110 protein-coding genes and 1 pseudogene (1 of these 111 cut by a window edge) are annotated in these 112,543 nt (G+C 60.4%); 69 read left to right on the top strand and 42 right to left on the bottom strand.

Annotation, left to right across the window (positions count from 1 at the left end; genetic code table 11):
• The 3 genes from trmD to HMPREF9720_RS07775 form a co-directional block, all read right to left on the bottom strand.
• A protein-coding gene (gene trmD, locus HMPREF9720_RS07785) for a tRNA (guanosine(37)-N1)-methyltransferase TrmD (protein WP_009597642.1) crosses the window boundary here: on the bottom strand, positions 1–225 show its beginning. Its footprint begins 456 nt before the window's first position; the window shows 225 of its 681 coding nt (coding positions 1–225); its start codon is at positions 223–225; its stop codon lies off the left edge, out of view.
• A 23-nt stretch (positions 226–248) separates the two neighbouring features.
• A complete protein-coding gene (locus HMPREF9720_RS07780) occupies positions 249–977 on the bottom strand; it encodes an FkbM family methyltransferase (RefSeq protein WP_009597578.1) in 729 nt (242 codons plus the stop codon).
• Positions 978–1,041: 64 nt separating this feature from the next.
• Complete coding sequence (locus HMPREF9720_RS07775) at positions 1,042–1,710, bottom strand: MBL fold metallo-hydrolase (protein ID WP_039940204.1); 669 nt, start codon at positions 1,708–1,710, stop codon at positions 1,042–1,044.
• 160 nt (positions 1,711–1,870) lie between these two features.
• Here HMPREF9720_RS07775 and HMPREF9720_RS07770 point away from each other — a divergent pair, with 160 nt between their 5' ends.
• From HMPREF9720_RS07770 to HMPREF9720_RS07660, 22 genes are all read left to right on the top strand, one after another.
• The gene (locus HMPREF9720_RS07770) at positions 1,871–2,695 is read left to right on the top strand and encodes an alpha/beta hydrolase (protein WP_039940189.1); all 825 of its coding nucleotides are present in this window, start codon (positions 1,871–1,873) and stop codon (positions 2,693–2,695) included.
• 18 nt (positions 2,696–2,713) lie between these two features.
• Entirely contained in the window at positions 2,714–3,853 is a 1,140-nt protein-coding gene (locus HMPREF9720_RS07765; RefSeq protein WP_175282399.1) for a hypothetical protein, read from the top strand.
• Between the two features lie 231 nt (positions 3,854–4,084).
• The gene (gene rlmD / locus HMPREF9720_RS07760; RefSeq protein ID WP_009597690.1) at positions 4,085–5,494 is read left to right on the top strand and encodes a 23S rRNA (uracil(1939)-C(5))-methyltransferase RlmD; all 1,410 of its coding nucleotides are present in this window, start codon (positions 4,085–4,087) and stop codon (positions 5,492–5,494) included.
• Positions 5,491–5,880, top strand: coding sequence for a VOC family protein (locus HMPREF9720_RS07755; RefSeq protein ID WP_009597641.1), 390 nt, complete (start codon positions 5,491–5,493; stop codon positions 5,878–5,880). The genes rlmD and HMPREF9720_RS07755 overlap by 4 nt, the downstream gene beginning before the upstream one ends.
• Before the next feature lie 74 nt (positions 5,881–5,954).
• Positions 5,955–6,641, top strand: coding sequence for an SIMPL domain-containing protein (locus tag HMPREF9720_RS07750; RefSeq protein ID WP_009597685.1), 687 nt, complete (start codon positions 5,955–5,957; stop codon positions 6,639–6,641).
• A 237-nt stretch (positions 6,642–6,878) separates the two neighbouring features.
• Positions 6,879–7,334 carry a cytidine deaminase gene (locus tag HMPREF9720_RS07745; RefSeq protein ID WP_009597693.1) on the top strand — a complete coding sequence of 152 codons (456 nt, stop codon included), beginning with the start codon at positions 6,879–6,881 and terminating at the stop codon, positions 7,332–7,334.
• A gap of 103 nt (positions 7,335–7,437) precedes the next feature.
• A complete protein-coding gene (locus HMPREF9720_RS07740) occupies positions 7,438–8,124 on the top strand; it encodes an RluA family pseudouridine synthase (RefSeq protein WP_009597604.1) in 687 nt (228 codons plus the stop codon).
• A 13-nt stretch (positions 8,125–8,137) separates the two neighbouring features.
• A complete protein-coding gene (dtd, locus tag HMPREF9720_RS07735) occupies positions 8,138–8,593 on the top strand; it encodes a D-aminoacyl-tRNA deacylase (RefSeq protein WP_009597681.1) in 456 nt (151 codons plus the stop codon).
• Between the two features lie 14 nt (positions 8,594–8,607).
• Complete coding sequence (locus HMPREF9720_RS07730) at positions 8,608–10,131, top strand: DNA/RNA non-specific endonuclease (protein ID WP_009597579.1); 1,524 nt, start codon at positions 8,608–8,610, stop codon at positions 10,129–10,131.
• Positions 10,132–10,133: 2 nt separating this feature from the next.
• A complete protein-coding gene (locus HMPREF9720_RS07725) occupies positions 10,134–11,087 on the top strand; it encodes a TIGR01212 family radical SAM protein (RefSeq protein WP_009597674.1) in 954 nt (317 codons plus the stop codon).
• Positions 11,088–11,160: 73 nt separating this feature from the next.
• The gene (locus tag HMPREF9720_RS07720) at positions 11,161–12,057 is read left to right on the top strand and encodes a YitT family protein (RefSeq protein ID WP_009597574.1); all 897 of its coding nucleotides are present in this window, start codon (positions 11,161–11,163) and stop codon (positions 12,055–12,057) included.
• Positions 12,057–14,312: a replication restart helicase PriA gene (gene priA, locus HMPREF9720_RS07715; protein WP_009597669.1), complete on the top strand. Its 2,256-nt coding sequence runs from the start codon at positions 12,057–12,059 to the stop codon at positions 14,310–14,312. Before HMPREF9720_RS07720 ends, priA begins: the two co-directional genes overlap by 1 nt.
• Positions 14,296–15,018, top strand: coding sequence for a ComF family protein (locus tag HMPREF9720_RS07710; protein WP_009597643.1), 723 nt, complete (start codon positions 14,296–14,298; stop codon positions 15,016–15,018). The genes priA and HMPREF9720_RS07710 overlap by 17 nt, the downstream gene beginning before the upstream one ends.
• A gap of 164 nt (positions 15,019–15,182) precedes the next feature.
• On the top strand, positions 15,183–16,748 hold the full coding sequence (gene dnaB, locus HMPREF9720_RS07705; RefSeq protein ID WP_009597603.1) for a replicative DNA helicase: 1,566 nt from the start codon (positions 15,183–15,185) through the stop codon (positions 16,746–16,748).
• 155 nt (positions 16,749–16,903) lie between these two features.
• On the top strand, positions 16,904–18,442 hold the full coding sequence (locus HMPREF9720_RS07700) for a YifB family Mg chelatase-like AAA ATPase (RefSeq protein WP_009597585.1): 1,539 nt from the start codon (positions 16,904–16,906) through the stop codon (positions 18,440–18,442).
• 350 nt (positions 18,443–18,792) lie between these two features.
• Positions 18,793–19,899 (top strand): undecaprenyldiphospho-muramoylpentapeptide beta-N-acetylglucosaminyltransferase, encoded by a 1,107-nt coding sequence (gene murG / locus HMPREF9720_RS07695; RefSeq protein WP_009597591.1) that lies wholly within the window; start codon positions 18,793–18,795, stop codon positions 19,897–19,899.
• A 98-nt stretch (positions 19,900–19,997) separates the two neighbouring features.
• The gene (gene murC / locus HMPREF9720_RS07690; RefSeq protein WP_009597635.1) at positions 19,998–21,380 is read left to right on the top strand and encodes a UDP-N-acetylmuramate--L-alanine ligase; all 1,383 of its coding nucleotides are present in this window, start codon (positions 19,998–20,000) and stop codon (positions 21,378–21,380) included.
• Between the two features lie 93 nt (positions 21,381–21,473).
• A complete protein-coding gene (locus HMPREF9720_RS07685) occupies positions 21,474–22,574 on the top strand; it encodes a hypothetical protein (RefSeq protein ID WP_009597700.1) in 1,101 nt (366 codons plus the stop codon).
• 12 nt (positions 22,575–22,586) lie between these two features.
• Positions 22,587–24,026, top strand: a complete 1,440-nt coding sequence (ftsA, locus tag HMPREF9720_RS07680; RefSeq protein WP_009597580.1) for a cell division protein FtsA — start codon at positions 22,587–22,589, stop codon at positions 24,024–24,026.
• A 464-nt stretch (positions 24,027–24,490) separates the two neighbouring features.
• The gene (gene ftsZ, locus HMPREF9720_RS07670) at positions 24,491–25,819 is read left to right on the top strand and encodes a cell division protein FtsZ (RefSeq protein WP_039940187.1); all 1,329 of its coding nucleotides are present in this window, start codon (positions 24,491–24,493) and stop codon (positions 25,817–25,819) included.
• 16 nt (positions 25,820–25,835) lie between these two features.
• A complete protein-coding gene (gldE, locus tag HMPREF9720_RS07665) occupies positions 25,836–27,122 on the top strand; it encodes a gliding motility-associated protein GldE (protein WP_009597623.1) in 1,287 nt (428 codons plus the stop codon).
• A complete protein-coding gene (locus HMPREF9720_RS07660) occupies positions 27,119–27,685 on the top strand; it encodes a 4'-phosphopantetheinyl transferase family protein (protein WP_009597678.1) in 567 nt (188 codons plus the stop codon). The genes gldE and HMPREF9720_RS07660 overlap by 4 nt, the downstream gene beginning before the upstream one ends.
• Before the next feature lie 222 nt (positions 27,686–27,907).
• Here HMPREF9720_RS07660 and HMPREF9720_RS07655 read toward each other — a convergent pair whose 3' ends face one another.
• Entirely contained in the window at positions 27,908–29,317 is a 1,410-nt protein-coding gene (locus HMPREF9720_RS07655; protein WP_039940186.1) for a hypothetical protein, read from the bottom strand.
• A 272-nt stretch (positions 29,318–29,589) separates the two neighbouring features.
• Here HMPREF9720_RS07655 and HMPREF9720_RS07650 point away from each other — a divergent pair, with 272 nt between their 5' ends.
• On the top strand, positions 29,590–30,231 hold the full coding sequence (locus HMPREF9720_RS07650) for a pentapeptide repeat-containing protein (protein ID WP_009597600.1): 642 nt from the start codon (positions 29,590–29,592) through the stop codon (positions 30,229–30,231).
• Between the two features lie 501 nt (positions 30,232–30,732).
• On the opposite strand, the gene HMPREF9720_RS07645 is transcribed toward HMPREF9720_RS07650, so the two are convergent.
• The 10 genes from HMPREF9720_RS07645 to HMPREF9720_RS07600 form a co-directional block, all read right to left on the bottom strand.
• Positions 30,733–31,941, bottom strand: coding sequence for an aminopeptidase C (locus HMPREF9720_RS07645; RefSeq protein WP_009597659.1), 1,209 nt, complete (start codon positions 31,939–31,941; stop codon positions 30,733–30,735).
• 30 nt (positions 31,942–31,971) lie between these two features.
• Positions 31,972–34,269, bottom strand: a complete 2,298-nt coding sequence (gene topA / locus HMPREF9720_RS07640; protein WP_009597583.1) for a type I DNA topoisomerase — start codon at positions 34,267–34,269, stop codon at positions 31,972–31,974.
• A gap of 77 nt (positions 34,270–34,346) precedes the next feature.
• Positions 34,347–36,029, bottom strand: coding sequence for a DUF4270 family protein (locus tag HMPREF9720_RS07635; protein ID WP_009597636.1), 1,683 nt, complete (start codon positions 36,027–36,029; stop codon positions 34,347–34,349).
• Positions 36,013–36,819 (bottom strand): glycogen/starch synthase, encoded by an 807-nt coding sequence (locus HMPREF9720_RS07630; RefSeq protein ID WP_009597572.1) that lies wholly within the window; start codon positions 36,817–36,819, stop codon positions 36,013–36,015. Before HMPREF9720_RS07630 ends, HMPREF9720_RS07635 begins: the two co-directional genes overlap by 17 nt.
• Positions 36,820–36,941: 122 nt before the next feature.
• The gene (gene queA / locus HMPREF9720_RS07625; RefSeq protein WP_009597673.1) at positions 36,942–37,991 is read right to left on the bottom strand and encodes a tRNA preQ1(34) S-adenosylmethionine ribosyltransferase-isomerase QueA; all 1,050 of its coding nucleotides are present in this window, start codon (positions 37,989–37,991) and stop codon (positions 36,942–36,944) included.
• A 64-nt stretch (positions 37,992–38,055) separates the two neighbouring features.
• Positions 38,056–38,772 (bottom strand): tRNA pseudouridine(55) synthase TruB, encoded by a 717-nt coding sequence (gene truB, locus HMPREF9720_RS07620; protein ID WP_009597594.1) that lies wholly within the window; start codon positions 38,770–38,772, stop codon positions 38,056–38,058.
• Positions 38,772–39,563 carry an undecaprenyl-diphosphate phosphatase gene (locus HMPREF9720_RS07615; RefSeq protein ID WP_009597704.1) on the bottom strand — a complete coding sequence of 264 codons (792 nt, stop codon included), beginning with the start codon at positions 39,561–39,563 and terminating at the stop codon, positions 38,772–38,774. Before HMPREF9720_RS07615 ends, truB begins: the two co-directional genes overlap by 1 nt.
• A 59-nt stretch (positions 39,564–39,622) precedes the next feature.
• Complete coding sequence (locus tag HMPREF9720_RS07610) at positions 39,623–39,880, bottom strand: DUF3098 domain-containing protein (RefSeq protein WP_009597622.1); 258 nt, start codon at positions 39,878–39,880, stop codon at positions 39,623–39,625.
• Positions 39,881–40,762 (bottom strand): cell division protein FtsX, encoded by an 882-nt coding sequence (locus tag HMPREF9720_RS07605; protein WP_009597576.1) that lies wholly within the window; start codon positions 40,760–40,762, stop codon positions 39,881–39,883.
• A gap of 4 nt (positions 40,763–40,766) precedes the next feature.
• Entirely contained in the window at positions 40,767–43,256 is a 2,490-nt protein-coding gene (locus tag HMPREF9720_RS07600) for a YfhO family protein (RefSeq protein WP_009597663.1), read from the bottom strand.
• Positions 43,257–43,523: 267 nt separating this feature from the next.
• Here HMPREF9720_RS07600 and HMPREF9720_RS07595 point away from each other — a divergent pair, with 267 nt between their 5' ends.
• A complete protein-coding gene (locus tag HMPREF9720_RS07595) occupies positions 43,524–44,513 on the top strand; it encodes a polyprenyl synthetase family protein (RefSeq protein ID WP_039940183.1) in 990 nt (329 codons plus the stop codon).
• A gap of 37 nt (positions 44,514–44,550) precedes the next feature.
• Positions 44,551–45,849 carry an MFS transporter gene (locus HMPREF9720_RS07590; RefSeq protein WP_009597598.1) on the top strand — a complete coding sequence of 433 codons (1,299 nt, stop codon included), beginning with the start codon at positions 44,551–44,553 and terminating at the stop codon, positions 45,847–45,849.
• A gap of 651 nt (positions 45,850–46,500) precedes the next feature.
• On the opposite strand, the gene rplS is transcribed toward HMPREF9720_RS07590, so the two are convergent.
• Entirely contained in the window at positions 46,501–46,881 is a 381-nt protein-coding gene (rplS, locus tag HMPREF9720_RS07580; protein ID WP_009597593.1) for a 50S ribosomal protein L19, read from the bottom strand.
• 653 nt (positions 46,882–47,534) lie between these two features.
• On the opposite strand from rplS, the gene surE reads away from it, so the two are divergent.
• The 3 genes from surE to HMPREF9720_RS07565 are packed head-to-tail and all read left to right on the top strand — an operon-like array spanning position 47,535 to position 49,954.
• Positions 47,535–48,308, top strand: a complete 774-nt coding sequence (surE, locus tag HMPREF9720_RS07575; protein WP_009597616.1) for a 5'/3'-nucleotidase SurE — start codon at positions 47,535–47,537, stop codon at positions 48,306–48,308.
• 34 nt (positions 48,309–48,342) lie between these two features.
• Entirely contained in the window at positions 48,343–49,314 is a 972-nt protein-coding gene (locus HMPREF9720_RS07570) for a sensor histidine kinase (protein WP_009597670.1), read from the top strand.
• A 4-nt stretch (positions 49,315–49,318) separates the two neighbouring features.
• The gene (locus HMPREF9720_RS07565; RefSeq protein WP_009597668.1) at positions 49,319–49,954 is read left to right on the top strand and encodes a response regulator; all 636 of its coding nucleotides are present in this window, start codon (positions 49,319–49,321) and stop codon (positions 49,952–49,954) included.
• A gap of 94 nt (positions 49,955–50,048) precedes the next feature.
• Here HMPREF9720_RS07565 and cls read toward each other — a convergent pair whose 3' ends face one another.
• Positions 50,049–51,464, bottom strand: a complete 1,416-nt coding sequence (gene cls, locus HMPREF9720_RS07560; RefSeq protein ID WP_009597584.1) for a cardiolipin synthase — start codon at positions 51,462–51,464, stop codon at positions 50,049–50,051.
• 39 nt (positions 51,465–51,503) lie between these two features.
• On the bottom strand, positions 51,504–52,511 hold the full coding sequence (locus HMPREF9720_RS07555) for a DUF4837 family protein (RefSeq protein ID WP_009597647.1): 1,008 nt from the start codon (positions 52,509–52,511) through the stop codon (positions 51,504–51,506).
• Positions 52,512–52,710: 199 nt separating this feature from the next.
• Here HMPREF9720_RS07555 and HMPREF9720_RS07550 point away from each other — a divergent pair, with 199 nt between their 5' ends.
• The 3 genes from HMPREF9720_RS07550 to efp are packed head-to-tail and all read left to right on the top strand — an operon-like array spanning position 52,711 to position 54,460.
• On the top strand, positions 52,711–53,283 hold the full coding sequence (locus HMPREF9720_RS07550) for a polysaccharide deacetylase family protein (RefSeq protein ID WP_022043790.1): 573 nt from the start codon (positions 52,711–52,713) through the stop codon (positions 53,281–53,283).
• Position 53,284: 1 nt separating this feature from the next.
• Positions 53,285–53,833 (top strand): UbiX family flavin prenyltransferase, encoded by a 549-nt coding sequence (locus HMPREF9720_RS07545; protein WP_009597601.1) that lies wholly within the window; start codon positions 53,285–53,287, stop codon positions 53,831–53,833.
• Between the two features lie 60 nt (positions 53,834–53,893).
• Positions 53,894–54,460, top strand: coding sequence for an elongation factor P (gene efp, locus HMPREF9720_RS07540; RefSeq protein WP_009597599.1), 567 nt, complete (start codon positions 53,894–53,896; stop codon positions 54,458–54,460).
• A gap of 98 nt (positions 54,461–54,558) precedes the next feature.
• Here the strand turns inward: efp and HMPREF9720_RS07535 are convergent, their stop codons facing one another.
• The 6 genes and pseudogenes from HMPREF9720_RS07535 to HMPREF9720_RS07510 form a co-directional block, all read right to left on the bottom strand.
• Positions 54,559–55,458, bottom strand: coding sequence for a hypothetical protein (locus tag HMPREF9720_RS07535; protein ID WP_009597680.1), 900 nt, complete (start codon positions 55,456–55,458; stop codon positions 54,559–54,561).
• Positions 55,459–55,469: 11 nt separating this feature from the next.
• The gene (locus tag HMPREF9720_RS07530) at positions 55,470–56,954 is read right to left on the bottom strand and encodes a RagB/SusD family nutrient uptake outer membrane protein (RefSeq protein WP_009597615.1); all 1,485 of its coding nucleotides are present in this window, start codon (positions 56,952–56,954) and stop codon (positions 55,470–55,472) included.
• 12 nt (positions 56,955–56,966) lie between these two features.
• Positions 56,967–60,044: a SusC/RagA family TonB-linked outer membrane protein gene (locus HMPREF9720_RS07525; protein WP_009597614.1), complete on the bottom strand. Its 3,078-nt coding sequence runs from the start codon at positions 60,042–60,044 to the stop codon at positions 56,967–56,969.
• A 22-nt stretch (positions 60,045–60,066) separates the two neighbouring features.
• A pseudogene (locus tag HMPREF9720_RS07520) lies at positions 60,067–61,381 on the bottom strand (trehalase family glycosidase).
• A gap of 40 nt (positions 61,382–61,421) precedes the next feature.
• Entirely contained in the window at positions 61,422–63,965 is a 2,544-nt protein-coding gene (locus HMPREF9720_RS07515; protein ID WP_039940200.1) for a beta-mannosidase, read from the bottom strand.
• A 29-nt stretch (positions 63,966–63,994) separates the two neighbouring features.
• Entirely contained in the window at positions 63,995–65,560 is a 1,566-nt protein-coding gene (locus HMPREF9720_RS07510; protein ID WP_039940177.1) for a SusE domain-containing protein, read from the bottom strand.
• A gap of 372 nt (positions 65,561–65,932) precedes the next feature.
• Here HMPREF9720_RS07510 and HMPREF9720_RS07505 point away from each other — a divergent pair, with 372 nt between their 5' ends.
• Genes HMPREF9720_RS07505 through HMPREF9720_RS07490 form a run of 4 tightly spaced genes read left to right on the top strand, consistent with a single transcriptional unit; the run spans position 65,933 to position 71,413 of the window.
• Positions 65,933–67,939, top strand: coding sequence for a glycoside hydrolase family 97 protein (locus HMPREF9720_RS07505; protein WP_009597588.1), 2,007 nt, complete (start codon positions 65,933–65,935; stop codon positions 67,937–67,939).
• Positions 67,940–67,942: 3 nt separating this feature from the next.
• Complete coding sequence (locus tag HMPREF9720_RS07500) at positions 67,943–69,280, top strand: MFS transporter (protein ID WP_009597662.1); 1,338 nt, start codon at positions 67,943–67,945, stop codon at positions 69,278–69,280.
• A gap of 9 nt (positions 69,281–69,289) precedes the next feature.
• A complete protein-coding gene (locus tag HMPREF9720_RS07495) occupies positions 69,290–70,183 on the top strand; it encodes a helix-turn-helix domain-containing protein (protein ID WP_009597665.1) in 894 nt (297 codons plus the stop codon).
• Positions 70,184–70,207: 24 nt separating this feature from the next.
• The gene (locus tag HMPREF9720_RS07490) at positions 70,208–71,413 is read left to right on the top strand and encodes a glycoside hydrolase family 26 protein (RefSeq protein WP_009597618.1); all 1,206 of its coding nucleotides are present in this window, start codon (positions 70,208–70,210) and stop codon (positions 71,411–71,413) included.
• Positions 71,414–71,478: 65 nt separating this feature from the next.
• Here HMPREF9720_RS07490 and argH read toward each other — a convergent pair whose 3' ends face one another.
• From argH to HMPREF9720_RS07445, 9 genes are all read right to left on the bottom strand, one after another.
• Positions 71,479–72,777 carry an argininosuccinate lyase gene (argH, locus tag HMPREF9720_RS07485; RefSeq protein WP_009597661.1) on the bottom strand — a complete coding sequence of 433 codons (1,299 nt, stop codon included), beginning with the start codon at positions 72,775–72,777 and terminating at the stop codon, positions 71,479–71,481.
• Positions 72,778–72,929: 152 nt separating this feature from the next.
• Positions 72,930–73,991: a M20 family metallo-hydrolase gene (locus HMPREF9720_RS07480; protein WP_009597611.1), complete on the bottom strand. Its 1,062-nt coding sequence runs from the start codon at positions 73,989–73,991 to the stop codon at positions 72,930–72,932.
• A 53-nt stretch (positions 73,992–74,044) separates the two neighbouring features.
• Positions 74,045–74,812 (bottom strand): acetylglutamate kinase, encoded by a 768-nt coding sequence (argB, locus tag HMPREF9720_RS07475; RefSeq protein ID WP_009597684.1) that lies wholly within the window; start codon positions 74,810–74,812, stop codon positions 74,045–74,047.
• The gene (locus HMPREF9720_RS07470; protein WP_009597650.1) at positions 74,812–75,768 is read right to left on the bottom strand and encodes an acetylornithine carbamoyltransferase; all 957 of its coding nucleotides are present in this window, start codon (positions 75,766–75,768) and stop codon (positions 74,812–74,814) included. Before HMPREF9720_RS07470 ends, argB begins: the two co-directional genes overlap by 1 nt.
• 135 nt (positions 75,769–75,903) lie before the next feature.
• Positions 75,904–77,034, bottom strand: coding sequence for an aspartate aminotransferase family protein (locus HMPREF9720_RS07465; protein ID WP_009597639.1), 1,131 nt, complete (start codon positions 77,032–77,034; stop codon positions 75,904–75,906).
• A 159-nt stretch (positions 77,035–77,193) separates the two neighbouring features.
• The gene (argC, locus tag HMPREF9720_RS07460; protein WP_009597672.1) at positions 77,194–78,156 is read right to left on the bottom strand and encodes an N-acetyl-gamma-glutamyl-phosphate reductase; all 963 of its coding nucleotides are present in this window, start codon (positions 78,154–78,156) and stop codon (positions 77,194–77,196) included.
• A complete protein-coding gene (gene argG / locus HMPREF9720_RS07455) occupies positions 78,153–79,355 on the bottom strand; it encodes an argininosuccinate synthase (protein WP_009597660.1) in 1,203 nt (400 codons plus the stop codon). The genes argC and argG overlap by 4 nt, the downstream gene beginning before the upstream one ends.
• A 16-nt stretch (positions 79,356–79,371) precedes the next feature.
• The gene (locus HMPREF9720_RS07450; RefSeq protein ID WP_009597629.1) at positions 79,372–79,992 is read right to left on the bottom strand and encodes a GNAT family N-acetyltransferase; all 621 of its coding nucleotides are present in this window, start codon (positions 79,990–79,992) and stop codon (positions 79,372–79,374) included.
• 33 nt (positions 79,993–80,025) lie between these two features.
• Positions 80,026–82,224: a RelA/SpoT family protein gene (locus HMPREF9720_RS07445; protein WP_009597586.1), complete on the bottom strand. Its 2,199-nt coding sequence runs from the start codon at positions 82,222–82,224 to the stop codon at positions 80,026–80,028.
• Between the two features lie 81 nt (positions 82,225–82,305).
• On the opposite strand from HMPREF9720_RS07445, the gene trhA reads away from it, so the two are divergent.
• Positions 82,306–82,962, top strand: a complete 657-nt coding sequence (trhA, locus tag HMPREF9720_RS07440; RefSeq protein WP_009597705.1) for a PAQR family membrane homeostasis protein TrhA — start codon at positions 82,306–82,308, stop codon at positions 82,960–82,962.
• A gap of 90 nt (positions 82,963–83,052) precedes the next feature.
• Here the strand turns inward: trhA and HMPREF9720_RS07435 are convergent, their stop codons facing one another.
• The 10 genes from HMPREF9720_RS07435 to HMPREF9720_RS07390 form a co-directional block, all read right to left on the bottom strand.
• A complete protein-coding gene (locus HMPREF9720_RS07435) occupies positions 83,053–83,826 on the bottom strand; it encodes a class I SAM-dependent methyltransferase (protein ID WP_009597596.1) in 774 nt (257 codons plus the stop codon).
• Positions 83,827–83,839: 13 nt separating this feature from the next.
• Positions 83,840–84,394: a GNAT family N-acetyltransferase gene (locus HMPREF9720_RS07430; RefSeq protein WP_014775482.1), complete on the bottom strand. Its 555-nt coding sequence runs from the start codon at positions 84,392–84,394 to the stop codon at positions 83,840–83,842.
• Positions 84,394–84,585: an exodeoxyribonuclease VII small subunit gene (xseB, locus tag HMPREF9720_RS07425; RefSeq protein ID WP_009597696.1), complete on the bottom strand. Its 192-nt coding sequence runs from the start codon at positions 84,583–84,585 to the stop codon at positions 84,394–84,396. The genes HMPREF9720_RS07430 and xseB overlap by 1 nt, the downstream gene beginning before the upstream one ends.
• A 71-nt stretch (positions 84,586–84,656) precedes the next feature.
• Positions 84,657–85,904 (bottom strand): exodeoxyribonuclease VII large subunit, encoded by a 1,248-nt coding sequence (gene xseA, locus HMPREF9720_RS07420; protein ID WP_009597609.1) that lies wholly within the window; start codon positions 85,902–85,904, stop codon positions 84,657–84,659.
• Positions 85,905–85,907: 3 nt separating this feature from the next.
• Entirely contained in the window at positions 85,908–86,447 is a 540-nt protein-coding gene (locus HMPREF9720_RS07415; RefSeq protein WP_039940197.1) for an energy transducer TonB, read from the bottom strand.
• 640 nt (positions 86,448–87,087) lie between these two features.
• Positions 87,088–87,390, bottom strand: a complete 303-nt coding sequence (locus HMPREF9720_RS07410; RefSeq protein ID WP_009597645.1) for an MGMT family protein — start codon at positions 87,388–87,390, stop codon at positions 87,088–87,090.
• Between the two features lie 19 nt (positions 87,391–87,409).
• Positions 87,410–88,495: a peptide chain release factor 1 gene (gene prfA / locus HMPREF9720_RS07405; protein WP_009597679.1), complete on the bottom strand. Its 1,086-nt coding sequence runs from the start codon at positions 88,493–88,495 to the stop codon at positions 87,410–87,412.
• 118 nt (positions 88,496–88,613) lie between these two features.
• Positions 88,614–89,489: an alpha/beta hydrolase gene (locus tag HMPREF9720_RS07400; RefSeq protein WP_009597573.1), complete on the bottom strand. Its 876-nt coding sequence runs from the start codon at positions 89,487–89,489 to the stop codon at positions 88,614–88,616.
• A 22-nt stretch (positions 89,490–89,511) separates the two neighbouring features.
• Entirely contained in the window at positions 89,512–92,268 is a 2,757-nt protein-coding gene (leuS, locus tag HMPREF9720_RS07395) for a leucine--tRNA ligase (protein WP_009597666.1), read from the bottom strand.
• 324 nt (positions 92,269–92,592) lie between these two features.
• Complete coding sequence (locus tag HMPREF9720_RS07390; protein WP_009597638.1) at positions 92,593–93,135, bottom strand: hypothetical protein; 543 nt, start codon at positions 93,133–93,135, stop codon at positions 92,593–92,595.
• A 308-nt stretch (positions 93,136–93,443) separates the two neighbouring features.
• Here HMPREF9720_RS07390 and rpsL point away from each other — a divergent pair, with 308 nt between their 5' ends.
• From rpsL to rplQ, 33 genes are all read left to right on the top strand, one after another.
• The gene (gene rpsL / locus HMPREF9720_RS07385; RefSeq protein ID WP_009597595.1) at positions 93,444–93,824 is read left to right on the top strand and encodes a 30S ribosomal protein S12; all 381 of its coding nucleotides are present in this window, start codon (positions 93,444–93,446) and stop codon (positions 93,822–93,824) included.
• Positions 93,825–93,864: 40 nt separating this feature from the next.
• Positions 93,865–94,341 (top strand): 30S ribosomal protein S7, encoded by a 477-nt coding sequence (gene rpsG, locus HMPREF9720_RS07380; protein WP_009597682.1) that lies wholly within the window; start codon positions 93,865–93,867, stop codon positions 94,339–94,341.
• A 16-nt stretch (positions 94,342–94,357) separates the two neighbouring features.
• Positions 94,358–96,472 carry an elongation factor G gene (gene fusA, locus HMPREF9720_RS07375; protein WP_009597621.1) on the top strand — a complete coding sequence of 705 codons (2,115 nt, stop codon included), beginning with the start codon at positions 94,358–94,360 and terminating at the stop codon, positions 96,470–96,472.
• 8 nt (positions 96,473–96,480) lie between these two features.
• A complete protein-coding gene (gene rpsJ / locus HMPREF9720_RS07370) occupies positions 96,481–96,786 on the top strand; it encodes a 30S ribosomal protein S10 (protein WP_004329464.1) in 306 nt (101 codons plus the stop codon).
• A gap of 72 nt (positions 96,787–96,858) precedes the next feature.
• Positions 96,859–97,473, top strand: a complete 615-nt coding sequence (rplC, locus tag HMPREF9720_RS07365) for a 50S ribosomal protein L3 (protein WP_009597589.1) — start codon at positions 96,859–96,861, stop codon at positions 97,471–97,473.
• Between the two features lies 1 nt (position 97,474).
• Positions 97,475–98,101: a 50S ribosomal protein L4 gene (rplD, locus tag HMPREF9720_RS07360; RefSeq protein ID WP_009597617.1), complete on the top strand. Its 627-nt coding sequence runs from the start codon at positions 97,475–97,477 to the stop codon at positions 98,099–98,101.
• A gap of 16 nt (positions 98,102–98,117) precedes the next feature.
• Positions 98,118–98,408 carry a 50S ribosomal protein L23 gene (gene rplW / locus HMPREF9720_RS07355; protein ID WP_009597698.1) on the top strand — a complete coding sequence of 97 codons (291 nt, stop codon included), beginning with the start codon at positions 98,118–98,120 and terminating at the stop codon, positions 98,406–98,408.
• 5 nt (positions 98,409–98,413) lie between these two features.
• The gene (gene rplB / locus HMPREF9720_RS07350) at positions 98,414–99,238 is read left to right on the top strand and encodes a 50S ribosomal protein L2 (RefSeq protein WP_009597703.1); all 825 of its coding nucleotides are present in this window, start codon (positions 98,414–98,416) and stop codon (positions 99,236–99,238) included.
• A 17-nt stretch (positions 99,239–99,255) separates the two neighbouring features.
• Complete coding sequence (rpsS, locus tag HMPREF9720_RS07345; protein ID WP_009597568.1) at positions 99,256–99,525, top strand: 30S ribosomal protein S19; 270 nt, start codon at positions 99,256–99,258, stop codon at positions 99,523–99,525.
• Positions 99,526–99,532: 7 nt separating this feature from the next.
• The gene (gene rplV / locus HMPREF9720_RS07340; protein WP_009597606.1) at positions 99,533–99,943 is read left to right on the top strand and encodes a 50S ribosomal protein L22; all 411 of its coding nucleotides are present in this window, start codon (positions 99,533–99,535) and stop codon (positions 99,941–99,943) included.
• Between the two features lie 4 nt (positions 99,944–99,947).
• Positions 99,948–100,739 (top strand): 30S ribosomal protein S3, encoded by a 792-nt coding sequence (gene rpsC, locus HMPREF9720_RS07335; protein ID WP_009597687.1) that lies wholly within the window; start codon positions 99,948–99,950, stop codon positions 100,737–100,739.
• Positions 100,740–100,766: 27 nt separating this feature from the next.
• Positions 100,767–101,195 (top strand): 50S ribosomal protein L16, encoded by a 429-nt coding sequence (gene rplP / locus HMPREF9720_RS07330; RefSeq protein WP_009597694.1) that lies wholly within the window; start codon positions 100,767–100,769, stop codon positions 101,193–101,195.
• A 12-nt stretch (positions 101,196–101,207) separates the two neighbouring features.
• Positions 101,208–101,396, top strand: coding sequence for a 50S ribosomal protein L29 (gene rpmC / locus HMPREF9720_RS07325; RefSeq protein ID WP_009597619.1), 189 nt, complete (start codon positions 101,208–101,210; stop codon positions 101,394–101,396).
• 12 nt (positions 101,397–101,408) lie between these two features.
• Positions 101,409–101,663, top strand: coding sequence for a 30S ribosomal protein S17 (gene rpsQ, locus HMPREF9720_RS07320; protein ID WP_009597655.1), 255 nt, complete (start codon positions 101,409–101,411; stop codon positions 101,661–101,663).
• A 2-nt stretch (positions 101,664–101,665) separates the two neighbouring features.
• Complete coding sequence (gene rplN / locus HMPREF9720_RS07315; protein ID WP_009597702.1) at positions 101,666–102,031, top strand: 50S ribosomal protein L14; 366 nt, start codon at positions 101,666–101,668, stop codon at positions 102,029–102,031.
• 20 nt (positions 102,032–102,051) lie between these two features.
• On the top strand, positions 102,052–102,375 hold the full coding sequence (gene rplX, locus HMPREF9720_RS07310) for a 50S ribosomal protein L24 (protein ID WP_009597581.1): 324 nt from the start codon (positions 102,052–102,054) through the stop codon (positions 102,373–102,375).
• Complete coding sequence (rplE, locus tag HMPREF9720_RS07305) at positions 102,375–102,935, top strand: 50S ribosomal protein L5 (protein ID WP_009597608.1); 561 nt, start codon at positions 102,375–102,377, stop codon at positions 102,933–102,935. Before rplX ends, rplE begins: the two co-directional genes overlap by 1 nt.
• Positions 102,936–102,938: 3 nt before the next feature.
• Complete coding sequence (gene rpsN / locus HMPREF9720_RS07300; protein ID WP_009597626.1) at positions 102,939–103,235, top strand: 30S ribosomal protein S14; 297 nt, start codon at positions 102,939–102,941, stop codon at positions 103,233–103,235.
• 919 nt (positions 103,236–104,154) lie between these two features.
• Entirely contained in the window at positions 104,155–104,553 is a 399-nt protein-coding gene (gene rpsH, locus HMPREF9720_RS07295; RefSeq protein ID WP_009597633.1) for a 30S ribosomal protein S8, read from the top strand.
• A 25-nt stretch (positions 104,554–104,578) separates the two neighbouring features.
• On the top strand, positions 104,579–105,166 hold the full coding sequence (gene rplF, locus HMPREF9720_RS07290) for a 50S ribosomal protein L6 (RefSeq protein ID WP_009597676.1): 588 nt from the start codon (positions 104,579–104,581) through the stop codon (positions 105,164–105,166).
• A gap of 16 nt (positions 105,167–105,182) precedes the next feature.
• Complete coding sequence (rplR, locus tag HMPREF9720_RS07285; protein WP_009597644.1) at positions 105,183–105,545, top strand: 50S ribosomal protein L18; 363 nt, start codon at positions 105,183–105,185, stop codon at positions 105,543–105,545.
• 6 nt (positions 105,546–105,551) lie between these two features.
• Positions 105,552–106,070 (top strand): 30S ribosomal protein S5, encoded by a 519-nt coding sequence (gene rpsE, locus HMPREF9720_RS07280; protein ID WP_009597688.1) that lies wholly within the window; start codon positions 105,552–105,554, stop codon positions 106,068–106,070.
• 14 nt (positions 106,071–106,084) lie between these two features.
• The gene (rpmD, locus tag HMPREF9720_RS07275) at positions 106,085–106,327 is read left to right on the top strand and encodes a 50S ribosomal protein L30 (RefSeq protein WP_009597624.1); all 243 of its coding nucleotides are present in this window, start codon (positions 106,085–106,087) and stop codon (positions 106,325–106,327) included.
• A 27-nt stretch (positions 106,328–106,354) separates the two neighbouring features.
• Positions 106,355–106,801: a 50S ribosomal protein L15 gene (gene rplO, locus HMPREF9720_RS07270; protein ID WP_009597699.1), complete on the top strand. Its 447-nt coding sequence runs from the start codon at positions 106,355–106,357 to the stop codon at positions 106,799–106,801.
• A gap of 22 nt (positions 106,802–106,823) precedes the next feature.
• Positions 106,824–108,200 (top strand): preprotein translocase subunit SecY, encoded by a 1,377-nt coding sequence (gene secY / locus HMPREF9720_RS07265; protein ID WP_009597575.1) that lies wholly within the window; start codon positions 106,824–106,826, stop codon positions 108,198–108,200.
• A 28-nt stretch (positions 108,201–108,228) separates the two neighbouring features.
• Positions 108,229–109,005: a type I methionyl aminopeptidase gene (gene map / locus HMPREF9720_RS07260; protein ID WP_009597701.1), complete on the top strand. Its 777-nt coding sequence runs from the start codon at positions 108,229–108,231 to the stop codon at positions 109,003–109,005.
• A gap of 6 nt (positions 109,006–109,011) precedes the next feature.
• The gene (infA, locus tag HMPREF9720_RS07255; RefSeq protein WP_009597667.1) at positions 109,012–109,230 is read left to right on the top strand and encodes a translation initiation factor IF-1; all 219 of its coding nucleotides are present in this window, start codon (positions 109,012–109,014) and stop codon (positions 109,228–109,230) included.
• Positions 109,231–109,250: 20 nt separating this feature from the next.
• The gene (gene ykgO, locus HMPREF9720_RS07250; RefSeq protein WP_010262443.1) at positions 109,251–109,367 is read left to right on the top strand and encodes a type B 50S ribosomal protein L36; all 117 of its coding nucleotides are present in this window, start codon (positions 109,251–109,253) and stop codon (positions 109,365–109,367) included.
• Positions 109,368–109,404: 37 nt separating this feature from the next.
• Positions 109,405–109,785 carry a 30S ribosomal protein S13 gene (gene rpsM, locus HMPREF9720_RS07245; RefSeq protein ID WP_009597631.1) on the top strand — a complete coding sequence of 127 codons (381 nt, stop codon included), beginning with the start codon at positions 109,405–109,407 and terminating at the stop codon, positions 109,783–109,785.
• A gap of 13 nt (positions 109,786–109,798) precedes the next feature.
• Positions 109,799–110,188 (top strand): 30S ribosomal protein S11, encoded by a 390-nt coding sequence (rpsK, locus tag HMPREF9720_RS07240; protein ID WP_009597689.1) that lies wholly within the window; start codon positions 109,799–109,801, stop codon positions 110,186–110,188.
• Positions 110,189–110,237: 49 nt separating this feature from the next.
• Positions 110,238–110,846, top strand: coding sequence for a 30S ribosomal protein S4 (rpsD, locus tag HMPREF9720_RS07235; RefSeq protein WP_009597605.1), 609 nt, complete (start codon positions 110,238–110,240; stop codon positions 110,844–110,846).
• A 24-nt stretch (positions 110,847–110,870) separates the two neighbouring features.
• Complete coding sequence (locus HMPREF9720_RS07230) at positions 110,871–111,863, top strand: DNA-directed RNA polymerase subunit alpha (protein ID WP_009597697.1); 993 nt, start codon at positions 110,871–110,873, stop codon at positions 111,861–111,863.
• A gap of 2 nt (positions 111,864–111,865) precedes the next feature.
• Positions 111,866–112,471, top strand: a complete 606-nt coding sequence (rplQ, locus tag HMPREF9720_RS07225) for a 50S ribosomal protein L17 (RefSeq protein ID WP_009597587.1) — start codon at positions 111,866–111,868, stop codon at positions 112,469–112,471.
• Positions 112,472–112,543: the final 72 nt, after the last annotated feature.

The following is a 112,543-nucleotide window of genomic DNA, read 5'->3' as shown; positions in this document are numbered from 1 at the left end:
CTGGAGTTTCTCGATCAGTTCGAAGACCGGTTCGCACTTGAGGACCATGCCCGCTTCGCCGCCGAAGGGGTAGTCGTCGGTGGTCTTGCGGCGGTCGTGGGCGTAGTCGTGGAGGTTATGGACGACGATCTGGACCAGACCCTTCTCCTGCGCGCGGTGCAGGATGGATTCGTTGAGCGGGGAGGTCAGCAGTTCGGGGACGACTGTCAGGATGTCGATGCGCATGTTTCTGAATTGAAAAATTGAAATTACTGCGGACGGAAGATGATGTCCTTGGCGCTTGCGGCGGTCAGGGGGATTTCCCGTCCGTGTTCGAGGGTGAAAGCCTTGTAGCCCAGCGCCGTGAAGAGTTCGACGATGCGGGGGCGGTTGCCGCCGCCCGTCTCGACGAGCACCGTGGGGCGGAAGCGTTCGAGCAGCGGGCGCAGCTCGGTCAGCACCACCACTTCGTAGCCTTCGATGTCGCATTTGACGAAGTCGAGGCGTTCGAGTCCGGCGAAGAGTTCGCTGCCCCGGCGCATCTGGGCCGAGAACTGCGCGGCGGCGGCCGCGCCGCTGTCGTTGACGAAGTTCTGTCCCGTGCCGAAGTAGCCCGTTTCGCGCGCCGAGTCGTTGGCCATCGTGATCGGTTTGTTCTCGGTGCCCAGCGCGTAGGGGAGTATCTCGACGTTGCGGCAGCGGCACAGGTTGCGGCGCAGGACGGCGAGGATCGGGGGAACCGGCTCCACGGCATAGACCCTGCCCGCCGGGCCGGTCAGCCGGGAGAGCGTGCGGGCGTAGTAGCCGAGGTTGGCGCCGATGTCGATGGCCGTGTCGCCCGCGCGGACGAGCTGCGGCAGGTGGTAGACGTATTCGGTGGCGGGGGCGTAACGCCCGATGCCGAGCCGCTGCCAGAGGAAGAACAGGCGGCTCACGGCGCGCAGGTAGCCTTCGAGCGGCAGGGTTCGGTAGAGGATTTTATGGATCAGTGTCTTCACGTTTCCGGTGGTTTGCGGAGCGGATTTTCCCGGACGGCGTCCGCTGCGGTGTCGAGGCGGGGCCTCAGTTCTTGTAGTTCACTTCTTGGTTGAGGACCTCGACGACGAAGGGGTTGTAGAGCATTTCGTGGCCGATGGTCGATTCGGGGCCGTGGCCGGGGTAGACGCGGACCTCTTCGCCCAGCGGGATCAGGGAGTCGAGGATCGAGCGCATGATCCACGAATAGTCGCCGCCCGGCAGGTCGGTGCGGCCGATCGACTCGCGGAAGAGCGTGTCGCCCGTGAAGAGCGATTTGGATTCGGGGTCGAACAGCGCCACATGGCCGGGGGTGTGGCCGGGGGTGTGGATCACGCGCAGGACGGTGTGGCCGAAGCGGATTTCGGGCGTCGTGTCGAGGTCGATGTCCGCCGGGGGCATCTCGCCGACCGCAACGCCGAAGATGCTGCCGCTGGTCGAGGCGTTGTCCAGCAGGAACTGGTCTTTGGACGAGAGCGCGAAGGGGATGCCGTAGCGTTTCTTGAGGTGCGCGACGCCCAGCGTATGGTCGAAATGGCCGTGGGTGTTGACCGCCAGAACGGGTTTGAGTCCGTGCTGGGCGATGAAGTTGTCGAGTGCGGCGTCTTCGCGCGGGTTGCTGTTGCCGGCGTCGATGACGACGGCTTCGGAGGTGTCGTCCCAGACGACGTAGGTGTTTTCCTGTATCGGGTTGAATTGCAGGCAGGCTATTTTCATAATTCGGTCGTTTTTCGGAATCGTAATGTATTTGTGCAAAGACTGTGCAGACCGGACGGGCCGGGCCGCATCGTCTCCGGGCGGATGTTTATCATGGGCAAATATAGCGTTTTTTACTGGATTTTACCTATCTTTATGACCCGAATAAACTTATCTCGACATGAAACGACTCGTCGCTTTGATTTTCGCGCTGGCCGTGTGCGGCGCGGGAGCCGCGGCCCGGCCGGGCGCTTACAGGACCGTGAAAAACATCGCCTACCGCGACGCCGGGGGCGACCGGAACATCGACACGATGTGCCGGCTGGACCTCTATTATCCGGCGGACGGGGAGGGATTCACGACCGTCATATGGTACCACGGCGGCGGCCTGACGGGCGGGCGGCGCGAAATTCCCGAAGCGTTGAAGGAGAAGGGATTCGCCGTGGTGGGCGTGGAGTACCGGCTCTCGCCGCACGTGAAGGTGGCCGACTGCGTGGACGATGCGGCCGCGTCGGCGGCGTGGGTGGTGAAGCATATCGCCGAGTACGGCGGCGATCCGCGGCGGATTTTCGTGGCGGGTCACTCGGCGGGCGGTTATCTGACCTCGATGATCGGGCTGGACAAGCGCTGGCTCGAACCCTACGGCATCGACCCCGACACGACCTTCGCGGCGCTGATTCCCTACAGCGGGCAGGTGGTGACCCACTTCGCGCGCCGCCGCGAGATGGGGATTCCCGACACGCAGGTGGTGGTGGACGACATGGCGCCGCTCAATTACGTGCGGCCCGACTGCCGCCCGATCCTGATCCTTTCGGGTGACAGGGAGCGGGAGATGCTGGGCCGCTACGAGGAGAACGCCTACTTCTGGCGCATGATGCGCGTGGCGGGGCATCCCGACGTGCGGATTTACGAGTTCGACGGCTTCGATCACGGCAACATGCCGCAGGCCGGGCACTTTGCGGCGGTGCGCTATATCCGCGAGATGGAGCGGAAAATGGAGCGGTAGTTGTGTAGAATCGGAGCTATGAAAATAAACGGATATGCGCTTTTGCAGGCCGCGGCAGCCTTGTGCGCCGCGCTTGTGCTGACGGGGTGTTCGCTGCTGAAGGTCGCCGTGGCCACGGGCGACCCCCTGTCCAAAGAGGAGATGAACGTGCGGACGATGACGCGCGGATTCTATTACGACATGGCCGCAGAGGTGGCGCGCACGGCCGATTCGATTGCCCAAGCGGCGCCGGATGTGGCTACGCGGGTCGCCGCCGTGCGGTGGAAGATACATGCCACGCGGGCGGGCGTCTCGGCCGCCATGCAGGGGATTCCCGACGTGGCGCTGGCCGACATGTGGATACTCTGCCGGCGGATGAACGAACGCTTTGCGGCGACGCCCGATTCGCTGCTGTTCGGGGCGCAGAGCGGCATGGCGCGCGATGCGGCGGCGCGGCTCGACCGCCGGGCCGCGCGGCTGGCGCGGCAGGTGTTGGCGGAGGAGCGTTACGCGCTGATGGAGCGTTTTGTCGCGCAGTATGTGCGGGACAATCCCTCCGACGAGGGGATGGAGGCTTCGAATACGACCCTTGCGTGGATCGAGTTCCTGCGCGAGAACGGCGTAGAGCACGCCTATGCGACGGGTTCGATCGCCGAAGTGCTGGCCGACGTGAACGACCGCGTGAGCAGCCAGACGCAGCAACTGGCCAGCAGTGTCGGCTGGTCGAAGGACATTCTCGAAATGCAGCTGCAGCAGGACAGCCTGCGCATGGAGGTCGGGGCGCGCCTCGACTCGCTCGAACGCAGTTTCACGCGCATCGTCGTCGTGGCCGAGCATCTGCCCGAAATATCGGACCGGGTGCTGGACGAGCTGAACAAACAGGTGACGCAGCTGATATATACGATGAATTACAGCGTCGATAACGCCTTTGCCGATTTCGACCGCCAGCGCGACGAGCTGCAGCGGTATGTGACCGGAGAGCGGCAGGCGTTGGTCGAGCAGCTGCGGCAGACGGCCGGCGAGGTGGTGCGGACGACGCTCGACGCGGTGCCGGGGCTGGTGGGCAAGGTGTTGCTGTACGTGGTGTTGGCGCTCGCGGTGCTGATCGGGGGACCCTTTGCGCTGGGGTTCTGGCTGGGCGGCGTGAGGGCGAGGGCCGGAGCGAAGAGAAAGGAGTAGGCGGCGGCCCCGACCGGGCTGCGGGTGTCTGAAACGGAACGGGTGCGGCGGCCAGATCGCCGTGTCGGCGGAGGTGAAGGACGAGGGCGGCGCTTCGGCAAAATGCAAGCGAACTTGCTTTTGCCCTCAGTTTGCACTATCTTTACAGAACATAGGCGGCGGCTCGGCAATGTCCAAATAAATTTGGCATTGCTCTCGCCTTGCACTATCTTTGCCGCAAATTGGAAGACGATGGCTCGCAAAAAGGCAAATTATCCCCTCATCGAGGGGCTTGAAATAACGACGCTCGCCGCCGAAGGCAAGGCGATGGGACGCTGGAACGACGTGGTGGTGTTCGTGCCGCTGACCGTTCCGGGCGATGTGGTGGATGTGCAGATACGCTCCAAGCGCCGCAGGTTCATGGAGGGATTCGTGGTCCGCTACGTCAGAAAATCGCCGCTGCGCGCGGAGGCCTTCTGCGCCCATTTCGGGGTTTGCGGGGGCTGTAAGTGGCAGAATCTGCCCTACGAGGAGCAGCTGCGCTTCAAGACCGAGCAGGTGCGCGACCAACTGACGCGCATCGGCAAGATCGCACTGCCGCAGATCGCGCCCTGTCTGGGTTCGGAGCAGACCCGGTTTTACCGCAACAAACTCGAATTCACCTTCGCCGACCGCCGCTGGCTGACGCGCGAAGAGGTGGAGAGCGGGACGGACTTCGATGCCGCGCCCGCGCTCGGATTCCATATTCCCAACATGTTCGACAAGGTGCTGGACATCGACAAGTGCTGGCTCCAGCCCGATCCGTCGAACGACATCCGCACCGAGACCAGACGCTTCTGCATCGAAAACGGCTACACGTTCCACAACGCCCGCGAACACCGGGGGCTGATGCGCAACATGATCGTCCGCACGGCTTCGACGGGCGAGGTGATGGTGATCGTGGTGTTCGGCGAGGACGACCGGGAGCGGATCGCCGCGCTGCTGGACCATCTGGCGGCGAATTTCCCGCAGATCACGTCGCTGTTCTACATCGTCAACACCAAGTTCAACGATTCGGTCGGGGACCTCGATCCGGTTTGCTACAAGGGCAAGGACCATATCGTCGAAGAGATGGAGGGGCTGCGATTCAAGGTGGGGCCGAAGTCGTTCTACCAGACCAATTCGGCGCAGGCGTACGAGCTTTACAAGGTGGCGCGGGAGTTCGCGGACCTCAAACCGGAGGACGTGCTTTACGACCTCTACACCGGGACGGGGACCATCGCCAATTTCTGCGCCGCGCGGTGCAGCCGGGTGGTGGGTGTGGAGTATGTGCCCGAAGCGATCGCCGATGCGAAGGTCAATTCGCAGATCAACGGCATCGGGAATACGGTTTTCTATGCGGGCGACATGAAGCAGGTGCTGAGCGACGGGTTCGTCGCCGCCAACGGCCGTCCCGACGTGATCATCCTCGATCCGCCGCGTGCGGGCGTGGACGAGCCGGTGATCGGCGTGATCCTGCGCGCCGCGCCCCGGCGGATCGTCTACGTGAGCTGCAATCCCGCCACGCAGGCCCGCGACTTGGCGCTGCTCGACGCCGATTACCGCGTCGAGGCGGTACAGCCCGTGGACATGTTCCCCCACACGCACCATGTGGAAAATGTCGTGAAACTCGTACGGCGATGAGACTGGACGGTTTCGGGATATTCGTCGAGCGGATGCCGACCATGGTCCGCTTCTACCGCGACGTGCTGGGATTCGAGATCCGCGAGGATGAAAACGCCTCGAACGTCTATCTGGAAAAGGACGGAACGCTGTTCCTGCTCTACCGCAGGGCGGATTTCGAGAAGATGACCGGCCGCAGGTTCGGCTATGCCGGCCCGGTGAACGGGCATTACGAGATCGCCCTGAGCGTCGAAAACCATGCGGCGGTCGATGCGGCTTTCCGCGAGGTCGTCGCCAAAGGCGCCCGGCCCGTCATGGAACCCACAACCGAACCGTGGGGCCAGCGCACCTGCTACGTGGCCGACCCCGAAGGCAACCTGATCGAAATAGGGTCGTTCAAGGCATGATTCCGGAGAGGGGATGCAGTATTTCGGATTTTTGGCGTTTTATTTGCAAGACAGTTACCTAAAAAACGGGAAATATGAAAAAACTGATTTTAATGGCGGCGGTGGCGCTGATGGCGCTTCCCGCGGCGGCACAGATGCAGGAGGCTTTCCCCAGCTATATTCAGGTGAACGGACGCGCCGAGAAGGAGATCACGCCCGACGAGTTCTACCTCTCGATCGTCATCAACGAGCGCGATTCGAAGGGCAAGATTTCGGTCGAGAGTCAGCAGCGCGACATGATCGCGGCTCTCAAGCGGCTGGGCGTGAACGTCGAGAAGCAGCTGAAGGTGGCCAACCTTTCGAGCGAGTTCTTCAAGAAGAACACTTCGGTGGCGACGGCCAAGTACCAGCTTCAGCTGGGATCGTCGGCCGAGGTGGCCAAGGTGTGGCAGGCGCTCGACGGACTCGGCATCTCGAACGTTTCGATCCTGAAGGTGTCGCACTCGAAGATCGACGAGTATAAGGAGCAGGTGCGCGTCGAAGCGATGCAGAACGCCAAGCAGAGCGCCCAGACGCTGGCCGGGGCGATCGGGCAGAATGTCGGCAAGTGCTTCTACATTTACGATTCGAACAACAACGTGATGCCGGTGCTGTATGACAACATGGCCGTGATGCGCAGTGCGAAGGCCGGGTATGGCGAAGAGGCCGCGGCGGACGAACCGCTCGACTTCAAGACCATCAAGCTGCAGTACAACGTGCAGGCGAAATTCGTGCTGGAGTAGCTCTCCGGCGGCATATGCGAAGAGGATGTCCCGCGAAGGGCGTCCTCTTCGTCGTCTCAGGGTGTCGCGGACGGAGGTTGTCGCGCTTCGGGTTCCGGATTCGCGGGCGGAGTGCGGAGGAAGGCCGGGCGTGGTCGCGGACGAAGCCCGCCGGGTGCGAAAAACGGCGCCGGATGGTGCGGATTCCGAAAAATTATACTATCTTTGTTTACTTTGCCCCTTAAAAAAGGAGGAGTTATGGAAAAACAGTTTTGTTTCAACTACGAGCATTATGCGGCTCTTGCCGAGCTGTCCGATGCGGACCGTGAGCTGGTTCGGGAGGCCGAACGGGCCACGGCGAACGCCAATGCGCCCTATTCGAAGTTCCGGGTGGGGGCGGCTGCGCGGCTGCGCAGCGGGAAAATCCTCTACGGAAGCAATTTCGAGAGCGAGGTCTATCCCGCGGGGCTTTGCGCCGAGCGGACGCTGATGTTCTATGCGCAGGCCAATTATGCCGACGATCCGATCGAGACGCTGGCGATCGCTTCCGATCCCTCGGAGCGCGAATGCTATCCCTGCGGCCAGTGCCGTCAGGTGATGGTGGACGTCGAACGCCGTCAGGGCGCGCCCATGCGGGTCATCATGAGCGGCGGCGGCACGGCGACGGCCGTCGATTCGGCGGCGCTGCTACTGCCCTTCACGTTCGTGCTCTGACCCGCAGCGAGCATGTTCGAGATACCGGCTTCGGCGGCGCGGCCCGCCGACGGCGGAGAAACGTTGCGTTGAAGTACAGGCCGCTTTTAGAAATACCCGAAAAATGTTCACTCCCGAAGATATCCTCTACGAAGACAATCATCTGCTGATCGTCAATAAACGCTGCGGCGATCTGGTGCAGCCCGATCCGTCGGGCGAAAGCGCGCTCGAAGACCAGATAAAGGCCTTTGTCAAACGCCGCGACGCCAAGCCCGGCGACGTGTTCCTCGGCGTGGTGCACCGCATCGACCGTCCGGTGAGCGGCGCGGTGCTGTTCGCCAAGACCTCGAAGGCCCTGACGCGGCTCAACGAGATGATCCGCGAGGGCCGCATCCGCAAGGTCTACTGGGCCTTGACCGAACGGACGCCCGACCCCGAAAGCGGCGAACTGCGCCACTACATCCTGCGCGACGCCCGCACCAACCGCTCGCGGGCCTGCGACGGGCCGAAGCCCGGCGCCAAGGAGGCGCGCCTGCGTTACGAAACGCTGGGGGCGGGGACCAACTATACGCTCGTCGAGGTGGAGCTGCTGACGGGGCGTCACCACCAGATCCGCGCCCAGCTCTCGAAGATCGGGTGTCCGATCCGCGGCGACCTGAAATACGGCGCGCGGCGTTCGCTGCCCGGCGGCGGCATCTCGCTCCATTCGCGGCGGGTCGAGTTCGAACACCCCGTGCGCCGTGAACCCGTGAGCGTCACGGCTCCCGCGCCTGCGGACGACAACCTGTGGGCTTATTTCGAAACCCGTTGATTTCCCGGAAAATATGCGATTGTTGATTCAGCGCGTGAAGAACGCTTCCGTCAGCGTCGGCGGCGATGAGCTGTCCCGGATCGGGCAGGGCCTGCTGGTGCTGGTCGGCGTGGGCGTGGAGGACACGGACGAAGATATGGAGTATCTGGCGGGCAAGCTGGTCCGTCTGCGGATTTTCGACGACGGGCAGGGGGTGATGAACCTCGACGTGCGGCAGGTCGGCGGCGAGGTGCTGGTGGTGAGCCAGTTCACGCTGCAGGCTTCGACCCGCAAGGGCAACCGCCCGTCGTACGTCAGGGCGGCGCCCGAAGCCGTCTCGCGCCCGATGTACGAGCGTTTCACGGCCCGCGTGGCCGAGCTGCTGGGCCGGGAGGTGCCGACGGGGGAGTTCGGCGCCGACATGCAGGTGGCGCTGGTGAACGACGGTCCGGTGACCATCTGGATAGATTCCAAAATGAGGGATTGTTAACCGAAAAATAGAAGATGAAAAGATTATTGACAGTTTTGCTGGCAGGTATTTCCGCAGGTTTCGCCTCCTGCGGAGACGACGGCGCGGAGAAGGGGGACACATGGTTCCTGAAACCCGAAGCGGTGGTTTCGGGAACGACGGCGGAGATCTCCTGCCGCACGAAATTCGCCGACGGCGTGCTGACCGAGAGCGGCGCGGGGTTCGTATACACGCGGATCGGAGCCGCGGACGGCTATTTCGACGCCGAGCCGGTGGAGGTGAGCGGGAATGCGCTTTCGTGCCGTCTGAGCGACCTCGAACCCGAAACCGACTACTTGGTGTACGCTTATCTGGAGCTGGGCGGCGCAGGGCGCATGCAGAGCGAATCGGTCTCCTTCCGGACCGGGAAGGGAAGCGATCCGGGGAATGCGCCGGCATTCGGACAGCCCGCCTATTCGGAGGTGACCTCCTCTTCGGCGGTGGTGAGCTGTACGTTCTCCTATCAGGGCGCGGAGCCTGTTTCCGAGGTCTATTTCCTCTACGGGACGGGCGGCGTTTCGAAACGCGAAGCCGTGAGTGCGCAGCCCGGCGCGAAGAGCGTCCGGCTTTCGGGGCTGGACGCTTCGACGGACTATACGTTCCGTTTGTGCGTCGCTGCGGGCGGAAAGACCTATGAGAGCGGAGAGGCGGCCTTTACGACCGATGCGGGCGACGGGCCCGGACCCGGTCCGAATCCGGGGCTGACGAAGTTTTCGGGCTGGCCCGAACTGCCCGTCGAGGTGAAGAACGGCGATTACCATTACGCCTACCATACGATCAGCGACTTCAAGGTCGGAAACTACAACGCCCGCAACTACACGGTATGTTACAGCGCCGAGAATCACGGTCCCGTATGGGTGGCCGCGCCGCTGCACAACTGTTATGTGACCAAAAGCGGGAACCGCAGCTACAGTCAGGACCCGGATGTTCCGGCGGGCATACAGCCGGCGTCGAAGTCCCTCGCCGATCCCTACAACAAGGGCCACATGCTGGGCAACCGCGAACGTTCGAGAACGGCCGTCATGCGCAGGCAGGTCTGCTATTACACCAATATCGCGCCCCAGCACAGCGGGACGTTCAATACGGGAGGCGGCGCGTGGAACAACCTCGAAGACCTGATAGACACCTATTGGGATTCGACCGAGAGTGCCAATGTGGGCGATACGCTCTATGTGGTCGTCGGGGCTTACTACAAGACGTGGACCGATTCGTACGGCAATACGGCTTCGCCCAAGAAGGCCGCCTTCGGCGGTCAGCAGGCGGGCGTTCCGACCATGTTCTACTACGCCATGCTGCGGACGAGGAACGCCAAGTCCGGCAAATCGGTGCTGCGCTGTTCGCGCGAGGAGCTGCAGTGCGCGGCCTTTGTGATGAGCCATGCCATGCAGAAGGGGCACAAACCCTCGCGCAGCGATATGCGCAGCGTCGCGGAAGTCGAGCGGCTGAGCGGGTTCCAGTTCTTTACCAACGTGCCCAATGCGCCCAAGGATACCTATAACCCTTCGGACTGGGGATTGTAGCGATGTATGCGTGGGGCGATAACAGGCGGTTCAACTCCTATTCGGGGTATTTTCGCCGCATGTTCGGCTGCCGCGTGCAGAAACTGTCGGTGGACGCCGGGTTCACGTGTCCCAACCGGGACGGAACGATAAGCGGGGGAGGATGTACGTTCTGCAACAACGGGGCGTTCACTCCCTCGTACTGCATGCCGGTCAAGGGGGTGCGGCGGCAGATCGAGGAGGGGATCGAGTTCCACCGCAGGCGTTACCGCACGGCGTCGAAGTATCTGGTCTACTTCCAGTCGTTTTCGAACACCTATGCGCCGCTGGAGCGGCTGAAGGAGGTGTACGGCGAGGCGCTGGCGCATCCCGACGTGGCGGGCATCGTCGTCGGCACGCGGCCCGACTGCGTGGACGCCGAAAAGCTGGACTATTTCGCGGAGCTGGCGCGCGGGAGGTACGTGGCCGTCGAGTACGGCATCGAATCGACCCGCGACGAGACGCTGCGGGCGGTGAACCGCGGGCATGACTTCGCCTGCGCGCGCCGCGCCGTGGAGATGACCGCCGCGCGGGGACTGCACGTCGGGGCGCACTTTATCCTCGGACTGCCGGGCGAGACGGACGCGATGCTGCTGGAGCAGGTCGCGGCGATCAATTCGCTGCCGCTCACGACGCTGAAATTCCATCAGCTGCAGCTCTTCCGCGGCACGGCGATGGCCGCCGAATACGACGCCGACCCCGGTCGCTTCCGCTTCTGGGAGATCGGCGAGTACATCGACCTTTTCGTCGAGGTGCTGCGCCGCCTGCGGCCCGATCTGGTCGTCGAGCGGTTCGCGAGCGAGGCGCCGCCCCGCTACCATTACGGCCGCAACTGGGGGCTGGTGCGCAACGAACAGCTGCTGGCGATGCTCGAAAAAAGATTGGAGGAACGAAATGCGTATCAAGGCGAAATTTTTGTATCTTTACAGTCGCTGTGATAGGTTCGAACTTGCTTTTGCCCTCAGTTTGCACTATCTTTGCCTTTGCAATTGCTAATATTTCCGTACCGAAATGAAACCCATCATTAAGGAGCTGATGCTGAAGCCCGTCAAGGAGTATTTCCTGATGACGGTCGGCATGATCATGTACTCTTTCGCGTGGATCGGCTGCATCCTGCCCGCCAAAGGCGTCGGCGGAGGGGCCGCGGGTCTGTCGCTCGTGTTGTGCCATGCCGTCGAGGAGTGGCTCGGCGTCTCGATTCAGATCGGTACGATGGTATTCATCATCAACGGAATACTGCTGCTGATCGCGGGATTCATCATCGGCTGGAACTTCGGCGTGAAGACCGTCTACTGCGTCGTGGTGATCTCGCTGGGGATGAACTTCTGGCAGTCGGTGCTGCCGGAGGGCGACTTCCTCCACCTCGAACGTATTCTGTCGGTGATCCTCGGCGGCATACTGGCCGGCATGGGCGTGGCGATGTGCTTCGCGCAGGGCGGCTCGACGGGCGGCACGGACATCGCCGCGATGATCATCAACAAGTACCGCACGATCAGCTACGGCAAGATCGTCATCTACTCGGATTTCGTCATCATCGGATCGTCGATGCTCGTGGGATTCCATATCGACACGGTGATCTACGGCTATGTGATGACGGCGGTCTTCGGCTATACGGTCGATATGATCATGGCCGGGAACCAGCAGTCGAGTCAGGTCTTCATCGTGACGCACGACTATGAGAAGATGGCGGAGGCCATCGTCGAGAATATCCACCGCGGCGTGACGCTCATCGACTCGCAGGGGTGGTACACCAAGAAGCAGTCGAAAATCGTCATGGTGGTATGCCGCAAGCGCGAGACCGCGATGATCCTGAAATTCGTCAAGACGATAGATCCCGACGCCTTTATGACCGTGGGGTCGGTGATGGGCGTTTACGGCAAGGGATTTCAGGCGCTCAACAAACTCTGATGCCCCTCTATGCCGACATAGTACTGCCGCTGGCGCAGCCCGCCTATACGTTCGCCGTGCCCGAAGGGATGCACGTGGCGGAGGGGACGGCGGTAGCCGTGCAGTTCGGACCCCGCAAATTCTATACGGGCGTCGTTTGGCGGGTGCATGACCGCCGTCCGCCGTTCAGGACAATCAAATCCATACAGCGCGTGCTGTACGACGCGCCCCTGCTCTCGGCGCAGCAAAAGGCGCTCTGGGAGTGGATCGCCGCGTACTACATGTGTTCGGCGGGCGAGGTGATGCGCGTGGCGCTGCCGTCGCTGATGAAGCCTTCGGGCGATACCGAGGAGGAGTTCGCCGAAGACGAGTTCCGCCCCCGCACGGAGTGCTACGTGGCGCTGGCGCGGGAGCTGCACGACGAAGGGCGCCTGCACGAGGTCTTCGAGAAGCTTGGACGGCGCGCGCCCAAGCAGTACGAAGCCCTGCTGGAGATCGCGTCGGCGGGGGACGAGACCCGGATTTCGACGGGCGAGGTGGCCCGCCGCCTGCTGCGGGCCGACTATGCCGTGCTGCATGCGCTGGAGCGCAAGGGGCATATTGTCTGCACGGAGCGCGAACGCACCGTCGAGCGGGGCGGCTCGGCGTTCCGGCTGCCCGAACTGACCGCGCCGCAGCGCGAAGCGCTCGGTTCGCTGCGGGAGCAGTTCGCCGAAAAGCCTGCGGCGCTGCTGCACGGCGTGACGGGGTCGGGGAAGACCGAAATTTACATACACCTGATCGCCGAAACGCTGGCGCGGGGCGGCGACGTGCTGCTGCTCGTGCCCGAAATCGCCCTGACGGCGCAGCTGATCGGGCGCATGGAGCGCATCTTCGGCAGCCGCGTGACCCCCTATCATTCGAAACTTACGAACCGCCGCCGCACGGAGACCTACCTGCGGCTGAACCGTTCCCAAGGGGGCGAGTTCGTCGTCGGCGTGCGGTCGTCGATATTTCTGCCGCTCAGGCATCTGCAGCTGATAATCGTGGACGAGGAGCACGACGCCAGCTACAAGCAGGCCGATCCCGCGCCCCGCTACAACGCCCGCGACTGCGCCGTGGTGATGGCCCGCCTGTGGGGCGGCCGCACGCTGCTGGGAAGCGCCACGCCGTCGCTCGAAACGTGGCTCAACGCCGAGGGCGGGAAGTACGGCCGCGCCGTGCTGGCGGAGCGTTACGGCGACGCCCGCCCGCCCGAAATATTCGTTTCGGATACGATCCGCGCCGCCAAGCGCGGCGAGCGGCATGCGCATTTCAACAAACTGCTGCTGGACAAGATGGAGGAGACGCTCGGACGGGGCGGGCAGGTGATGCTGTTTCAGAACCGCCGCGGATTCTCGCCCTACGTCGAGTGTTCTCAGTGCGGGTGGACGGCCCGCTGTCCTCACTGCAACGTGACGCTGACCTACCACAAGGGAGGCGCCAGACTCGTCTGCCACTACTGCGGCTACACGGCCCCGGTGCCGGCGAAGTGCCCTTCGTGCGAGGTGACGGAGGTGCTGCCGCGGGGATTCGGCACGGAGAAGGTCGAGGAGGAGATCGCCCGGCTCTTCCCCGAAGCCCGCGTCGCCCGGCTGGACCGTGACAGCGTGACTTCCGAGCGGGCGTTCAACGCCATAATCTCCGATTTCGAAGCCCGCAAGACCGATATTCTGGTCGGGACGCAGATGATTACGAAGGGATTCGACTTCGGCGGCGTGTCGCTGGTGGGGATTCTCAATGCCGACAACCTGCTGAACAACCCCGATTTCAGGGCTGCGGAGCGGGCCTTTCAGCTCATGCTGCAGGTCGCCGGACGCGCCGGACGCCGCTCGGACGGCGGCGAGGTGGTGATTCAGACCTCCGAGCCGGGGCATCCCGTGATCCGGCAGGTCGTGGCGGGCGATTTCGCCGGGATGGCCCGCATGCAGCTCTCCGAACGCGAAGCGTTCTTCTATCCGCCCTATGCGCGGCTGACATCGCTGACGCTGCGCCACCGCGACGTCGCGCTGCTGCGCCGCGGCGTCACGGAGCTGGCGGCGCGCCTGCGCGTCAGGTTCGGCCGCCGCGTGCTGGGGCCGATGACGCCCCCGGTGGACCGCATCCGCGGCGAGTATCTCGCGGGGCTGCTGCTCAAGATCGAAAGCGGCGCTTCGTCGGCCAAGGCCCGCTCACTGCTGGCCGCCGAGCTGAAGGCGTTCGCCGAAAATCCCGAATTCAAAACGATAACCGTCGTCTGCAATGTCGATCCTCAGTGACCTGCTGAGCGACGTCGCGGCGCTCTTTTTTCCGCCGCGCTGCCCCGTCTGCGGCGTCCCGCTCGCGCAGGGCGAACGCACGGTGTGCACGCTGTGCCGCACGACGGCGCCCCTGACGGGGTTCTGGCTTGAGGCGGACAATCCCCTGCTGGCGAAGTGCCGGGACATGCTGCCCGTCGAGCGGGCTTCGGGTTTTCTCTACTACATTCACGGAAGCGGGTGGCGGGAGCTGATCCGCGGATTCAAATACCGCGGAGCGTGGCGCACGGCCCGCGCGATGGGCGAGTGGTACGGACGCTGTCTGAAGGAGAGCGGGCTGTACGACGGGGTGGAAGTGGTCGTGCCCCTGCCGCTGCACCCCGTCAAGCGGTGCAGGAGGGGGTATAACCAGTCGGAGTACATCGCCGAGGGGATCGCCTCGCAGTTGGGAGCGGAGGTAGACCGCCGGAGCGTCCGCCGCAAGCGCAATACGGAGAGTCAGGCCCTCAAGCCGCGGCGCGAGCGCGCCCGGAACGTGGACGAGGCTTTCGCGGTGCGCCGTCCCGAACGGCTCGAAGGGCGGCATGTACTGCTGGTGGACGACGTCTTCACGACGGGCAGCACGATGCTTTCGTGCGCCGGGGAGATGCTGCGCGCCGCACCCGGATGCCGGATCAGCATCGCGGCGCTCGCCGTCTCGCGGCGGGAGCTGGGGGTGAGGGAGTGATCGGAAATTAAAAATTCTTTTTCAACAGGCGTTATCCCCTGCTGCGGGGACTGTTTGCGGGAGAATCGTGGCATCAACACGATTTTCGATAACAACTTTGCCGCGGCCGTTTTGTTTTCTCCGCCCGAATCGCTATTTTTGGGCTCTGAACGAAAGGATAAATCATGGCTAAAGATTATAACCCCTCCCAACGCAACAGGGAGGCATTCGAGGCGCTGACCGACACCGCCGGCAACGTGCCCCCGCAGGCGGTCGAACTGGAGGAAGCCGTGCTCGGCGCGCTGATGCTGGAAAAGGACAGCATCATCGCCGTGCAGGAGTACGTCACGCCCGACGCTTTTTACACCGAGGAGCACCGCACGATCTACCGCGCGATCGAGGAGCTTTCGATGGAGCTCAAACCGATCGACCTCTATACCGTCACCGAGCGGCTGAAGGCCAAGAAGGAGCTGAAGAAGGTGGGCGGTGCGTCGTATCTGGCGCAGCTGACGCAGAAGGTCGGTTCGGCCGCCAATGTCGAATTCCACGCCAAAATCATCGCCCAGAAGTACGTGCAGCGCGAGCTGATCCGCTCGGCGACCGAGATTCAGAAGCGGTCGTACGACGAATCGACCGACGTGACGGAGTTGATCGGATATGCCGAGGGCGAGATATTCAAGGTGGCCGAAGGACACGTCAAGCGGTCGGTGCAGGCGTCGAAGGATATTCTGGCCCGCGCGCTGATGCAGATCGAGGAGGCGTCGAAGAATACGAGCGCCTTCAACGGCGTGCCGTCGGGCTTCATGGCCATCGACCGCGTGACGCTGGGCTGGCAGCTCTCGGACCTGATCATCATCGCCGCACGCCCTTCGATGGGCAAGACGGCGTTCGTGCTCTCGATGGCCCGCAACATGGCGGTCGATCACGAGCAGGGCGTGGCGTTCTTCTCGCTCGAAATGTCCGCCGTACAGCTGATGATGCGTCTGATTATCGCTGAGACGGGACTGAGCGGAAACGACGTCAAGTCGGGCCGTCTGACGCCCGAACAGTGGCGGCATCTGGAGTCGGCGACCAAGCCGCTGGGCAGCGCGCCGCTCTATATCGACGACACGCCGGCGCTTTCGGTCTTCGAATTCCGCTCGAAGGCCCGCCGTCTGAAGATACACCACGACATCAAGATCATCATCATCGACTACCTGCAGCTGATGACCGGCAATCAGGATTCGAAAGGAAACCGCGAGCAGGAGGTGGCCTTTATTTCGCGTACGCTCAAGGCGATCGCCAAGGAGCTGAACGTGCCGATGATCGCGCTGTCGCAGCTGAGCCGCGCCACCGAAATGCGCGGCGGCTCGAAGCGTCCCCAGCTCTCGGACCTCCGCGAGTCGGGCGCCATCGAGCAGGACGCCGACATCGTGGCCTTCATCCACCGTCCGGAGTATTACGGCATCAATCAGGACGAGAACGGCATGCCGACGGCGGGTATGGCCGAGATCATCCTCGCCAAGCACCGTAACGGCGCCGTGTGCGACGTCAACCTGCGCTTCCTCAAGGAGCAGGCGCGTTTCGCCGACGTGGATGACACGATGCTGCCGCCGTCGCAGGCGGCTGACAGCCAGCAGGCCTACGACGACTATGCCAGCGGTTCGAACGCCGTGCCGGGAGCCGGAATCGGCGGCGGACTGGGCGCGGGAATCGGCGGCGGGGAGTTCGACCCCAATCCGCCCGCGCTGAACGACGAGGCGCCGTTTTAGAAGAGCCGGTTTAGAGGGGCGCTGCGGCTGATGTGGCCGGCGAAGTCGGTGCGGCTGAGGCGGTCGGTGCAGGCGATGCAGGCAGTGCGGTCAGTGCGGACGACTGTGGAAGAGGCCGGTAACAGAATGGTTAATTGATAATATTTTTCTGATAGATGTTTGTCCGGACCTATGCAGGAGCGATCGTGGGGATCGATGCCGCGGCGGTGACCGTCGAGGTCAATATCGCCGGCGGCGGACTGGGAATGTACCTCGTGGGGCTGCCGGACAGCGCCGTGAAGGAGAGCGAGCAGCGCATACGTGCGGCGTTTGAGAACTCCGGGGAGCGGATGTCGGGCCGCAAGGTGGTCGTGAGTCTGGCTCCGGCCGACCTGCGCAAGGAGGGCGCGTCGTTCGACCTGCCGATCGCCGTCGGGATTCTCGCGGCGATGTCGCGGGTGAATGCCGAAACGCTTGCCGGGACGATGTTCGCCGGGGAGCTGTCGCTGGACGGGACGCTGAAACCCGTGCGGGGCGTGCTGCCGATGGCGGTGCGCGCGCGGGAAGAGGGATTGCGGCGGCTGGTGCTGCCGGCGGCGAATGCCGCGGAGGCGGCCGTGGTCGAAGGCGTCGAGGTGATCGGGGCCGGAAGCCTGAAGGAGGTGATCGGACTGCTGAACGGCGAACGGGAGATGACGCCGGCGGTGCCTGCGGACGGGGAGCCGTTCGGGGCGGAGGCGGGCCGTTATGAAGAGGATTTTGCCGATGTGAAGGGCCAGACGCATGTGAAGCGTGCGCTGGAGATAGCCGCCGCGGGCGGTCACAACGTGCTGATGATCGGGGCGCCGGGTTCGGGCAAGACGATGCTGGCCCGCAGGATGCCGACCATCCTGCCGCCGCTGTCGCGCGAAGAGGCGCTGGAGACCACCAAGATACACTCCGTGGCCGGGAATATGGCGGCGGGCGGCCTGCTGGCGCGGCGGCCTTTCAGGGCGCCGCACCATACGATTTCGCAGGCGGCGCTGATCGGCGGGGGACAGTCGCCGCGGCCCGGCGAGGTGTCGCTGGCCCACAACGGGGTGCTGTTTCTCGACGAGCTGCCCGAATTCGGGCGCAGCGTGCTGGAGGTGCTGCGGCAGCCGCTGGAGGAGAAGAGGGTGACCGTCTCGCGGGCGAAATACAGTGTGGAATATCCCGCCAACTTTACGCTGGTGGCGGCGATGAACCCCTGTCCGTGCGGCTATTACAACCATCCGGCGAAGGAGTGCGTATGTTCGCCGGGGGCGGTGCACCGCTATATGAGCCGGATTTCGGGACCGCTGATGGACCGGATCGACCTGCATGTGGAGGTGACGCCCGTGCCGGCGGCCGAACTTTCGGCGGCGGCGCCCGGCGAGCCGAGCGCCGCGGTCCGCGAGCGGGTCGTGCGGGCGCGGGAGGTGCAGGCGGCGCGTTTCGCGGGGACGGAGGGCGTGCATACCAACGCCATGATGAACGTGGCGATGCTGCGCGAATACTGTCGGCCGGACGCCGCTTCGGCGGCGCTGCTGGAGCGGGCCATGGAGCGGCTGTCGCTCTCGGCGCGGGCTTACGACCGCATTCTGAAAGTGGCCCGCACGATCGCCGATCTGGCGGGGCGCGAAACCATAGCGGCGGCCGATGTGGCCGAAGCGATCAACTACCGCTCGCTGGACCGGGGAAACTGGGGGCGGTAAAAGGAGGACGAAAGGGCGGCGAACGGAAAGAATTCGTAATTTTGCAGGCGGCTTGCCTTGGAATGTTGTCCGGGGCGGAAGTCTGCACCCCGGTTTTCAGATCGCCGGGTTTCCGGATCGCCGGGTTTCCGGACCGCCGGGTTTCCGGACCGCCGGGGACGGCCCTCGGATTAGCGGGCTGCCGGGTTAGCAGGCTGTCGGGGCTTCGGGCCGGGCCGCCGGGGCGGTGCCGCGGTCGGGCCTTTGAGTTGTCGGGATCTTCGGGCTTTCGGGTTGACGGGCCGTCGGATCTTCGGACAGTCGGAGGCGGGTTGAAAGATATTGATTGTAAGTAAAAAAGATAAAATAGCATGACAAGGAAAATCATCCTTTCGGGCGGCGGAACGGGCGGACATATCTATCCGGCCGTGGCTGTTGCGGAAGCGTTGAAACGGCGGTTCGGCGACGGGGTCGAGATTCTCTTCGTGGGCGCCGAGGGCAAGATGGAGATGGAGAAGGTGCCCGCGCTGGGCTACCGCATCGTGGGACTGCCCATAGCGGGCCTGCAGCGGCGCATGGACTGGCACAACCTCGCGGTGCCGTTCAAGGTGCTGAAGAGCGTCTCGATGGCCAAGAAGACCATTCGTGAATTCGGGGCCGATGCGGTCGTGGGATTCGGCGGCTATGCCAGCGCCCCGGTGCTGTGGGCCGCGCAGCGGCTGGGCGTGCCGACGGTGATTCAGGAGCAGAACTCCTATGCCGGGCTGACCAACAAGATTCTGGCCAAGCGTGCGAAGCGCATCTGCGTCGCCTATGAGGGGATGGAGCGTTTCTTTCCGGCGGGCAGGATCACGATGACGGGCAATCCCCTGCGGGGCCGTTTCTCGAAAGAGGGGGCCGACCGGGGCGAAGCGTTGGAATATTACGGCTTTACGCCCGATCTTCCGGTGGTGCTGGTCGTGGGCGGATCGCTCGGAACGCGGTCGCTGAACGAGATGATGAAGGCGTGGATACTCGCGCTCGAAGGCGCGGACGCTCCCGTGCAGGTGATCTGGCAGACGGGCAAATATTATGAGCGCGAGATGCAGGCGTTCTTGGCGGCGCATCCGGTTGCGAATATCTGGCAGGGGGCCTTCATCGACCGCATGGACTATGCCTATGCGGCGGCCGATCTGGTCCTCTCGCGCAGCGGGGCGGGGACTGTCTCGGAGTTGTGTCTGGTGGCGAAGCCCGTGCTGTTCGTGCCCTCGCCCAATGTGGCCGAGGATCATCAGACCAAGAATGCCAAGGCGTTGGAAGCCAAGGGCGCGGCGGTCGTGGTGCCCGATGCCGAGGCCCGGACGGCGGCCATGAGGCGGGCGATGGAGCTGCTCTCGGACAAGGAGGCTTTGCGGACGATGAGCGAAAACCTCGAAAAGCTGGCGCGCCCCGATGCGGCGGAGCGGATCGTGGATGAAATCGAAAAGGTAATGAAATAGCGCCGCTTCCGGCGTTTCCCCTGCGCCGCGCGGGCGATGAATGCGGCGGGGACCGTGCGGAGGGAGGAGCGGTGCGGAGAACGATAAAACTTAATCGGATGGAGTTTCAAAATATCTATTTTCTGGGAATCGGCGGCATCGGCATGAGCGCCTTGGCGCGTTATTTCCTGCATGAAGGCAAGCGGGTGGCCGGTTACGACCGCACCCCCTCGCATCTGACGGACGAACTGGCGGCCGAAGGTGCTGCGATTCATTTCGAGGACGACGTGCGGCGGATTCCCGCGGAGTTTCTCGACCCGGCGGCGACGATGGTGGTGTATACCCCGGCCGTGCCGCAGGAGCACGGGGAGTATCAATATTTCGTGAGTCACGGGTTCTGCGTCGAGAAGCGTTCGCAGATGTTGGGACATCTCGCCGAGGGCAAGTATGTGATGGCCGTGGCGGGGACGCACGGCAAGACCACGACCTCGACGCTCGTGGCGTGGCTCAACCGCGGCGTGACGGGCGGAGGAAGCGCTTTTCTGGGCGGAATATCGAAGAACTTCGGCGGCAATCTGGTGCTGGGCGCGGGGGCGCGGCTGGCGGTCGAGGCCGACGAGTTCGACCGTTCGTTCCTGCGGTTGTATCCCGACGTGGCGGTGATTACCTCGGCGGATGCCGATCACCTCGATATTTACGGCACGCACGAGGCGGTGAAGGAGGCTTTTTCGCAGTTCGTGCGGCAGATCAGGCCGGGCGGGTTCCTCATTATCAAAGAGGGGGTGGATATCGTGCTGGACAATCCGCAGATCACCGTTTACCGCTATTCGTACGACGTGCCGTGCGACTTCTACGCCCGCAACGTGCAGCTGCTCGAAGGCGGGCATTACCGCTATGACATTGTGACGCCCGGCGGCGTGGTCGAGGGGTGCACGCTCGGCATTCCGGGATGGGTCAATATCGAGAATTCGGTGGCGGCCGCGGCGTCGGTATGGTGCGCGGCGCAGGCCGAAGGCACGACGCTCGATGCGGAACGGCTGAGAGAGGCGCTGGCGTCGTTTGCGGGCGTGAAGCGGCGTTTCGAATTCTATGTCAATACGCCGAAGCAGGTTTACATGGACGACTACGCCCACCATCCGCGCGAGCTGGCGGCGACGCTGACGTCGGTGCGCAAAATGTTTCCGGGACGGCGCATCACGGCGCTGTTCCAGCCGCACCTCTACACGCGGACGCGCGACCTTTACAGGGAGTTCGCCGAGGCGCTGTCGCATGCCGACGACGTGGTGCTGCTGCCGATCTACCCGGCGCGCGAGGAGCCGATCGAAGGCGTGACGTCGGAGATCATCGCCCAAGGCGTGACGGTGCCGTGCCGCATCGTGGAGCGGGCGGCGCTGGCCGATACGGTGGCGGCGATGGACACGGACGTGGTGGTGAGCTTCGGCGCGGGCAACATCGACGCCTGCTGCGGGGCGATCGCCGAAAAGCTGAAAGCGAAGAGTTAGCCGGGGGACCGGCGGCCGGGGCGCATGTCCGCCGGACCGGATGTAAAAACCGCAGAAGACGAAACGACGGATAATTAGAGAATAAAGACGATTTTGAGAAAATACCTCCGATACGCACTGCTCACGCTTTTGTGGGGCGCCGTGGCCGCATATGTCGTTTATGCGGGGACGGCGGCGGGGAGGCTGCGTGCCGGGAAGAAGGTCGGCAGGGTCGAGATCGAGGTGGTGGACAGCTCGTCGATGGGCTATCTGGTGTCGGGCCGCATGGTGCGCGAGTGGATCGCGCACAGCGGAATCAAGACGAACGGCACGGCAGTTGATGCGGTAGAGCTGGCGGCCATCGAGGCCCTGATCGCCAAAAACGGATTCGTGGAGCGCGTGGACGCCTATGTGACTTACGGCGGCGTGCTGCATATCGACATCAGCCAGCGCAGGCCCCTGCTGCGGCTGCTGACCGACGGCGTGGATTCGTACGTCACGCCCGAAGGCTATGTCTTCGCCGCGCCGCGCGCCTCGTCGCTCTACGTGCCGGTGGTGACGGGGGCTTACCGTCCGCCGTTTCCCGCGTCGTTCGTCGGCTCCGTGCGCGGGCATATCGACCTCGAACGGGCGAAGATCGACAAGCGGATCGCGGAGCTGGAGCGTGAGAAGTACCCCTTCTTCCGGCGCGAACTGCAGAACGACCGCAACATATCGGCGCTGCGCCGCATGCGCATCAAGAAGCAGTGGTGGCGGATGGAAAGCTCCGCGGCGTTCGATGCGCGGGTCGAAGAGCTGCGCGCCCGCAAGGCGGAACTGCGGCGCAAATACCGCTACGAAGCGCGTCTGGTGCAGGAGGGAATAGACCGCATCGCGCAGCGGCAGGAGGCCGAAAGGCTGAAACAAAAAAAGTTGGAGAAAAGCTACGAAGATTTCATGAAACTGCTTACCTTTGTAGAGTTCATCGAAGATGATGACTTCTGGAGGTCGGAGGTGGTGCAGATTGCCGCGCATACGACCCCCAGCGGAGCTTTAGAGGTGGAGCTGGTGCCCCGGAGCGGCCGCCATACCATCGTCTTCGGACGTATCGAGCAGGTGGAGCGCAAATTCGACAAATTGCTGCGTTTCTACCGCAGCGGTCTTATGAACATCGGCTGGGGGGAGTACCGGACGATAGATATCAGATACAACGATCAGGTGGTTTGCAAGAAATAAAAGGATTATACCGTGGAAAGAAAGAATTATACCGTTGCCGTCGATCTGGGTTCGTCGAACGTCGTGGTGGCTGTCGGCGAGAAGAACGCCGAAGAGCGGCTCGATGTGGTGTGCGTCGTGTCGAAACCCGTCGAGGGGGTCAATGCGGGCAAGATTGAGAATATCGAACTGGTGAGCCGCGCCATCCGCGAAGCCGTGTCGGAGGCCGAGGAGCAGTTGGGAATCCGCATCACCGAGGCCTATGCCGGTATTTCGGGCGACTTCGTGCGCTGTGCGCGGCATATGGACCACGTCTTCGTCTACGATCCGCAGAACGGTGTCAATCAGAAGGACGTCGATGCGCTGTTCGACCGCATGCGCAACGTGCAGGCGCCCGACGACGAGACCATCATGGACCGCGTACCCCAGAACTATGTGGTGGACGACAATCAGGAGGTGAAGAATCCCGTGGGGTCGTTCGGCAAGAAGCTCTCTTCCACGTTCAACTTCATCCTCTGTCTCAAGACCCCGATGCAGCGGCTCGACATGGCCCTCAAACGGGTGGGAATCAAGATGCTGAGCGTTACGTCGAACGCCATAGCCACGGCCGAGGCGGTGCTGCTGCCCGACGAGAAGGAGGAAGGCGTGGCCGTGGTGGATATCGGCGGCGGCGTGACCGACGTGGCGGTTTACTACCGCAACGTGGTGCGTTATATCGCCACGATCCCGATGGGGGCGACGGCGATCAACCGCGACATCCGCACGATGAGCGTGCCCGAAAAGCATGTGGAAAGTCTCAAACAGAAATACGGCTCGGCGGTGGCCGAGCTGGCTCCCGAAGACAAACTGATCCGCGTGAACGGCCGCACGGCCCGCGAGGCGAAGGATATTCTGCTGCGCAATCTGGCGACGGTGATCGAAGCCCGCGCCACGGATATCGCGGAGTTCGTATTGCAGGAGATCAAGGATTCGGGATATATCGGCAAGCTGGCTTACGGGATCGTTCTGACGGGCGGTTCGGCCAAGCTGAAGGACCTCGACGAACTGTTCCGCCGGGTGACGGGCATGGATGTGCGCGTCGCGTCGGCCGAGACCGGGATTGCCGAGGAGTCGAAAGAGAAGGCCGCCGATCCGGCTTACGCCACGGCGGTCGGCATTCTGCTGAAAGGCGCCGAGCAGGGCGCCTGCGCATTTGTCGAGCGGCCCGTGGCCCGGCCTGCGGAACAGCAGGGCTTCCGGCCCCCGCAGCCGCAGCCCGCTCCTGAGTTCCGCCACACGCCGCGCTTCCAGCAGCCCGTGCAGGCGCCGCCCGCAGCTCCGGCGGCGGAAGAGACGGAGGAGGATGCCGCTGCGGAACGTGAGGAGGCCCCGGTGATCGAACCCAAGCGCAAGCGCGACTGGGGCTCGATTTTCCAGAAGACCTTCGACAAGATCAACAAGAGTTTCACGGCGGCCGAGGACGAAGAGATTTAAGGGATAATTTGCCGCGCCCCGGTGTCCGGCCCACGCGGCGGTCTTACGGCGGTGTTTGCGGCATGAATTTCGTGTTTGCGGGGACGGTTCGGCGATGTGAAGGTCCGGCGATGCGGCCGCGGTTAACGCCGGTTTTGGCCGGGGAGCGGTTTCTGCAGATGTGGCGGACAGCCGGGGGAAATTCGGACGGCGGGATTCAGCGGACGGCGGATGCCGCGGATGCCGGGAGCTGCGGACGGGACGCCGGGCAGCGGTTTTTTGAATTCCGCGGATTGCGGACGGAGAGCCGGATGGCGGAGTCTGTAGATGCCGCGGACTGTGAACGGTCGGCGGGAATGGGTAGATGCCGCGGGGTGCCGACGAAGATTCGGACGGCGGGATTCAGCGGATGTCGGGAACTGCAGACGGGAAGCCGGCTGCGGGAATGATTTATAGTTAAGAATGTGGAGAAAGGAGTTAGAGATATGACAGACGAATTGATGTCGGAGATCAAAGCCCCGAAGACGGACGGTTCGATCATTATGGTGGTGGGCGTCGGCGGTGCCGGCGGCAATGCCGTGAACCATATGTGGAACCTCGGTATACGGGGTGTGACGTTTCTGGTTTGTAACACCGACCAGCAGGCGCTGGACAAGAGTCCCGTGGAGTTGAAGATACGCCTCGGCGCAGAGGGACTGGGGGCCGGAAACGACCCGGAAAACGGCCGCCGCGCGGCCGTGGAGTCGCTGCCTGAGATTCGTCAGCACCTCGAAGAGTCGGGGACGCGCATGCTCTTCATCACGGCGGGCATGGGCGGCGGAACGGGTACGGGCGCGTCGCCCGTCATCGCCAAGCTGGCCAAGGAGATGGGACTGCTGACCGTGGCGATCGTCACGTCGCCGCTGGCCGTCGAAGGCAAAATCCGCTACGAGCAGGCTTTCAGGGGCATCGAGGAGCTGCGGCAGAACGTGGATTCGCTGCTGATTATCAATAACGAGAATATTCTCGAAATATACGGACGCCTGTCGCTCAAGCAGGCGTTCGGCAAGGCCGACGACATTCTGTGTTCGGCGGCCAAGGGCATCGCCGAGATCATCACGGTGGAGAGCGACTTGGTGAACGTCGATTTCGCCGACGTGTCGAAGGTCATGCGAGACAGCGGCCGCGCCCATATGGCCGTGGCGACGGCCGAGGGCGACAACCGCGCCGAAGCGGCGGCCGAAGCGTCGCTGCGTTCGCCGCTCTTGGACCACAACCTGATTTCGGGGGCGAAGAACATCCTGCTCAACATCTCGGTCGCGGATGCCGACGGCCTGATGTACGAGGAGGTGGTGCGGATTCTGGAGTACATTCAGGCGCACGCCAGCGTGCAGGACGACAACGGCGTGATTCACAACGCCAATATCATATGGGGTACGAGCGAGAAGCCCCAGTTGGGCAACGCCATCGAGCTGGTGGTCGTGGCCACGGGATTCGCGGGCGACGTATCGGCGGCGGGGACGATGAAGCAGATCATTCCTCCGGTGCGGAGCGTCGAGCCGGCGAAGGACCCGGTGGCTCTCGTGCTGGAGCCGATCAAGCCGGTCGTACCGCCCAAGGCCGCCGTGCAGCGGCCGCCCGAACAGGTGATGCTGGGGGCGAAATCGACGCGTTACAGCAACATCGAACTGTTGCTGAGCAAGCCCGCCTATCAGTCGCGCAACTCGAAATTCGTCGTGCAGATGCCCGGCGGACGCAAGGAGGTGCTGAAGGAGGAGAACGATGCCGGCCAGCAGGCGCAGCAGGATGCGCAGGGCGGATCGCTTTTTGATTAACTAATAGACCGCCGGTTTGGAGGAGACTACAACTTCGTGGATTACGTTTAACGGGTTTTCGGCCCATATCGCCGTACTGTGTACGGTGACGCTGGGCCTGCTGTGCGTTTCGGCGCTCGTGTCGGGCGCTGAAACTTCGTTTTTTTCATTGTCGCACAACGATATACGCCGCCTGCGCAAACGCACGACGGCGTCGGCCGAGGCGGTGCTCCGCCTGCTGACGAACGTGGACCTGTTGCTGGCGACAATTCTCGTGGTGAACAATCTGGTGAATATCTGCATCGTCATCCTCACGTCGAGCATCATAGATTCGGTTTTCACCTTCCTGCGGTTCGAATTCCTCTTCAAGACCGTACTGGTGACCTTTCTGCTGCTGCTCTTCGGCGAGATACTGCCCAAGGTGCTGGCGCAGACCATTCCCGTGCGCTTCGCGCAGTTCGCCGCGCGGCCCCTCACGGTGCTGCGGTGGATTTTCTATCCGATCTCCTATGCGCTGGTGCGGACGAGCAGCCGCATCAGCGAGAAGGCTTCGCACAAGAGCGAGATTTCGCTCGACGAGCTGGCCGACGCGGTGGACATGACCCAGAGTTCGAGTCCTGAGGAGCATGTGATGCTGTCGGGAATCGTCAATTTCGTCAATACCGAGGTGCAGGAGATCATGAAGCCCCGCGTGGACATCACGGTGCTCAACATAACCGACGATTACGAGACGGTCAAGAAGACCATTATCGAGTCGGGATTTTCGCGCATCCCCGTCTACGAGGACGACATAGACAACATCAAGGGAACGCTTTATGTCAAGGACCTGCTGCCCTACATCAACCACGGCAGCGAGTTCGGCTGGCAGCAATTGGTGCGCAAGCCCTATTTCGTGCCGGAACACAAGAAGATCAACGACCTGCTGGCCGACTTCCAGTCCAATAAGATCCATATGGCGATCGTCGTGGACGAGTACGGCTCGACGCTGGGACTGGTGTCGCTGGAGGATATCATCGAAGAGATCGTGGGCGAGATTTCGGACGAAAGCGACGCCGACGAAAGTTTCTTCACGCGGCTCGACGAGAAATGTTTCATCTTCGACGGCAAGAGCCATCTGGGCGACTTCGAACGGGTGCTGGGGCTGGACGAGGAGATTTTCAACGACGTGAAGGGCGAGGCCGAGACGCTGGCCGGGCTGATGCTCGAACTCAAGCGCGACTTCCCCCGCAAGGGCGACGTCTTTACGTCGCACGACATCCGTTTTACGGTGCAGGAGATGGACGGGCACCGTATCGACAAAATCCGTGTAGATTTGCTGGCATGACGAAGGGGCTCTTCATCGAGCCGCCGATGACCGAGGCGGAAGCCGCTGCGCGGGTGACGCCCGGCGAGCGGGCCGCCGCGCAGGAGTTTCTGCGCGAACGCCGCCGCAGGGAATTCCTGACATGGCGTGCCGTCGTACGCCGCGAGCTGGGGGACGACGTGTCGATCGCCTATGATGAGGCGGGGGCGCCCGTCATTCGGGGGCGCGAGGTGCATATCGGGGTTTCGCACTGTCCGGGCCGGGTGGCGGTCTGCATATCGGATGCGCCGTGCGCCGTCGATGTCGAACCCGAATCGCGGGATTTCAGCCGCGCCGCGTCGCGTTACATGTCGCCTGCCGAGCGGGCGCTTTCTGACGATCCGTTGCTGCCGGCCGCAGTCTGGTGCGCGAAGGAGACCCTGTACAAATATGCCGGGCGGCCGGGGCTGGATATGCTCTACGACCTGCATGTCGAGGCGGTCGATTTCGAAGCCGGAGTCGTCGTGGGGCGTATCGCGGACGGGGAGCCGCTGCGGCTTTCGCTTAAGCGCGCCGACGGGTTTATCGTTGTATATATTTTGTAGTTTCGGGGCGTGTACCCGATAATAATCCTCTAAAATCCTGCTGGGAGCCGTGCGGCTGAAGCTGGAAGTCGAGGGGAATGCGGGGGCGGAACCGGGGTTAGGATTGCCGGAGCGGATGAGGATAAGGCCGGAGGGACCGAGGGGCTGCCTGCGGGGTTGCTTGTGGGATGGAGTCGGGATTTGCTGCGTCTGCCGGAAGAGAGTGGCCGGATTGCCGTTGTCTCAGAAGGCTTCCGAAGCGGTGAAGAGGAATGCCGAGGAGCGTTTGCGGTCCCACGGGAGGTTGTGGTTGCCGTAGACGCCCCAGCCGTAGTCGAGACGGATGTTCATGCGGTTCTTGAATTCGAAGCGGTAGCCGCAGCCGAAACTGTAGAGCGTATTGTCCCACCGGAATTTGTCGGTGCCCCAGACCTGACCGCCGCCGATCCAGCCCACGATGCCGTGACGGCGGTAGATTTTCTGCCGCAGTTCGATCTGCGTCTCGACGAGCCGTTTGTCGCGGTAACGCCCCTCGTAATAGCCGCGCATGCGTTCCATGCCGCCCAGCTTGGCGTACATGTGCCACGACGGGGTGCCCGCCGTGCAGTCGGCATAGAGATCGTAGGCGAAGATGGCGCCTTTCCAGAGTTTCTGATAGAAGTCGAACGTCAGTGTGAAACGCCCGAAGTTACGGCGCGTATTGCCCAGCCACTGGGGATACCATTTGGCTTCGGCCTTGATGAAGATGCCTTTCGAGGCGTTGAAGGTCACGTCGCGCGTGTCGTACTGCGCGAAAATGCCGAGATTGGTGTTGAAGGCGTTCGGTTTGTCGCCCGTGGCGGCGATGAAGTTCGAGAAGGGGTCCTGTTTCTCCGGGTCGTAACGTTTGTTGTCCTTATATAAATCGTAGAGTTCGCCGATTTGACCGCCGGGTTTTTCCTTTTCGTGGTTGTCGATTGCGGTGAAGTACTCTCCCATGCCGCTCGACTTGTATTTGGCGCCGGTGTAGTCGATGCCGCCGCTGACGCCGATGTAGAACCGTCCGACGAGCGACGTGCAGTAGGAGATGCGGAAAATGCCCATCGTCGTGGTCAGGTCCTGCGCGTAACCCTCTTTTCCGGCCTTGTGGCCCACGCCGTAGAATGCGCCCGGAAAGTAGACGAAGGCTCCCGAATAGCTCAGACGCCGTTTGTTGTGCTGGAAGATGTTGTCGCCCGAAAAGCGGAGCAGCAGGAATTTTTGGGTCGTGATGTTGCCGTAGATCGAGATGTTGGAGGGAGCGGTCACCGAGTCCGTGCGGTCGAGACGGTACAGACCGGCGACGAGGAAGCCCAGACCGAAGCCGACGTCGGACGAGTAGTTGGGACCGGGAGCGATGCTCCAGTCGATCTTTTTCTCGAACGTGCGGTCCACGTTCGAGCGGCTGTAGTAGTCGATGATCCGGCGGATGAAGCCCTTGCGCTGGGCGGGTGTCGTGAGCGCCGCCGTGTCGGCGGGCTGGCGGCCCGGCCGCGCTTCGGCCGCGCCGATCCGGGACAGAGCCTCCTGAGTCGAAGGAAAATTGTCTTTCGAGGTGTCGGTGGTTTGGGCCGTTGTCGTAAATATCGTCAGCAACAGGCTGACAGTTAGGAAGATCCTATATCCCTTTTCCATTAAAAGTGAGGTTGAAGGCGGTTTAAAGATAGCAATTTTTCGCCAATGTTCAAAATGGACACATTCAGGGCGTTCGGGGTTTCCCGATACGGAGATAAATTTCTATCTTTGCAGGGACCGGTGCCGGCCCGTCCGACTGTGGGACTTGTCCGGCTGTGGGATCCGTTTGCTGTCCGGCCCGATGATTGCCGGACACGCTGATTGCCCGATAGGCCCGGTTGCCGGATCGGAAATTTGCCGGACCCGATGATGTCGGATCATTATTGAACTGCATGGAAATTACACGCCCCGTACCTTCGCCGAATCCGGTTGAACAGACCGACGCCGCTCTGCTGCAGACCGCAGAGGAGGTGTCCGATGCGGTTTTCCGCAGCGTGCCCCTGCCCCCGCTGATGCGCGAGCATTTCTGGGTGCAGTCGTCGGTGTTTGCGGGTTGCATTTTCCCGGCGCCCGTGTTGCAGGGTTCTCATTTTACGGACGTCACGTTCCGAAACTGCGATCTCTCGAACGCCGATTTGTCGGGATGCAGTTTCCAGCGGGTCGAATTCGTGGAGTGCAAGCTGGTCGGCGCCAACCTTTCGGAGGGGACGTGGCAGCATGTCGTTTTCGAACGCTGCAAGATGGAATTCGCCAATTTTACGCTGGGAAAATTCCGGGGCGTCCGTTTTGCCGGCGGAACGATGCGCAGCGTTGGATTCGACGAATGCCGGTTCGAACGTGTGGAGTTCTCGCTCTGCGACCTTACGATGGCGGAATTCAGTCGGACACGGTTGAAGGGGCTTTCGTTCGTCGATTCGGATATTCGCGGAATCCGGGTAGGCGATACCGGATCGTTCGAGCTGAAAGGTTTGAAAGTCAGTGCGCTGCAGGCTTCGGAGCTGGCGCGTCTTCTGGGACTGGAAATCGAGGGGTAATCGTTATTTAAAAAATTTACATAATTCTTAAAAAATATTAATAAAAATGTTTGGAAGTTTGTTTTCCGGGCATTACCTTTGTCGCATCTTAGATGATAAAATATTTTAAGAATTATTTAAAATTATTTAGTATGAAGGCGAAGATCAATGCGTGGTTCCGTACCGCTATGGTTCTGTTGGGAGAGAGCATCAAACTGAGAGCGATGTAAGGCTCCCCTTTTTTGAGACAACAAATTAAAACTTCGATATACGAAAGAGTCCCGGCCGCAAAGCCGGGACTCTTTTATTTTGGGTTTCCGCGGGGGGCGGGCTGGATTGCATCCGGGATGCAGGGTGAAGTGCGCCGGATTTCAGCAGTTTGTTCCCGCCGGGTTGTTCCCGCTGAACGGGCCTGCCGGCGGCCGGCCCGGAACTGTTCCGCGGACTGCGGTATCGGAGCGCTCCGCTGAATTGTTCCGCCGTTTCGTACGGTCGGCTTGTTTCACGGGACTGCTCCGTCCGCTATTTGAGACCCAGCCGCTTGGCGGTCTCCTTGGGCAGTGCGTTCTTGTTGACCATGATCGAAGTGGTCTTGTACTCGACGAACGGCCGCGAGAAGTACCAGAACCCGTCGTAGGGCGGGCGTACGTCCCACGAATTCTGGACCTTGAAGTAGCGGTTGCCGGCCTGATCGGTCGCCGTGCCCATGATGACCATGCCGTGGTCGTCGGTGGTCTCGTAGTTGTCGAACGCCTGCTGGCGCATCTCCTGCGTAATTCTAAGCTCCTTGCCGGGCTTGTCGAACTTATAGAGCGCATCGTCCTTCTCCTTCTGGGTCAGTTTGCCCCAGCGCTCGGCTTCGGTGCCGTCCATGTTCGCAAGGTCGGCTTCGGGGATGATGCCGATGGCTTTGGTACGGCTGAAACCCTTCTCGCTCACGTCGGTGCCCCACGATACGGGGTAGCCGTTGGCCAGCGCGTTGTCGATGACGGTCATCATCTCGTCGAGCGGCAGGTTGTAGACCGTGCCCCACATCCAGTTGTCGGGAATCTCGATGATGAACTGCGTATAGAACGGATGATGCGTGAAGGAGGTGATGTCGATGTAGTCGTCCATGTCGATCGGCAGCGATGCGGCGAACGACCGGGGCGTATACTCCTTGCCCTCGTAGGTGAATGTTTCGGGCATCCGGCCGAAATACTCGTCGAGGATGGCGTCGAAGCCGCGTTTCCATGCCGTCGAAAGCGCTTTGTCCGAGGATTTGCCGCTGGCTGTGATCACGGCGTCGAGGTAGGCCTTCAGCACGAGCGACAGTTCGTGGAAATCGGCTTTCTCGGTGCCGTAGTTGAAGCCCGGATAGGCCTCCTGCGGTACGATGCCGTGGTTCTTGATTCCTTCGGTCACGTCGTGCGAAGCGCCGCCCTCGGCGAAGTTGATCTCGCCGTGCATGCGGACGTATTTCACGGCCTTGTCCATGAACGTGTGGCGCACGATCCACATCTCGGAGAGGTGGACCGGACGGCCGCCGGCGCGCAGGATCTCGCCTTCGAGGAACGAGAGGGTCGAGTAGCACCAGCAGGTGCCGCTGCGGTGCTGGTCCTTGACCGGGGTCATGGGGATCAGCCTGACGTCGGTGAATCGGTATCCCTCCGGCTCGGTTGCGGCGGGAGTCTGCGCTGCGGCCGCGAAGGCGGTGCAGAACGCAAGGGCTGTCAGCAGGAATTTTTTCATCGCTTGTGCTGTTTGGGTATTGGTGTTCGGTTACTTCTTCGAGGAAGAGACGATTTTCCGGCACTCTTCGAGCGTCAGCGTCTCAGGCTTGGCGCCTTTCGGCAGGCGGTAGTTCTTGCCTTTGTAGGCGATATAGGGTCCGTAACGGCCGTTCTTGACCAGCATGTCGGGATCTTCGGGGAAGCTGCGCAGCGGAGTGTTGGCCGCGGCTGCGGCAGCCTGCTGGGCGCGCACGACCTCCACGGCGCGCTCGTAGGTGAGCGTGTAGGGGTCGTCGCCTTTCTGAAGCGAGGCGAACGACTTGCCGTGGCGCACGTAGGGCCCGTATTTGCCGATGCCGACCGAGAGCTGCTCGCCCTCCAGCTCGCCGAGGTCGCGGGGCAGGGCGAAAAGCTCCAGCGCCTCTTCGAGCGTGATCGACTCGATCAGCTGGCCCTTCTTGAGCGACGCGAAGCGTCCCTTTTCGCCTTCGTTGCCTTCGATCTCGACCATCGGGCCGTAGCGGCCGATGCGGGCCTTGACGACATGTCCGGTTTTGGGATCGTTGCCCAGAATGCGGGCCTGACTCTTCTTGTCGGTCTGCGTGCCGATGGCCGTATCGACCATCTGGTGGAAGGGCCCGTAGAAGTCGTGGATCATCGTGTCCCAAGTGATGTCGCCGTCGGCCACGCGGTCGAACTCCTTCTCGACGTTGGCCGTGAAATTGTAGTCCATGATGGGCTTGAACTGCGTTTCGAGGTAGTCGTTCACGACCATGCCGATGTCCGTGGGCGAAAGGCGGTTCTTCTCCTTGCCGAAGTTCTCCGTGAGGTTCTTCGAGGTGAGTTTGTCGCCCGTGAGCGTGAGCTGTACGTAGCCGCGTTTCTGGCCCTCCTTGTTCTGTTTGACCACATAACCGCGGTTGATGATCGTGGTGATGGTCGGGGCGTAGGTCGAAGGACGGCCGATGCCCAGCTCTTCGAGCCGCTTGACCAGCGATGCCTCGTTATAGCGGGCCGGGGCCTGCGTGAAGCGCTCCGTCGCGGTGATCTGGGTCGAAACGACCCGGTCGCCCGCGGTCATCTTGGGCAGCAGGCCTTCGCCGCTCTCGGCGGCCTGATCGTCGTCGGTGGACTCGGAGTAGAGACGCAGGAAACCGTCGAAACGGACCACTTCGCCCGTGGCGACGAACTGCTGCGACGAGCCGGACATGTCGATCACGACCGTCGTGCGGTCCAACTCGGCGCAGACCATCTGCGAAGCGACCGTACGCTTCCAGATCAGGTCGTAGAGTTTCTTCTCGGCGGGCGTGCCCTCGATGGTGTGGTTCTCGATGTACGACGGGCGGATGGCCTCGTGGGCCTCCTGAGCGCCTTTGGTCTTGGTCTTGTAGTTGTGCCACGACGAGTATTTCTCGCCGTAGAGCTTGGTGATCTCCTCCTTGCACTGGGCGAGCGCCTGTTTGGAGAGGTTCACCGAGTCGGTACGCATGTAGGTGATCAGACCCTGTTCGTAGAGGTGCTGGGCGACGGACATCGTCTGCGAGACGGACATGCCCAGCTTGCGGCCGGCCTCCTGCTGGAGCGTCGAGGTGGTGAACGGCGGCGCCGGGAAGCGCTGCGCGGGCTTCTCCTCGGCCTTGGCCACGGTGAAGGTGGCGCCGATGCAGGTGTTGAGGAACTCCTCGGCCTGCTCGCGGGTCTCGAAGCGCGACGAGAGCTCGGCCTTGAAGATCGTTTTGTCGGGATCGCCGGCGGCATGGAACTGGGCGACAACGCGGAAGTAGGGCGTAGAACGGAAGGCGATGATCTCGCGTTCGCGCTCGACGATGAGCCGCACGGCGACGCTTTGCACGCGGCCTGCGGAGAGCGACGGACGCACCTTCTTCCAGAGGACGGGCGAGAGCTCGAAGCCGACCAGACGGTCGAGGATGCGGCGCGCCTGCTGGGCGTTGACCAGATCCATGTTGACCGTGCGGGGCTGCTCGATGGCTTCGAGAATGGCCCGCTTGGTGATTTCGTGGAAGACGATACGTTTGGTCTTGTCAACGGGGAGACCCAACACTTCGGTCAGGTGCCATGCGATGGCTTCTCCTTCGCGGTCTTCATCGGACGCCAGCCAGACCGTTTTGTCCTTGGCCAGCTTGGTCAGCTCGTCCACCACCTTTTTCTTGTCGGCCGGGATTTCGTAGACGGGTTTGAATCCTTCGCCGATGTTTATTCCCAAGTCCTTTTTCGAGAGGTCGCGGATGTGTCCGAAACTCGATTTGACGACATAGTCCTTGCCGAGGAATTTCTCGATGGTTTTTGCCTTGGCCGGGGACTCGACGATTACTAAATTTTCCTGCATGCGTGTATGTTACTTTTCAGAAATGCGAAAACCTAAGTATGTCACACTTAGGTTTCGCTTTTCAGGCTGTTTGTCTCTTATTTGATCAGGTTGTACGTGACGTCGATCTTGATCGGAACGTCCTCCTCGGTCACGCCGTCGGGCGTCATGCCCTGAAGGACGCTGTACGTCGTCGTATAGACGCTGTAGGCTTCGGGACCCAGATAGATCGTGCGGTTCTTGATCTTCTCCTTCAGCTCGTCCCACGGGGCGTCCGCTCCGAGTTCCGCCTTGGCGGACCGGTAGCTGTTCCACAGACTCTGGGCGTAACCCGTGATGTCCATCACATAGCAGCCGCGGCTGCGGTTGATGTAGCCGCCGTAAGCGAGCGTCGTGCTGTAGTTCTGCTCGTAGGCATAGGCGTAGTCGGGAATGGCCGAAAGCGTCTTGTAGTTGGTGTAAAGGCCCAGACGGGTTTGCGACTTGTCCATCTCCCCGATCATATGCGGCATGTCGGTCAGCTTCGTCCAGTCGTAATTGCTGCCCTTGAAGTAGATCGACATGCGGACCTGAGTCATGGCGAGCGTCTTGAAGTTCTGGGCGCCCTCGTTGCCTGCGACGATCTCGGCTTCCAGCGCGTCGAAGAAGGGCTTGTCGAACGTGATGGCGGTTACCACGCCGCCCATGCCCTCGACATAGATCTGGTCGTAGGTCGGGTGGTCGGTGATCGGTTTTCCGGCCTCCTCCTTGGCGTCGGCGATGTCGAACTTGGCGTCAGCGCTGGTCGCCATGCCGTAGTCGCGGCGGATCGTATTGACCGAAACGTTGCCGTACTCCGTGGAGATGCTCGTATTGTAGAATATGTAGCCCATGCCGATCGTATCCTTGATCAGCGTCGGGTCGCTCTCGACGCGGTTGCGCGCATAGACCATGAAACCCGAACTTTCGAGCTCCGTGGCGTAGATGTTGCCCTTGCCCTTCTCCTTCTGGTCTTCGGCCGGAACGATGTAGAGACCCTTGAACTCCTCCACCCACTGCTTGAGACTGTCGGTGCTGTAGATCGAGTAGTCGTCTTCGTAGGCGGTGCCCGAACCTTTCTGGAGCATCAGGCGGTCGATGAAATTCTGGGTTGCCGGAGTCGTGTTCATGGTGACCGCCGTGGTGGCGGGACCCGTCGTCTCGCCGTCGGGGAAGGTGAAGGTGAAGACCGGCTCGTCGTCCGCGCCGATAACGCCCTCCTTGACGGGGTCGAAGTTGAGGTAGAAGACCGTGTCGCGCTCGGTTTTACCCGCGGCGACCGGCTTCTCGGTCAGGTATTTGTTGCTCTTGATTTCGTAGACGTTGTACTTCTGCGGCGTGAGCGTATCGTTTCCGTAGCTGGTGATCGTGATCAGGATCTGCGCCGAGTCGAAGATCGGGCGGTAGCCGAAATAGCCCTCCTTAACCTTGTAGACGTTGAGGTACTGGGTCAGGAATCCCGCCGTGCGGAGTCCGAACGTGTCGCTGAGCATCGAGCCCATGTAGCCGTAGGAGATGTTGGACGCCTTGAGCGAGTCGCTCTGGAACAGACGCGTCTCGACGTATTTGGCCGCATCGAGTTTCCCCGCGAGCGTCCGGGCGCCGAGCGTCGTGTAGCCCACCTTCATCTGCTGGTTGTCCGGCACGAGGTTCGAGCCCAGCGTGTCGTCGACCTTGGTACAGCCCGCGAACGTCATGAGAGCGACCGCAGCCAGAACGGCGGCGGCGCGGAACATGCGGCGGAAATTATTGCAATGCTTCATAAAATCGGTTGTAATTGTCGAAAAAGTCCGCTGCTTCGGGCGACTGGTATTCGAGCATCGGCTTGCCGCTTGCGCGGGCGATCTCCAATACCTTCGGTTCGACATCCGGGGATGCCGCGACCACACCGTCGGCATACTCCATAACGAAACGGCAGAGATTTTCGTATGACGGGGTGTCGAGAATTGCGAGATTTTTATCTTTGACCCCTTCGCCGGCGATCTTCTTGCCGAAGGCGTTGTCCAGTTCGCCGGGGAAACCGTCGCCGTAGAGCGAAACGACGATCTTCACGTTGCGGAAGATGGGGTCGTCGGCGAAAATCCGCTTCAGGTAGACCGGAATCACGCTCGAAAACCAGCCGTGGCAGTGGACGACGGTCGGGGTCCAGCGCAGTTTCTTGACCGTCTCCAGCACGCCGCGGGCGAAGAAGATGGCCCGCTCGTCGTTGTCCGGGAAGGCCTTGCCCTCCTCGTCGGTCAGCACGAATTTGCGCGAGAAGTAGTCGTCGTTGTCGATGAAATAGATCTGTACGCGGGCTGCGGGGATGGACGCGACCTTGATGATGAGCTGGTGGTCGTTGTCGTCGATGATCAGGTTCATGCCCGACAGGCGGATCACCTCGTGGAGCTGGTGCCGGCGTTCGTTGATGCAGCCGTAACGCGGCATGAACGTGCGTATGTCATTCCCACGCTCCTGCATCGCCTGCGTGAGAGCGCGGCAAAGTCCGGAGCTTTCCGTCTCTGGAAGATACGGGGTAATCTCCTGACAGACGTACAGAATCTTATTTGCCATGGTTCGAGTGTTTTGTCTTTGGACTTCCGTTTTCGCCGCCTTGTATGCTCCGGACGGGGCCGGAGCGGTCCGGGCTTGGCGGAAACGGCCGCTATCTGTTTTGCAAAGATAGTGAAAAAATCTTAAAGAATGAGCATCGCGTCGCCGTAAGTGCCGAATCGGTATCCTTCCTCCTTGGCCACCTTGTAGGCGTTCATGACCGTTTCGTAGCCGCCGAAAGCCGCAACCATCATCAGCTGTGTGGAGTAGGGCAGGTGGAAGTTGGTCACCATGGCGTCGGCCACCGTGAATTCGTAGGGCGCGAAGATGAATTTGTTGGTCCAGCCCTCCATCGGCTTGATCATGCCGTTGGTCGAGACGGCCGTTTCGACGGTCCGCATGACGGTGGTGCCGATGGCGACGATCTTGTGTCCGTCGCGTTTGGCCGAATTGACCGCTTCGGCGGCTTCGTCCGTCACGAAGAACTGCTCGGAATCCATCTTGTGTTTCGAGAGGTCCTCGACGTCCACCGTGCGGAAGTTGCCCAGACCGACGTGCAGCGTGATGAAGGACTTGTCGATGCCCTTGATCTCCATGCGCTTCATCAGGTGCTTGGAGAAGTGCATGCCGGCCGTCGGGGCGGCCACGGCGCCTTCGTGCCGGGCGAAGATCGTCTGGTAGCGCTCGGCGTCCTCCGGCTCGACCTTGTCGCGCACCCACTTGGGCAGCGGGGTCTCGCCCAGACTGAAAAGCGCCTGCTTGAACTCCTCGTAGGAGCCGTCGAACAGGAAACGCAGCGTGCGGCCGCGCGAAGTGGTGTTGTCGATCACCTCGGCAACCAGCAGGTCGTCGTCGCCGAAGTAGAGCTTGTTGCCGATGCGGATCTTGCGCGCAGGATCGACCAGCACGTCCCACAGGCGCAGTTCGCGGTTCAGCTCGCGCAGCAGGAAGATCTCGATCTCGGCGCCGGTCTTCTCCTTGTTGCCGTACAGACGGGCCGGGAAGACCTTGGTGTCGTTGAAGACGAAGAGGTCCTTTTCGTCGAAATACTCGATGATATCCTTGAAGATGCGGTGTTCGACGGTGCCTTTGGCGCGGTTGATGACCATCAGGCGCGAGTCGTCCCGGTTTTCCGTCGGATGTTTCGCCAGCATTTCGGGGGCGAATTCGTACCCGTATTGTGATAATTTCATGGTGAAAAAATACTCTTTTTACGTCTTAAAAACAAAACAGATTATTTTCTATACGCAAAAAAGTCTATTTTGTTTCAAGTTCCTCCAACTTTTTGAGAAATTCTTCGAATTCAAAGGCTTTTTCGAGCGTAAAGCCGCCGCTGCGGGTGCGGCGCAGCGACGTCAGGTGGGCGCCGCTTTCGAGCGCCTGTCCGATTTCGTGGGCCAGCGAGCGGATGTAGGTGCCTTTGCTGCACCGCACGCGGATGCGGATGCGGGGAAGGTCGTACTCCAGCAGTTCCAGTTCGTAGATGTTGACCGTCGCCTTGCGCATCGTGACCTCCTCGCCGGCGCGGGCCAGCTCGTAGGCGCGCGTGCCGTCGATCTTCTTGGCCGAGTAAACAGGGGGCTCCTGAAGCCGCTCGCCCGTGAGCGAAGAGAGCGCTTCGAGGACCTTTTCGCGCGTGATATGTTCGGTGGGGAAGGTCCGGTCGACGGGGTGTTCGAGGTCGTAGCTTGGGGTCGTGGCGCCCAGCATCACGTCGGCGACGTACTCCTTCTCCTCGGCCTGCAGCGCATCGACCATCTTGGTGGCGCGGCCGATGCAGACCAGCAGGATGCCGGTGGCGAGCGGATCGAGCGTGCCGGCGTGGCCGACCTTGATTTTCCGGTAGCCGAGGCGGCGCAGCGTGAATTTGATTTTGCGGACCACATCGGTCGAGGTCCAGCGCAGGGGCTTGTCCAGTACGGCGATATAACCCTCTTCGAAGTTGAGACCCCGCAGGTCGATCGGTTCTTTCATTAACAGAAATAGCTTAGGATGGATACGAGGCCCGCGGCGGCGCAGTAGAGCGCGAACCAGATGAGTTTGCCCCGCTTGACGATTTCGATCATGAATTTGCAGGCCAGACAGCCCGTGACGAACGAGGCGAGGAAGCCTGCGGCGAGAGGACCGGCGGCCACGCCGGCCGTGAGGTCGCCGCTGACGGCTTCGAGCAGCGTCTCGCCCAGAATCGGAGCCAGCACCATCAGGAACGAGAATTGCGCCACGGCGGCTTTTTTGTTGCCCAGCAAGAGGCCCGTGGCGATGGTCGTGCCCGAACGCGAAAGGCCCGGCATGGCGGCGCAGGCCTGCGCAAGGCCGATGATGAAGGCGTCGCGGTAGGAGATGGTCTCCTTCTGGCGGGGTTTGGCGTAATAGGCGAAAGCCAGCAGTGCGGCCGTCAGCAGCAGCATGGCGCCCACGATCACGAGGATATAGGGGGCGTCGAGCAGGGCGTTGATCCGGTCCTTGAACAGGAAGCCGACGAAGCCGATGGGAATCATCGAGAGCACGAGTTTGAGCACGTAGGCCTGCTCGGCGTTGAAACGGCGCGAGAAGAGACCCTTCAGGAGACGCCACACCTCGCTCCAGAGTACGACGATGGTGCTCAGGACGGTGGCGGCGTGGAGCGCCACGTCGAAGGTGAGGTTCTCTTCGAGCTCGACGCCCAGCAGCTCTTTGGCGATCTGGAGGTGGCCGCTGCTCGAAACGGGCAGAAATTCGGTGATGCCCTGCACGATGCCGAGCAGGATGGCTTGTAGAGTGTCCATTTACGGATAAGCGGGGTTATGAGTCGTCGCGGCGAATGCCGGACCTTGGGTTGCGTGAATTATTTGTATCTTTTCAGGATGGCGTAGATTTCGATCACGAATCCGCCGATCACCAGAATCGGGGCCAGCGTGATGCGGCGCCATGAGAACATCGCGTAGTTGAACTGGTCGGGCGAATCGCTGCCGCCGCCGGCCATCAGCACGAAGCCCAGCAGGATCACGGCGAAGCCGATCGCCAGCAGGACGTAGTTGCGGCGGGTAAGCGGCATTTTGGGGGGTTCCTGCTCCGCAGGGGTGTTCTTATTCGCTTTTTTCATTTAATAAAGGTATATCTTGTTCGACTTCATGTTGACGAATTTGTTGAGGGCCGCGACGGTGAAGAGTCCCGATATGACGACGCCGCCCGCAATCATCGCGCCGAGGATGACGGCGATTTTGCCGCTCTCGGCGATGGTCGTCAGTTCGGGGGCCGCTTCGTTGAGTCCGAAGACCGAAAGCCCGAACAGCAGCGAGGCCCCCAGTCCGGCCAGTATGCCCTGTGTGATGCTGCTGCCGAGGAAGGGCTTCATGATGAACCACTTGGTAGCTCCGACGAGCTTCATTGTGTTGATCAGATAGCGTTTCGAGAAGATCGCCAGCCGGATGGTGTTGCTCAGCAGGATCAGCGAGATGATCAGCAGCGCGCCGCCGAAAAGCAGCAGGACGAGCCGGATTTTGCCCACCGTGGCGTGCAGCCGCTCGGCCATCAGCGCGGGATAGCTGACCCGCTCGACGCCCGCGATGCCGGAGACGGAGGCGATGAAGCCGTCGAGGAGCTCCTTGTCGGCCGACTCGGCCGTGAGGGTCAGCTCGAACGAGTCGAGCAGCGGATTTTCGTCGAGAATCTCCTCGAATTCGCTTTCGAACATCTTGCGGAATTCGGCGTCGTCGGCCTTCTCCTCCTTCGTGACATAGGCGACGGTCGCGACCAGCTCCTCGGCGGTGAGCCGTTTGTTGATCGTTTCGCGCTGTTGGTCCGAGATGCCGTTTTGCAGTTCGACGGTGACGGCGATGCTCTCCTGCAGGGTCTGGGCGACCTTCATCGCGGCGACCATCAGGTAGCCTACCGACCCCAGCAGGAACAGTACGAGCATGATGCTGACGGTCGATACGATATAGGAGTTGCGGACTTTTCGTTTAAGTCTCTTGTCGTCTTTCATAGTCTTATGCCTTTTTCTTGCGGAAACAGTATGTCAGTGCCGCGGCGGCGCCGAGCAGGATCAGGAGCGACGAGACGAGCGTCACGGCCTCGGCCGCGGCCCAGCCCGGAGCGCGGAACCGCCACTCGACGGTGTGCCGGCCGGCGGGCAGTTTCATGGCGCGCAGGATGTAGTCGGCCCGGAAGCCGGGCATCGCCTCGCCGTCGACGTAGGCCGTCCAGCCGTGGTCGTAGAATATCTCCGAGAATACGGCGACCGACTCTTCGGGGGCCGTGTATTCGTATTTCTGGTAGTTGGGACGGTACTCCGTGAGCGCGATGCCGCGCACGAGCGTCGTATCCGCCTGTCCGCCCGCCTGCCACTCCTCGGCGAACGCCTTGTCGGCGGGGGCGGCGACGGCCGTCGTTTTCAGATCGACGCTGCCCAAGAGGTCGATCTCCTGCTGCGGGGTGTCGGCTGCGACGATCCCATCGACGAACCACGCCGGACCGTTGGCCGTCGCGCGGCGCACGGCCTGCGGCTGTCCGTCGTCGCCGGGGACGATCAGGTAGCGGGTGTTGAGCATGTCGAGCACCGCGTCGTTGCGGTAGCTCAGGTAGCGGTCGATCAGGTCCTGATAGCGGGCCAGCTTGGCCCCGTGGTAGCCGCCGACCGAACGGTGGAAATAGGAGGTCGTGGCGTCCTGAAACGGGCTGACCGTGAGGTTGAGGACGCGGAAGCCCGGATCCTTGTCGGCCAAGATCGCCTTGTCGGCGGCCGTGGCCGTGATCTGCCGGCGGCGCGCCGAAATGAAGTCGTCGTGCGAGAGGAACCGCAGGTCCACGGGAACGAGGTCGAGCAGCATCACCGCGCCGAGCAGCGCCGTGAGTGCGTATTTGTTGATTCTGCGCAGGGCGAACAGCGCCACGCCGCCCGCGGCGAGCAGGATCATCAGCAGCGAACGCCATGCGTCGGCCTGCATCATCGAAGCGCGTTCGGCGGCCATGGCGTCGGCCGTGGCGATGCCCATTTCGGCGTCCATGCCCCGGTCGAGGTACTCCTGCATGTTGTTGGCTTTGAGTATCTGGTGGAACTGCTCGGTCATCATCGCCGCGCTCTCTTCGCGGCCGAAGTCGAAGAGCGAGCCGCCCGCGACGGCCAGCAGCAGGCAGAGGCCCCCCGTGACGCCCGCGGCCCAGCCGAGGGCCTTGAAGAGCCGCCGGCGCGGAATTTCGTCGCGCCAGAGCCGCATCAGCGCCAGTGCGCCGAGCAGGGGAACCGTCCACTGCACGACGACGAGGGCCATCGAGACGGTGCGGAATTTATTGTAGCCGGGGAGCCAGTCGAAGGCCAATTCGGTGAACCACATCAGGTTGCGGCCCCATGCCAGCAGGAGCGTCAGCGCCGAGACCGCCACGATCCACCACTTGTTGCGGCCCCGGACCAGCGCGACGCCCAGTGCGGCGAGGAAGATCGCCGCGGCGCCGAGGTAGGTCGGACCGCCGGTGTAGGGCTGCGTTCCCCAGTAGGCGGGCAGCTGCTGCGCGGCGCCCCGCAGTCCGTAGTCGTTGAGCACGGCGGCCACTTCGCCGTCGGGGGCGAAGGCCGTGCCCGATTCGCGGCCCATGAAGTCGGGAACCAGCAGGTTGAGACTCTCCGTGCGGCCGTAGCTCCATGCCGTGGCGTAGTCGAGGGCCAGTCCGTTTTTGGACGTCTCGGCGGTCGAAGCCAGCTCGGAGCCGCCGCGCATGGTCTCCTTGGAGTGTTTGGCCGTGTACCAGAGGGGCGAGAAGTTCGAGCCGACGGCCAGCAGGCCCGCGGCGGCGAGCACGGCGGTGCGGAGCGCGAAATTCCGGAAATGCTTCTCCCGGAAGGCCGTGACGCCTTCGCTGATCCAGAAGGCGGCCATCGCCAGCAGGAAATAGTAGGTGATCTGCGGGTGGTTGGCGCCGATTTCGAGCGACGCCGTGAGCGCCGTGAGCGCGCCTCCGGCCCACATGTTGCCCCGCAGGGTCATCCACGCGCCGCCCATCATCAGCGGGGCGTAGACCAGCGCCCACATCTTGGTGATGTGGCCTGCGCCGATGATGAGCAGGAAATAGGTCGAAAGGCCGTAGGCCAGCGACGCGACGACGCCCACCCACGGATTGACGCCGAAGATCAGCAGCATGAGCCACATGGCCGTCATGGCGAAAAAGAGGAAGGCGGCGGGGGTGTCGATGATCTTGACGATCCGGCCGAGGGTGTTCTTGACGAGCTGCGCCGGGTAGGCCACGTTGATCAGGTAGGCGGGCATGCCGCCGAACATGCGGCCCGTCCACTGGGGATCTTCGCCCGTGGATTCGCGCATGTCGTTGATATCCTTGGCCATGCCGTCGTACTGCATGACGTCGTGCTGGGGCAGCACCTCGCCGCGGAACTGCGGGGCGAAGTAGACTGCGCTCACCACGAAGAAGAGCGCTAGGGCCGCCGCGGCCGGCAGCAGCCGGCGTATGATCGTTTTCGAAGATTCCATATTTCAAGTCGTTATCCGGTGGCCGGAGACCGTGCAGACTCAGGGCGGAAGCCGCGTGCGGTCCGCATTCCGCCGGGGCGCACGCTGTCTGAGTGAACGTGTTAAGCCTTCGCAAAGGTACGAAAAAACATTTACTTGACGAGCGGCGATTGCGAAAAATCACTATCTTTGCCAAAGATATGCGGCGACCCGGTGTGCGGGGCATTTCCCGAATCGGACTTCGCTCCGGGCCGTGTTGCGTCCGTTGCCGCGAACAGAATAGGCTTTATGATTACACTCGATACGATCCGCAAACCCGTGACTGCGGAACTGGAGGCGTTCGACGAATTCGTCGATCGTCAGTTTACGGCCGAGGGGGAACTGCTCTCCGACATGCTGCGTTACGCCCTGTCGTCGCGCGGCAAAGGCATCCGGCCGCTGCTGGTGCTGTTGTCGGCCGCGATGAATTCGCCGGTGGCGGAGGCGGCCAAGGGGCGCCGGGTCCATCTGGCAGCCATGCTCGTGGAGATGATTCACGTGGCGTCGCTGATTCACGACGACGTGATCGACGAAGCCGACATGCGCCGCGGCAAGCCGTCGGCCAATGCGCGCTGGCAGTCGCACAAGGCGGTGATTCTGGGCGACTACATTCTGGCCCGCAACCTGAGCATCGGCCTGACGAGCGGTCAGTTCGATCTGGTGACGCACGTCTGCGGGTCGATGGCGGCGCTCTGCGAAGGCGAGGTGCTGCAAAGCGAGTGCGCCGAAAAGCATACCATGACGCGGCAGGCGTACCTCGACATCATCTATAAGAAGACGGCGTGTCTGATCGGCGTCAGCGCTTCGGCCGGGGCGATGGCCGTGGGCGCTTCGCAGCAGAAGGTGGCCCTGATGCGCCGCTTCGGCGAGGCCGTGGGCATGGCTTTCCAGATACAGGACGACATTCTCGACTACACGCGCACGGCGCATACGGGAAAACCCGCCAACAACGACCTGCGCGAGGGCAAGATCACCCTGCCGCTGCTGGCCGTGCTGGACAAGGCGCCGGCCGAACGCCGCACCGAACTGCTGGGGCGGCTGGCCTGTTGTCACGACGACGAGGAGTCGGTGGAATACCTGCAGCGTACGGTCGAGAACGAAGGCGGACTGACCTTCGCCGCCGAAGTGATGCGCAGCTATATCGCGCGGGCCGTGGAGATGCTCTCGGAATACGAGGCGTCGGATTACCGTACGGCGCTGGCGAACCTCTGCGCCTACATCGCCGAACGGGACCGGTAAACGGGAAAACTCATTAACCTAAATTTCATAAAACTCAATGGAGACGAAAAAACAAAATTACACTTTGCCGATCATTGTGATGATCTTCCTCTTCGGTATGATCTCATTCGTGACGAATCTGGCATCACCTATGGGTGACATTCTGAAGTACCAGTTCAATGTGCCCAACTGGATGGGAACGTTGGGCGTGTTCGCGAACTTCATCGCTTATGCGATCATGGGGTATCCTGCCGGCAACATGCTGCAGAAGTACGGCTACAAGAAAACCGCACTGGTCGCTATCGCCGTCGGCTTTACCGGCGTCGGCATCCAGACGCTCTCCGGCTCGGTCGAGAGCTTCGGCGTCTATCTGCTCGGCGCCTTCATCGCAGGTTTCTCCATGTGTTTGCTCAACACCGTCGTGAACCCGATGCTCAACAAGCTCGGCGGAGGCGGAAACAAAGGCAATCAGCTCATTCAGGCGGGCGGCTCGTTCAACTCGCTCTGCGGCACGGCGGTCATCATCCTGACCGGCCTGCTGATTCCGGAGGGTATCAAGAATGCGCAGATCAGCAACGTATTCCCGCTGATGTACGGCGCATTGGCCATTTTCGCATTCGCATTCATCGTGATCGCGCTGACGAAGATTCCGGAGACCCAGAAGACGGAGGGCAAGAAAGTCGCCGAGACGTCCAAATACAGCCCGCTCTCGTTCCGTCACTTCATTCTCGGCTCCGTGGCGATTTTCGTCTATGTGGGCGTCGAAGTCGGCGTTCCTAACGTGTTGCAGAAGTGGCTGCAGAATCCTGAGCTGAATGTGCTGGGCAGCGGCGTGAACGTCGAGGCCATCGCAGGTTCGGTCGCCGCTACGTATTGGCTGCTGATGCTGGTCGGCCGGCTTCTGGGCGCGATGATCGGCAGCAAGGTGTCGGCGAAAAGCATGCTGATGGTCGTATCTTCGGCCGGTCTGCTGCTGACGCTGGGCGCGATGTTCGCGCCGAACGTGCCGGTCAATCTGCCGGTTTTCAACGGCGCGGAGGGCTTCGGACTGGTCAACGTGCCGGTGAGTGCCGCGCTGCTGGTGCTCGTCGGTCTCTGTACTTCGATCATGTGGGGCGGTATCTTCAACTTGGCGGTAGAAGGGTTGGGTAAATATACGGAAAAGGCTTCCGGTATTTTCATGGCGCTGGTCTGCGGCGGCGGCATCCTTCCCCTGCTGCAAAACGGCATCGTCGATTTGACGGGCGGCGTAGGCTACCTGACGAGCTATTGGGTGATCGTAGCCGGTCTGGCCTATATGCTCTACTATGCGCTTATCGGTTCGAAGAACGTCAACAAGGATATTCCGGTGGACTGATGCTCCGGTCGGAAAACGAAAAATCCCGGTGCCGAGTTTGCGGCGCCGGGATTTTTTTGCTGTAGCCGGGGAGGGGCGGCGGTTGTTTGCAGGGGGCGGGGGCTTGCAGAGGGAGGGAATGCTTAATCCGGCCGGCGGAATGGCGCGCCGGGATGGGCCGGAGCAGGGAGCGGAGAAGGGGCCGCACAGGAGCAGGAATGCGGATGCGGAGAGCCGCCGCAGACGGCGAGATGCAGGCGGCGGCGAGATGCAGGCGGCGGCGAGATGCAGGTGGCGGGGAGATGCAGGTGGCGGGGAGATGCAGGTGGCGGGGAGGTCGGGCAGGAAACTGAATGGCGGGGCGGAATAAGAAGCGGAGGACGGGGCGGGCTGAAGGGGACGGGCGGCGGCTTCGGATGGAAGAGACGGCGGATAAGAGAAAAGGCAGCCCGAACTGAAAGACGGCGGCTATAAATAAGAAATAAGTGATGCGCTCGTGGGCGTCGGACTGCGGGCCTGAGAGGGACGGACTGCGGGACGGAATGGAAAGAACAGCCGGTTGAAGAGAAAGGACGAAGCGAAGGGGCGGAATGAAAACGGAACGGGGCGTCGCGGGCAATAAAAAAAACAGGGAAGCCGGAGCTTCCCTGTTTTTCTTGCTGACCGTCCGGATTATTTCTTGTCCGCGCTGGTCATGCGCTTCTCCTTGATGCGGGCCTTCTTGCCGGTCAGATCGCGCAGGTAGTAGATACGTGCGCGGCGTACTACGCCGACCTTGTTGACCTCGATCTTGTCGATGTGGGGCGAGTAGAGGGGGAAGATACGCTCCACGCCCACGCCGCCCGAAATCTTACGGATCGTGAACATCTTGGTCTTGCCCGAACCCTTGATCTGGATAACTACGCCGCGGAAACTCTGCACGCGCTCCTTGCTACCCTCGACGATTTTGTAGGATACGGTGATCGTGTCACCGGCCTTGAACGACGGAACATCGGCATCCGTCTTTGCCCACATCTGCTCGTTTACGAGCTTGATGATTGCGTCTTTGTTCATTGTTGCAACAATTATTGTGTTTCGCACCCAACATTCCCGCTGTGCCCGGCTTACCATACGGATACCCTGATCCATAATCCTGCGTCCGCGGCTTCGGACCGCCTGAGCCGTCCCCGCCCTCCTGCGCAACTGCGCGGCACCCAATGAAAGAGGTTGATATACGCCCCGAAAGGGAGTGCAAATATACGAAGTTTTTTTCATTCGGCGCAAACGGGGCGTAAAAATATCGTTTCGGGACGCGATTTATCATTGTCTTTACGGAAAACGGGGGACGGTTCGGGCGGAACGGGAGACGGCTTTGGTAAAGCGGGGGACGGCATGGCTACAACAGGGGCGGCATGGCTACAACAGGGGCGGCTTCGACAAGAGGGGAGGCGGTTTTGGTAAACAAGGGGCGGCATGCATAACGGGAGGGGCGCTACGGACGCAACAGGACGGCATGGATACAACGGGACGACGCGGACAACAAGGTGCGGTTCGGACGAAACAAAGTGCGCCACGGACAAAATCGGAAACAAATTTTCGTTTTGTCGCCCGCCTTTCACTATCTTTGCGGGGAGACAGACGCCGGGCCGGCAGGTCGAATCCGGCAAAATTTTGTGCGGATACGCATTTGAGAACGGTTTATGCTGTCTTTGCGATAAACTTGAGATATGAAGGAAGAGAGACTGATACTTGTCACCAACGACGACGGCTACGATTCGAAAGGACTTGCGGCGGCCGTGGAGGTCGCGCGCGGCTTCGGCCGCGTGGTCGTGGTGGCGCCCGAAACGACGCAGAGCGGCATGAGCCAAGCCATCACGATGTACAACCCGCTGTACCTGCGCTGCGTGCGGAAGGAAGAGGGGCTGGAGGTGTACGCCTTTTCCGGCACGCCGGTGGACTGCGTGAAGATGGCGTTCGATTACCTGCTGCGCGAAGAGCGCGTCGATCTGGTAATTTCGGGCATCAACCACGGCTCCAACTCCGCCGTGAACGTGCTTTATTCGGGGACGATGGGCGCGGCGATCGAAGGCAGCTTCTACGGCTGTCCCGCCGTCGGGCTGTCGCTCGACGACCACGGCGAGGACGCCGATTTCGAGGCGGCGGTGGCGTACGGCAGGCGGATCGTGGGCAGCGTGCTCGAAAACAGGATCGAGCTGCCGCTCTGTCTGAACGTGAACGTTCCGGTCGGCAGGCCCGACGAGCTGCGCGGCATCCGTCTTTGCCGCCAGAATCGCGGCTTCTGGCGCGAGGAGTTCTACCGCCACGAGGATCCCCGCGGCCGGGAGTATTTCTGGCTTACGGGAGCCTTCGTCAACGAAGAGCCGGAGGCGCAGGACACCGACGAATGGGCCTTGTCGCACGGTTACGTCTCGGTGGTGCCCGTGCAGGTGGACCTGACGGATTACCGTCAGCTCGGAGCGCTTGCCGAAGTGCTGAAATAATCGTATATTTGCAGTAAAGTAAATAGTCAGGCCTATGCTGATCAAAATCCTGCTCGTCATTTCGATCATCGTCCAGACCCTCGCCACGGCTTACGCCCTGCGGCTGGTACGCGCCACCAAGTACAACTCGGTGTGGATTCTCTTCATCGTGGGCTTTTCGCTGCTCTCCGTCGAGCGGTTCGTGCAGCTGCTGATGGCCGGCGGGCACTACGTGCCGCGCTGGTGGTTCGGCTATCTGGGGATCGTGGTCTCGGTATGTCTGTCGATCGGCGTCATGTACGCCCACAAGCTGTTCAAATACATCGACCGTCTGAACCGGCAGCGGCAGCTGCTCAACAAACGCATCCTCACGGCCGTGCTCCGCACCGAGGAGAAGGCCCGGTCGCGCTTCTCGAAGGAGCTGCACGACGGACTCGGCCCGCTGCTGTCGTCGGCCCGGATGTCGCTCTCGGTGCTTTCGCGCGAGGAGCGCTCTGCGGACCAGCGCGAGATCATCGACAATACGACCTATGTGATCGACGAGGCGATCCGTTCGCTGCGCGAGATATCGAACAACCTCTCGCCGCATGTGCTCAACGATTTCGGACTGGCGCGCGGCGTGCAGAACTTCATCGACAAGAGCGCGGCGATGCACGACGCGAAGATACGCTTCACGACGAACCTCCGCACGGAGCGTTACGATACAGATATAGAGGTGATCCTCTACCGCGTGATCTGCGAGCTGATAAACAACTCGCTCAAGCACGCCGCCTGCACGTCGATCAACCTGTCGCTGTCGCAGAACGGCTCGGAGCTGGCTCTCGACTATACGGACGACGGGCGCGGGTTCAATCCGCAGGCGATGATGGACTGCGGCATGGGGCTTTCGAACATCTCGTCGCGCATCAATTCGCTGGGCGGGACCTTCGACATTTCGAGCGCCAAGGGCAAAGGCATGCGCGCCGCGATCCGGGTCAATACGCAGCAGGAACCGGCGCTCCCGAAGCGCAAACGCCGTAACCGGTAGAATCATGGAACGCAAAATAGTACTCGTAGACGATCATTCGCTCTTCCGCAACGGACTGCGGGGGCTGCTCGAACGCTGCGCCGGGTGCCGCGTCGTGGGCGAAGCCGCCAGCGGCGAGGAGTTTCTCGCGATGCTGCCCGGACTGGAGACCGACGTGGTCTTCATGGATTTCGCCATGCCGGGACTCGATGGGGCGCAGACCACCGAACGGGCGCTGGCCCGGCGGCCCGATCTGCGGATCATCACCCTCTCGATGTTCGGCGAGGAGAGCTATTATTCGCGCATGGTGCAGGCCGGGGCGCGGGGATTTCTGCTGAAGGATTCCGACATCGGCGACGTGATCGAGGCCATCGACGCGGTGATGTCGGGCGGAAGCTATTTCAGCCCCCAGCTGCTTTCATCGCTCACGGGGCGGATGCGCACGCGCGACGACGTGCCCGACGAGCAGCTCTCGGTCCGCGAACGCGAGATTCTGGTGGCCGTGTGCCGCGGACTGTCGAATCAGGAGATCGCCGACGAGCTGTTTATTTCGAAGCGCACGGTGGACAAGCACCGGGCTAACATTCTCGAAAAGACCGGCTGCAAGAACACCGCCAGTCTGGTCGTTTACGCCATCCGCAACGGAATCGTCGAAATCTGACCTCCTGAAATCCTGATGTCGGGAAAAATCGTCCGGCCGCATGCGTCTGTATTCGCGTGCGGCGTATTGGTATGCGCTGTTGGCTGCAGCGCGTTTACAGCAGCGGCGAGAAGACCCGCATGAGCGATTCGGCGACGCGGCGGCTCCGGGGGCGGCGGAACCATTCGGCCGGGGTGAGCGGATGGCTGCGCGACTGGTCCTCTTCGAAGACGGAGGCCATGCGCGCCGTGAATTCCCCGTCGTAGACGAAGGCGTTGACTTCGAAGTTGTGTTCGAAACTGCGGAAGTCCATGTTCGCGGAGCCGATGACCGAGAGCATGTCGTCGATGATGAGCAGTTTGGAGTGCAGGAATCCCGGCATGTAGAAGAGTATCTTTACGCCGGCCTTCATCATGTCGTCGAGGTAGGAGTGCGTCGCCAGATCCACGACCTTCGAATCGGAGCGTGCGGGGAGCATCAGCCGCACGTCGATGCCCGCCAGCGCGGCCTCCTGCAGCGCCGAGTTGAGGACGTCGGACGGAAGGTAGTAGGGGGTTTGGATCCACACCCGCCGCCGGGCGCGGGCGATGGCGTAGCTGTCGGCCTGCAGCAGCGTCCGCCATTTGCCGAAGGGGCCGCTGGAGACGATCTGCATGATGTTGTCGGTGAAACGCGCCGCGGGGGGATAGTATTCCGCCGCGGCGATCTGCTGCTTGGTGGTCGCCGACCAGTCGCTCAGGAACGACGCCTGAAGGCCCGCGGCGCCGCTGCCCTCGATCCGGAAATGGGTGTCGCGCCATGTGCCCCACCGGGTGCCGCGGACGTAGCGGTCGGCGATGTTCATGCCGCCGAGGAAGCCCACGCAGCCGTCGATGACGGCGATCTTGCGGTGGTTGCGGTAGTTGACCTTGCTGGTGAAGAGCGGGAATTTGACGTGCAGGAAGGCGTAGACCTCGATGCCTTCGCTGCGCATGCTGCGGAAAAAGGATTTTTTGGCCCCGCTGCTGCCCACGTCGTCGTAGAGGATGCGCACCTCGACCCCTTCGCGGGCCTTTGCGATCAGCGCGTCGCGCAGGCGGCGGCCCGTTTCGTCGTCGTTGAGGATGTAGTACTGGATGTGGATGTGGTGCTTTGCGCAGGCGATTTCGGTCAGCAGGGCCTCCATCTTCGACCGCCCGTCGGTGTAGGTGGTGATCCGGCTGCCGTAGAGCGGGATCGAGTGGCTCGTGTTGGTCAGCAGGGCGGCCAGCGGGCGGTACTCTTCGGGCAGGCCGGGACCGTCGGTGTGCTCGGCTTCTTCGAGCTGCATGGTGATGCGCTTGCGCGTCCGGCGCGAGATGATGCGCTGTTTGGAGAGGTTCTGGCCGAAGAAAAAATAGAAGATCAGCCCCAAGACGGGGGCCAGCACCAGCACGATGATCCACGGCAGCGTCTTCAGCGGATTGCGGTTGTCGGTGATGACGACCAGAATGATGCCGAGGATGGTGACCGAATAGATAATCAGAAAAATGTATGTCAGAATTTGTTGCATACGGGTTTCTTCATCGGTGCGGAGGACCGCCGGGCGGGGTTACTGCCGGGGCTGCTCCGGAAATTTCAGCAGGTAGAGCAGGTGCTCCACGCCGCGCACGTAGTTGCGCTTGTGGTTTTTGGGCGAGTAGACGTAGCAGTCGATGGTCAGGACGCGGCCGGTGGCCGTATCGACGGTCGTGTAGCTGACGAACGGGCCGCCCATGAAGTCGCCGTGGACATCCCAGAAACCGCGCAGCTCGCACCACAGGCGTCCCTCCATGCGGAACATGCGGTAGTCGGGTTCGAACGCTTCGGAGGTGGTCATGTACGAACCGTCGGACGGACCCGGAATGCGGGCGGCGAATTCGTTGCGCGCCGCGAGCAGGGCGCCCGGCGAGAGCGACTCCTTGCCCCGGTAGGGGTAGGAATAGATGAAGAAGCCCTGACTGGCCGTGGGGTATTCGTAGCGCGCCCAGAGGAAATCCTTCTCGTCGGCGGCCAGCACATAGCCTTTCGGTACGGTCATGTCGACCCCGAACGTGCTCTTTATCGCCTTGGCGACGCGCTGTTCGGAGAAGGCTTCGGCGAATTTGACCGCCCGGTCGCGCTCGGCCTTTTCGAGCACCTGCACCAGACTTTCGCGGTGCTCGGAGAGGTAGTCGGTGAGCGCCTTGTCGTCGGGACCCTGCAGGGTCAGCACGATCTGCGGTTCGGCCGTCACGTCGTACTGGACGGCGATGTTGGTCGCGGCGAGCGAAGGGTCTTCGACGATCTTGAGGATGTTGCGGTGGTCGGCGACCATGCCCGTGAATCCCCGTTCGGTGACGCGGAGCACGTCGAACAGCGGCTCGGTCTGGTTGAGGTAGGGAACCGGAGCCGTGAGTATCGAGCGCAGCGTGTCGCCCAGCTCGCCCGTCCACTCCTGCTGGGGGCAGACGACGATCAGCTCGTAGGGGGAGCCTTGAGCGGTTTTGAGCCGCGATTTTGTCAGCGAATGGAATGCGTCGCAGGCCGTCATCGCTGCGAAAAGGGCCGCGGCTGCGGCAATGCGGAAAAACGTTTTCATAGCCGGTCGTAAGTTGATTCTACACACAAATATAGCTAATTTTTCGGAAAAGCGCGGATTTTCACTATTTTTGCAGGATGATAAATTCCCCGCCCGGACCGGCACGGACGAAACGGTTCGCCGCTGTCGCGGTCTGCGCGGGCTTGGTCCGGAATAGGAAACCATGCGTTTAAAACCACCGAAAATAATCCGCCGGCTGATGCCGGACCTGATCTGGGAGATCGACGACCCGGAGGGCGTGTTCCTCACGTTCGACGACGGACCGACTCCCGGCATTACCGAGTGGATTCTCGCCACACTGGACAAGTACGATGCCAAAGCGACGTTTTTCGTGCTGGGAAAAAACGTCGAGATGTATCCCGACCTGTTCAGGCGCATCGTCGATGCGGGACACAAGGTGGGCAACCACACCTATTCGCACCAGAAGGGGTGGGGCATGAGTCTCGAACGCTATACGGAGGATGTGGATTTTGCCAACGACCTGATTCATAGCGAACTGTTCCGGCCGCCCTATGCGCGGATCACGCCGGCGCAGGCGCGGTTTCTGGGGCAGCGTTACAAGCTGGTGATGTGGGATATCATTTCGCGCGACTACAACCGCAACCTCTCGCCCCGGACCTGCCTGAGGAACGTGACGAAGTATCTGGCGCCGGGGGCTATCGTGGTGTTTCATGACAGCGAGAAAGCCTTCCGCAACATGCGCTACGCCCTGCCCCGCACGCTGGAGAAAATCAGACAGATGGGGCTGAAATGCAAAGCCATCGAATTCTGACATGAAGATCGTCGTCGCCATAACCGCCGCCAGCGGCGGTATTTACGCCCGGCTGACACTCGAACGGCTGCTGCGCTTGTCCGAAGTGTCGCAGATCGCGCTCGTATGCAGCGCCCGTGCCCGCGAAGTGCTGGCGCACGAGGATGTCGTGCTGCCGGAGGATGGGCGTATCCGGCTCTTCGGCAACGACGATCTGTTCGCGCCGCCGGCGAGCGGCTCGGCCCGCTACGACGCGATGGTCGTCGTGCCCTCGACGGTCGGCACCGTGGGGCGTGTGGCGGCCGGTGCGGCGCAGAGCCTGATCGAGCGGGCCGCCGACGTGATGCTCAAGGAGCGTCGGCGGCTGGTGTTCGTGGTGCGCGAGACGCCCCTGTCGCTGATCCACCTGCGCAACATGACGGCGCTGACCGAAGCCGGGGCCGTGATTCTGCCCGCATGCCCTTCGTTTTACGCCGGGGCGCAGGACGTCGAGGCCCTCTGCGGCACGGTCGCCGACCGCGCCGTGGCGCTGCTCGGCGTCGATGCGGAGCACTATGAATGGGGCGAATAGGAATTTACGGATTTTTTTCGTAACTTTGCGACCTCGAAAAACATCTAAACAGAATACCTTATGGCAACTACAGCTGACATCAAGATCGGTATGTGCATCGAACTGGATGGCAAGACCTTCCAGATCGTGGATTTCCAGCACGTGAAGCCGGGGAAAGGCCCTGCTTTCGTGCGCACCAAACTCAAGAACCTCGAATCGGGCCGCGTACTCGACAACACCTTCTCCGCAGGATCGAAGATCGAACCCGTACGCGTCGAACGCCGTCCCTATCAGTTCACCTACGAGGATGATCTGGGCGCCCACTTCATGCACACGGAGACCTTCGAGGAGATCAATATCGACAAGGACCTGATCACCAACTACGACCTGATGGCCGACGGCCAGATCGTCGAGGTGATGTTCCACACCGAGAAGGAGACCGTGCTTTCGGCCGAGCTTCCCCCGATCGTGGACATGGAGGTGACCTACACCGAGCCGGGCATCAAGGGCGATACCGCATCGACCAACTCGCTCAAACCCGCCACGGTCAATACCGGCGCAACGGTCCGCGTGCCGCTGTTCATCAACACGGGCGACAAGATCCGCGTAGACACCCGCACGCGCGAATATTACGAGCGTATCAAGTAAATCGCCGGGCGAATGCCGGTTCCGGGCCGAACGTCCGGATCGGAAATAAACGGGGGCTGCTTTTGAAAGCAGCCCCCGTTTATCGGTTTGTGCGGCGGTCAGTCGCCGACCTTATACATGACGTAGAAGAGTTCCGTCGAACTGCGCCACATGTTGTCGTAGAACGAGTCGCGTCCCGGTTCTCCGGCGGCGCTGGGCAGCAGGAAGCGGAAAAGCCGGTTGTTGCCTTCCGTGCCGAAGATCATGGTCGAGGAGACGTTGTTCTGCGTGATCTTCATCTGGTTGGTGGTCAGGTCGAGGGTCCACTGCGATTCGCCCGGCGGAAGCAGGTGACGCAGACGCGGGTTCATGTCCAGCGGGGCTTCGACGCTGTAAGGCGCGTAGACACCCCAGAAATTGCCGTACGCCCCGTCGTCGCCGGCCGAATGGACGAGCGTTCCGGTGAGTTCGTTGTCGGAGATCTCGCCGAGCGTGATCGTCACCCGGTCGTCGTATTCGGGAAGTCCGTAGGTGCCGAATTCGCCGCTGCTGAGCTGCGTCGTCCAAGCTCCGTCGCCGACGCCGCTGACCCGCTGGTTGCACGCCAGCTTGACATCGACGATGCGCCATGTGCCGAGGAAGAACGGATCGTAGGTTTCGAGGTAGATCCACCAGTCGAGCCTGTGTCCCGACCGGGAGGTCACGGTGATGCGCGCCCGGCGTTCGGGGTTGCTGAAATTGAGCACGTCGCCGTTCCCGACGCTGGCGCTGGCGCCCTCCGAGACGACGATTCCCTTGACGGGAACCCGGTCGTAGGCGAAGCCGGGAGTTTCGAGGATATAGACCGTTGCGGTGGCCCGGCTGCCGTCGCGGTCGATGATGGCGGTTCCCATCTGTCCTTCGACACGCAGTTCGAGCAGCGAACGTTCGTTGCCGGAAAGGTCCTCGTCGATGGTCTTCGTACACGATGACAGGGCCGTGACAAGCAGAAGGGCGGTCGGTATGAGGTATTTTTTCATCTTCGTAGTGTCTATTTAACGTTCGGATTCAAATCGAGTTCGCGCTGCGGGATCGGGTAGAAGGCCGCCTGCTCTTCGGAGAGTTTCGTGGCTTCGGGAACCGTAGCGGTGACCGACGCCGTGCGGCGCAGGTCGTAGAGGCGGTTGCCTTCGAACGCCAGTTCGAGGGCGCGCTCCTGAATGACGGCTTTGCGGAATTCGGCGAGACTCATGCCCTCCGGCAGCTCCGGGATTCCGGCGCGCCGGCGGATTTCGTTGACCAGCGCCAGTCCTTCGTCGGGACCGGCCGCTTCGGCGAAGACGAGCGCGATGTCCGAATAGCGGATCAGGAAGGGACGGGCGCTGGTGCGTTCGCCGATGAAGTCGGGATCGACGTATTTGGCCGAGAAGTAGCCGCGAACGGGAGAGGGGGTGACGAGTTTGCCGGTCTGGTCGTAGATGTCCTTGTGGATCAGCTCTGTGCGCCGCTTGTCGGTGGCGAGGAAGGTCTTCTCCACGAAGTTGTCCTCGATCAGGAAGACGCCCCAGCCGTTGCCGTTGCCCTTCTGGAGGCTGCCGTCGCTGTAGCGGATGTAAATCGGCGCGGAGCCGTTGTTGGGCAGGAACTGGAGCGGGATTTTCGAATACATGCCTTCGTGCGTGCCGCTGCGGTCGATGCCCATGATGAAGATGTGTTCCGGTCCGTCGGGTTTCGTAACGTCGTAGATGCTGCGCAGGTCGCTGTCGAAGTTGTACGTCTCCTTATAGTCGAAAACCACCTTGCGCGACCAGTAGGCGGCCTGCGTGTACATTTCGTCGGCGTTGCGCGGCGCCGAGGCGTAGCCGGGAGCCTTGCAGGCGATGCTCGACGCGAGCGTCAGGTAGACTTTCGAGAGCAGGGCCTGCGCGCCGACCTTGTCGATGCGGCCGAAGACCTTGTTTACCGTGAGCATCTTTTCGGCCGCGAGCAGGTCCTCCAGAATCCGGTCGTAGATCTTGTCGATCGACTCGGCCATCTGGGGCGTCGTCTCTTCGAGCGACGAGAGCGGCTCGGTGTAGAGCGGAACCCGGCCGTAGGCCCGGACGAGGTTGAAATAGTTCCATGCCCTCAGAAACAGGGCCTCGCCGACGACGCGGTTTTTCACCGTCTCGTTCAGATTGCCTCCCGAAACGCGTTCGATGACCGTGTTGGCGCGGTTGATGCCGATGTAGCAGTATTTGAAGTAGTACATCGTCAGCTCGGTTTCCGAATTGACGGTCCATTGCTGCAGCATGTGGATGTCGCCCGGCTCGTCCGATTTGGGATACATCGTTTCGGTCGGGATGTCGCCCAGATACCAGATTCCGCGGAGGTATTCGAGGTAGTTCAATGCATTGTAGGCGTACATCAGGCCCGATTCGGCATCCTCCTCCGTCTTGTAGAAGTTGTCGCTCGAATAGAAGCCGTAGGGGGTCTCGTCCAGCGAGCAGGCCGAAAGCATGCCGACCGCAGCGAGCGTGAATATGATCTTTTTCATGGCTTGTCAGAATTAGAAGTTAAGGTCGATACCGACGGTGTATTTGCGGAGTTTGGGGTATCCGCCCCAGTAAATGCCGTCGAGTCCCACTTCGGGGTCGTATCCGTCGAATTTGGTGAAGGTGTGTACGTTGTCTATGTTGGCGTAGATGCGCATGCCCTTGAGGAACCTGCGGTTGAAGTGGAGGTTGTAGCCGAGGGTGATGTTCTGGATGCGCAGGAACGAGCCGTCCTGAAGGAAGTAATCCGACAGCCAGTATTGCCGGGCGTTGTTCAGCCGCGGGAAATCGTTGGTCGGATTGTCCGGAGTCCACCGCTTGGCCTTGACGCGCGGGCTGAACGTATAGTTGTTGTACAGTACGTCGTTGCCGTAGACGCCGTAGAGGAATACGGAGAGGTCGAGGTTCTTCCAGCGCAGCGAGAGGTTCAGGCTGGCCGTGAAGTCGGGATTGGGGTCGCCGATGATGCACCGGTCCTCCGGCGTGATGGCGTAGTCGCCCGTCAGGTCTACGTATTTCAGCTCGCCGGGGCGGTCTTTCAGTCCGTCGGGGTCGATGAATCCGGGGTCCTGTCCCTCCTGAATGATGCCGTCGACACGGTAGCCGTAGAATACGTTCATCGGATGGCCTACCGCATAGATGCTGGCGTTCTGGTTGAACATGGAGATCGGTTCGCCGGTCACTTCGTAGTACAAGCCCGTCAGGTAATCCTGCGAGAGACCGCTCGAAATGGCGTCGCCCAAGCTTACGACCTTGTTGCGGTTCATCGAGTAGATGAAGGTGGCCGAGAAACTCCAGTCCCTCGTGTGGACGATGTCGCCTTCGAGGCTCACCTCGAAGCCCTTGTTCGTCACTTCGCCGTCGTTGACCCATATTTTGTCGTAGCTCGACGGCAGGGGCAGGTATTTTTCACGCAGCAGGTCGGTGGTCTTTTTGTAGTAGACGTCGGCGGTCAGCCGCAGGCGACGGTCGAAGGCTGCGAAATCGACGCCGAAATCGAGCTGCGAGGTCGATTCCCACTTCAGGTCCGGATTGGCGATGCCGCCCCATACCATGTACCGGTTGTTGGCGCCGGTGCGGCCCACCTCGTAGCCGGGGCCGATCACGGTCGCCCACTCGCCGTTGTGCCAGAATTTCTCCATGCCGTAGCGGTCGAGGGTCTGGTAGCTGCTGATGCCCTGATTGCCGGAGGCTCCGTAGCTCAGGCGCAGCTTCAGTTCGCTCAGCCAGCGCGATTGCTTGAGCCACGGCTCGTTGTGCATCTTCCAGCTGACGGCCCCCGAAGGGAAGTAGCCCCACTTGTTGTTTTTGCCGAACTTCGTCGAGCCGTCGGCGCGCATGGTGGCCGTCAGCAGGTATTTGTCCTTGAGCGAGTAGTTGATGCGCCCGTAGAAGGAGAGCAGCTTGCTCAGGTAGTACCCGTCGTTGTATATCTGGCGCAGGTTGGGATTGCCGGCGTTCATGTTTTCGTTCTGGAGGACGTCGTTGACGAATCCGCGGGCGGTCGTGTAGAGTCCGCGGCCCGTGTCCCAGTTGTAGGAGTGGCCGGCCATGACGGTCAGGGCGTGGTTCTCGTTGAACGTGCGGCTGAATGTCAGGTAGGTCTCCGACATGAGGTTCTGGTTGAACGAATTGTTGATCTGGGCGATGCCGCCGTTGTCGTTGGCGTCCTGCGAAGTGTTGCTGGCGCGGTACACGTCGCCGACCGAGGTCTGGTAACGGTAGTCCAGCTGCGAGTGGATCGTCAGCCCCTTGACCAGCTCCCAGTCTACGGCCAGCGAGGTGACGAAGTCGCGGCCGGTGGTTTTGTTCAGCACGTTATCCAGAATGACCAGCGGATGGCCGAAGTCCTGCGCCCCGGCCAGATAGTAGTTGCCCTCCTTGTCGTAGACGGGCCAAAGGGGGTTGCGGCCGTATTCGAGTCCGTTGCTGATGTTGCGGTTGGTGATCGAGAAGACGTTGTAGGAGGTCAGTTTCAGGTTCTTGTAGAGGTTGTAGGTGACGCCGAGGTTGGCGTTGATGCGCTCGTAGGAGTCTTTCTTGTACAATCCCTGATTGTTGTGGTAGTTGACGTTGAGGTTGATCGAGGCGCGGTCGTTGGCGCTGCTGATGGCTGCCGTCGTGCTGTTCAGGACGGGGGTTCTCAGGCAGAGGTCGCGCCAGTCGGTATTGGCCCATTCGCCGTTCTGTATCTCAAGCAACGAGGGATAATAGATGCCGCCGATGGTCTGGCCGATGTAGATGGGGTTGAGTCCGGCGTTTACCTGCTCCTCGTTGGTGACCTGAGCCATGAGCATCGGGTCGTACCAGATGTCGAGCGGGTCGGAGAGCTGGCTGATGACCGTCTGGTGCTTGACCGAAATGTTGGTCTGCCCCTTTGCGGCCGACTTGGTCGTGACGAGGATCACGCCGTTGGCGCCCCGCGATCCGTAGATTGCCGATGCCGAGGCGTCCTTGAGAATCTCGATCGACTCGATGTCCGAGACGTTGATCTGCGAGAGGTTGCCCGCATCGCCCATCGGGAAGCCGTTGACTACGACGAGCGGCGTGTTGGAGCCTTCGAGCGAGCTGTTGCCGCGGATGCGGATAATCGCTCCCGCACCCGGATCCTGCGAAGTGTTCAGCACCTGAAGACCTGCGGCACGGCCCTGAAGCAGTCCGTCGACCGAAGTGGAGGAGAGGTTGTCGAGCGCCCCCATTTTGACGGACGCCACCGAACCGGTGAGGTCGCTTTTCTTTACGGCGCCGTAGCCGACCACGACCACCTCGTTCACGAGTTTCGAATCGTCTTCGAGCGTGATCGGGTAGAAGGTCGCCGTGGTGACCTCCTTTTCCGCCGTTTTGTAGCCGAGCATCGTGATTTGCAGGGTCGCACCCTTTGCGGCGCCGAGTTCGAACGTTCCGTCGGCTTTGGCGGAGGTGCCGTTGGTCGTCCCTTTGACGATGACGCTGGCCCCCGCGACGGGCTGACCGGCCGGATCGGTGATTTTACCCCGGATGTTCTGGGGCTGGGCCCAGACCGTTCCGGCGGCCAAGAGAAGAACGGCTCCCAGCAGGAACCTGCCCAAGTTGGTTCGTAAGTTTGGTTTCATAGGGTTGTTATTTTGTTGGTTGTCAGTAGCTCATGTATTCCGAGGGCAGCGGGTCGGGCTGCATCTCCCCAGCCAGATAGTCGTCCAGACAGATGAAGGTGCCGGCGGTCCAGCCCAGCATCGCGGGCATCTCGTATTCGTTGCTGACATCGGTCGTTCCCGTTTCCGCGTTGTACTTTTCCCAGAGGTTGCCCGTCGTCTTGAACGATTCGGTGACCGCTTTCATCCATTTGACGGCAATGCGTTCGGCCTCTTTGCCGTATCCGTAGCGGGCCAGTCCCATCACCGCATAGAAGCAGACCGGGGGCCACGTGTTGGGATAGGACCACTGGTAGGGGTAGTCGTAGGGCTTGTCCTCGCAGGCGGCGATGCCGTAGGGGAATGAGCGCCTGTACGATGTCGCCGGCGTATTCACGGGGTACGGCGCCGGAGTAGAGGAGCGCGAAGACCGCTCCCGAAAGCACGTCGGAGCGCCGGCCGTTGACGTAGTCGTAGTCGTAGAACTGTTTCGCTTCGGGGTCGTAGCAGTATTGGAGTATCCGTGCCCGGCGAAGCTCCGCTTTGGCGATCCATTCCCGGATCTCGTCCGTACGACCCAGCTCCTGCGCGAAGCGGGCGAAGTTCACCTCGTACATGAAGAGGTTGGCATTGAGGTCCAGCGGGCAGAAATCCGTACACCGGCGGTCGTAGCGCGGGTTGAAGTCCCAGCCCGATTCGGCTTCGGCGACGAAGTCGAGCCCCAGCTTGTGGAGCCGTTCGGGGGTGTAGCCCTTGTCGAAGAGGTCCGTTCCGAGGCGTTTGCCGCCGGTGACCAGAAATTCGTCGACCAGAGCGTCCGATGCGGAGCTTCCGTAGCGGTTCAGTCCGGTGGGCGTCAGGCGCTCCCGCATCCAGAATCCGTACTCCTCCTTCAGAGTCTGGTATGCGTCGGCGAGCCACTGCTTGTCGCCGGTCAGCCGGTAGATGCGGTCGACCATCATGGAGAGGTAGGGCGTCTGCGACCGCGCTTCGTAATAGGTCCTGCTGCCGTTGTAGACCTTGCCGAAGCGGCGGACCATGTAGAGCAGGTTGTCGGTATTGCCTTTGGCCAGTTCGGGATGGCCGTCCCGGACGAGTCCCTCGTTGGTGAAGAAGGTGTCCCAATAGTACATTTCGCGGAACATCGCCCCGGCCGTGGGAACCGTGTAGGGGTAAGGCAGCCCGATGAGCGTGGCGGTGTCGGCGGTGCAGTGCTGGACGGTCGTGTGCCAGTTGTCGCGGATGAACTCCCGCACGGCCGGCGCGTCGGGGTTCTGCGGGCGGCAGCCGACGAAAGCGAGACCTGCGGCGGCTGACATGACGATAAGTATTTTTTTCATGGGTATCTGTTTTTCGGGGTTAATAGGTGTCGGCCAGCGACATTGATTTCAGGCGCCGCGCAAGCTGCTTGGCGCTCAGTTCCGACGCCACGCGGACGGTGCGCGTTTCGCCCGGCATGAGGTCGAAGAAGTTGTCGGAGAAGTGCGCCGTTTCGCCTTCGACCGACAGATAGACGCCCCGCGCGAAGTTGTCCGACCGGACGGTGACGTCGTACTCCCCGCCGGCCCGGTCGACCTTGCAGTGCAGGGTCGCTTTCGGGTAATTCATCGTTTTCTGCTGTACGAGGAAGTAGTTGTTGCGGTATGTCTTCCCCGCAGCGGTGAATGTCGCCTGAATGACGACCTCCTCCGGAGCGGCTCCGTTCAGCAGCGTCCGCGTGTCGATGGCGGCGACTTTCGTGCTGGCGTTGGCCGGGACGTCGATCTGCTGTTCGAATTCCCCGGTCCGGCCGCCCGTCAGACGCACCGCCCGGACGCACAAGGTGCCTTTCTCCGGAGTGAGCAGGTCGGAAACGGCGTAGATGTCGAGTCGTCCGCCGTCGAGGATCGGGGAGATCAGTATGTCTGCGAATGCGTAGCGGGCGAAGTAGTGCTGCGCCTTCCAGACGCCGTACCAGTCGCGGCTCGACCACGAAGCTACCGGCCAGCAGTCGTTGTGCTGCCAGTAGAGCGATCCCCAGCAGTAGCCCTTGTCGCGGCGGTGCGCCTCGATCGCCGTTTTGATGGCGTCGCCCTGCAAGATCTGGGAGGCGTAGAGGAACGACTCGAAATCGCGCGGTTCGTGGTATTCGTTCAGCAGGTAGCTTTTGATCAGGTTGTTGGCGTGCTCGCCGCCCCGCTGGTGGGACATCATGACTTCCGACGTGATGTCTTGGTCGCCGGGCAGCGGCGCGTAGCGCTTCACCGTTTCGAAACACGGGAACGACTGGAACCCGTATTCACTGAAGAAACGGCTGCGCTGGCGGTTGTACTCGGTGATGGGTTTTTTGGCGTGCCATACCTCCCAGTAGTGCCGGTCGCCCTCGTGGTCGTTGCTCATCGCGCCGTAGTCCGAGAAGGGCGAGGTGGGCTGGTAACCCATGTCGGGGGCGTATTCGGCCACCACTTGGGCCAGCATGCGGTAATACTGCTCCTCGTACTGTTTCCAGATGATGTCGGAGTATTTCGGGTCGACTTTGTCGACGTCGTATTTCCAGCCGCTGAGCCACGAATCCTGATTCTCGTTGTTGCCGCACCAGTAGACCACGCAGGCGTGGTTGCGCAGGCGTTTGACGTTGTCAACGGCCTCCAGACGCATGTTCTCCAGCAGCGCCCCTTCGGCCGGGTAGACCGCGCAGGCGTACATGAAATCCTGCCAGATCAGGATGCCCTCGCGGTCGCAAAGCTCATAGAAGAAGTCGTCTTCGTAGATGCCGCCGCCCCAGACGCGGAGCATGTTCATGTTGACGTCGACCGCGTCCCGGATCGTGCGTTCGTAGGTCTCGCGGGTGACGCGGGGCAGGAAGCAGTCGCAGGGGATGTAGTTGGCGCCCTTGCAGAAAACGGGTTCGCCGTTGAGCAGGAACCGCAGGCTGCGTCCGTAGGCGTCGGGCTTCTTTTCGACGGTGACGGAGCGGAGCCCGACCTGTGCGCTGTGGCCGGCCAGCACACGGCCGCCAAGCTCCACGGAGGTGCGGAAAGTATAGAGGTGCGGTTCGCCCATGCCGCGGCACCACCATAGTTCCGGATGGTCGATCGTGAAAGGGACGCTGACCCGGTTCATGCCCGCGTGGAGCTGCACGCTGCGCGAACCGAGCACCCGTTTGCCGTCGGAGACGGTGACGACGGCGTTTTCGACGGGCGCTGCCGCTTCGATCTCCACCTGCGTCTCGACACGGGCGGCTTCGGACGAGACCTCCGTCTGGCGGTGGAATACGTCTTCCAGACGCAGCTCGTTCCAGCCCTGAAGTTTTACCGGACGCCAGATGCCCGACGTAACCAGCCGCGGACCCCAGTCCCAGCCGTAATGATAGCCCGCCTTGCGGGTGAAGGGGCTGAGTTTTTTCCCGTCGAGTCCCCCGTTGTCCGCCTGATCGTTCCAAGCCTCGTAACGATAGGGCAGGGATTCGTACTGCGGCAGGGCCTTGTTGATCGGGGAGTGGAAATAGACGCGCAGCACGTTGCCGCGCTCCTTGAGCAGGGGTTTGACTTCGGCGGCCCAGCGGCGGAACATGTTGTCCGCCGTCAGGATCCGGGTTTCGTTCAGGAAGACGTCGGCATAGGTGTCCAGACCGAGGAACTCCAGCCGGACGTGTTCGTAGCCGCGCGTCAGCGCTCCGGCGTCGAAGGAGACTTCGTAAATCCAGTCTTCCTTGTCGATCCACTGCAGGGCGCGTTCGTTGAGCCGATAGTAGGGATCTTCGATCAGCCCGTTGTCCAGCAGGTCGGTGTGGACTACGCCGGGTACCGTCGCCGGATGCCATTCGTTTCGGTTCGCCTGTCTGAACTTCCAGCCGGAGTGGAGCGGCATCGTGTCGTTGGCGGCCGATCCGATCGTCGCCGATCCCGCTAAAAATAATGTCATAATTGCCTTCAGAGTTTGTTTGTACATGACTAGTTCTCTTTGGTGAGGGTGAGGGTCATCGTGTTCAGGTTCAGGTTGATGGTGTAGGTCCCCGACGCATACCCGAAGCGCGACGGATAGAACTGCGGGTCGCCCTTGGCGTCGCTCGTGGCCTGATCGTCGATGCGGATCACCGTGCCGAACGGCGCGTCGGGGGTCTGTCCGTACCAAGGCCACCAGCCGTCGGACGAAGCGAAGATCTTGAATCCCTTGTAATCGCCGTCGAAATTCATGGCGACACCCGTGGCTTCCCATTCGTTGTCGCCCTTCTTGGGCAGGTAGGTGCGGCTCTCCCAACCGCCCGGAGTGGCTTCTCCGGTCATCGAATAGGCGGTCGAGTAGTCGATGCTTTTCGCGGTGAGCGTCATCTTCATCGTGTTGAGGTTTACCTCGATGTCGTACACGCCCTTGCCGTAGCCGAGTTTGCCGGGGTATACCTGCGGCGCGTCGGTGTCGGTGACAAGCTGCAGCGAGATGTTGTCGGCCGTGGCGTCGTCGGTCATGGCGTAGTAGACGCCCCAGTTGTCGCGTTCGGTGAACATCTTGAAGCCTACGTCGCCGTTGTCGCCGAACGTCATGTCGATATTCCGGGCGCGGTAGATGCCCTCTTCGGCCTTGGCGAGCTGCGTGCCGTCCCACGTCCAGCCCCATGTGAAGCAGCCGCCGAGCAGGTAGAGCTGTTCGGGCAGCGGCGCTTCGGGCAGGTCGCCCGTGCGGGTGAGGGTGAGCAGCTTCGTGTCGAGGTTTACCTCGATGTCGTAAACGCCGTTCTCGTAGCCGAACGATCCCGGCTGGAACTGCGCTTCACCGCTTTTATATACGGCGATCTTTCCGAACGTCTCCGCCGAAAGGTCCTGTGCGGCGAAACGGGGGTCGTCCGTGTCGTTGACGTTGCGCGAGAAGTAGAATTTGAAGCCGTTGTTCAGGCTCATGGGCTGCACGCGCAGCTCGACGCCGGAGGCCTGATACAGGTGGGAGCCTTCGCGGCTTTCGGGCAGTTCGAGGCCCGCGTTCAGATCCCACTGCCACGGGGTGGCCGCACCCACCATGATCAGCGAGGGCGGGAAGTTCGGATAGGTCGTCTTCGGCGTTATTGCGCAGTTTTTGATCTCCGACAGCTGGGCGTCGAACTCCTCGTCCGCGTTTTTCGCATATACGGCGAACCGCACCGCCGCTTCGGTGCCGGCTTCCAGATCGAAAGTGTTGAGAAGCAGCTGATTCAGCTCGCCGTGAGTGAAGTCGTGTGTCAGGGCCGCGCCCTTGTCGATGACGACCGGACCGGAGAACATGTCGCGGCCGGTCAGGTTGACGTAGAGCGTGTAGGCGACCTCGGTCTGCTCGTCGTCGGTCGCGGCGGTCCATTCGGCGTGCAGGGCCGGTTGGTCGGAGTGCTCCGGGTCGACCAGCACGGCATCGGCCGAGAGGGTCAGCGTGGGGGCTGTCAGGGTTGCGGGTTCCGGAACCGGTTTTTCGGCCGTGTCGTCGGAACTGCAGGCGGCGGCCAGAAGAAGGGTGGCGGCCAGACCCGCGGTCAGATAGTAGAGTTTTCTTCGCATATAGGTTGGTTTTTGATTGGATTGATCGGGTGTATATGCCGAAAACAAAATTATCGTTTTGTCCGAGCCTGCAATAGAAAGGTTCGAAAAGCAAAAAAGTTTGATCGGATCGTATCAATCCGACGCTTTTTTTGCGCATGAAAAGGCCCTGAAAAGTGGGTTATACGAATTTTAAATATTATTAAAAACGATGAAACGGAATATGTATGGGTTGATTCGCTGGTATTATGTGATCTTTTTGTTGTATTATTCGATTGAAGTGTGTCATGGCTCTTGGAAAATACTTTTCGACGATGTAATTTTACCTAAAACCACACGGATTAACATGCAATGTATTGTTAATCATGTATATAACCTGATAATAACCGGCCTATGAAAAAACTCTTCCTTTTTCTCTGTCTTCTGTTCCTGCTGCCGACCGCCGCTTTGTGCAGGGATAAAACCTATACGATTCAATCACCCGATTGTTCGTTGACCGTCACGATCGGATGCGGTGATCGAATCGTATATTCCGTCCGATCGGATACGAATCAGATTCTGAAGCCTTCGCCCTTGGCTCTCAGGCTCGTTTCCGGCGAATGCTGGGGCCGGCGGAGCCGGGTGGCCGGAGTGCGGCGCTACCGGATCGACGAGGTGTACGACGCACCTGTTTATAAAAAGCGGAAGGTGGAGGATCGCTGCAACGGGATCGTGATCGATTTCCGGGAGGGATTTTCGCTGGAGTTCCGGGCCTATGACGACGCGGTGGCTTACCGCTTCGTCGCGCGTCAGCCCGGCGAGGTGCTCGTTGCGGGCGAAGAGGCCCGGTTCCGGTTCGCTCCGGGAGCCGTCGCATTCGTGCCCTATGTGCGCGACACCCCTTGCAGGCACGACGGACTGGCTTTCGGCGAGCAGTTCATGCAGTCGTTCGAGAACACCTATACCCGTACGCCGCTTTGCGAAATGGACTCCGCCCGCTTGGCGTTCCTGCCGCTGCTCGTGCAGACGGCCGGGGGTGTGAACGTCTGCATCACGGACGCCGACCTCGAATCCTATCCGGGCATGTTCCTGCACCGAAGCGGCGCGGACGAACTCGAAGGCGTTTTCGCGCCCTCTCCGCGGAAGGTCGTGCCGGGCGGTTACGACCGCATGCAGGGCGTGGTCGAGGAGTACGAGCCGTTCATAGCCTCCCTTGCGCCGGGAGACCGGCTGCCGTGGCGGGCGCTCAGTATCGTGCGGGAGGATGCCCGGCTCGCGGACAACGATCTGGTCTGGAAGCTCGCTTCGCCCTGCCGGCTCGACGATATTTCGTGGATCGAACCCGGCAAGGCCGCGTGGGAGTGGTGGAACGACTGGGGACTTTCCGGCGTGGATTTCACGGCGGGGATCAACCAGCCTACCTATGAATATTACATCGATTTCGCATCCCGCAACGGTCTGCGCTACCTCGTTCTGGACGACGGTTGGAGCCGCGACCACCATTCGCCGCTGGAGACGGCTCCCGGACTCGATCTGCCGGCGCTGGTGAAGTACGGCGAAGAGCGGGGCGTCGGGCTGATCCTCTGGCTCGGCTACCTCCCGTTCGCCGGGCAGATGGAGGAGCTTTGCAAGCTCTATTCCGAAATGGGCATCAAGGGATTCAAGGTCGATTTCATGGACAGGGACGACCAGCAGATGGTCCGGTTTGTCTACGATGCCGCCCGTACGGCCGCACGGTACAGGCTGCTGCTCGACCTGCACGGCATATTCAAGCCTGCGGGAATCCAGCGGACCTATCCCAACGTCATCAATTTCGAAGGCGTGCACGGGCTGGAGCAGGTCAAATGGTCGCCCGTCGAGGTCGATCAGGTTACCTATGACGTGACGGTGCCCTTCATCCGGATGATGGCCGGACCGATGGATTATACGCAGGGAGCCATGCGCAATGCCTCGAAAGCGAATTTCCGGCCGGTGAATTCCGAGCCGATGAGTCAGGGAACCCGCTGCCGGCAGCTGGCCGAGTATGTCGTGTTCGATGCTCCGCTCGCGATGCTGTGCGACTCCCCGTCGGCCTACGGACGGGAACCCGAATGCCTGCGCTTCATCTCCGGCGTGCCTACCGTCTGGGATGAGACCGAAGTGCTCGCCGGCGAGGTCGGCGACCATATCGTGACGGCGCGCCGTCACGGCGACGTGTGGTATGTAGGGGGACTTGCCGGCTGGGACGGCCGTACGGTGCGGGTCGATCTCTCGCTGCTGCCCGAAGGGACGTATGCGGTGGAGCTGTTCCGCGACGGCGAGAACGCGGCGCGCATCGCCCAAGACTATGTCCGGGAGGAGTTCCTGCTGGCTCCCGGTAAATCGTTCGATGTGAAAATGTTCCCCGGAGGCGGTTTCGCCGCCCGGATAACCAAGCGATAGCGTATGGGCATACGTCTTAGGGAAAAGATCGGTTACGGACTCGGCGATACGGCCTCTTCGATGCTGTGGAAGCTCTTCAGCGTCTACCTGATGTTCTTCTATACGGACATCTGCGGCATCGACGCATGGGTGGTCGGCGTCCTGTTTCTGGTGACGCGGATCTGGGATTCGCTGCTCGATCCCGTCGTCGGGCTTCTGTGCGACCGCACATCCAGCCGGTGGGGGACCTTCCGGCCGTGGCTGCTGTGGGGCGCCCTGCCCTTCGGGGCGTTGGGCGTCCTGACCTTCTACATGCCGGAGTGGGGAACGGGCGGAAAGGTGGTCTATGCGACCGTGACCTATTCGCTGATGATGATCGTCTATTCGTCGGTCAATGTGCCCTATGCCGCACTGCTCGGCGTCATGTCGGCCGATCCGCACGAACGCACGGTGCTCGCCGCGTTCAGGATGACCTTCGCCGCCGCAGGCAGCATGGCGGTCGTGCTGGCGGTCGAGGCGCTGGTGAAGGCTTTCCGGCCGTGGGCTGGGCCGTCGGCGAGCTGGACCGCGGCGGTCGCCGTCGTGGCCGCGCTTGCAGTCGTGCTGTTCTTCGTGACGTTCTCAACGACGCGGGAGCGGGTACGGCCCGTGCGGGCGGAGCGGCATCCGGTGCTGCTCTCGCTGCGCGACCTGCTGCACAACAGACCGTGGCTGATCCTTGCAGGGGCAGCCGTATGTCTTCAGGTGTTCAATGCGTTCCGGGAGAGCGGGACGATCTATTTCTTCAAGTATTGCGTGGCCGGCGAGACTGTCGGCACGGTGTCGTTCGCCGGGATCGCCCTGACCGGGTCGGCCCTGTTCCTCGCCGTGGGGCCGTTTTTCAACATTGCGGGCATCGTGCTGATCCCCTTCGCCGCGGACCGGTTCGGACGCCGGCGGACGCTGGTAGGCACCTTGCTGCTCACGGCCGTTTTCAGCTTCGCCTTCTATTTCGTGCGGCAGGGCGGTTATTCCGTGCTGCTTCTGGCGCAGGCGCTCATCAGCCTGAGCGTCGGCGGGGTGTTGCCGCTGCTCTGGGCCATGTCCGCCGATACGGCGGACTATGCCGAACGGCGTTCGGGCCGCCGGGATACGGGGCTGATATTCTCCTCCTATTCGATGGCCCAGAAGATGGGCTGGGCGGTCGGAAGTGCCGCGACGGCGTGGATACTGTCGCTGGCCGGATTCGAAGCGAATGCCGTCCAGTCGCCGGCTGCGCTCACGGTTATAGGGTGTCTGCAAAGCGTCTTCCCGGCTTTGGCCGCCTTGGGAACATGTGCCTTTATTCTGTTTTATCCGCTGGCCGATTCCCGGCCCAAATAATGATTCGTTATGCCCAATCCTGACATATTGACCGAGATACCGCCTATTTCAGGACAAGACTGTTTCGTCGTGTTCGACCGCTACAAGCGCGAATTCTGTTTCCCCGTGCATATCCACAAGGAGTACGAGCTGAACCTTGTGTGCGGAGCGCGGGGGGCGACCCGCATCGTGGGCGACTCCGTCCGCGAAATATCCGACAGGGATCTGGTCCTGATCACGGGTTCCTACCTCGAACACGCGTGGCTGAACGGCAATTTTTCGAAGAATGCCGATGTCCATGAGGTCTGCGTGCAGTTTTCTCCCGATCTGTTCGAATCGGGGTTCATCGACAAGAAGCAGTTCTATCCGATCAAGAAGATGTTCGAGTATGCGCGCCGCGGCATCGCATTCTCCGAAGAGACGGTCTCCCGTGTTGAGCCGATCGTGGAGAACCTGATACGCAGCGAAGACAGGTTCGATTCGGTGCTTAACTTCCTGATGCTTCTCAACTGTCTGGCGCGCGAGAGCGATTACCATATCCTCGCCCAGCGCTCCGTGTCGATCGAGAACAACGTCAATTATGACATGCCGCGCATCCAGAAGGTGATGCAGTTCCTGAACGATAATTTCCACCGGGACATATCCATCGCCGAGGTCAAGGCCCTCGTGAACATGAGCGAACCGACGTTCAGGCGTTTCATCAAACGGCATTCCGGAAAGAGCTTCGTGAATCTGCTCAACGACATTCGCCTTGGGGCGGCTTCGCGCATGCTGATCGAAAACCCGACCAAGAACGTTTCGGAGATCGCCTACAAATGCGGATTCAACAACCTCTCCAACTTCAACCGGATCTTCAAGAAGGGAAAGGGTTTGACTCCCAGTCCATTCAAGACGTTCTACACCCAGAAGAAAATATCCGTATAAATTCAACCTAAAACTCAAAACGACATGAAAAAGAAATTGCTGTTTTCTGCGTGCGCCTGCATGGCTGTTGTCCTCGGTCTCGGATGTTCCGAGGTGAACGGTGTGCCGAGCCGCGCGCCTTCGGGGTATCCCGAAGGCCCCAAGACCATGGTCGATGCCGGCGCCACGGCCATTACCCGGACGCTCTACGAAAATCTGTTCGTGCTGGCCGAGCGCGGTACGATGTTCGGCCAGCAGATACCGACGCTGTACGGTCTGGACAACAACAGGAAATGGTGGGCCGGCGACGACACCGACCTTTCGGACACGAAGTACTTGACGGGCAGCCACCCGGCAGTCTGCGGCTGGGAGCTTTCCAACATCGAGCTGGACATGGAGACCAATATCGACGGAGAGCTGTTCACCGAAGTGCGCAAGCACATCATCGCGGCATTCGGACGCGGAGCCGTCAATACGATTTCGTGGCATTGCGCCAATCCCGTTTCGGGCGGAAATTCGTGGGACGGGACGCGCGCCGTCTATTCGATCATTCCGGGCGGCGAGAACCACGAAAAGTTCAAAGGCTGGCTCGACAAGGTCGCCGATTTCATGCTGAGCCTCAAGTCGCCCGAAGGCGAGCCTATTCCGCTGATCTTCCGCCCGTGGCATGAGCATACCGGCTCCGGCTTCTGGTGGGGCAAGGGAAATGCGACGGCGCAGGAGTTCGTCGCCTTGTGGCAGTTCACGATTTCGTACCTGCGCGACGTGAAGGGGCTGCACAATCTGATCTGGGCCTATTCGCCCGATATGATCCATCTCAATTCGCGCGACGCCTACCTCGAATACTGGCCCGGCGACGAATGGGTCGATATTCTGGGACTCGACGCTTACGACCGCAACGGTGCGGACTACGACCACAAGGGATTGCAGATGATCCGCCTGATGAAGAATATCGCCTATACGAAGAACAAACCGTTGGCGCTGACCGAAACGGGTCTTGAGAACAACAATCCTGAGGAGTCGAACTACTGCAACAAGAAATGGTGGACGTCGATGCTCTACAAGATTATCGAGAACGAGCCCGTATCGTTCGTGCTGTTGTGGCGCAACGGCGATTTCCCGGCAAACGGCGGGCACTATTTCAGCGCTTTCCGCGGGTGCTATTCCGAGAAGGATTTTATGGATTTCTCCCGGAAGGAGCAGATTCTTTTCGAGGACGACCTGCCGGATATGTACAAACCGCTCAAATAAGCGGTCCGGGGAATAAAGAAGGATGCCTTTTCGGGGCATCCTTTTTTTTGTTGCGGCGGTTCCGGTTATTCGAATTCGGCCATCACGCGCTCCATTTTCCGGCGGATTTCGGCGGTGCAGAGATTGCCGATGCTGCCTTCGTGGGTGTGGCGCACTTCGCGCGTCGGGCGGTACTGGCCGCGCTGTACGGCCATGCCGACTTGTTTGTAGGCTTCGCGGAAGGGAACGCCTTCGAGTACGAGCCGGTTCACGTCTTCGACCGTGAAGAGGTAGTCGTATTTCGGGTCGTCGAGGATGCCGGCGTTGACTTTCAGGTGCGCGAGCATGAAGTCGCACATCGAAAGGGTGCGTTTGATTTCGGTCGTCGCCGGGAAGAGGATGTCCTTCAGCAGCTGCATGTCGCGGTGGTAGCCGATCGGAAGGTTGGCCGTGAGCAGGGCGATTTCGTTCGGCACCGACTGCAGGCGGTTGCAGCGGCCGCGCATGATCTCGAAGACATCGGGGTTTTTCTTGTGGGGCATGATGCTCGATCCCGTGGTGAGGTTGTCGGGCAGCGACACGAAGCCGAAATTCTGGCTCATGAAGAGACATACGTCCATCGCAAGGCGGCCTACGGTGGCGGCTATGGCCGCGATGGCGCTGGCCGCGGCGCGTTCGCTCTTGCCGCGGCTCATCTGCGCCGCCACGACGTTGTAGTGGAGCGTTTCGAAGCCCATCAGACGGGTGGTCATCGTGCGGTCGAGCGGGAACGACGAGCCGTATCCGGCGGCCGAGCCGAGCGGGTTCTGGTTGGCGATATGCCATGCGGCGGCAACCAGCCGCATGTCATCTACGAGCGTTTCGGCGTAGGCGCCGAACCAGAGTCCGAACGACGAGGGCATGGCGATCTGCAGGTGGGTGTACCCCGGCATCAGCACCTCCTTGTATTGTTCGCTCAGGCCTTGCAGCCGGTCGAACAGCGTTTTTACGGCGTCGGCCGTCTGGCGCAGTTCGTCGCGCAGGAAAAGTTTGAGGTCCACCAGCACCTGATCGTTGCGCGAGCGGCCCGAATGGATCTTCTTGCCCGCGTCGCCCAGCCGCCGCGTGAGCATCAGCTCCACCTGCGAGTGGACGTCCTCGGTGTCCGGCTCGATCGCAAAGCGTCCGGCTTCGATCTCGGCGGCGATCTCTTTCAGTCCGGCGGTCAGCTCCTCCAGTTCGGCGGAGGTCAACAGCCCGATCTTTTCGAGCATGGCGATGTGGGCCAGCGACCCTTCGACGTCGTATTTCGCCAGCCGCATGTCCAGTTCGCGGTCGTCGCCGACGGTATATTCCTCGATCATCTTGTCGGGCTCGAAGCCCTTGTCCCAAAGTTTGGTTGCCATAGCGTGTGTGTATTCGTTTCTCATTTCGTGCCGGCTCCGTATTGCCGGCGGCCGGTGGTTTGCGGCGGTGCGCCGCGTTTGCAAATCTGTCTTCCGCACGGGGCGGGTGTCTTTCGCGGCGGGGATTCGGCCGCCTGCCGCGCGGGGCGGCGTCAGAGGATTCCGGCGAGTTGCCGGATGAATTCTTCGTAAATCCCGATTCCCTCCCCGATCTCCGAGAGGAGCACGTATTCGTCGGCCGTGTGGGAGCGCGACGACTCTCCCGGACCCATTTTGAGCGACGGAAAGGGCATCAGGGCCATGTCCGACGTGGTGGGGGAGACGTAGCTCCGGCGTCCGGCGGCCTGCGCAGCGCGTGCGAGCGGGTGTGCGGCGTCGAGCGCCGAGGCGCGGATGCGCGTTGAGCGGGGCGCGGCTTGGGAGCGCAGTGCGCCGCGCAGGATTTCGACCGTCTCCTCGTTGGTGTAGGCGTCGGTCGTGCGCAGATCGACGACGAAGCGGCACGAGTCGGGCACGACGTTGTGCTGGGTGCCGGCCGCGATCTGCGTGACGGCGATGCCGATCGGTCCCAGCAGTTCGGATACGCGGTCGAAGCGGAAGCTGCGGAGCCGCGCGATGTCGTCGAGTGCGATATAGAGCGCATTTATGCCCTCGTTGCGCGCCGCATGGCCGCTTTTGCCGCGGGCTTCGCAGTCGAGGACCACCAGTCCCCGCTCGCCGACGGCGGCCTGCATGCCCGTCGGTTCGCCGACGAGCGCCATGTCGATCGTTCCCAGTTGCGGAAGCAGGGCGCGCATGCCGTGTTCGCCCATGCACTCCTCCTCGGCCGAAAGGGCCAGCAGGAGGTTGAAGGGCAGAGACTGTTCACGGAAGGTCAGGAACGTCCGGGCGAGCGACACGACCGAAGCTCCGGCGTCGTTGCTGCCCAGACCGTACAGGCGGTCGCCTTCGGCGGTCGGGGTGAACGGGTCGCGCGTATAGGAGGCCGCCGGGCGCACCGTGTCGTGGTGCGAGTTCAGCAGGAGGGTGGGGCGCGCCGGGTCGAAGTCCGCGGAGCGGGCGAAGACGTTGTTGTGCAGCCGTTCGGGCGCCGCGCCGCGCTCCTCAAGAAAGGCGAACAGCAGGTCGGCCGTGCGGCTTTCGTCGCGCGAGGTCGAAGGCGTTGCGATGAGTCTCCTGAGCAGTTCGACCGCTTCCGTCGTTTTTGCATCCATGCTCTTCCTGTTTTTTGGCTCCGGCGGTCCGGGCGGACTGCCGAAACCGGGGGTTATCTGATGACTGTTCCCGTGTCGTTCGACAGGTTGTCGGAATGTTTGATCGTGACGCTCCGAACGCCGTTTGCGACGGCCTTGAGGGCGTTCTCGATCTTGGGGATCATGCCTTTGCTGACGACGCCTTCGGCTTTGAGCGCGGCGTACGATCCGGCGGTGATCTCGCGGATCAGGGTCGTCTCGTCATCGGGGTCGCGCAGCACGCCGCTCTTCTCGAAACAGAAGACCAGCTCCGCGGGGGCTATCTGCGCTGCGCCGAGGGCTATGGCCGAAGCCACGCTGTCGGCGTTGCAGTTGAGCAGCGTGCCCTGTCCGTCGTGCATGATGGCGCAGAAGACCGGGGTGACGCCCGCTTCGAGCAGGCGTCCGAGCAGCCGGGAATCGACCTTCTCGATGTCGCCCACGAAGCCGTAGTCGATCGGCTGGGGGGCGCGGCGGCGGGCCGTGACGGCGTTGCCGTCGGCGCCCGACATGCCGAGCGCGTTGCACCCTTCGGCCTGCAGTGAGGCCACGAGCTGTTTGTTGACCAGACCCGCGTAGACCATCGTCACCACGTCCAAGGTGCCCTTGTCGGTGATGCGGCGGCCGTCGACCATCTGCACCTTCAGTTCGAGCCGTTCGGCGAGCCGCGTGGCGACCTTGCCGCCGCCGTGGACCAGTATTTTCGGGCCGGGCATCGCGGCGAAGTCCGCGATGAAGCGTTTCAGGACGGCGGGGTCGTCGATGACGTTGCCGCCGATTTTTACTACCGTGATTTTCTCCATTATCCGAGTCCCTCCAGCAATCTTTTGAGTACGACCTGCGCCGAGATTTCGCGGTTGGCGGCTTCGGGGATCACCAGACTGCGCGGCGACTCGATCACCTCGTCGGTGACGATCATGTTGCGCCGCACGGGCAGGCAGTGCATGAAGAATGCGTTGTCCGTAAGCGCCATCTTTTCGGCGTCGACGGTCCATGCGCGGTCGCGGCAGAGGACCTTGCCGTAGTTGGGATCGGCGTAGGCCGCCCAGTTCTTGGCATAGACGAAGTCGGCTCCTTCGAGCGCCTTGCGCTGGTCGTATTCGACGCGCGCGCGGCCGACGAACTGCGGCGCAAGCTCGTATCCTTCGGGGTGGGTGATGACGAAGTCGTAATCCGCGGCGTTCATCCACTCGGCGAACGAGTTGGGCACGGCCTGCGGCAGTGCATTGGGGTGCGGGGCCCACGTCATGACCACCTTGGGACGCTCCTTGGTCTTGTACTCTTCGATCGTGATCAGGTCGGCGAAGCTTTGCAGCGGGTGGCGCGTGGCGGCCTCCATCGAGAAGACGGGGCGGCCCGAATGGCGGATGAACTGCTCCAGCACCCGCTCCTCGTAGTCTTCGGCCTTGTTGTTGAACTTGGCGAACGACCGCACGCCGATCACGTCGCAGTAGGACCCCATGACGGGAATGGCTTCGAGCAGGTGTTCGGCCTTGTCGCCGTCCATCACCACGCCGCGTTCGGTTTCGAGTTTCCATGCTCCCTGATTGACGTCGAGCACCATGACGTTCATGCCGAGGTTCATCGCGGCCTTCTGCGTCGAGAGGCGCGTGCGGAGACTCGAATTGAAAAAGAGCATCAGCAGGGTCTTGTTGCGGCCCAGTCCGGTGAACTGGTAACGGTCGCGCTTGATTTCGAGCGCTTCGGCGACGGCGATGTGCAGGTCGCCGATATCTGCCGCACAGGTGAATTTATGCATATCGTTTTCGTTTTATCTTGTTTTGTCTGTCGCTTGCTTCCGGAGGGCTTTTGTTCGCGGCGGTGCGCTGCGTTGGAGTCTGCCCTCTCCTGACTTTCCTCCGCAGAGAGGACTTGTCGTATCGCGTCCGGGATTTTATTTCCCGCGGAGCGTTGCGTCGAATGCGTCGAGGAAGCGGTCGGCCAATTCGCGCGTCAGGCAGAGCGCGGGCAGCAGCCGCACGGTCGAAGCGCCTGCGCCGCCCGTGAAGACGTGTTTTCCGAAAAGGAGTTTTTTGCGGAATTCCGCGCCCGAACCGTCGATCTCGATGCCGATCATCAGGCCGCGGCCGCGGATCTCTTTCGGTCCGTCGGCCTTACGCAGTTCGCCGAGCAGGTATTCGCCCGTGTCGGCGGCGTTCTCGACCAGCTTCTCGCGCTCCATGACATCCAGCACGGCGATGGCCGCCGCGCAGGCGAGGTGGCTGCCGCCGAAGGTGGTGCCGAGCAGTCCGGGGCGCGCCTCGAAGTGGGGCGCGATCAGCACGCCGCCGATCGGGAAGCCGTTGCCCATGCCCTTGGCCATGGTGATCAGGTCGGGACGGATGCCGGCCCACTGGTGGGCGAAGAAGCGTCCCGTGCGGCCGTAGCCCGACTGGATTTCGTCCAGCACGAGCTGGGTGCCCGTTTCGGTAGCGGCTGCGCGCAGGCCGCGCAGGAATTCGTCCGTGGGGCAGTGGATGCCCGAAACGCCCTGAATGCCCTCGATGATGACGGCGGCGAATTCGCGTGTGGCGAGTTTGGCGCGGGCCGCTTCGAGGTCGTTCAGCGGGGTGAATTCCACGTTGGGCGTCCCGTTGAACGGCGAACGGATGGAGGGGTTGTCCGTCGCGGCGACGGCGCCCGACGTGCGGCCGTGGAAGGCTTTGGAGAAGGCCAGCACTTTGGCGCGGCCCGTCTGGAACGACGCCAGCTTGAGTGCGTTTTCGTTGGCCTCGGCGCCCGAATTGCAGAGGAAAAGGCTGTAGTCGCCGTAACCCGATGCGCGGCCAAGTTTTTCGGCCAGCGCGGTCTGAAGCGAGTTTTCGACCGAATTGGAGTAGAATCCCAGCCGGGCGGCCTGCTCCGAGATCGCCTTCACGTAGTCGGGCTGGGCGTGGCCGATCGAGATGACGGCGTGTCCGCCGTAAAGGTCGAGGTACTCGGTGCCTGCGGCGTTGTAGACGAAGCAGCCTTTGCCGCGCACCGGCTCGACGGGGTAGAGGGAGTATACGTTGAATAGTGTCATGGCAAAAATTGTTTGGCATCTTGCTTCCGATTGCGGTAATCACGGCGTGCCGCCGTGTATGCAAGTCTGATCCACCCCCCCCCAAACCCCCGCCTCAGGCAGGGGCTTGGTCCGCCGCATGCGGCGGAAAGCGAATCCCGGAAAGCGATTTCGTTGTTTCTAAAAAGCGGACGCTTTGAGCCGAAGTCCTTCGCCCTCGTCCAGTCCGAACATAAGGTTCATGTTCTGCACGGCCTGTCCCGACGCGCCTTTCAGCAGGTTGTCGATGACCGACACGACGTGCAGTTTGCCGTCGTATTTGGCCACGCTCAGCAGGGCCTTGTCGGTATTGACGACCTGTTTGAGATCGACGCTGCCGGCGGCGACGTGCGTGAAGAGGGCCGGGGCGTAGAAATCCTCGTACAGCCTGCGGGCCGCCGTCTCGTCGAGCGGGCAGTCGGTGTAGACGCTGGCGAGGATGCCGCGGGCGAAATCGCCGCGCATCGGCACGAAATTGACGGCCTTGCCGAAGCCGGGCTGCAGGCGTCGCAGGTTGCGTCCGATTTCGATCAGGTGCTGGTGCGTGAAGGCTTTGTAGACCGAAATGTTGTCCGTCCGCCAGCTGAAGTGGGTCGTGGCCGAAGGCTTTACGCCCGCGCCCGTCGAACCCGTGACGGCCGTCACGTGCACCTCGCCCGTCAGCAGGCCCGCCGCCGCGAGGGGCAGCAGCGCCAGCTGGATCGCCGTGGCGAAACAGCCCGGATTGGCGACGCGCTCCGCCGTGCGGATGCGGTCGCGGTTCAGCTCCGGAAGTCCGTAGACGAAGCCGTCGCTCTCGTCGCGGAAGTCCTGTGCGAGGTCGATGATCTTCACGCCGGCGGGAACGTCGTTCGCTTCGAGCCATTTGCGGCTCTCGCCGTGCGCCGAACAGAGGAACAGGACGTCGATCGACGCGAGGTCGCAGGTGTCGGCGAAGCGCAGTTCGGTGTCGCCCTCCAGTCCGCCGTGCACGTCGGCGATGCGGTTGCCCGCATTGCTGGTGCTGTGGACGAAGGCGAGCCGGACCTGCGGATGGTTTACCAAGAGGCGGATCAGTTCGCCGGCGGTGTAGCCGGCGCCTCCGATGATGCCTGCGCGTATCATTTCTCGTTGCGTTTCTGGACGTTATGGTAGATTTTGATCTGGTTGCCGAGGATCTTCGTGAAGCCCTTCACGTCGTCGGCCGTCCACGCCTTGTTCACCTCGCCGTATTCGCCGAAGTCGGTCTTCATCAGGTCGTAGGTCGAATCGACGCCCACGAGCGTGTAGCTGTAGGGGCGCAGGATCAGTTCGACGGTGCCCGTGACGTTGCGCTGCGACGAGACGAGCATGGCTTCGATGTCGCGCATCACCGGTTCGAGGTACTGCGCCTCGTGGAGGAACATGCCGTACCAGTTGGCGACCTGCTCCTTCCAGTAGATCTGCCACTTGGTCTGGGTGTGCTTTTCGAGCATCCTGTGCGCGGCGATGATGAGGATCGGGGCGGCGGCTTCGAAGCCTACGCGGCCCTTGATGCCGATGATCGTGTCGCCGATGTGCATGTCGCGGCCGATGCCGAACTTCGAGCCGACGGCCTCCACGGCGCGGATGGCCTCGACCTTGTCGGCGTAGGGCCTGCCGTTCACGGCGGCGATTTCGCCCTGCTCGAAGGTGATTTTCAGCCGCTCCTCGCCCGATGCGGTGATCTGGCTCGGATAGGCCTCTTCGGGCAGCGTCTGCTCGGAATGGAGCGTCTCCTTGCCGCCGATCGACGTGCCCCAAAGCCCCTTGTTGATCGAGTACTCCATCTTCTTGAAGTCGGCTTCGAAGCCGTGCTTCTTGAGGTAGTCGATTTCGTATTCGCGCGTCAGGGTCATGTCGCGCGTCGGGGTGATGATTTCGATTTCGGGGGCGAGCACCTGAAACGTCAGGTCGAAGCGCACCTGATCGTTGCCGGCGCCGGTCGAGCCGTGGGCCACGCAGTCGGCGCCGATCGACTTGGCGTATTCGATGATGGCGATGGCTTGGAAGATGCGCTCCGAGCTGACCGAAATCGGGTAGGTGCCGTTGCGCAGGATGTCGCCGAAGACCATGTATTTGATGCTCTTTTCGTAGTACTCCTGCTCGATGTCGAGCGTGGCGTGCCGCACGGCGCCCAGCGCCACGGCGCGTTTCTCGATGTTCGCAAGCTCCTCCTTGGAGAAGCCGCCCGTGTTGGCGATGGCCGTGTAAACGTCGTAGCCTTTCTCCTCCGAAAGGTATTTTACGCAAAACGAGGTGTCCAGACCGCCGCTGAACGCCAGAACTACTTTCTTCTTTTCCATTTTATATCGGTTTTATTTACTTCAGGTGAAACAGTTTCTTGAATTTGTTCTTGAAGAACATGACGTAGGGCGCCCAGCGCGACTGCGACTGCGGAGGCTCCTTCGCCGGATCGTACAGCATGCCCGTACAGAGACACATGCGCCGGTTGTTGCGCTGCAGGATGTCGTAATTGCAGCATCCCTGACAACCCCGCCAGAACTCTTCGTCCTCGGTAAGCTCCGAGAAGGTCACCGGCACGTAGCCCATGCGCGAATTGAGCTTCATCACGGGCAGCGACGTAGTAATACTGAATAACTTGGCGTACGGAAATCGTCGTCGGGCCAGCTCGAAGGTTCGTCGTTTGATACGCTCCGCGAGTCCCATATGGCGGTACTCCGGATCGACGATAAGTCCTGAGGTGGCGACGAAATCGCCGTGACCCCAGCACTCGATGTAGCTGAAACCGATTAGTTTCTCACCGTCCAGCGCCACGACGGCCTTGCCACCGGTCATTTTTGCGGCGATGTATTCGGGCGAACGTTTGGCGATGCCCGTGCCACGCTGCAATGCCGACTCGTAGATCAGGTCGCAGATACGCTGGGCGTAGTGGGCGTGCGACGAGTCGGCAAATAAGACGCTGATAGAGTTGTTATCCATTTACTTAGTTATGTGGGTAAAATTGTGTGTGAATCAGTTGTTGATGCGGAAGGCGCGCTGAACGCCCTTGATGCGCATGATCGAATGGATGAGCGTATCGACCACGCCCGCGCCGGGCACCTCGACGCTCACCGTGCCCGCGATGCAGCCGTTGGCCAGCGAGGCGAAGTTGATCGAGCGGATGTTGAGTTTCAGGTCGCGGCTGATGACTTCGGTGATGTGGTTGGCCATGCCGGTCGTGTCGGCGGCGACGATGCGCAGCGAGACGCGGAACGCGCCTTCGGCCGTCGAACGCCAGCGGGCGTCGATGACGCGGTAGGGGTAATTCTCGCGCATGCGCTTGGCGTTGGGGCAGTCGCAGCGGTGGATCGTGATGCCCGAATTGATCGTCACGAAGCCGAACACCTCGTCGCCCTTGATCGGGTTGCAGCATTTGGCCAGCTTGTACTGGATTTTCGAGATGTCGTCGTCGATGACCAGCGCGTCCTGCGCCGCGGGACTCTCCTTGGCGTTGTGGACCTTGTTGCGTTCGGCTTCGGCCGCAGCGGCGCGCCGCTGCTCGTCGGCTTCGCCCGAAATATGGCGCGTGAGGATCTCCTTGATGGTCCCCAGATCGACCTTCTGCGTGGCGATCAGGGCGTAGATTTCGGTGCCTGTGCGGACTTTGAAGTATTTGACCAGATAGGCTACAGCCTCGTCGATCGTGAGCGGGAATTTCCAGTTCTTGAGCTTGCGTTCCAGCTCCTCGCGCCCCATGCGGGTATGCTTGGCCTGCTCCTCGCGCAGGAACGATTTGATCTTGTTGCGGGCCTTCGACGTGACCACGAAGTTGAGCCAGTCGGATTTGGGCGTCTGGTTCTTCTGGGTGAGGATCTCGACGATGTCGCCGTTGCGCAGCTGCTCGCGGATCGACACGGCCCGGTTGTTGACCTTGCCGCCGACGCACGTCGAACCCAGACTGGTGTGGATGTCGAATGCGAAGTCCAAGAGCGAGGCCCCTTCGGGCAGCTTGCGCAGGTCGCCGTTGGGCGTGAAGACGAAGATCTCGCCCGAAGCGGGTTTGGCATCGAAACGCTGCGCCAGCGAGTGGGTGGTGTCTTCGAGCAGTTCGCGCAGGCGACCCAGCCAGACTTCGCTGGTCTGCGCGCCCTGATTCACCCCCTTGTAGCGCCAGTGCGCCGCGATGCCGCGTTCGGCCACGGCGTCCATGCGCTCGGTGCGGATCTGCACCTCGACCCAGCGGCCTTCGGCCGATACGGTGGTGTGCAGCGATTCGTAGCCGTTGGACTTCGGGATCGAAATCCAGTCGCGCATGCGGTTGGGGTTGGGCGTATAGAAGTCCGTCACGACCGAATAGGCCGTCCAGCACTGCGGCTTCTCCTGCTCTTTCGGGCAGTCGATGATGATGCGGATGGCGAAGATGTCGTAAACGCCCTCGAACGGCACGTGCTGTTTGTGCATCTTGGTCCAGATCGAGAAGATCGACTTCGTGCGGCTCTTGATGTGGTATTTGATGCCGAGTTTGTGCAGACGCTCCTCGATGGGGACCAGAAACCGTGCGATGAAGGCTTTGCGTTCGTCGGCGCTCTCTTCGAGCTTGGTGACGATGTGTTCGTAGTCCTTCGGTTCGAGGTATTTCAGCGCGATGTCCTCCAGCTCGCTTTTGAGACTGTAGAGACCCAGCTTGTGGGCGATCTGGGCGTAGAGGTTCATGCTTTCCCAGCTCTTCTTGCGCCACTTCTCGTGCGGGAAGATCTCCAGCGAGCGCATCACTTCGAGCCGGTCGGCCAGCTTGATGAGGATGACGCGGGGGTCTTCGGAGTAGGAGACGAGCAGGTCGCGGAAATTCTCGGCCTGCTCCTTGGCGACCTTCAGTTTCAGTTCCGAGATGTTGCACATCCCGATCGTGATGCCGACGACCTGCTCGCCGAAGCGGCTGCGGATGTCGGCGGTCAGGGCGAGGAACTCTTCGGCCGGGAGCTGTTTGTGGGCCAGACGCACCACGTCGTGCAGGATGGCCGAGATGGTGGAGTTGCGTCCGAGTCCCACTTCGGAGATCACGATTCCGGCCACGGCCGCGGCATGCGTCAGCAGGGGGCTGCCGTCATAGCGGGTCAGGGACGCAAGCTTCCCGTCGGCGTAGACCAGCGCCTCGTCCACGAGTGCCTGAGTCTGCTCCGAGAAGTTCGCGCGCACGAGCGTGCGGAGTTTTTCGTAACGTGAAAAGTCCATTTTTCCCTAACCGCATAACCTTGACGGCAAAGATATGAAAAAAATTCATAAATTTGGCACATCGGACCAATACACCCGATTATGACGAAGAAAAAGGATGCTTATGTCCCGACCGTGGGGGAGGAGGTCGCCAATACGGTCACGCACGGCGTGATGTCGCTGCTGGCGCTCGTGGCGCTTCCCTTTGCGGCCGTGTGGGCCTACGCGCACGACCCTGACCGCATTCTGGCGTCGGTGTCGGTGAGCATTTTCGTGATCTCGATCTTCCTGATGTTTCTCGCTTCGACGCTCTACCATTCGATGAATCCGGCCTCGAAACACAAGGCCGTGTTCCATATCCTCGACCATATTTTCATCTACGTCGCCATCGCCGGAAGCTACACGCCGATCGCGCTGTCGGTGATCGGAGGGTGGCAGGGCGTTTTCATCACGATCCTGCAGTGGGCGATGGTGCTGTTCGGCATCTTCTACAAGTCGCTTTCGCGCAAGACGATTCCCGCCCTCAGCCTGACGATCTATCTGGTCATGGGGTGGACGATCGTATTTTTCATGCCGCTTTTCGTGCGGCAGGCATCGCCGCCGCTGCTGGCGCTGATCGCCGCGGGCGGCGTGCTCTATACGCTTGGCGCGTGGTTCTACGCCCGGCAGGGATTCCGCTACCACCATATGGTCTGGCACCTGCTGATCAATCTGGCTGTGGCGGCCCATTTTACGGGGATCGTGTTTTTTCTGTACTGAGTTGATACGGGCAGTAGGGGGAAAACGCCCCGAAACCTGAGTTACGGGGCGTTTTTGTGCTGACTCGGAGGGAGCGCATGCCGGTTTGCCTCAATGCTTGTAGACGACGTAAATATGGTCTTTCGGCAGGGCGTAAAGCCGGCGTTCGGCCTCGGAGAAGGTCGCGGCGTAGTCGATGTCCGCGGCCTCGAAGCCCGCTTCGCGCAGCCGGTCTGTGTAGTCCGCGCCGTAGATGCGGCGGTGGTCGTATTGTCCGAAGATGCGTGTCCGCTCTTCGGGATCGGTGATCGAGTCGTCCTCGTAGGTCTGTTCGTAGTCCGGTTCCACGGGCGAGAGCAGGATGCCCCAGCCGCCGGGTTTGAGGATGCGGTAGAGTTCGTGCAGCGCCCTGCGGTCGTCGGCGACGTGTTCGAGCAGGTGGTTGCAGAGGATCACGTCGACCGAATCGTCGGCCAGCGGAATCTGTTGCACGTCGAAGTGCAGGTCGGCCAGCGGGCTTTCGAGGTCGGCGGTGACGTACTGTCCCGGATGCCCCTTGAAATGGGGTTTCAGGTGGCGCATGATGCAGACTTCGGGCGCGATGTGGAGCGTGCGGGGAAAACTCGTCAGCAGGTCGGTCTCACGCGTGAGGTAGAGCCACAGCAGGCGGTGGCGTTCCAGCGACAGGCATTTGGGACAGAGCGCGTTGGCCCGTGATTGGACATAGCCGTAGGGCATGAATCTGCGGTATCGGGACCCGCAGACCGGACATTCGACACCCCGGCCTTTGTAGAACAGGCCCGCGGCGGGAACGGCCCAGCCGGCGACGCGCTGAAGGAGCGGCCGCGGCACGTGGTTGAGCATCCATTTGATAAGTTTTTTCATCGCAGGTGAGGTTTTATTCCCGCCAGTGTTCGGGGCGGTTCAGAGCGTCGGCGCATACGACCCGGCCTTTGGGACCTGAAAATCCGTCGTCGGTCAACGCCTGCGCCATCCAGTAGTCCGCATGTTTTTCCAGAATCGGATAAGGGGCCGGAAATCCCAGTTTTTCCGCTCCGGGAATGAATCCGTGGCGGGGGTAGTACTCCTTGTGTCCGAGTACGAAGACGAGTTTCGCGCCCCGCTCCCGCAGCAGCTGCAGCCCCTCGGCGATCAGCAGTCCGCCGACGCCCTGCTTCTGGCAGGAGGGAACGACGGCGAGCGGTGCGAGGATGTAGAACAACGGTCGCTGCACTTCCGCTCCGACGATGCGGCATCGGGTGAACAGGATGTGGCCGACGGCCTCCCCGTCGCGCAGTGCGAGCAGCGAGACGGTCGGTTCGGCAGTCGGATCGGACAGCAGCTCGGCGGTCAGCCCGGCCTCCTTGTCGTAGCCGAAGCCCTTTTTATGCACTTCGACGATCGCCGCGAGGTCGGCGGGGACGGTTTCACGGATGACGATTTCCCCGGACATCACGATTCCAGTATTTTGGAAACCTCCTCTTCGGCCTTGCGCAGCCGCGATTTGCAGCCGGCGATCAGCTCCGTGGCGCGTTTGACCTCGGCGGCGAGGCTGTCCACGTCCATCTCTTCGTTGCGGAAGCGGGCGAGGATCTTCTCGATCTGGGCCATCGCTTCGGCGTATGTCATCTCTTTCTTTGCCATGTCTGTTTTTTGTCGTTGTGTGTTTACTGCCGCCGTTTTGGGGTTCCGGAACGGGGTGGACTGCTGCGGTTTTATTTCGGCTCGCTGCGTTGCACGGTGCCGTGGATCGTGCCGTCGGCGACTTCGATTTCGAGGGCGTCGCCTTTGCGGACGTCGCGGGCCGACACCACGGCTTTGCCGCCCGTGCGGACGACGGCGAAGCCCAGCCGGAGGATACGTTCCGGAGAGCGGCCGGCGATCAGTTCCGCGGCGTTGTCGAGCCGTGTGGCCTGCCGTGCGAGGAAATTGCGCACCGCTTCCGGCAGCAGGGCCGAAAGGTGTTCCGCGCGGAGCCGCTGCCGCGTGAGCAGGTCGCCGCTCATCTGGCGCAGGTCGCCCGTGAGCCGTTCCAGCCGCACCTCGGAGGCATGCATGGCGGCTTTCGTGGCATCGTGCAGTTGCAGGGCCGCGTAGTCGAGCCACCCCTCGGCCTGCGTCATCCGTTCGACGAGCCATCCGGCTACGGCTGTCGGGGTTTTGAGCGCCGTGTGGGCCACCATGTCGGCGACGCTGGTGTCCTTGTCGTGGCCGATGCCGGTCAGGATCGGCAGCGGGAACTGCGCCACGTGGGCGCAGAGCCGGTAGGCGTTGAAACAGTTGAGGTCGCTGGCCGAGCCGCCGCCGCGGATGAGGACCACGGCGTCGAATTCGTCCATCCGCTCTGCGACGGCGCATAACGCCGCGACGATCGACTCTTCGGCCGCCGCGCCCTGCATGAAGGCGTCGAACAGCGTTACGTCGAAACGGTAGGGACTTTTGGCCAGCTCCTTGCGGAAGTCCTGATAACCTGCGGCGTTGGCGCTCGATACGACCGCCACGCGCTGCACCACGACGGGCATCGGCGCTTCGCGGTTCATGTCCCAGACGCCCTCTTGCTGAAGCTGGGCGATGGTTATCTGCCGCTGCCGTTCCATGTCGCCCAGCGTGTAGGTGGGGTCGATGTCGGTGATCTGGAGCGAAAATCCGTAGAGTTCGTGGTAATTGACGGCGACTTTGGCCAGAATCTTGATTCCGGCGGCGAGCCGCTGGCCGGTTTCGGCTTCGAAGTATCCTGCGATGCGGGGATAGGCCGTGCGCCAGATCACGGCGCGCGACTGCGCCAGCGGAACGCCGTTGTCGCCCCCTTTTTCGACCAGTTCTAGGTAGCAGTGGCCCGAATAATTGACCTTTATTTCGGAGATTTCGGCGCTGACCCATACGGGCAGGGCGAAACGCTCGTGGAGGGCCTCCTTCACGAGCCGCTGCAATTGGGAAAGGGTGATATGTGAGTGCGTCTGCATGGGTTAGCGCCAGACCAGTTCTACCTGACGCGGCATCAGCTTGCCTTCGGGAAGCTGGATGTGCAGGATGCCTTCGCTCTCGACGGGCGTGCCGTTTTTGCGGGCCGGCGTCCAGCGGGGCGCTTCGGCGACGGCTTTGAGCACGCGGCGTTTGAGACGGCTGTCGGTCGATTCGAGTTCCTGAGCCACGACCGTGTCGCCTTCGGGCGTTACGGTGTAACGCAGGATGATGCGGGCGGCCGGTTCGTCGTCGCCCCACTTCACCTGCCGGGCGATGTAGCCGCTGAAGGTGGAGTCGGCGGTGAAAACGGCGGACTGGTCGTAGCGGAGCGTGACGAGCATCACCCCGTTTGCGGCTTTGTCGCCGTAGCGGGCGATGGTCTCCTCGTCGGCCGGGAGCATCTCGACGTTCTCGATGTCGTCGGGCGGGATCGACGCGATCTGCTCGGTTTCGACGCCGTTGACTATATATAAAGGCTGCTGCGCCGCAACGGGAAGCGTTGCGGCGAGGAGTGCCGATATAAACAGAAAGTATCTTTTCATGCGTTGCTTTTCCCGATAAACGGTCGCTGGGGCGGGAATATTGCCCGGCCGCAGGCGTCGTTCGGTATGTGCGAAGATAACGGTTTTGCTGCGGAACGCCAAATTTTCCCGCGATTTTCGGTCCGCAGGACGGTTTGCAGGGCCTTCTTTCGGGGGCTCCTATGCGGGGCTCCTATGCGGGGCTCCTATGCGGGGCGGGTTTTGTAGAGTGGGTTTCGTGAGCCGGGGTTTGCGGGAGCAGTTTCGCGGGGCGGTCTTTGTCGGCGCATTTGTCGGGTGTCTTTTGCGGGGGGGGCTTTGACAGCGCGTCTTGCGGGTGTCTTTTGCCGGGCGGCCTTTAATTGTGCGTTTTGCGGAGGGGGGGGCTTCGCAGAGCCGCTTTAGCTGGGCGTCTTTGGGGCTGGCTGATGTTTCCGAACCCAGCGGCAGGGGCGGAACAACGATGCGGCTTTTTGTCCGGCGTGGTTTTTGTCCGACGTGGTTTTGGACCGGGACGGCTTTTGACTGGAGGTGGCTTTGGGCCGGGGCGGCTTTTGACTGGGTGGTTTTTGTCCGGCGTGGCTTTGGTTCGGGGCGGCGTTGAACCGACATGGCTTTGGGACCGGGCGTTTGCGGATTCCGGGGCAGCCGTACGGTGGCGTTACCGGATCTCCATCCACCCGCAGCGGGCGAGGTCGGCGCAGCCGTTGGTCTTGAAACGTACGCCCTCGGCTTCGAGCAGCTCCCGCTGCCGCGTCCATCCGGGGACGGTGCGGCCTGCGCTGTTTACGACCCGGTGGCAGGGCAGACCCGCCGGGGCTTCGGCGAGCGCGCGGCCCACGCGGCGGGCGTGGTCGGGCATGCCGACCAGCCGGGCGATCTGCTTGTAGCTGACGACTCTGCCGGCGGGGATTTCCGCCACGACGGCGTAAACCTCCGCGTCGAAGTTTTCGGGCATGCGCATGGGGCGTGCCTTGGGCGGATTAGAGTTCGCTCTCCTTCAGACGCTCGGCGTTCTCGGCCACGATCAGGTGGTCGATCACGTCCTGAATGTCGCCGTCCATGAAGGCGGAGAGGTTGTAGATCGTGTAGTTGATACGGTGGTCGGTGATGCGGCCCTGCGGATAGTTGTAGGTGCGGATCTTGGCCGAACGGTCGCCCGTCGAGACCATCGTCTTGCGCTTCGAGGCGATTTCGTCGAGGTACTTCGAGTATTCGAGGTTGAAGACGCGCGTACGCAGCTCCTCGAACGCCTTGTCGAAGTTCTTCAGCTGGGATTTCTGGTCCTGACACTGCACGACGATGCCCGTCGGGATGTGTGTCAGGCGGATGGCCGAATAGGTCGTATTGACCGACTGGCCGCCGGGGCCAGACGCGCAGAAGATGTCCTTGCGGATGTCGTTCATCGAAATCTCGACGTCGAACTCCTCGGCTTCGGGCAGCACGGCCACCGATGCCGCCGAGGTGTGGACGCGGCCCTGCGTTTCGGTCTGGGGCACGCGCTGTACGCGGTGCACGCCCGACTCGTATTTGAGCGTGCCGTAGACGTTCTGACCCGTGACCTTGAGCACGACCTCCTTGTAGCCGCCCGCGGCGCCGTCCGAGAACGAGGTCATTTCGTAGCGCCAGCCCTTCGATTCGATGTATTTAGTGTACATGCGCAGCAGGTCGCCGGCGAAAATGGCCGCTTCGTCGCCGCCTGTGCCGCCGCGGATCTCCATGATGGCGTTCTTCGAGTCCTGCGGATCCTTGGGGATCAGCAGCAGCTTGATCTGCTCCTCCATCTGCTCGATGGCGGGTTCCAGCTCGGTGATCTCCCCGCGCGCCATTTCGCGCATCTCCTCGTCCTTGTCGTTGGCGAGGATGTCCTTGGCTTCGGCGAGGTTGGCCAAAGCCGTGCGGTAACGTTCCGAGGTCTCGATGATCGGTTCCAGCTCCTTGTACTCCTTGTTGAGCTGCACGAACTGCTTGACGTCGGCGATGACTTCGGGGTCGGTGAGTTTCTGTCCCGTCTCCTCGTATTTCAGTTTCAGGCCGTCGAGACGACTCAAAATGGTGTTGTCTGCCATAAATGTTCGTTTTGTGCGCAAAGATACGCAATAATCGGAAAACGGCAATGCGCCGTCCGAAAAAACGGCGAAAGGGCGTCCGCATGGCGGTACACCCTTTTTGCCGGTCGTGCAGCGGTTATTTGGCGATTCCCTGCAGCCAGTCGAGCACGGTCTGCTGCCACTGCTCCCTGTATTTGAAATTCTTGCGGATGCCCCAGCCGTGGCCGCCCGTCGGGTAGATGTGCATAGAGGCCTTGACGCCGTTGTCCTTCAGTGCGTTGTAGTAGAGCGTGCTGTTTACGGGCGGGACGACGCGGTCGTCGTCCGAAAGCAGCAGCAGGGTGGGCGGGGTTTCGCTGCTCACGCGGTTCTGGAGCGAGTACCATGTGTCGGTCTCCGCGCTGCGCTTGTCGCCCAGCAGGGCGTTGAACGACCCTTGGTGCGCCTTGCCTTTTTCGGCCGTGATGACCGGGTAGAAGAGGATCGAGAAGGCGGGTTTGGTGCGGGCGAGCGTCGAAGCCGAGGCGGCGAGGTGACCGCCTGCCGAGCTGCCCACGATGCCGACCTTGTCCGCCGTGAAGCCCGTGGCTCCCGCTTCGAGTCCCATCATGATGCGAAGGGCCTGCTCGACGTCCTCCAGCGGCACTTCGGGGTGGCCGTTGGGCATGCGGTATTTGAGCACGGCGGCCGTGATGCCGTGTTCGGCGAACCACTGGGCCATTTCATAGCCTTCGTAATCTATGCACAACTTTACGTAACCGCCGCCGGGGCAGATTACGACGGCCTGCCCCGTGGCCTTCTCCGGAGCGGCCGGGAAGATGTAGAGCACCGCTTCCGAAACGTCGGTGAGGCGGTTCTTTTCGGGTTCGCGTTCGGGCGTGGCGATGCCGTTGCCGTGGGGCGCAGTCTTGTTGTCCCAGATTTTCAGCGTGCGGGCCTGTCCGTAGTCTTGTGCCGTTGCGGTGCCTGCCATAAGCAGAAGTGCTGTCAAAGCCGTTGCGATTCGTTTCATGGGCGTGTCGTTTTGGTGCGGATCAGATGACGATGTTGATGATCTTGCCCGGCACGACGATGACCTTTTTCGGAGTTTTGCCTTCGAGCCATTTCTGCGCTTCGGGCAGCGTCACGACGTCGGCCTGCATCTGGGCGGGTGTCAGCGACGTGGCGTACTCTTTCTTGAAGCGGAGTTTGCCGTTGATCGAAACCGGGTATTCGAATGCGCTCTGCGCGAGGTGTTTCTCGTCGTAAACCGGATAGTCGGCCGTGCAGACCGAGGTGGTGTGTCCCAGCGCCGCCCAAAGTTCCTCGGCGATATGGGGCGCGAAGGGGGCGAGCAGCACGGTCAGCGGCTCGATGATCTCGCGCTTGTTGCACTCGCCCAGCTCGTTGAGGCAGATCATGAATGCCGAGACCGAGGTGTTGAACGAGAAGTTCTCGATGTCCTCGCTGACCTTCTTGATCGTCTTGTGCAGCGTGCGCAACTCCTTTTCGTCGGCCTTCTCGTCGGTGACGATCAGCCTGCCGTCGCGGTCGTAGAACAGCCGCCAGAAACGGCGCAGGAACTTGTAGACGCCGTCGATGCCGTTGGTGTCCCACGGCTTGGACTGTTCGAGCGGGCCGAGGAACATCTCGTACATGCGCAGCGTGTCCGCGCCGTAGTTTTCGACGATGTAGTCGGGGTTCACGACGTTGTAGAACGATTTGGACATTTTCTCGATGGCCCAGCCGCAGACGTATTTGCCGTCTTCGAGGATGAATTCGGCGTCCTTGTATTCGGGCATCCACGCGCGGAAAGCGTCGATGTCGAGGATGTCGTTGCGGACGATGTTCACGTCCACGTAGAGCGCCTGCGTCCGGTACTGCTCCTTGAGACCCAGCGAGACGAACTTGTTGGTGCCGACGATGCGGTACACGAAGTTCGAACGGCCCTGAATCATGCCCTGATTGACGAGTTTGCGGAACGGCTCCTCCTCGCATACCACGCCGAGGTCGTAGAGGAACATGTTCCAGAAGCGCGAGTACATGAGGTGTCCCGTGGCGTGCTCGATGCCGCCGACGTAGAGGTCCACGCTGCGCCAGTATTCGTCGGCTTCCCGGCCGACGAGCGCCCGGTCGTTGTGCGGGTCCATGTAGCGGAGGTAGTAGGCCGACGATCCGGCGAATCCGGGCATGGTCGAAAGTTCGTAGGGCCAGCCTTCCGGCGTCGCCCACTCCTTGACGCGGGCCAGCGGCGGTTCGCCCTGCTCCGTGGGGCCGAAGTCGGCGACGGGAGGCAGTTCGAGCGGCAGTTTGTCCTCGGCGAGCGGGCAGGCGATGTCGTTCTTGTAGTAGATCGGGAACGGCTCGCCCCAATAGCGCTGGCGCGAGAAGATGGCGTCGCGCAGGCGGTAGTTGATGCGCTTGCGGCCCAATCCGCGCCGTTCGATTTCGTCGAACATGAGACCGATCGCCTCTTTTACATCCTTGCCGTTGAGGAAATCCGAGTTGATTACTTTGCCCGATTTGGCGTCGTACGACTCCTGCGAAATGTCGCCGCCCTCGACTACCGGAACGATCTCCAGCCCGAAGTGGCGGGCGAAGGCGTAGTCGCGCGAGTCGTGCGCCGGAACGGCCATGATGGCGCCCGTGCCGTAGCCTGCCAGCACGTAGTCCGAAATGTAGATCGGAATGGCTTTGCCGGTGAAGGGATTGACGGTGTAAGAGCCTGTAGCCACGCCGCTTACACGTTTCGTCTCGGCGATGCGTTCGCGTTCCGAACGCTTCTTGGCCTGACAGATGTATTCCTCGACGGCGGCCCGGTTTTCGGGCGTCGTCAGGCTGTCGACCCACTCGTGTTCCGGGGCGATGACCATGAAGGTGACGCCGAAGATCGTGTCGGGGCGGGTGGTGAATATTTCGAGTTTCCGGTCCGAATCCTTGATATCGAAGAAGACCTGAGCGCCTTCGGAGCGGCCGATCCAGTTGCGCTGGATCTCCTTCAGGGAGTCGCTCCATGCGAGTTTGTCCAGTCCGTCGAGCATGCGCTGGGCATAGGCCGTCACGCGCAGAAGCCACTGCTTCATGCGCTTCTGCTCGACCGGATAGCCGCCGCGGACCGAAAGTCCGTCGTGCACTTCGTCGTTGGCCAGCACGGTTCCCAGCTTCGCACACCAGTTTACCATCGTGTCCGCGCGGAACGCAAGGCGGTAGTTCTGCAGCGTCTGCTCCTTCTCGGCCTCCGACATGGCGCGCCACTCTTCGGCCGTGAAGTGCAGTTCCTGCGTGCAGGCGACGTTCAGCCCTTCGGTGCCGTTCCGCTCGAAGGCCGCGGTCAGCTCCTCGATCGGGCGGGCCTGCTGCCTGTCGTTGCAGTAGTAGGAGCCGAACATTTTGAGGAACGCCCACTGCGTCCATTTGTAGTAGCCCGGATCGCAGGTGCGGACTTCGCGGTCCCAGTCGAACGAGAAGCCGATTTTGTCCAATTGCTCGCGGTAGCGGGCGATGTTCTGCTCGGTGGTGACGGCCGGATGCTGGCCCGTCTGGATGGCGTACTGTTCGGCCGGAAGGCCGAAGGCGTCGTAGCCCATCGGATGCAGGACGTTGAAGCCCTTCTGGCGCTTGTAGCGCGAGTAGATGTCCGAGGCGATGTAGCCCAGCGGATGGCCCACATGCAGGCCGGCGCCCGACGGATAGGGGAACATGTCCAGCACATAGAATTTGGGCCGCGACGGATCGGTCTCGACCTTGTAGGTTTTATCCTCCTGCCAGCGGCGCTGCCACTTGGACTCGATCTCCTTGAAATTGTACTCCATGATATAGCTCGGTTCTGATTTGTCGCTTTGTTGCGGATTTCCCGCAAAGATAGGAAAAAATGTTTTACAGGGTGCAAAAGGGTGTGAAAAAAGGCGCTCCTGCGGGGAGCGTCTCCGGGTGCGGCGGCGGATGCGGATTTCCGCAGCCGTTTTGCCGGACGCGGACGAGCGTTGCCGTGTCGCGGCGGTGTCGTGCTGTACCGCTGTCGCGCTGCTCTGCTGCTCTTCCGCAGCGTGGAGCTGGGGTGGGCTGCTGTCTTGCTGCGCCGGCGTCGTGCCGGCGCAGAGTGTCGCCGACGCGCCGCGGCGGTCTCTTGCGGGCGGTTAATTGATCAGGATGCTCGTCACTTTGGCGCCGGGGTCGAAATCCTGCGGCGAGATGCGCGGGGTGACGCCGTCGGCGTGTGCTTTTCCGAGCTTTTTCCGGCCTTCTTCGCCGAGTCCCGAAACTCTGTATGTCATGCCGTTGAGGGTGATGACGAGCCGTCCGTCGTTGTCGGTCTGGGAGATGCCGCCGTTTTCGAAAAGGTGTTTTACGTCCGTTCCCGGCGCGATGCCGTCCGTTGATCCGACTCCCGGTCCGAAAATTTCGATCGATTCGATTTCGTCGCCGTACGCCCGCGCCTCCATGACCGGCTCCCCGGCCAGCGTGAAGCGCAGCACGGTCTCTCCTGCGGGAGTCCGGTCGGTTGTGAATGTGTCGTAAAGCCCCGGATGCGACGCCGGGATCTGCGCGGCGGACACGGTGAGCAGGACCGGTCCCGCGCCGAGCGGATTGGCCGTGAAAAGGGGCTGGCGGCGGCTGTCGCAGGCCGAAATGCAGAGCGCCGCCAGTGCGAACGCAAAAGTCGTGAGGAGTCGTTTCATGCTTCGTTCGGAATTTTTGCAAATATAGCGAAATCGGCCGGATGGCCGCGCTGCCGCGGTCGGTGCGTGCCTACGCCCGGAACGGATGTAAGCCGATGATAAATAGCCGGTTGTTGATTTGTGTATAAGTAAAAAGTTATATGCTTTATATTTATATCAGCAAAAAGAATTGCAAAACGGCTGAAATGCAGGAAAACAGCGAAAAAAGATGCTCATATATATTGTAATTCCGAAAAAATGCGTACCTTTGCAGTCCATTTTGGACAATGGAGATAGATTTTTTAACAATTAAAAGGACAGTTTAAGAAATGCCAACTATTCAACAGTTAGTGAGAAACGGTCGAGTTCGCATGGAGGATAAGAGCAAATCTCCGGCACTCGCCGCGTGTCCCCAGCGCCGAGGCGTATGTACCCGCGTGTACACCACGACCCCGAAAAAGCCTAACTCGGCTATGCGTAAGGTAGCACGTGTAAGATTGACCAACGGCAAGGAGGTCAACGCCTATATCCCCGGAGAAGGCCACAACTTGCAGGAGCACTCCATCGTGCTTGTCCGCGGCGGTCGTGTGAAGGACCTCCCCGGTGTACGTTATCACCTCGTGCGCGGCGCGCTCGACTCGGCAGGCGTGGACGGCCGTCGTCAGCGTCGCTCGAAGTACGGTGCAAAACGCCCCAAGGCCGGTAAATAATCACAAGAAACATTAATTTTAGACAATTTTCGAATAAACAATGAGAAAAGCTAAGCCAAAAAAGCGAATTCTACTTCCGGATCCGAAGTTCGGAGACGTGTCCGTGACCCGTTTCGTGAACAACCTTATGCTGGATGGTAAGAAGAGTATTGCCTACACCATTTTCTACGATGCGTTGGAGCTGGTGGGCAAGAAGATGAAGGATGCTGATAAATCTCCGTTGGAAATCTGGAAACAGGCCCTTGAGAACATCACACCCCAAGTCGAAGTGAAATCGAAGCGTATCGGCGGTGCGACGTTCCAAGTTCCGATGGAGGTTCGTCCGGAGCGCAAGATTTCTATTTCCATGAAAAACCTTGTCCTCTATTCCCGCAAGCGCGCCGGCAAGACGATGGCAGATCGACTCTCAGCAGAGATAATGGATGCCTTCAACCAGCAGGGCGCCGCCTTCAAACGTAAGGAGGAGATGCACCGCATGGCCGAGGCCAACAAGGCATTCGCACACTTTAGATTCTAAAAAAGGAGACTGACAGATGGCAACCAGAGATTTAAATTACACTCGCAATATCGGCATCATGGCTCACATCGATGCCGGTAAGACCACCACGTCGGAGCGTATCCTTTTTTACACGGGCAAAACCCACAAGATCGGCGAGACGCACGAAGGCGCTGCCGTTATGGACTGGATGGTTCAGGAGCAGGAGCGCGGTATCACGATCACCTCGGCCGCAACGACCGCATTCTGGAACTACAAGGGCAATCAGTATCAGATCAACCTGATCGACACTCCGGGACACGTGGACTTCACCGTCGAGGTGGAGCGTTCGCTGCGCGTGCTGGACGGCGCCGTTGCGACGTTCTGCGCCGTGGGCGGCGTCGAGCCTCAGTCGGAGACCGTATGGCGTCAGGCCGACAAGTACAACGTCCCCCGTCTGGGTTATGTCAACAAGATGGACCGCACGGGCGCCGACTTCTTGGCCGTGTGCGCGCAGATCAAGGAGCACTTCGGTGCGACGGCCCTGCCGGTCGTTCTTCCCATCGGCGCCGAGGACAAGTTCGAGGGTCTGGTAGACCTTATATATAATAATGCGATCTACTACTACGACGACAAGACCGTGCGCGACAACTTCGAGCTGAAGGAGATTCCCGAATCGATGAAGGCCGAGGCTGCCGAATGGCGCGCCAAGCTCATCGAAGAGGTTGCGGCGACCGACGACGCCCTGATGGAGAAATTCTTCGAGGATCCGGATTCGATCACGGCCGAGGAGCTGCTCGCAGCTATCCGCAAGGCCACGATCTCGATGCAGGTCGTGCCGATGCTCTGCGGTTCGTCGTTCCACAACAAGGGCGTTCAGAAACTGCTCGACTACGTGATGGCTTTCCTGCCTTCGCCGCTCGACGTGCCCGCAGTGACGGGTATCAACCCCAAAACCGAGAAGGAAGAGACGCGTAACGCCTCCGAGGACGATCCGTTCTGCGGTCTGGCGTTCAAGATCGCTACCGACCCGTTCGTAGGCCGTCTGGCTTTCGTGCGCGTTTACTCCGGTAAACTGGACGCAGGTTCCTATGTGCTGGATACCCGCAGCGGCAAGCGCGAGCGTATCAGCCGTATCTACCAGATGCACGCCAACAAGCAGAATCCGATGGAGACCGTCGGCGCCGGCGATATCTGCGCTGCCGTAGGTTTCAAGGAGATTCGCACGGGCGACACGCTCTGCGCCGAGAACGCACCGATCGTTCTGGAGCAGATGACCTTCCCCGAACCGGTGATCGGTCTGGCGGTCGAGCCTAAGACCCAGAAGGACCTCGACAAACTCGGCATCGCGCTGGGCAAGCTGGCCGAGGAAGACCCCACCTTCACGGTGCATACCGACGAGGATTCGGGACAGACCGTCATCAGCGGTATGGGCGAGCTGCACCTCGATATCATCGTAGACCGTCTGCGCCGCGAGTTCGGTGTGGAGATCAACCAAGGCGCTCCTCAGGTCAACTACAAGGAGGCGCTCACCAAGACGGTTCAGCACCGCGAGGTCTTCAAGAAGCAGACCGGCGGTCGCGGTAAGTTCGCCGACATCATCTTCGAGATCGGTCCCGCCGACGAAGGTCAGATCGGACTTACGTTCGTGGATGAGGTCAAGGGCGGTAATATTCCCAAGGAGTTCATTCCTTCTGTTCAGAAAGGTTTTGCTTCGGCGATGGACAACGGCGCTCTGGCCGGCTACAAGATGGACTCGATGAAGGTTACCCTCAAGGACGGTTCGTTCCACCCGGTAGACTCCGACCAGCTCTCGTTCGAGATCGCTGCCCGTAACGGTTACCGCGCAGCTGCTCCCAAGGCCGGTTCGGTGATTCTGGAGCCCATCATGTCCGTGGAGGTCGTGACCCCTGAGGAGAGCATGGGTGATATCATCGGCGACCTGAACAAGCGCCGCGGACAGATCACCGGCATGGAGTCCAAGGGCACGGCTCGCGTCGTGAAGGCCAAGGTTCCCCTGTCGGAAATGTTCGGCTATGTGACCGTGCTCCGCACCATTTCGTCGGGCCGCGCCACTTCGTCCATGGAGTTCTCGCACTTCGAGGAGGTTCCTGCCAACTTGGCCAAGGAGATCATCGAGAAAGCGAGTGGTAAACGTAAGGATATAGAATAAGAAAACATATGAACCAGAAGATTAGAATCAAGTTAAAGTCATTCGATCACAATCTCGTGGACAAATCGGCCGAGAAGATTGTGAAGACTGTGAAGAGCACGGGCGCCGTTGTGAGCGGTCCTGTGCCCCTTCCCACGCACAAGCAGATTTTCACGGTGAACCGCTCGACTTTCGTCAACAAGAAAGCCCGCGAGCAGTTCCAGCTCTGCACCTTCAAGCGCATCCTCGACATCTATTCGTCGACGCCCAAAACGATCGACGCGCTGATGAAGCTGGAGCTTCCCTCAGGTGTGGAGGTCGAAATCAAGGTGTGATAACGGAAGGCTTGTACCTGTTGAGTATAGCAACGAAAGATCACTTTATTTATAACAAACAATCGACAACAAATGTCAGGACTTATTGGAAAGAAAATCGGAATGACTTCCGTTTACAGTGCCGAGGGTAAGAATATACCATGCACTGTCATTGAGGCTGGTCCGTGCGTTGTTACGCAAATCAAGACCGTGGAGAAGGACACCTACGAAGCGGTACAGATTGCCTATGACGAGAAAAGTGAAAAGCACACCAGCAGCAGTTTGTTAGGACACTTCAAGAAAGCCGGCACTACCCCTAAGCGCAAAATGGCTGAATTCAAGGGTATGCCCGAAGTGAATCTCGGCGACACGCTTACCGTGGAACTCTTCTCGGAAGAGGACTGGGTGGACGTGACCGGGATATCGAAAGGTAAAGGCTTCCAAGGCGTTGTGAAGCGTCACGGTTTCGGCGGCGTGGGCGGACAGACCCACGGTCAGCACAACCGTCAGCGCAAACCCGGTTCGCTGGGCGCATCGTCCTATCCCTCGCGCGTCTTCAAGGGCAAGCGCTTGCCCGGCCAGATGGGCGGTGAGCAGGTCAAGGTTTTGAACCTGCGCGTATTGAAAGTTATTCCTGAGAGCAACCTTATCCTCGTGAAAGGTTCGATTCCGGGAGCAAAGGGTGCTTATTTAACAATTGAGAAGTAGTATGGAATTAGCTGTTTTAAACACACAAGGAAAAGAAACGGGTCGTAAGGTAGTTCTTTCGGACGCCGTCTTCGGCGTGGAGGCTAATGACCACGCTATCTACCTCGACGTGAAGCAGTATCTTGCTGATCAGCGTCAGGGCACGCACAAGTCGAAGCAGCGCAACGAAGTCGCCGGCTCGACGCGCAAGCTCAAGCGTCAGAAAGGCACTGGCGGCGCCCGTTGCGGCAGCATCAAGTCTCCGCTGTTTCCGGGCGGCGGCCGTATCTTCGGTCCCCAGCCCCGCGATTACAGCTTCAAGCTCAACAAGAAGCTCAAGCAGCTCGCTCGTCGCAGCGCTTTGACCTACAAGGCTCAGGCAGGTGCGATCAGCGTTGTGGAAACCCTCTCGCTGGATGCTCCCAAGACCAAGGCTGTCGTGGCTTTGGCCGACGCACTGAAAGTTGCAGACAAGAAAGTGCTGCTGGTTCTCCCGGAGTCCAACGCCAATCTTCAGCTTTCGTGCCGCAACCTGCCTTACGTACAGCCCGTGCTGGCTCAGAACGTCTGCACCTACGACGTGATGAACGCATCGGCGATCGTGATGGTGGAAGGTGCCGAGAATGTTTTGAATACGATGTTAGCTTAAAAACGCAAGACACACAATGGAAATTATTATTAAGCCGGTTTTGACCGAAAAAATGACGATTCAGGGCGAAAAGTTGAATCGCTACGGTTTTATCGTTGACGTGAGGGCTAACAAGCTGCAGATTCGCAATGCCGTAGAGCAGATGTACAACGTCGTCGTGACAAATGTGAACACCGTGAACTACATGGGCAAACTCAAGAGCCGCTTTACCAAAGCCGGGCTTCTGGAGGGTCGCGCTAACAACTTCAAGAAGGCTATCGTCACCTTGAAGGACGGAGATAAGATAGATTTTTACAGTAATATCTAACGAAGATGGCAGTAAAAAAATTCAAACCCGTTACTCCGGGTACAAGACATAAGATCATCGGTACGTTCGACGAAATCACGACGAATAAGCCTGAGAAATCGTTGCTCAGCCCCCAGAAGAATTCGGGCGGACGCAACAATTCCGGTAAGATGACGGTCCGCTATATCGGCGGCGGTAACAAGCAGATGTATCGTAACATCGACTTCAAACGCACCAAGGACGGCATCGCTGCGACTGTAAAAACTATCGAGTACGATCCCAATCGTACCGCACGTATTGCACTTCTGGTATATGCCGACGGTGAGAAGAGCTACATCATCGCACCGAACGGACTCCAAGTGGGGCAGACCGTGGTAAGCGGCGCAGGCGTCGCTCCCGAAGTCGGAAACACGCTCTTCCTGAGCGAGATTCCGCTGGGTACGGTCATCCACAATATCGAACTCTACCCCGGTCAGGGAGCCGCGATGGCTCGCTCCGCCGGTTCTTACGCCCAGCTGCTGGCTCGTGAGGGCAAATTCGCCATCATCAAGCTGCCTTCGGGCGAGACTCGTATGGTACTCGTAACTTGCCGCGCTACCGTGGGTGTCGTGTCGAACATCGACCACAGCCTCGAAAGCTCCGGTAAGGCTGGTCGTGAGCGTTGGCTCGGCCGTCGTCCGCGCAACCGCGGCGTGGTGATGAACCCCGTCGATCACCCGATGGGTGGTGGCGAAGGCCGTGCGTCGGGTGGTCACCCCCGTTCGCGCAAGGGTCTCTTGGCCAAGGGTTACAAGACGCGTAATCCCAAGAAGACGACCTCGAAGTTTATTATTTCCAAGAAGAAAAAATAATTAAATAAGAGTACATAATGAGCCGTTCATTAAAAAAAGGACCGTTTATCGACCCCAAGCTCGAAGCGAAAGTCGTCGCTCAGGCCGAAGGTAACAAAAAGTCGGTCATCAAAACTTGGTCGCGTGCAAGTATGATCTCGCCTGACTTCGTAGGTCAGACGATCGCTGTCCACAACGGAAACAAGTTTATTCCGGTGTATGTAACAGAGAATATGGTAGGACACAAGCTCGGTGAGTTTGCTCCCACCCGTAACTTCCGCGGTCACGCAGGTAACAAGAAAAAATAGGTAGAAAATGGGTGCAAGAAAAGCAATAAAAGCCGAGAAAATCAAGGCTGAGAAGAAGCAGAAAGCAATCGCTGTTCTGCGTGATTGCCCGACCTCTCCCCGCAAGATGCGCCTCGTGGCCGACATCATCCGCGGCGTCGAGATCAACAAGGCATTGGGCATCCTTCGTTTTTCGAAGAAGGAGGCGTCGATCCGTATGGAGAAACTGCTCAAGTCGGCTATCGCCAACTGGGAAGCCAAGAACGAAAACGAACGTCTGGAAGACACCAAGCTGTGCGTGAAAGAGGTATTCGTAGACGGAGGCCGCATGCTGAAGCGTATTCAGGCAGCGCCTCAGGGCCGCGCTCACCGCATTCGCAAACGTTCGAATCACGTGACGATCGTAGTTGATAAAATGGTAACCGTAGAAAACAAGTAATCAGATGGGACAGAAAGTTAATCCGATAGCAAATCGTCTTGGTATCATCCGCGGTTGGGATTCCAACTGGTTCGGCGGCAAAGACTTCTCCGAGAAGCTGGTCGAGGACGCCAAGATCCGCAAATACCTGAATGTCCGTCTGGCCAAGGCAAGCATCTCGAAGATCATCATCGAGCGCACGCTGAAACTGGTTACGGTAACCATTTCCACCGCCCGTCCGGGCATCATCATCGGCAAGGGCGGTCAGGAGGTCGACAAGCTCAAGGAAGAGCTGAAGAAGCTCACCGGCAAGGAGATTCAGATCAATATCTTCGAGGTAAAGCGTCCTGAGGTGGATGCCGTCATCGTAGGCCAGAACATCGCCCGCCAGCTGGAGGGCCGCGTATCGTTCCGCCGCGCCGTGAAGACGGCCGTGGCATCGACCATGCGCATGGGCGCCGAGGGTATCAAGATTCAGGTTTCCGGCCGTGTAGGCGGTGCCGAGATGGCCCGCAGCGAAACCATCAAGGAGGGGCGTATTCCGCTGCATACGTTCCGTGCCGACGTGGATTTCTGCCTGACCGAGGCGCTCACGAAAGTGGGTATTCTGGGTGTGAAGGTTTGGATCTGCCAAGGCATCGTGTACGGCAAGCGTGACCTGTTCGAGATTGCAGGCGCATCGGCGCAGGCTCCTTCGGGGGACCGTGGCGAGCGCGGTGATCGCGGAGACCGTCGCGGCCGCGGAGACCGTCGCGGAGGACGCGGCGACCGTGGCGACCGCGGTGGTGACCGTCGTCGCAACAACAACAATAAGTAAGTCGGACCTTTTTAAAGCAAAACAACAATGTTACAGCCGAAAAAGACCAAATTTAGAAGAATGCAGAAGGGTCGTATGAAAGGTATCGCTCAGAGAGGTAACCAACTTGCATACGGATCGTTCGCAATCAAGGCACTTGAATCGACTTGGATCACAGGTCGTCAGATAGAGGCGGCCCGTCAGGCCATCACCCGTTACATGAAGCGTGAAGGTCAGCTCTGGATCCGCATCTTCCCCGATAAACCCATCACGAAGAAACCCGCCGAGGTGCGTATGGGTAAGGGTAAGGGTAATCCCGAAGGATTCGTGGCGCCCGTTACTCCCGGACGTATTCTCTTCGAGGCGGAAGGCGTGCCCTTGGAAATCGCGCAGGAGGCCCTGCGTCTGGGTGCCCAGAAACTGCCTATTACCACCAAGTTTATCGTACGGCGTGACTACGTCGAAACCACAATCTAACGAGACGACAAGATGAAAAGTGCAGAAATCAAGGATATTTCGATCAAGGACCTGCAGGAGCGCATCGAGACCGAAAAGGCGCAGCTGGCGAAGCTGAAGGTGCAGCACGCGGTGTCTCCCGTCGAGAACCCTTCTATCATTAAGAAAAATCGCAGAGATATAGCTCGCATGCTGACAATCCTGCGTCAAAAGAACGCCTAATAAGGAATAACTATGGAAAGAAATCTTAGAAAAGAGCGTATTGGGGTGGTTGTCAGCAACAAAATGGAAAAGACCATTGTGGTTGCGGTCGCACGCAAAGTGAAGCATCCCATTTACGGTAAGTTCGTCAACAAGACGACGAAGTTCGTCGCTGAGAGCCTCGACGAGACCTGCAAGGAGGGCGATACCGTGCGCATCATGGAAACCCGCCCGCTGAGCAAGACGAAGCGTTGGAGATTAGTACAAATCATTGAAAGAGCTAAGTAATTATGGTACAGCAGGAAAGTAGACTCATAGTAGCTGATAACAGCGGTGCGAAGGAAGTCCTCTGCATCCGGGTGCTCGGCGGCACCAAGCGCCGCTACGCATCTATCGGTGATAAGATTGTGGTGGCTGTCAAGAGCGCGACTCCTTCGGGCGACGTCAAGAAGGGCGCCGTGTCGAAAGCGGTTGTCGTAAGAACGACCAAGGAAATCAGACGCGCCAACGGTTCGTACATTCGTTTCGACGACAACGCCGTGGTGCTGCTTAACAACCAGGGTGAAATGCGCGGTACTCGTATATTCGGCCCCGTAGCTCGTGAGCTGCGCGACCAGTATATGAAGATTATCTCCCTCGCACCCGAAGTATTGTAATCATAAAAACAATTTCGGATATGTCAGTGAAATTACATATTAAGAAAGGGGATATGGTCCAAGTCATTGCCGGTGACAACAAAGGCCAGCAGGGCAAAGTCCTGAAGGTCGAGGTTACGAAGCAGCGTGCCATCGTCGAAGGCGTGAACCTCTGCAAGAAGGCTACCAAACCCAACGCGCAGAATCCCCAAGGCGGCATCGTCGAGAAAGAAGCGGCGATCCACATCTCGAACTTGCAGGTGCTCGACCCCAAGAGCGGTAAACCCACGAAGGTCGGTCGTAAGCTCAATGCAAAAGGTAAATTAGTCCGTTACGCTAAAAAGTCAGGGGAGGAGATCAAATAATGGCATACGTACCTACACTCAAGACACAATATAAGGAGCGGATCGAACCCGCCCTTATGAAGGAGTTCGGTTATTCGAGCGTCATGCAGTGCCCGAAGCTCACGAAGATCGTTATCAATCAGGGTATGGGACAGGCTGTAGCCGATAAGAAGCTTATCGACGTGGCCGAGGCCGAGCTGACGCAGATCACGGGCCAGAAAGCCGTGCAGACGCGTTCGCGCAAGGACATCTCCAACTTCAAGCTGCGTAAGGGCATGCCCATCGGCGTGCGCGTGACGCTGCGCGATACGAAGATGTACGAGTTCTTGGAGCGTCTGATCGCCGTGGCTCTGCCTCGCATCCGCGACTTCAAGGGTATCAACGAGAAGTTCGACGGTCAGGGCAACTACACCCTCGGCATCACCGAGCAGATTATCTTCCCGGAGATCGACATCGACAAGATCACCAAGATCTTCGGTATGGAGATTACGTTCGTTACCACGGCCAAGACCGACGAGGAGGCTTACGCGCTGCTCCGCGAATTCGGCCTTCCTTTCAAAAACGCTAAAAAGAATCAATAAGCTATGGCAAAAGAGTCAATGAAGGCACGCGAGGTAAAACGCGTGAAACTCGCAAACCGCTATGCACACAAGCGCGAGGAGATTGCTGCCAAGTTGAAGAGCGGTGAGATCGACCACGAGGAGGCTTGGGTTGCGCTTTCGAAGCTGCCCCGCAACTCGAATCCGATCCGCCAGCACAACCGCTGCAAGATCACGGGCCGTCCCAAGGGCTATATCCGCCTGTTCGGCATCAGCCGTATCCAGTTCCGCGAGATGGCTTCGAAGGGTCTGATCCCCGGCGTTACGAAAGCAAGCTGGTAATATTTTCGGATGCCGGATCATATCCGGTATCCGAAAATTCATTTTCTGCCGGGAGGCAATCCGAAGGGGGAGGGGAGTAGGGCTATGAAGGCTCTAAGGTAGGCTAAGTTCGTCCGAAGGGAGGGACAAGGTTTGCCGGTTAAGCTCATCTGAAGGAGAAATCCCGGATACGAGTCCGGATTTTGAGGGCGCAAGCCCGTGGACGGACGGCTGTCGCTGAGACGGCCCGGCGTCGGAGAGGGGCTTTGCAGGAGGGGGAAACCCGGAATGCGGAGCGTGAACCCGGCGATTGTGCGCAGGCCGATGAAGCGTGCCGCAGTCCGATACCGCAGAGATCGGGGCTTATATGGGTGCAGAATCCGAGTAGTTACGTCGCAATGTCGAGGAAAGTGCCGCCGCAAGCGGTAACTTCTCGGCGGCGGGGCGGAAATCGAGGGGTTAGGCATTTGGTTACAAATTTCTCGGACCGAGGGGCCGGAGAGAGACCGCGCAAAATGCGTACGGCACGGCGTAACCCGTTGAATGACGGGGTGGCGCGTGTGGACGCGGATGTGGCGTGACGGGCGGGCGGAAAGCCGCCGCAGCGTCGTCGGACGGAATCTTCTCCTGAAAGGCGGACGGTTGTCGATGGGAATTTTTGTACGGGTCATGTTAGCAACACCTCAGTGCTAACATTGTCCGTATTCCGGCATCGGCACTTAAAACGCTGAAAATAGGCTCGTAACTTGGTTTTTTGAGAAATAATATGTATATTTGCGCGCTTTATCCCCATGCCGAAAGGCCTGTCGGAGAGCGCAAAAGCGCTGAACGTGAGGCGCAAAACGAAAAACATCCGAAGCGGCGGCGAGTCTGTTGAAAGATTCAAGGCGCTGAGGACCAAATAATTAACTAATTCATTAATTTTTAACTTCTATTCGTTATGACTGATCCTATTGCGGACTTTCTGACCAGAATTAGAAACGCAGTGAAAGCCAACCACAAGGTGGTTGAAGCTCCTGGCTCAAAAATTAAGCAGGAAATCACTAAGATTCTTTACGAGCAGGGCTACATCCTCGCTTACAAATTCGACACCGACGAGAAAGGTCATCCGTCGATCAAAATCGCCCTTAAATGGGACGCTGCCACCAAGGGCAACGCCATCAAGGACCTCAAGCGCGTGAGCCGTCCGGGTCTGCGCCAGTATGTGTCGGTGGCCGACATGCCCCGCGTGCTGAACGGTCTGGGCATCGCCGTGCTCTCGACTTCGAAAGGCATCATGACCGACGCCAAGGCCCGTAAGGAAAACGTGGGCGGCGAGGTGCTGTGCTACATCTACTAACGGAAATTTTTAAACAAGAACAACAATGTCAAGAATTGGTAAATTACCTGTAAACCTGCCCGCCGGCGTTACCGTAGAGGTTTCGGCCGACAATGTGGTAAGCGTGAAAGGGCCACTCGGGACGCTGAGTCAGAAAGTGGACTCGGACATCAAGGTAGAGGTCGGCACGCACAAGGACATCCACACCGGAAACGAAGTTCCCGCTGTGCTCGTATCGCGTCCTACCAACCAGCCCCGCCACCGTTCGCTGCACGGTCTCTACCGTGCGCTGATCAACAACATGGTCGTCGGCGTATCGAAGGGCTACGAAATCAAACAGGAACTCGTGGGCGTCGGTTTCAAAGCCGAAGTCAAGGGCCAGATCCTCGAAATGAGTCTCGGTTACTCGCACGACACGCATTTCATGCTTCCCAAGGAGGTGACCGCTACCGCCGTGACGGAGAAGAAGGGCAACCCGATCGTAACGCTGAAGAGCATGGACAAGCAGCTCATCGGCCAAGTCGCCGCCAAGATCCGTTCGCTGCGCAAGCCGGAGCCGTACAAGGGCAAGGGTATCAAGTTCGTCGGCGAGCAGTTGCGTCGCAAGGCCGGCAAATCAGCAGGTGCTAAATAGTAAATAGTCTAGAGTTATGTCATTGAACAAGATAGAAAGAAGAGAGAGGATCAAGATGCGTATCCGCAAGATCGTGAGCGGAACCGCCGAACAGCCTCGCATGACTGTATATCGTAGCAACAAGCAGATCTACGTGCAGTTTATTGATGACCTTGCAGGTGTGACCATGGCTGCGGCATCCTCGCTGGACAAAGAGGTGGCGGAAGCCGCCGCCGGCAAGAACAAGTGCGAAGTAGCCGCCCTCGTGGGCAAACTGGCTGCCGAGCGCGCTGCCGCCAAAGGCATTTCGTCCGTAGCGTTCGACCGCAACGGCTACCTGTATCACGGAAGAGTTAAACAGCTGGCCGAAGCAGCACGCGAAGGCGGTCTTAAATTTTAAGCGATTATGTCAAATACCAACATAAAGAAAGTACGCACTAGCGATCTCGAGCTTAAGGACAGACTCGTAAGCATTCAGCGTGTTACCAAGGTAACCAAGGGAGGTCGTACATTCAGTTTCTCGGCCATTGTCGTCGTCGGTAACGAGGACGGCGTCGTAGGCTACGGTCTGGGCAAGGCTTCGGAGGTTCAGTCGGCCATCGCCAAAGGCGTGGAGGACGCAAAGAAGAACCTTGTGAAGATTCCCGTTATCAACGGTACGATTCCCCACAAGCAGGAGCTCCGTTTCGGCGGTTCGCTCGTCATGATCCGCCCGGCCGCTCCCGGTACGGGTATCATCGCCGGCGGCGCCATGCGTGCCGTGCTGGAGTCGGTGGGCGTGAAGAACGTGCTCGCCAAGAGCAAAGGTTCGTCGAACCCCCACAACTTGGTGAAGGCTACCATCGGCGCTCTCTGCGAGCTGCGCGATGCGCACAGCATCGCCCGCCTGCGCGGTATCTCGATGGACAAGGTGTTTAACGGTTAATTTCGTAGAGACAAATGGCAAGATTGAAAATCACCCAAGTCAAAAGCCGCATCGGCGCAACCGAGCGTCAGTGCAAAAACCTCGACGCGCTGGGACTGAAGAGGATCAACGCGAGCGTCGAGCACGACGACTCGGCGATCATCAAAGGCATGATCGAGCGTGTGAAGCACCTCGTCAAAGTGGAAGAGGTAGCCGTCAAGAAGGCTGCAGCGCCCAAGGCTAAGAAAGCCGAGGCTACGGAGGCAGCAGCAGAATAAGTTTAACAGCTAAGAAGTAATTTTACGATGGAACTCAATAATCTCAAACCTGCAAAGGGTTCAACGCACCACGACAAACGTATCGGTCGCGGTGCCGGTTCGGGTCACGGTGGCACGGCCACGCGTGGTCACAAGGGTGCGCAGTCGCGTTCGGGTTACTCGCGTAAGCTGGGCTTCGAAGGCGGTCAGATGCCGCTCCAGCGTCGTCTCCCCAAGTTCGGTTTCACCAACCTGAAGCGCGTTGAATTCAAGGCGATCAACCTCTCGACCATCGAGGAGCTGGCCGCCAAGAAGTCGCTCGCCGAGATCACGGTAGACACGCTTATCGCCGCAGGTTTCATCTCGTCGAAGGACAAGGTGAAGATCCTCGGTAACGGCGCTGTTACCAAGGCGCTGAGCGTAAAGGCTCACGCATTCTCGAAGAGCGCCGAAGCGGCCATCACGGCCGCGGGCGGCAGCGTCGAAAAACTCTAGGAACCCTTAGAAACCGAAAATTATGAATCAGTATCTCGTTGTTGGCGTCGTCTTTTTAGTGGTAATCGCTCTTTTGGCGACCAACAAGAAATTGGTTGAAACGCTCAAGAATATCTACAAGATCGAGGAGCTGCGCAAACGTGTGATCTACACGATCGGGCTGCTGCTGGTCTACCGCTTGGGTAGTTTCGTAGTGATTCCGGGCATCAACCCCAACGCCTTGGGCGAGGGGTCGGCTTACGCCAGCCAGCTGGAGGGCAACGGACTGCTGGGTCTGTTGAACGTATTCTCCGGCGGCGCATTCGGCAACGCCGCGATTCTTGCGCTCGGAGTCATGCCGTACATCACCGCCTCCATCATCATCCAGCTCATGGGTATGATGATCCCGTATTTCCAGAAAATGCAGAAGGAAGGTGAGAGCGGCCGCCGCAAGATGAACCAGTGGACGCGCTTTCTGACGATCGGCGTGCTGATCCTGCAGGGTCCGGCGTATATCGCCAACCTGTATCATCAGGTCCCCACTGCATTCGTTTACGGCAACTCGTTCGGCTTCGTTGCCTATGCGACGACGATCCTGATCGCGGGTACCATGTTCATCATGTGGCTCGGCGAGAAGATCACGGACAAGGGTATCGGTAACGGTATCTCGCTGATAATCATGATCGGCATCGTGGCACGTCTGCCCCATGCGCTGTTGGCCGAGGTCAATGCGCGCTTCCAGACCGCCAGCGGCAGCGCCATCATGCTTATCCTCGAACTGGTGCTCCTGTTCCTCGTCTTCATGGCGACGATCGCCCTCGTGCAGGCTGTCCGCAAGGTCCCTGTACAGTATGCAAAGCGTATCGTCGGTAACAAACAGTACGGCGGCGTACGTCAGTACATTCCGCTGAAGATGAATGCCGCGAATGTGATGCCTATCATCTTCGCGCAGGCTCTGATGTTTATTCCGGCGCTGTTCTCCGGGACGGCTTTCGCGGCTGCTTTCAGCTCGATGACCGGCTTCTGGTACAACTTCACGCTTGCAGTGCTGGTAATCGCGTTCACCTACTTCTACACCGCGATTATCATCAATCCTCAAATGATGGCCGATGACATGAAGCGAAACGGCGGCTTTATTCCGGGTGTGAAACCGGGTAAGCAGACCGTGAACTACATCGACACCATCATGACGCGTATCACGCTCCCCGGTTCGTTCTTCCTTGCCATCGTGGCGATTCTGCCCGCTCTGGCGATGAAGTTCTTGGGCATACAGCAGGCGTTCGCCTACTTCTACGGAGGTACGTCGCTGCTGATTATGGTCGGCGTGGTGCTCGACACTCTGAAGCAGATCGAGAGCTACCTGCTGATGCGCCACTACGATGGTCTGATGAAGACCGGACGTATTCAGGGTCGTCATTAGGAGTTTTCCGAAGAGTTCTTAGCGAAGAATGATATATATAAAGACAGACGAGGAGATAGAGCTGCTCCGCGAGAACAATATACTGGTGTCGAAGACACTGGCGGAGGTGGGTCGCCACATCCGTCCGGGTGTCACCACCAAGTTTTTGGACTCGATTGCCGAGGATTTCATCCGCGCGCACGGAGCAGTTCCCGCCTTCCTCGGATATCAGGGATTTCCCGCTTCGTTGTGTGTATCGGTAAACGAACAGGTAGTTCACGGTATCCCATCCTCGAAATGCGTCCTCAAGGAGGGCGACATCGTTTCGGTCGATTGCGGTACGTTTATGAAGGGGTTTGTTGGTGATTCGGCGTATACGTTCGCCGTCGGAGAGGTTGCCGAGGAAGTACGGCAGCTTATGGAGGTCACCAAAGAGGCTCTTTATAAAGGTACGGCGCAGGCTAAAGCCGGCAACCGCGTAGGCGACGTGTCGGCAGCCGTGCAGGAGTATGCCGAAAGCTTCGGTTACGGCGTGGTGCGGGAGTTGGAGGGACACGGTTTGGGTCGCAAGATGCACGAAGACCCCGGTGTTCCGAACTACGGCGCCCGCGGCAGAGGACCGCTCCTCAAGGAGGGAATGGTCATCTGTATCGAACCCATGATAAACATGGGGACCAAAGCGGTGGTTTTCGAAAGGGATGGCTGGACAGTCCGCACGCGCGACCACAAACCCGCGGCGCACTACGAGTTCGCCGTCGCGGTCCGTAAAGACGGTCCCGACGTGCTGACGGACTTTAGTATCATCGAACAGGCAATTAACAAGTAAGACTCTATGGCTAAACAGGCTGCTATTGAAAGGGACGGCACGATCATCGAGGCCCTGTCCAACGCGATGTTCCGCGTCGAGCTGGACAACGGACACGTGCTCACCGCCCATATCTCAGGGAAGATGCGTATGCACTACATCAAAATCCTTCCCGGAGATAAAGTTAAAGTGGAGATGACGCCCTACGATTTGACGAAGGGACGTATATCTTTCCGGTACAAATAACATTAGATTGCTTGAAAATCATGAAAGTAAAAGCATCCATCAAGAAGAGAAGCGAGGATTGCAAGATTGTGAAGCGTAAGGGGAAACTCTACGTCATTTGCAAGAAGAATCCTAAGTTTAAAATGCGCCAAGGGTAATGTTTAAACGGTTTATTAAAGAAGAAAAAGAATTTATATGGCACGTATAGTCGGTGTAGATTTACCAAAAAATAAGAGAGGCGAGATCGGCTTGACCTATATCTACGGTATCGGTCGTTCGACGGCTCGCAAGATTCTCGAAGTCGCTGGCATCAGCTACGACCTCAAAGTACAGGACTGGTCGGACGACCAGATCGGCGCAATCCGTTCGACGATTGCCGACATGGGCATCAAAGTCGAAGGCGAATGCCGCTCGGCCGTCCAGCTCAACATCAAGCGTCTGATGGATATCGGCTGCTACCGCGGCATCCGTCACCGTCTGGGTCTTCCCGTTCGCGGTCAGTCGACCAAGAACAACGCCCGCACCCGCAAGGGACGCAAGAAGACTGTCGCAAACAAGAAAAAGGCAACAAAGTAATCTTTAGAGAATTATGGCAAAGAAAACTGGAACAGTTAAGAAAAAGGTTGTTAAGGTCGGTGCCGTGGGTAACGCTTACGTACACTCCACTTTCAACAACGTGATCATCACCATCACCAACGAGGTGGGTGACGTCATCAGCTGGTCTTCGGCCGGTAAGATGGGTTTCCGTGGTTCGAAGAAGAATACTCCGTATGCCGCACAGACCGCTTCGGCCGACTGCGCGAAGGTCGCTTACGACATGGGCCTGCGCAAGGTGAAAGTGTATGTCAAGGGACCGGGTGCCGGTCGTGAGTCGGCCGTGCGCACCATCCACGGCGCAGGTATCGAGGTGATGGAGATCATCGACGTTACTCCGCTGCCGCACAACGGTTGCCGTGCTCCTAACCGCCGCCGCGTATAATCTGCGTCGGGGTAAGGAATATTTCTAAGGTTTTAAAAAAGTCAAAACAATGGGAAAATACATAGGACCAAAATCGAAGATCGCCAGAAAGTTCGGCGAAGCTATTTACGGTGCGGACAAGGTGCTCGAAAAGCGCAACTTTCCTCCCGGACAGCACGGTCTGGCGCGTAAGCGCAAGAAAGTGTCGGAGTACGGCACGCAGTTGAGCGAAAAACAGAAAGCCAAGTATACGTACGGTCTGCTGGAGAAGCAGTTCGCACGCACGTACGATCAGGCGGCCCGTATGGGCGGCATCACGGGCGAGAACCTGCTGAAGCTGCTCGAATGCCGTCTGGACAACGTTGTTTACCGCTTGGGTATCGCCCCGACGCGTGCAGCTGCCCGCCAGCTCGTTTCGCACTGCCATATTTGTGTGAACGGCAACGTCGTGAACATTCCTTCGTACTCGCTGCGTGCGGGTGACGTCGTGTCGGTTCGCGAGAAGTCGAAGAGTCTGGAAGTGATTTCGGCATCTCTGGCCGGCGGTTCGAAGAGCCGCTACGCTTGGCTTGAGTGGGATAACGCCTCGATGAGCGGCAAGTTCCTGCAGAAGCCTGAGCGCGAGGAGATCCCTGAAAACATCAAGGAGCAGCTCATCGTCGAGTTGTACTCGAAGTAGTAATCAAACAAATTCAAATATATTATGGCAATATTAGCATTCCAGAAACCTGAAAAGGTTATTATGCTTGAATCCACTTCATCGTTCGGAAAGTTCGAGTTCCGGCCGCTGGAGCCCGGATTCGGTATGACTGTCGGTAACGCTTTGCGTCGTATTCTGCTCTCTTCGCTGGAGGGTTACGCAATCACGACTGTCAAGGTAGCCGGTGTCGACCACGAGTTTGCCGCTATCCCCGGCGTGATGGAGGATATGTTGAAAATCATCCTCAATCTGAAGCAGGTTCGTTTTATCCGCACAGTCGATAATCAGGATGCCGAGAAGGTCTCCATTAACGTTGCGGGTGTGACGGAGCTGACTGCCGGATATATCTCGAATTACCTCTCGTTTTTCAAGGTGTTGAACCCCGATCTGGTGATCTGCCACCTCGCGCCCGGCACGAAGATGCAGATGACGCTGACCATCGGCAAGGGCCGCGGCTACGTACCCGCCGAGGAGAATACTCCCGCCGAGTGCGAGTTCGGAACGCTTCCGATCGACTCGATCTTCACCCCGATCAAGAACGTGAAGTATTCCATCGAAAACTATCGTGTCGAGCAGAAGACCGACTACGAGAAATTGAATTTGGAAATTACTACCGACGGGTCGATTCACCCCAAGGAGGCTCTGAAAGAGGCCGCGAAGATTCTCATCCAGCACTTCATGCTCTTCTCCGACGAGAAGATCACCGTCAACATGGAAGACACCAACGGCGCCGAAGAGTTCGATGAGGACGTACTCCACATGCGCCAGCTGCTGAAGACCAAGCTCTCGGATCAGGACCTGAGCGTCCGCGCCCTGAACTGTCTGAAAGCCGCCGACGTGGACACCGTGGGGGACCTCGTGAAGCTCAACCGCAACGACCTGCTGAAGTTCCGCAACTTCGGCAAGAAGTCTTTGACGGAGCTTGACGAGCTGCTGACCTCGCTCAACCTTAAGTTCGGTATGGACGTATCAATCTACAAACTTGACAAAGATTAATTATGAGACACAATAAGAATTTTAACCACCTTGGCCGTCAGGCGGGACACCGTAAAGCGTTGATGTCGAATATGGCTTCGTCGCTCATCCTGCACAAGCGTATCGAGACCACCGTTGCCAAAGCCAAGGCCGTTCGCCAGTTCATCGAACCGCTGGTGACCAAGTCGAAGGACGACACGACGCACTCGCGCCGTATCGTTTTCTCGTACCTCAAGCAGAAAGAGGCCGTAACCGAGTTGTTCCGCACCATCGCGCCGAAGATCGCCGATCGTCCGGGCGGTTACACCCGCATCCTGAAGACCGGTTTCCGTCTGGGCGACGCTGCCGACATGTGCATCATCGAGTTCGTCGATTTCAACGACGCTTACACGCTGGGCATCGCTCCCGCAGCCGCTGCCGAGGCTAAACCCAAGACGCGCCGTTCGCGCAAACCCGCAGCGAAGAAGACCGACGCTGTCGAGGAGGCTACCGTTGTCGAGGGCGAAGCCAAGAAAGCCGCACCCAAGAAGGCCGCTGCTCCGAAGGCTGCGAAACCGGCCGCTCCCAAAGCGGCCAAGGTTGCCGCTCCGAAGGTTGCCAAGAAGACCAACGTGGGCAAGAAAATGTAGTTTTCCGTTTAATCGGAAAACGATCGGAAAATCCGGATACCCCGATGGGTGTCCGGATTTTTGTCGTTTGTG

It is taken from the genome of Alistipes sp. HGB5 (assembly GCF_000183485.2).
GTDB lineage: Bacteria > Bacteroidota > Bacteroidia > Bacteroidales > Rikenellaceae > Alistipes > Alistipes finegoldii.
This window is presented reverse-complemented; position numbering and strand designations above follow the sequence as displayed.

Bases quoted from the DNA above. Each gene is read 5' to 3' on its own strand.
- rpmC (WP_009597619.1), top strand. From the start codon at position 101,208: ATGAAAAGTGCAGAAATCAAGGATATTTCGATCAAGGACCTGCAGGAG.
- murG (WP_009597591.1), top strand. From the start codon at position 18,793: ATGACAAGGAAAATCATCCTTTCGGGCGGCGGAACGGGCGGACATATC.
- HMPREF9720_RS07775 (WP_039940204.1), bottom strand. From the start codon at position 1,710: ATGAAAATAGCCTGCCTGCAATTCAACCCGATACAGGAAAACACCTAC.
- rpmD (WP_009597624.1), top strand. From the start codon at position 106,085: ATGGCAAGATTGAAAATCACCCAAGTCAAAAGCCGCATCGGCGCAACC.
- argG (WP_009597660.1), bottom strand. From the start codon at position 79,355: ATGGAAAAGAAGAAAGTAGTTCTGGCGTTCAGCGGCGGTCTGGACACC.
- surE (WP_009597616.1), top strand. From the start codon at position 47,535: ATGAAGGAAGAGAGACTGATACTTGTCACCAACGACGACGGCTACGAT.
- HMPREF9720_RS07700 (WP_009597585.1), top strand. From the start codon at position 16,904: ATGTTTGTCCGGACCTATGCAGGAGCGATCGTGGGGATCGATGCCGCG.
- rplV (WP_009597606.1), top strand. From the start codon at position 99,533: ATGGGTGCAAGAAAAGCAATAAAAGCCGAGAAAATCAAGGCTGAGAAG.
- HMPREF9720_RS07615 (WP_009597704.1), bottom strand. From the start codon at position 39,563: ATGGACACTCTACAAGCCATCCTGCTCGGCATCGTGCAGGGCATCACC.
- HMPREF9720_RS07650 (WP_009597600.1), top strand. From the start codon at position 29,590: ATGGAAATTACACGCCCCGTACCTTCGCCGAATCCGGTTGAACAGACC.
- HMPREF9720_RS07645 (WP_009597659.1), bottom strand. From the start codon at position 31,941: ATGAAAAAATTCCTGCTGACAGCCCTTGCGTTCTGCACCGCCTTCGCG.
- HMPREF9720_RS07230 (WP_009597697.1), top strand. From the start codon at position 110,871: ATGGCAATATTAGCATTCCAGAAACCTGAAAAGGTTATTATGCTTGAA.
- leuS (WP_009597666.1), bottom strand. From the start codon at position 92,268: ATGGAGTACAATTTCAAGGAGATCGAGTCCAAGTGGCAGCGCCGCTGG.
- rplF (WP_009597676.1), top strand. From the start codon at position 104,579: ATGTCAAGAATTGGTAAATTACCTGTAAACCTGCCCGCCGGCGTTACC.
- fusA (WP_009597621.1), top strand. From the start codon at position 94,358: ATGGCAACCAGAGATTTAAATTACACTCGCAATATCGGCATCATGGCT.
- HMPREF9720_RS07610 (WP_009597622.1), bottom strand. From the start codon at position 39,880: ATGAAAAAAGCGAATAAGAACACCCCTGCGGAGCAGGAACCCCCCAAA.
- HMPREF9720_RS07410 (WP_009597645.1), bottom strand. From the start codon at position 87,390: ATGCGCATGCCCGAAAACTTCGACGCGGAGGTTTACGCCGTCGTGGCG.
- xseA (WP_009597609.1), bottom strand. From the start codon at position 85,904: ATGCAGACGCACTCACATATCACCCTTTCCCAATTGCAGCGGCTCGTG.
- HMPREF9720_RS07400 (WP_009597573.1), bottom strand. From the start codon at position 89,489: ATGAAACGAATCGCAACGGCTTTGACAGCACTTCTGCTTATGGCAGGC.
- HMPREF9720_RS07435 (WP_009597596.1), bottom strand. From the start codon at position 83,826: ATGAAAAAACTTATCAAATGGATGCTCAACCACGTGCCGCGGCCGCTC.
- murC (WP_009597635.1), top strand. From the start codon at position 19,998: ATGGAGTTTCAAAATATCTATTTTCTGGGAATCGGCGGCATCGGCATG.
- efp (WP_009597599.1), top strand. From the start codon at position 53,894: ATGGCAACTACAGCTGACATCAAGATCGGTATGTGCATCGAACTGGAT.
- rpsD (WP_009597605.1), top strand. From the start codon at position 110,238: ATGGGAAAATACATAGGACCAAAATCGAAGATCGCCAGAAAGTTCGGC.
- rplR (WP_009597644.1), top strand. From the start codon at position 105,183: ATGTCATTGAACAAGATAGAAAGAAGAGAGAGGATCAAGATGCGTATC.
- HMPREF9720_RS07630 (WP_009597572.1), bottom strand. From the start codon at position 36,819: ATGGCAAATAAGATTCTGTACGTCTGTCAGGAGATTACCCCGTATCTT.
- HMPREF9720_RS07525 (WP_009597614.1), bottom strand. From the start codon at position 60,044: ATGAAACCAAACTTACGAACCAACTTGGGCAGGTTCCTGCTGGGAGCC.
- HMPREF9720_RS07765 (WP_175282399.1), top strand. From the start codon at position 2,714: ATGAAAATAAACGGATATGCGCTTTTGCAGGCCGCGGCAGCCTTGTGC.
- HMPREF9720_RS07515 (WP_039940200.1), bottom strand. From the start codon at position 63,965: ATGACATTATTTTTAGCGGGATCGGCGACGATCGGATCGGCCGCCAAC.
- rplO (WP_009597699.1), top strand. From the start codon at position 106,355: ATGGAACTCAATAATCTCAAACCTGCAAAGGGTTCAACGCACCACGAC.
- HMPREF9720_RS07495 (WP_009597665.1), top strand. From the start codon at position 69,290: ATGCCCAATCCTGACATATTGACCGAGATACCGCCTATTTCAGGACAA.
- HMPREF9720_RS07740 (WP_009597604.1), top strand. From the start codon at position 7,438: ATGTTCACTCCCGAAGATATCCTCTACGAAGACAATCATCTGCTGATC.
- rplN (WP_009597702.1), top strand. From the start codon at position 101,666: ATGGTACAGCAGGAAAGTAGACTCATAGTAGCTGATAACAGCGGTGCG.
- argB (WP_009597684.1), bottom strand. From the start codon at position 74,812: ATGGAGAAAATCACGGTAGTAAAAATCGGCGGCAACGTCATCGACGAC.
- HMPREF9720_RS07770 (WP_039940189.1), top strand. From the start codon at position 1,871: ATGAAACGACTCGTCGCTTTGATTTTCGCGCTGGCCGTGTGCGGCGCG.
- HMPREF9720_RS07660 (WP_009597678.1), top strand. From the start codon at position 27,119: ATGACGAAGGGGCTCTTCATCGAGCCGCCGATGACCGAGGCGGAAGCC.
- HMPREF9720_RS07445 (WP_009597586.1), bottom strand. From the start codon at position 82,224: ATGGACTTTTCACGTTACGAAAAACTCCGCACGCTCGTGCGCGCGAAC.
- rplB (WP_009597703.1), top strand. From the start codon at position 98,414: ATGGCAGTAAAAAAATTCAAACCCGTTACTCCGGGTACAAGACATAAG.
- rpsK (WP_009597689.1), top strand. From the start codon at position 109,799: ATGGCAAAGAAAACTGGAACAGTTAAGAAAAAGGTTGTTAAGGTCGGT.
- ykgO (WP_010262443.1), top strand. From the start codon at position 109,251: ATGAAAGTAAAAGCATCCATCAAGAAGAGAAGCGAGGATTGCAAGATT.
- HMPREF9720_RS07565 (WP_009597668.1), top strand. From the start codon at position 49,319: ATGGAACGCAAAATAGTACTCGTAGACGATCATTCGCTCTTCCGCAAC.
- HMPREF9720_RS07415 (WP_039940197.1), bottom strand. From the start codon at position 86,447: ATGAAAAGATACTTTCTGTTTATATCGGCACTCCTCGCCGCAACGCTT.
- HMPREF9720_RS07530 (WP_009597615.1), bottom strand. From the start codon at position 56,954: ATGAAAAAGATCATATTCACGCTCGCTGCGGTCGGCATGCTTTCGGCC.
- HMPREF9720_RS07755 (WP_009597641.1), top strand. From the start codon at position 5,491: ATGAGACTGGACGGTTTCGGGATATTCGTCGAGCGGATGCCGACCATG.
- HMPREF9720_RS07480 (WP_009597611.1), bottom strand. From the start codon at position 73,991: ATGGATGCAAAAACGACGGAAGCGGTCGAACTGCTCAGGAGACTCATC.
- HMPREF9720_RS07545 (WP_009597601.1), top strand. From the start codon at position 53,285: ATGAAGATCGTCGTCGCCATAACCGCCGCCAGCGGCGGTATTTACGCC.
- HMPREF9720_RS07535 (WP_009597680.1), bottom strand. From the start codon at position 55,458: ATGAAAAAATACCTCATACCGACCGCCCTTCTGCTTGTCACGGCCCTG.
- rplQ (WP_009597587.1), top strand. From the start codon at position 111,866: ATGAGACACAATAAGAATTTTAACCACCTTGGCCGTCAGGCGGGACAC.
- rpsC (WP_009597687.1), top strand. From the start codon at position 99,948: ATGGGACAGAAAGTTAATCCGATAGCAAATCGTCTTGGTATCATCCGC.
- rpsS (WP_009597568.1), top strand. From the start codon at position 99,256: ATGAGCCGTTCATTAAAAAAAGGACCGTTTATCGACCCCAAGCTCGAA.
- HMPREF9720_RS07550 (WP_022043790.1), top strand. From the start codon at position 52,711: ATGCCGGACCTGATCTGGGAGATCGACGACCCGGAGGGCGTGTTCCTC.
- HMPREF9720_RS07720 (WP_009597574.1), top strand. From the start codon at position 11,161: ATGAAACCCATCATTAAGGAGCTGATGCTGAAGCCCGTCAAGGAGTAT.
- HMPREF9720_RS07725 (WP_009597674.1), top strand. From the start codon at position 10,134: ATGTATGCGTGGGGCGATAACAGGCGGTTCAACTCCTATTCGGGGTAT.
- rplX (WP_009597581.1), top strand. From the start codon at position 102,052: ATGTCAGTGAAATTACATATTAAGAAAGGGGATATGGTCCAAGTCATT.
- rpsJ (WP_004329464.1), top strand. From the start codon at position 96,481: ATGAACCAGAAGATTAGAATCAAGTTAAAGTCATTCGATCACAATCTC.
- map (WP_009597701.1), top strand. From the start codon at position 108,229: ATGATATATATAAAGACAGACGAGGAGATAGAGCTGCTCCGCGAGAAC.
- HMPREF9720_RS07570 (WP_009597670.1), top strand. From the start codon at position 48,343: ATGCTGATCAAAATCCTGCTCGTCATTTCGATCATCGTCCAGACCCTC.
- rpsM (WP_009597631.1), top strand. From the start codon at position 109,405: ATGGCACGTATAGTCGGTGTAGATTTACCAAAAAATAAGAGAGGCGAG.
- dtd (WP_009597681.1), top strand. From the start codon at position 8,138: ATGCGATTGTTGATTCAGCGCGTGAAGAACGCTTCCGTCAGCGTCGGC.
- HMPREF9720_RS07600 (WP_009597663.1), bottom strand. From the start codon at position 43,256: ATGGAATCTTCGAAAACGATCATACGCCGGCTGCTGCCGGCCGCGGCG.
- HMPREF9720_RS07555 (WP_009597647.1), bottom strand. From the start codon at position 52,511: ATGAAAACGTTTTTCCGCATTGCCGCAGCCGCGGCCCTTTTCGCAGCG.
- HMPREF9720_RS07500 (WP_009597662.1), top strand. From the start codon at position 67,943: ATGGGCATACGTCTTAGGGAAAAGATCGGTTACGGACTCGGCGATACG.
- HMPREF9720_RS07465 (WP_009597639.1), bottom strand. From the start codon at position 77,034: ATGACACTATTCAACGTATACTCCCTCTACCCCGTCGAGCCGGTGCGC.
- HMPREF9720_RS07730 (WP_009597579.1), top strand. From the start codon at position 8,608: ATGAAAAGATTATTGACAGTTTTGCTGGCAGGTATTTCCGCAGGTTTC.
- HMPREF9720_RS07595 (WP_039940183.1), top strand. From the start codon at position 43,524: ATGATTACACTCGATACGATCCGCAAACCCGTGACTGCGGAACTGGAG.
- argH (WP_009597661.1), bottom strand. From the start codon at position 72,777: ATGGCAACCAAACTTTGGGACAAGGGCTTCGAGCCCGACAAGATGATC.
- rplW (WP_009597698.1), top strand. From the start codon at position 98,118: ATGGAAATTATTATTAAGCCGGTTTTGACCGAAAAAATGACGATTCAG.
- HMPREF9720_RS07710 (WP_009597643.1), top strand. From the start codon at position 14,296: ATGTCGATCCTCAGTGACCTGCTGAGCGACGTCGCGGCGCTCTTTTTT.
- truB (WP_009597594.1), bottom strand. From the start codon at position 38,772: ATGAAAGAACCGATCGACCTGCGGGGTCTCAACTTCGAAGAGGGTTAT.
- HMPREF9720_RS07450 (WP_009597629.1), bottom strand. From the start codon at position 79,992: ATGGATAACAACTCTATCAGCGTCTTATTTGCCGACTCGTCGCACGCC.
- rplP (WP_009597694.1), top strand. From the start codon at position 100,767: ATGTTACAGCCGAAAAAGACCAAATTTAGAAGAATGCAGAAGGGTCGT.
- HMPREF9720_RS07590 (WP_009597598.1), top strand. From the start codon at position 44,551: ATGGAGACGAAAAAACAAAATTACACTTTGCCGATCATTGTGATGATC.
- HMPREF9720_RS07470 (WP_009597650.1), bottom strand. From the start codon at position 75,768: ATGCATAAATTCACCTGTGCGGCAGATATCGGCGACCTGCACATCGCC.
- rplE (WP_009597608.1), top strand. From the start codon at position 102,375: ATGGCATACGTACCTACACTCAAGACACAATATAAGGAGCGGATCGAA.
- xseB (WP_009597696.1), bottom strand. From the start codon at position 84,585: ATGGCAAAGAAAGAGATGACATACGCCGAAGCGATGGCCCAGATCGAG.
- rpsH (WP_009597633.1), top strand. From the start codon at position 104,155: ATGACTGATCCTATTGCGGACTTTCTGACCAGAATTAGAAACGCAGTG.
- rpsE (WP_009597688.1), top strand. From the start codon at position 105,552: ATGTCAAATACCAACATAAAGAAAGTACGCACTAGCGATCTCGAGCTT.
- secY (WP_009597575.1), top strand. From the start codon at position 106,824: ATGAATCAGTATCTCGTTGTTGGCGTCGTCTTTTTAGTGGTAATCGCT.
- priA (WP_009597669.1), top strand. From the start codon at position 12,057: ATGCCCCTCTATGCCGACATAGTACTGCCGCTGGCGCAGCCCGCCTAT.
- rplC (WP_009597589.1), top strand. From the start codon at position 96,859: ATGTCAGGACTTATTGGAAAGAAAATCGGAATGACTTCCGTTTACAGT.
- cls (WP_009597584.1), bottom strand. From the start codon at position 51,464: ATGCAACAAATTCTGACATACATTTTTCTGATTATCTATTCGGTCACC.
- HMPREF9720_RS07490 (WP_009597618.1), top strand. From the start codon at position 70,208: ATGAAAAAGAAATTGCTGTTTTCTGCGTGCGCCTGCATGGCTGTTGTC.
- HMPREF9720_RS07605 (WP_009597576.1), bottom strand. From the start codon at position 40,762: ATGAAAGACGACAAGAGACTTAAACGAAAAGTCCGCAACTCCTATATC.
- argC (WP_009597672.1), bottom strand. From the start codon at position 78,156: ATGATACGCGCAGGCATCATCGGAGGCGCCGGCTACACCGCCGGCGAA.
- rplD (WP_009597617.1), top strand. From the start codon at position 97,475: ATGGAATTAGCTGTTTTAAACACACAAGGAAAAGAAACGGGTCGTAAG.
- rpsQ (WP_009597655.1), top strand. From the start codon at position 101,409: ATGGAAAGAAATCTTAGAAAAGAGCGTATTGGGGTGGTTGTCAGCAAC.
- rplS (WP_009597593.1), bottom strand. From the start codon at position 46,881: ATGAACAAAGACGCAATCATCAAGCTCGTAAACGAGCAGATGTGGGCA.
- ftsZ (WP_039940187.1), top strand. From the start codon at position 24,491: ATGACAGACGAATTGATGTCGGAGATCAAAGCCCCGAAGACGGACGGT.
- rpsN (WP_009597626.1), top strand. From the start codon at position 102,939: ATGGCAAAAGAGTCAATGAAGGCACGCGAGGTAAAACGCGTGAAACTC.
- rlmD (WP_009597690.1), top strand. From the start codon at position 4,085: ATGGCTCGCAAAAAGGCAAATTATCCCCTCATCGAGGGGCTTGAAATA.
- rpsL (WP_009597595.1), top strand. From the start codon at position 93,444: ATGCCAACTATTCAACAGTTAGTGAGAAACGGTCGAGTTCGCATGGAG.
- HMPREF9720_RS07510 (WP_039940177.1), bottom strand. From the start codon at position 65,560: ATGCGAAGAAAACTCTACTATCTGACCGCGGGTCTGGCCGCCACCCTT.
- HMPREF9720_RS07655 (WP_039940186.1), bottom strand. From the start codon at position 29,317: ATGGAAAAGGGATATAGGATCTTCCTAACTGTCAGCCTGTTGCTGACG.
- HMPREF9720_RS07635 (WP_009597636.1), bottom strand. From the start codon at position 36,029: ATGAAGCATTGCAATAATTTCCGCCGCATGTTCCGCGCCGCCGCCGTT.
- prfA (WP_009597679.1), bottom strand. From the start codon at position 88,495: ATGGCAGACAACACCATTTTGAGTCGTCTCGACGGCCTGAAACTGAAA.
- trhA (WP_009597705.1), top strand. From the start codon at position 82,306: ATGACGAAGAAAAAGGATGCTTATGTCCCGACCGTGGGGGAGGAGGTC.
- infA (WP_009597667.1), top strand. From the start codon at position 109,012: ATGGCTAAACAGGCTGCTATTGAAAGGGACGGCACGATCATCGAGGCC.
- queA (WP_009597673.1), bottom strand. From the start codon at position 37,991: ATGAAATTATCACAATACGGGTACGAATTCGCCCCCGAAATGCTGGCG.
- topA (WP_009597583.1), bottom strand. From the start codon at position 34,269: ATGCAGGAAAATTTAGTAATCGTCGAGTCCCCGGCCAAGGCAAAAACC.
- rpsG (WP_009597682.1), top strand. From the start codon at position 93,865: ATGAGAAAAGCTAAGCCAAAAAAGCGAATTCTACTTCCGGATCCGAAG.
- HMPREF9720_RS07750 (WP_009597685.1), top strand. From the start codon at position 5,955: ATGAAAAAACTGATTTTAATGGCGGCGGTGGCGCTGATGGCGCTTCCC.
- HMPREF9720_RS07430 (WP_014775482.1), bottom strand. From the start codon at position 84,394: ATGTCCGGGGAAATCGTCATCCGTGAAACCGTCCCCGCCGACCTCGCG.
- HMPREF9720_RS07390 (WP_009597638.1), bottom strand. From the start codon at position 93,135: ATGAAACGACTCCTCACGACTTTTGCGTTCGCACTGGCGGCGCTCTGC.
- HMPREF9720_RS07745 (WP_009597693.1), top strand. From the start codon at position 6,879: ATGGAAAAACAGTTTTGTTTCAACTACGAGCATTATGCGGCTCTTGCC.
- HMPREF9720_RS07505 (WP_009597588.1), top strand. From the start codon at position 65,933: ATGAAAAAACTCTTCCTTTTTCTCTGTCTTCTGTTCCTGCTGCCGACC.
- dnaB (WP_009597603.1), top strand. From the start codon at position 15,183: ATGGCTAAAGATTATAACCCCTCCCAACGCAACAGGGAGGCATTCGAG.